Origin of the sequence: Rhizobium sp. R693 (assembly GCF_002211315.1) — a bacterium.
Classification (GTDB): Bacteria; Pseudomonadota; Alphaproteobacteria; order Rhizobiales; family Rhizobiaceae; genus Rhizobium.
On the sequence record NZ_LOKY01000008.1, the window covers coordinates 57,284 to 147,884 of the forward strand.

91 protein-coding genes and 5 pseudogenes (1 of these 96 only partly in view) are annotated in these 90,601 nt (G+C 59.1%); 45 read left to right on the plus strand and 51 right to left on the minus strand.

What is annotated here, in order from left to right; translation table 11 throughout:
- Window positions 1-482: the 5' portion of a sugar phosphate isomerase/epimerase gene (locus ATY79_RS09340; RefSeq protein WP_088703631.1), read on the minus strand. 472 nt of this gene lie to the left of the window's left edge; the window shows 482 of its 954 coding nt (coding positions 1-482); it begins with the start codon at window positions 480-482; its stop codon lies off the left edge, out of view.
- Window positions 483-706: 224 nt separating this feature from the next.
- Here ATY79_RS09340 and ATY79_RS09345 point away from each other — a divergent pair, with 224 nt between their 5' ends.
- Window positions 707-1,786, plus strand: a complete 1,080-nt coding sequence (locus tag ATY79_RS09345; protein ID WP_088703632.1) for a LacI family DNA-binding transcriptional regulator — start codon at window positions 707-709, stop codon at window positions 1,784-1,786.
- A gap of 105 nt (window positions 1,787-1,891) precedes the next feature.
- Here the strand turns inward: ATY79_RS09345 and ATY79_RS09350 are convergent.
- Window positions 1,892-3,005 (minus strand): annotated as a pseudogene (locus tag ATY79_RS09350) (Fic family protein).
- Between the two features lie 346 nt (window positions 3,006-3,351).
- Here ATY79_RS09350 and ATY79_RS09355 point away from each other — a divergent pair.
- Window positions 3,352-3,642: a hypothetical protein gene (locus tag ATY79_RS09355; RefSeq protein ID WP_088703633.1), complete on the plus strand. Its 291-nt coding sequence runs from the start codon at window positions 3,352-3,354 to the stop codon at window positions 3,640-3,642.
- A gap of 92 nt (window positions 3,643-3,734) precedes the next feature.
- Here the strand turns inward: ATY79_RS09355 and ATY79_RS09360 are convergent, their stop codons facing one another.
- Window positions 3,735-4,193: a pyridoxamine 5'-phosphate oxidase family protein gene (locus ATY79_RS09360; protein WP_088703634.1), complete on the minus strand. Its 459-nt coding sequence runs from the start codon at window positions 4,191-4,193 to the stop codon at window positions 3,735-3,737.
- Between the two features lie 438 nt (window positions 4,194-4,631).
- On the opposite strand from ATY79_RS09360, the gene ATY79_RS09365 reads away from it, so the two are divergent.
- A complete protein-coding gene (locus tag ATY79_RS09365) occupies window positions 4,632-5,126 on the plus strand; it encodes a GNAT family N-acetyltransferase (RefSeq protein WP_088703635.1) in 495 nt (164 codons plus the stop codon).
- Window positions 5,127-5,235: 109 nt separating this feature from the next.
- Here the strand turns inward: ATY79_RS09365 and ATY79_RS09370 are convergent, their stop codons facing one another.
- The 3 genes from ATY79_RS09370 to ureG form a co-directional block, all read right to left on the minus strand.
- Entirely contained in the window at window positions 5,236-5,445 is a 210-nt protein-coding gene (locus ATY79_RS09370) for a hypothetical protein (protein WP_088703636.1), read from the minus strand.
- Between the two features lie 387 nt (window positions 5,446-5,832).
- Window positions 5,833-6,270 carry a CBS domain-containing protein gene (locus tag ATY79_RS09375; protein ID WP_088703637.1) on the minus strand — a complete coding sequence of 146 codons (438 nt, stop codon included), beginning with the start codon at window positions 6,268-6,270 and terminating at the stop codon, window positions 5,833-5,835.
- Window positions 6,271-6,732: 462 nt separating this feature from the next.
- Window positions 6,733-7,347 (minus strand): urease accessory protein UreG, encoded by a 615-nt coding sequence (ureG, locus tag ATY79_RS09380; protein WP_088703638.1) that lies wholly within the window; start codon window positions 7,345-7,347, stop codon window positions 6,733-6,735.
- A gap of 132 nt (window positions 7,348-7,479) precedes the next feature.
- Here ureG and ATY79_RS09385 point away from each other — a divergent pair, with 132 nt between their 5' ends.
- The 9 genes from ATY79_RS09385 (at window position 7,480) to ATY79_RS09425 (ending at window position 15,383) form a co-directional block, all read left to right on the plus strand.
- Window positions 7,480-7,899 carry a hypothetical protein gene (locus tag ATY79_RS09385; protein WP_141105714.1) on the plus strand — a complete coding sequence of 140 codons (420 nt, stop codon included), beginning with the start codon at window positions 7,480-7,482 and terminating at the stop codon, window positions 7,897-7,899.
- 25 nt (window positions 7,900-7,924) lie between these two features.
- Window positions 7,925-8,821 (plus strand): urease accessory protein UreD, encoded by an 897-nt coding sequence (locus ATY79_RS09390; protein ID WP_088703640.1) that lies wholly within the window; start codon window positions 7,925-7,927, stop codon window positions 8,819-8,821.
- A 26-nt stretch (window positions 8,822-8,847) separates the two neighbouring features.
- On the plus strand, window positions 8,848-9,150 hold the full coding sequence (ureA, locus tag ATY79_RS09395; protein WP_088703641.1) for an urease subunit gamma: 303 nt from the start codon (window positions 8,848-8,850) through the stop codon (window positions 9,148-9,150).
- A 107-nt stretch (window positions 9,151-9,257) separates the two neighbouring features.
- Window positions 9,258-9,854 (plus strand): HupE/UreJ family protein, encoded by a 597-nt coding sequence (locus tag ATY79_RS09400; RefSeq protein ID WP_088703642.1) that lies wholly within the window; start codon window positions 9,258-9,260, stop codon window positions 9,852-9,854.
- Window positions 9,855-9,866: 12 nt separating this feature from the next.
- Window positions 9,867-10,178, plus strand: coding sequence for an urease subunit beta (locus ATY79_RS09405; RefSeq protein WP_088703724.1), 312 nt, complete (start codon window positions 9,867-9,869; stop codon window positions 10,176-10,178).
- Between the two features lies 1 nt (window position 10,179).
- Window positions 10,180-11,883: an urease subunit alpha gene (ureC, locus tag ATY79_RS09410; protein WP_088703643.1), complete on the plus strand. Its 1,704-nt coding sequence runs from the start codon at window positions 10,180-10,182 to the stop codon at window positions 11,881-11,883.
- A gap of 70 nt (window positions 11,884-11,953) precedes the next feature.
- Window positions 11,954-13,015 carry an urea transporter gene (locus tag ATY79_RS09415; protein ID WP_088703644.1) on the plus strand — a complete coding sequence of 354 codons (1,062 nt, stop codon included), beginning with the start codon at window positions 11,954-11,956 and terminating at the stop codon, window positions 13,013-13,015.
- Window positions 13,016-13,050: 35 nt separating this feature from the next.
- Window positions 13,051-13,824, plus strand: coding sequence for an urease accessory UreF family protein (locus ATY79_RS09420; protein WP_088703725.1), 774 nt, complete (start codon window positions 13,051-13,053; stop codon window positions 13,822-13,824).
- Between the two features lie 116 nt (window positions 13,825-13,940).
- A complete protein-coding gene (locus ATY79_RS09425; protein ID WP_088703645.1) occupies window positions 13,941-15,383 on the plus strand; it encodes a GntP family permease in 1,443 nt (480 codons plus the stop codon).
- A 108-nt stretch (window positions 15,384-15,491) separates the two neighbouring features.
- Here the strand turns inward: ATY79_RS09425 and ATY79_RS09430 are convergent, their stop codons facing one another.
- The 7 genes from ATY79_RS09430 to ATY79_RS09460 all read right to left on the minus strand — a co-directional run bounded on the left by ATY79_RS09430 (window position 15,492) and on the right by ATY79_RS09460 (window position 26,565).
- Window positions 15,492-17,774 (minus strand): cellulose synthase, encoded by a 2,283-nt coding sequence (locus tag ATY79_RS09430; protein ID WP_088703646.1) that lies wholly within the window; start codon window positions 17,772-17,774, stop codon window positions 15,492-15,494.
- Complete coding sequence (locus tag ATY79_RS09435; RefSeq protein WP_088703647.1) at window positions 17,765-18,814, minus strand: glycosyl hydrolase family 8; 1,050 nt, start codon at window positions 18,812-18,814, stop codon at window positions 17,765-17,767. The genes ATY79_RS09430 and ATY79_RS09435 overlap by 10 nt, the downstream gene beginning before the upstream one ends.
- Complete coding sequence (locus ATY79_RS09440; RefSeq protein WP_088703648.1) at window positions 18,811-21,336, minus strand: cellulose biosynthesis cyclic di-GMP-binding regulatory protein BcsB; 2,526 nt, start codon at window positions 21,334-21,336, stop codon at window positions 18,811-18,813. Before ATY79_RS09440 ends, ATY79_RS09435 begins: the two co-directional genes overlap by 4 nt.
- On the minus strand, window positions 21,336-23,525 hold the full coding sequence (bcsA, locus tag ATY79_RS09445) for a UDP-forming cellulose synthase catalytic subunit (protein WP_088703649.1): 2,190 nt from the start codon (window positions 23,523-23,525) through the stop codon (window positions 21,336-21,338). Before bcsA ends, ATY79_RS09440 begins: the two co-directional genes overlap by 1 nt.
- 57 nt (window positions 23,526-23,582) lie before the next feature.
- Entirely contained in the window at window positions 23,583-24,587 is a 1,005-nt protein-coding gene (bcsN, locus tag ATY79_RS09450; protein ID WP_088703650.1) for a cellulose biosynthesis protein BcsN, read from the minus strand.
- 201 nt (window positions 24,588-24,788) lie between these two features.
- Entirely contained in the window at window positions 24,789-25,994 is a 1,206-nt protein-coding gene (locus ATY79_RS09455) for an NADH:flavin oxidoreductase/NADH oxidase family protein (RefSeq protein WP_088703651.1), read from the minus strand.
- 130 nt (window positions 25,995-26,124) lie between these two features.
- Window positions 26,125-26,565, minus strand: a complete 441-nt coding sequence (locus tag ATY79_RS09460; protein ID WP_088703652.1) for a VOC family protein — start codon at window positions 26,563-26,565, stop codon at window positions 26,125-26,127.
- 255 nt (window positions 26,566-26,820) lie between these two features.
- Between ATY79_RS09460 and ATY79_RS09465 the strand changes: the two genes are divergently transcribed.
- Complete coding sequence (locus ATY79_RS09465; protein WP_245312337.1) at window positions 26,821-27,222, plus strand: MarR family transcriptional regulator; 402 nt, start codon at window positions 26,821-26,823, stop codon at window positions 27,220-27,222.
- 21 nt (window positions 27,223-27,243) lie between these two features.
- Here ATY79_RS09465 and ATY79_RS09470 read toward each other — a convergent pair whose 3' ends face one another.
- A complete protein-coding gene (locus ATY79_RS09470; RefSeq protein ID WP_088703654.1) occupies window positions 27,244-28,185 on the minus strand; it encodes an alpha/beta hydrolase in 942 nt (313 codons plus the stop codon).
- 252 nt (window positions 28,186-28,437) lie between these two features.
- On the opposite strand from ATY79_RS09470, the gene ATY79_RS09475 reads away from it, so the two are divergent.
- Window positions 28,438-28,830 (plus strand): cupin domain-containing protein, encoded by a 393-nt coding sequence (locus ATY79_RS09475; RefSeq protein WP_088703655.1) that lies wholly within the window; start codon window positions 28,438-28,440, stop codon window positions 28,828-28,830.
- 24 nt (window positions 28,831-28,854) lie between these two features.
- The gene (locus tag ATY79_RS09480) at window positions 28,855-30,174 is read left to right on the plus strand and encodes an epoxide hydrolase family protein (RefSeq protein WP_088703656.1); all 1,320 of its coding nucleotides are present in this window, start codon (window positions 28,855-28,857) and stop codon (window positions 30,172-30,174) included.
- Between the two features lie 567 nt (window positions 30,175-30,741).
- Here the strand turns inward: ATY79_RS09480 and ATY79_RS09490 are convergent.
- The 6 genes from ATY79_RS09490 to ATY79_RS09515 all read right to left on the minus strand — a co-directional run bounded on the left by ATY79_RS09490 (window position 30,742) and on the right by ATY79_RS09515 (window position 37,822).
- Entirely contained in the window at window positions 30,742-32,334 is a 1,593-nt protein-coding gene (locus tag ATY79_RS09490) for a gamma-glutamyltransferase family protein (protein ID WP_088703658.1), read from the minus strand.
- 383 nt (window positions 32,335-32,717) lie between these two features.
- Entirely contained in the window at window positions 32,718-33,455 is a 738-nt protein-coding gene (locus ATY79_RS09495) for an ABC transporter ATP-binding protein (protein WP_088703726.1), read from the minus strand.
- The gene (locus tag ATY79_RS09500; RefSeq protein WP_088703659.1) at window positions 33,455-34,297 is read right to left on the minus strand and encodes an ABC transporter ATP-binding protein; all 843 of its coding nucleotides are present in this window, start codon (window positions 34,295-34,297) and stop codon (window positions 33,455-33,457) included. Before ATY79_RS09500 ends, ATY79_RS09495 begins: the two co-directional genes overlap by 1 nt.
- Window positions 34,284-35,186 (minus strand): ABC transporter permease, encoded by a 903-nt coding sequence (locus tag ATY79_RS09505; protein ID WP_088703660.1) that lies wholly within the window; start codon window positions 35,184-35,186, stop codon window positions 34,284-34,286. Before ATY79_RS09505 ends, ATY79_RS09500 begins: the two co-directional genes overlap by 14 nt.
- A complete protein-coding gene (locus ATY79_RS09510; RefSeq protein WP_088703661.1) occupies window positions 35,183-36,211 on the minus strand; it encodes an ABC transporter permease in 1,029 nt (342 codons plus the stop codon). Before ATY79_RS09510 ends, ATY79_RS09505 begins: the two co-directional genes overlap by 4 nt.
- 15 nt (window positions 36,212-36,226) lie before the next feature.
- Entirely contained in the window at window positions 36,227-37,822 is a 1,596-nt protein-coding gene (locus ATY79_RS09515; RefSeq protein WP_088703662.1) for an ABC transporter substrate-binding protein, read from the minus strand.
- A gap of 121 nt (window positions 37,823-37,943) precedes the next feature.
- Here ATY79_RS09515 and ATY79_RS09520 point away from each other — a divergent pair, with 121 nt between their 5' ends.
- From ATY79_RS09520 to kdgD, 3 genes are all read left to right on the plus strand, one after another.
- Entirely contained in the window at window positions 37,944-38,654 is a 711-nt protein-coding gene (locus ATY79_RS09520) for a FadR/GntR family transcriptional regulator (protein WP_088703663.1), read from the plus strand.
- 66 nt (window positions 38,655-38,720) lie between these two features.
- Window positions 38,721-39,701 carry a mannonate dehydratase gene (locus ATY79_RS09525; RefSeq protein WP_088703664.1) on the plus strand — a complete coding sequence of 327 codons (981 nt, stop codon included), beginning with the start codon at window positions 38,721-38,723 and terminating at the stop codon, window positions 39,699-39,701.
- Between the two features lie 44 nt (window positions 39,702-39,745).
- Window positions 39,746-40,669: a 5-dehydro-4-deoxyglucarate dehydratase gene (kdgD, locus tag ATY79_RS09530; RefSeq protein WP_088703727.1), complete on the plus strand. Its 924-nt coding sequence runs from the start codon at window positions 39,746-39,748 to the stop codon at window positions 40,667-40,669.
- A gap of 126 nt (window positions 40,670-40,795) precedes the next feature.
- Here the strand turns inward: kdgD and ATY79_RS09535 are convergent, their stop codons facing one another.
- From ATY79_RS09535 to ATY79_RS30805, 8 genes are all read right to left on the minus strand, one after another.
- Window positions 40,796-41,290 carry a hypothetical protein gene (locus ATY79_RS09535; protein ID WP_088703665.1) on the minus strand — a complete coding sequence of 165 codons (495 nt, stop codon included), beginning with the start codon at window positions 41,288-41,290 and terminating at the stop codon, window positions 40,796-40,798.
- Window positions 41,291-41,349: 59 nt separating this feature from the next.
- Window positions 41,350-41,814: a hypothetical protein gene (locus tag ATY79_RS31955; RefSeq protein ID WP_348627564.1), complete on the minus strand. Its 465-nt coding sequence runs from the start codon at window positions 41,812-41,814 to the stop codon at window positions 41,350-41,352.
- A 440-nt stretch (window positions 41,815-42,254) separates the two neighbouring features.
- Window positions 42,255-43,730, minus strand: a complete 1,476-nt coding sequence (locus tag ATY79_RS09545; protein WP_088703666.1) for a sodium:solute symporter family protein — start codon at window positions 43,728-43,730, stop codon at window positions 42,255-42,257.
- A complete protein-coding gene (locus ATY79_RS09550; RefSeq protein WP_088703667.1) occupies window positions 43,720-43,917 on the minus strand; it encodes a DUF3311 domain-containing protein in 198 nt (65 codons plus the stop codon). Before ATY79_RS09550 ends, ATY79_RS09545 begins: the two co-directional genes overlap by 11 nt.
- A 271-nt stretch (window positions 43,918-44,188) precedes the next feature.
- Window positions 44,189-44,833: a response regulator transcription factor gene (locus ATY79_RS09555; protein WP_088703668.1), complete on the minus strand. Its 645-nt coding sequence runs from the start codon at window positions 44,831-44,833 to the stop codon at window positions 44,189-44,191.
- Window positions 44,830-46,215 (minus strand): cache domain-containing protein, encoded by a 1,386-nt coding sequence (locus ATY79_RS09560; protein WP_088703669.1) that lies wholly within the window; start codon window positions 46,213-46,215, stop codon window positions 44,830-44,832. Before ATY79_RS09560 ends, ATY79_RS09555 begins: the two co-directional genes overlap by 4 nt.
- 278 nt (window positions 46,216-46,493) lie before the next feature.
- Entirely contained in the window at window positions 46,494-48,833 is a 2,340-nt protein-coding gene (locus ATY79_RS09565) for a PBP1A family penicillin-binding protein (RefSeq protein ID WP_088703670.1), read from the minus strand.
- A gap of 123 nt (window positions 48,834-48,956) precedes the next feature.
- The gene (locus ATY79_RS30805; RefSeq protein ID WP_189637988.1) at window positions 48,957-49,103 is read right to left on the minus strand and encodes a hypothetical protein; all 147 of its coding nucleotides are present in this window, start codon (window positions 49,101-49,103) and stop codon (window positions 48,957-48,959) included.
- A 112-nt stretch (window positions 49,104-49,215) separates the two neighbouring features.
- On the opposite strand from ATY79_RS30805, the gene ATY79_RS09575 reads away from it, so the two are divergent.
- The 3 genes from ATY79_RS09575 (at window position 49,216) to ATY79_RS09585 (ending at window position 51,251) form a co-directional block, all read left to right on the plus strand.
- Window positions 49,216-49,929: an SDR family oxidoreductase gene (locus tag ATY79_RS09575; protein ID WP_088703672.1), complete on the plus strand. Its 714-nt coding sequence runs from the start codon at window positions 49,216-49,218 to the stop codon at window positions 49,927-49,929.
- Between the two features lie 82 nt (window positions 49,930-50,011).
- Window positions 50,012-50,260, plus strand: a complete 249-nt coding sequence (locus ATY79_RS09580; protein WP_088703673.1) for a 4-oxalocrotonate tautomerase family protein — start codon at window positions 50,012-50,014, stop codon at window positions 50,258-50,260.
- 94 nt (window positions 50,261-50,354) lie between these two features.
- Entirely contained in the window at window positions 50,355-51,251 is an 897-nt protein-coding gene (locus ATY79_RS09585) for an alpha/beta fold hydrolase (protein WP_088703674.1), read from the plus strand.
- A 74-nt stretch (window positions 51,252-51,325) separates the two neighbouring features.
- Here the strand turns inward: ATY79_RS09585 and ATY79_RS31360 are convergent.
- From ATY79_RS31360 to ATY79_RS09615, 6 genes and pseudogenes are all read right to left on the minus strand, one after another.
- Window positions 51,326-51,585, minus strand: a pseudogene (locus ATY79_RS31360) (ATP-binding protein); the annotation flags it as partial.
- Window positions 51,586-51,747: 162 nt separating this feature from the next.
- Window positions 51,748-53,280, minus strand: coding sequence for an apoptosis inducing factor family protein (locus tag ATY79_RS09595; RefSeq protein WP_088703675.1), 1,533 nt, complete (start codon window positions 53,278-53,280; stop codon window positions 51,748-51,750).
- Between the two features lie 193 nt (window positions 53,281-53,473).
- A complete protein-coding gene (locus ATY79_RS09600) occupies window positions 53,474-53,962 on the minus strand; it encodes an adenosine-specific kinase (protein ID WP_088703676.1) in 489 nt (162 codons plus the stop codon).
- A 330-nt stretch (window positions 53,963-54,292) separates the two neighbouring features.
- Complete coding sequence (locus ATY79_RS09605; protein ID WP_245312338.1) at window positions 54,293-55,117, minus strand: DUF4118 domain-containing protein; 825 nt, start codon at window positions 55,115-55,117, stop codon at window positions 54,293-54,295.
- Window positions 55,118-55,382: 265 nt separating this feature from the next.
- Complete coding sequence (locus tag ATY79_RS09610; RefSeq protein WP_088703678.1) at window positions 55,383-55,649, minus strand: hypothetical protein; 267 nt, start codon at window positions 55,647-55,649, stop codon at window positions 55,383-55,385.
- A 604-nt stretch (window positions 55,650-56,253) separates the two neighbouring features.
- Window positions 56,254-57,213 (minus strand): LysR family transcriptional regulator, encoded by a 960-nt coding sequence (locus ATY79_RS09615; protein ID WP_088703679.1) that lies wholly within the window; start codon window positions 57,211-57,213, stop codon window positions 56,254-56,256.
- Between the two features lie 108 nt (window positions 57,214-57,321).
- Here ATY79_RS09615 and ATY79_RS09620 point away from each other — a divergent pair, with 108 nt between their 5' ends.
- Window positions 57,322-57,771 carry a cupin domain-containing protein gene (locus ATY79_RS09620; RefSeq protein WP_088703680.1) on the plus strand — a complete coding sequence of 150 codons (450 nt, stop codon included), beginning with the start codon at window positions 57,322-57,324 and terminating at the stop codon, window positions 57,769-57,771.
- Between the two features lie 594 nt (window positions 57,772-58,365).
- On the opposite strand, the gene ATY79_RS30450 is transcribed toward ATY79_RS09620, so the two are convergent.
- The 8 genes from ATY79_RS30450 to groL form a co-directional block, all read right to left on the minus strand.
- Window positions 58,366-58,566: a hypothetical protein gene (locus ATY79_RS30450; protein WP_141105715.1), complete on the minus strand. Its 201-nt coding sequence runs from the start codon at window positions 58,564-58,566 to the stop codon at window positions 58,366-58,368.
- Window positions 58,567-59,053: 487 nt separating this feature from the next.
- The gene (locus ATY79_RS09630) at window positions 59,054-59,422 is read right to left on the minus strand and encodes an XRE family transcriptional regulator (protein ID WP_088703682.1); all 369 of its coding nucleotides are present in this window, start codon (window positions 59,420-59,422) and stop codon (window positions 59,054-59,056) included.
- Complete coding sequence (locus tag ATY79_RS09635; RefSeq protein ID WP_088703728.1) at window positions 59,422-59,748, minus strand: type II toxin-antitoxin system RelE/ParE family toxin; 327 nt, start codon at window positions 59,746-59,748, stop codon at window positions 59,422-59,424. Before ATY79_RS09635 ends, ATY79_RS09630 begins: the two co-directional genes overlap by 1 nt.
- Window positions 59,749-60,206: 458 nt before the next feature.
- Window positions 60,207-60,596 carry a hypothetical protein gene (locus tag ATY79_RS09645; RefSeq protein WP_088703684.1) on the minus strand — a complete coding sequence of 130 codons (390 nt, stop codon included), beginning with the start codon at window positions 60,594-60,596 and terminating at the stop codon, window positions 60,207-60,209.
- A 267-nt stretch (window positions 60,597-60,863) separates the two neighbouring features.
- Window positions 60,864-61,103: a hypothetical protein gene (locus ATY79_RS09650; RefSeq protein ID WP_088703685.1), complete on the minus strand. Its 240-nt coding sequence runs from the start codon at window positions 61,101-61,103 to the stop codon at window positions 60,864-60,866.
- A gap of 262 nt (window positions 61,104-61,365) precedes the next feature.
- A complete protein-coding gene (locus tag ATY79_RS09655) occupies window positions 61,366-61,671 on the minus strand; it encodes a DUF982 domain-containing protein (protein ID WP_245312339.1) in 306 nt (101 codons plus the stop codon).
- 147 nt (window positions 61,672-61,818) lie between these two features.
- The gene (locus ATY79_RS09660; protein ID WP_088703729.1) at window positions 61,819-62,031 is read right to left on the minus strand and encodes a hypothetical protein; all 213 of its coding nucleotides are present in this window, start codon (window positions 62,029-62,031) and stop codon (window positions 61,819-61,821) included.
- A gap of 381 nt (window positions 62,032-62,412) precedes the next feature.
- Window positions 62,413-64,041, minus strand: coding sequence for a chaperonin GroEL (groL, locus tag ATY79_RS09670; RefSeq protein ID WP_088703688.1), 1,629 nt, complete (start codon window positions 64,039-64,041; stop codon window positions 62,413-62,415).
- 340 nt (window positions 64,042-64,381) lie between these two features.
- Here groL and ATY79_RS09680 point away from each other — a divergent pair, with 340 nt between their 5' ends.
- The 8 genes from ATY79_RS09680 to ATY79_RS09715 all read left to right on the plus strand — a co-directional run bounded on the left by ATY79_RS09680 (window position 64,382) and on the right by ATY79_RS09715 (window position 72,921).
- Window positions 64,382-65,233 (plus strand): AraC family transcriptional regulator, encoded by an 852-nt coding sequence (locus ATY79_RS09680; RefSeq protein ID WP_088703690.1) that lies wholly within the window; start codon window positions 64,382-64,384, stop codon window positions 65,231-65,233.
- A gap of 38 nt (window positions 65,234-65,271) precedes the next feature.
- Window positions 65,272-65,817, plus strand: a complete 546-nt coding sequence (locus ATY79_RS09685; protein WP_088703691.1) for a YbhB/YbcL family Raf kinase inhibitor-like protein — start codon at window positions 65,272-65,274, stop codon at window positions 65,815-65,817.
- Window positions 65,818-66,358: 541 nt separating this feature from the next.
- Window positions 66,359-67,444 carry a sn-glycerol-3-phosphate ABC transporter ATP-binding protein UgpC gene (ugpC, locus tag ATY79_RS09690; protein ID WP_088703692.1) on the plus strand — a complete coding sequence of 362 codons (1,086 nt, stop codon included), beginning with the start codon at window positions 66,359-66,361 and terminating at the stop codon, window positions 67,442-67,444.
- Between the two features lie 13 nt (window positions 67,445-67,457).
- The gene (locus ATY79_RS09695; protein WP_088703693.1) at window positions 67,458-68,792 is read left to right on the plus strand and encodes a glycoside hydrolase family 172 protein; all 1,335 of its coding nucleotides are present in this window, start codon (window positions 67,458-67,460) and stop codon (window positions 68,790-68,792) included.
- Window positions 68,793-68,823: 31 nt separating this feature from the next.
- Window positions 68,824-70,083: a sugar ABC transporter substrate-binding protein gene (locus ATY79_RS09700; protein WP_088703694.1), complete on the plus strand. Its 1,260-nt coding sequence runs from the start codon at window positions 68,824-68,826 to the stop codon at window positions 70,081-70,083.
- Between the two features lie 5 nt (window positions 70,084-70,088).
- Entirely contained in the window at window positions 70,089-71,006 is a 918-nt protein-coding gene (locus tag ATY79_RS09705) for a sugar ABC transporter permease (protein WP_088703695.1), read from the plus strand.
- Window positions 70,999-71,895: a carbohydrate ABC transporter permease gene (locus tag ATY79_RS09710; protein WP_189637989.1), complete on the plus strand. Its 897-nt coding sequence runs from the start codon at window positions 70,999-71,001 to the stop codon at window positions 71,893-71,895. Before ATY79_RS09705 ends, ATY79_RS09710 begins: the two co-directional genes overlap by 8 nt.
- Before the next feature lie 162 nt (window positions 71,896-72,057).
- Window positions 72,058-72,921, plus strand: a complete 864-nt coding sequence (locus ATY79_RS09715; RefSeq protein WP_245312340.1) for a substrate-binding domain-containing protein — start codon at window positions 72,058-72,060, stop codon at window positions 72,919-72,921.
- 116 nt (window positions 72,922-73,037) lie between these two features.
- On the opposite strand, the gene ATY79_RS09720 is transcribed toward ATY79_RS09715, so the two are convergent.
- Complete coding sequence (locus tag ATY79_RS09720; RefSeq protein WP_088703698.1) at window positions 73,038-73,433, minus strand: helix-turn-helix domain-containing protein; 396 nt, start codon at window positions 73,431-73,433, stop codon at window positions 73,038-73,040.
- 147 nt (window positions 73,434-73,580) lie between these two features.
- On the opposite strand from ATY79_RS09720, the gene ATY79_RS09725 reads away from it, so the two are divergent.
- From ATY79_RS09725 to ATY79_RS09735, 3 genes are read left to right on the plus strand one after another with little or no spacing between them, the layout of a single operon-like run.
- Window positions 73,581-73,973, plus strand: a complete 393-nt coding sequence (locus tag ATY79_RS09725) for a DoxX family protein (RefSeq protein ID WP_088703699.1) — start codon at window positions 73,581-73,583, stop codon at window positions 73,971-73,973.
- Between the two features lie 23 nt (window positions 73,974-73,996).
- Window positions 73,997-74,740: an SDR family oxidoreductase gene (locus ATY79_RS09730; protein ID WP_088703700.1), complete on the plus strand. Its 744-nt coding sequence runs from the start codon at window positions 73,997-73,999 to the stop codon at window positions 74,738-74,740.
- A 54-nt stretch (window positions 74,741-74,794) separates the two neighbouring features.
- The gene (locus ATY79_RS09735) at window positions 74,795-75,184 is read left to right on the plus strand and encodes an MAPEG family protein (protein WP_088703701.1); all 390 of its coding nucleotides are present in this window, start codon (window positions 74,795-74,797) and stop codon (window positions 75,182-75,184) included.
- A gap of 62 nt (window positions 75,185-75,246) precedes the next feature.
- Here the strand turns inward: ATY79_RS09735 and ATY79_RS31365 are convergent, their stop codons facing one another.
- Window positions 75,247-75,816 carry an arginase family protein gene (locus tag ATY79_RS31365; protein WP_348627565.1) on the minus strand — a complete coding sequence of 190 codons (570 nt, stop codon included), beginning with the start codon at window positions 75,814-75,816 and terminating at the stop codon, window positions 75,247-75,249.
- On the opposite strand from ATY79_RS31365, the gene ATY79_RS31140 reads away from it, so the two are divergent.
- Window positions 75,736-75,939 (plus strand): hypothetical protein, encoded by a 204-nt coding sequence (locus ATY79_RS31140; protein WP_210421401.1) that lies wholly within the window; start codon window positions 75,736-75,738, stop codon window positions 75,937-75,939. The two genes, ATY79_RS31365 and ATY79_RS31140, sit on opposite strands and share 81 nt — an antisense overlap.
- Before the next feature lie 276 nt (window positions 75,940-76,215).
- Here ATY79_RS31140 and ATY79_RS09745 read toward each other — a convergent pair whose 3' ends face one another.
- Entirely contained in the window at window positions 76,216-76,758 is a 543-nt protein-coding gene (locus ATY79_RS09745) for a hypothetical protein (RefSeq protein ID WP_088703702.1), read from the minus strand.
- Window positions 76,759-76,840: 82 nt separating this feature from the next.
- On the opposite strand from ATY79_RS09745, the gene ATY79_RS09750 reads away from it, so the two are divergent.
- Complete coding sequence (locus ATY79_RS09750; RefSeq protein WP_088703703.1) at window positions 76,841-77,788, plus strand: LysR family transcriptional regulator; 948 nt, start codon at window positions 76,841-76,843, stop codon at window positions 77,786-77,788.
- A gap of 195 nt (window positions 77,789-77,983) precedes the next feature.
- Here the strand turns inward: ATY79_RS09750 and ATY79_RS09755 are convergent, their stop codons facing one another.
- Entirely contained in the window at window positions 77,984-78,550 is a 567-nt protein-coding gene (locus ATY79_RS09755; protein ID WP_210421402.1) for a toxin, read from the minus strand.
- 768 nt (window positions 78,551-79,318) lie between these two features.
- Entirely contained in the window at window positions 79,319-79,960 is a 642-nt protein-coding gene (locus ATY79_RS09765; protein WP_088703704.1) for a dihydrofolate reductase family protein, read from the minus strand.
- Between the two features lie 147 nt (window positions 79,961-80,107).
- On the opposite strand from ATY79_RS09765, the gene ATY79_RS09770 reads away from it, so the two are divergent.
- From ATY79_RS09770 to ATY79_RS09780, 3 genes are all read left to right on the plus strand, one after another.
- A complete protein-coding gene (locus ATY79_RS09770) occupies window positions 80,108-80,464 on the plus strand; it encodes a metalloregulator ArsR/SmtB family transcription factor (protein WP_088703705.1) in 357 nt (118 codons plus the stop codon).
- The gene (locus ATY79_RS09775; RefSeq protein WP_189637990.1) at window positions 80,439-80,927 is read left to right on the plus strand and encodes an SRPBCC family protein; all 489 of its coding nucleotides are present in this window, start codon (window positions 80,439-80,441) and stop codon (window positions 80,925-80,927) included. The genes ATY79_RS09770 and ATY79_RS09775 overlap by 26 nt, the downstream gene beginning before the upstream one ends.
- A 344-nt stretch (window positions 80,928-81,271) precedes the next feature.
- Complete coding sequence (locus tag ATY79_RS09780; RefSeq protein WP_088703732.1) at window positions 81,272-81,499, plus strand: hypothetical protein; 228 nt, start codon at window positions 81,272-81,274, stop codon at window positions 81,497-81,499.
- Window positions 81,500-81,862: 363 nt separating this feature from the next.
- Here the strand turns inward: ATY79_RS09780 and ATY79_RS09785 are convergent, their stop codons facing one another.
- Entirely contained in the window at window positions 81,863-83,437 is a 1,575-nt protein-coding gene (locus ATY79_RS09785; RefSeq protein ID WP_088703706.1) for a winged helix-turn-helix domain-containing protein, read from the minus strand.
- A gap of 118 nt (window positions 83,438-83,555) precedes the next feature.
- Here ATY79_RS09785 and ATY79_RS09790 point away from each other — a divergent pair, with 118 nt between their 5' ends.
- Together ATY79_RS09790 and ATY79_RS09795 are read left to right on the plus strand one after the other, a co-directional pair.
- Window positions 83,556-83,990, plus strand: coding sequence for a cupin domain-containing protein (locus tag ATY79_RS09790; RefSeq protein WP_088703733.1), 435 nt, complete (start codon window positions 83,556-83,558; stop codon window positions 83,988-83,990).
- Between the two features lie 19 nt (window positions 83,991-84,009).
- Window positions 84,010-84,513 carry a RidA family protein gene (locus ATY79_RS09795; protein WP_088703707.1) on the plus strand — a complete coding sequence of 168 codons (504 nt, stop codon included), beginning with the start codon at window positions 84,010-84,012 and terminating at the stop codon, window positions 84,511-84,513.
- Window positions 84,514-85,033: 520 nt separating this feature from the next.
- Here the strand turns inward: ATY79_RS09795 and ATY79_RS09805 are convergent.
- Window positions 85,034-86,383 carry a chloride channel protein gene (locus ATY79_RS09805; RefSeq protein WP_088703709.1) on the minus strand — a complete coding sequence of 450 codons (1,350 nt, stop codon included), beginning with the start codon at window positions 86,381-86,383 and terminating at the stop codon, window positions 85,034-85,036.
- Between the two features lie 230 nt (window positions 86,384-86,613).
- Between ATY79_RS09805 and ATY79_RS31370 the strand changes: the two are divergent.
- From ATY79_RS31370 to ATY79_RS09820, 3 genes and pseudogenes are all read left to right on the plus strand, one after another.
- A pseudogene (locus ATY79_RS31370) lies at window positions 86,614-86,712 on the plus strand (DUF982 domain-containing protein); the annotation flags it as partial.
- A gap of 171 nt (window positions 86,713-86,883) precedes the next feature.
- Entirely contained in the window at window positions 86,884-87,639 is a 756-nt protein-coding gene (locus ATY79_RS09815) for a protein phosphatase 2C domain-containing protein (RefSeq protein WP_189637991.1), read from the plus strand.
- A 354-nt stretch (window positions 87,640-87,993) separates the two neighbouring features.
- A pseudogene (locus ATY79_RS09820) lies at window positions 87,994-88,348 on the plus strand (electron transfer flavoprotein-ubiquinone oxidoreductase); the annotation flags it as partial.
- Window positions 88,349-88,568: 220 nt separating this feature from the next.
- Here ATY79_RS09820 and ATY79_RS09825 read toward each other — a convergent pair.
- On the minus strand, window positions 88,569-88,988 hold the full coding sequence (locus tag ATY79_RS09825; RefSeq protein ID WP_088703712.1) for a cupin domain-containing protein: 420 nt from the start codon (window positions 88,986-88,988) through the stop codon (window positions 88,569-88,571).
- A 58-nt stretch (window positions 88,989-89,046) separates the two neighbouring features.
- On the opposite strand from ATY79_RS09825, the gene ATY79_RS09830 reads away from it, so the two are divergent.
- Together ATY79_RS09830 and rpiB are read left to right on the plus strand one after the other, a co-directional pair.
- Window positions 89,047-89,523 (plus strand): MarR family transcriptional regulator, encoded by a 477-nt coding sequence (locus tag ATY79_RS09830; RefSeq protein ID WP_189637992.1) that lies wholly within the window; start codon window positions 89,047-89,049, stop codon window positions 89,521-89,523.
- Between the two features lie 451 nt (window positions 89,524-89,974).
- On the plus strand, window positions 89,975-90,421 hold the full coding sequence (gene rpiB, locus ATY79_RS09835) for a ribose 5-phosphate isomerase B (RefSeq protein ID WP_088703714.1): 447 nt from the start codon (window positions 89,975-89,977) through the stop codon (window positions 90,419-90,421).
- A 53-nt stretch (window positions 90,422-90,474) separates the two neighbouring features.
- Here the strand turns inward: rpiB and ATY79_RS31960 are convergent.
- Window positions 90,475-90,601: pseudogene (locus ATY79_RS31960) on the minus strand (LysE family translocator); the annotation flags it as partial.

Consider the following 90,601-nt stretch of genomic DNA (forward strand, 5'->3'; position numbering starts at 1 on the left):
AAATCTGCAATCACCTTTGCGCGGTCGAAATCGAAGAACTGTACCGGCTGCGTTCCAAGCGTCTGGCGCAGCGGTGCGCCGATCACCATGATGTCGCTGCCGCAGGCTTTCAGAAAGTCGGCATATTTCTCGGCCTTGGCGATCAGTGCGTCCTGCGCCTCGCGCCTCGTAAAATCGCCAGCTGCTTCGAGCTCGGCGAAAAAGCCGCTGCAAAGCGTAAGGCCGCGCTTTGACAGCTCGCTGGCGAAGGCCTCGATGGAGCCGTAGGTTTTGATGGCGTCCTGCCAGTTGAAGGGAGAAAATGTCAGTTCTACGCCGGTAACACCCGAGGCCTGAACGCTGTCCAGGATCTTGTCCCAGAACGCGCGGGGCTGACTGCGGGCATGCGCCAGGATCGCATCATGGCTATCGAGGCCAAAGAAGCCGGGGTGAAAGAAAGTCACGAGATCGACGCCGAAGCGCAGCCTTCCATCAGTCGTCATGGTCAGTTTCAATCCTCCAGACATGGCTCATCCTTCGATGGAAACAAGGTTTCCTTCGAGAAATCATCATTCAATTTCAATGCATTGCAAAATGGCAAACGATTGCCATGTCTAGATAATAACCAAGCTGCTTTTTTACGCAAGTGGTTTTTGGCAAACGTTTGCTATAGACGGTGGCATGCCCTAGAGTTGCAAAAGAAGGCGTTGTGAAGGAACTGATATAGGTGAGGAAAAACAAGCATGTGCTCGGGGAGGCGCAGTCGGGCCCGCTGATGGCCGATGTGGCCAGGCTTGCAGGTGTTGCGATTTCGACGGTCAGCCGTGCCCTGGCAAATCCTGGTCGGGTCAACGAACGCACACGCGTCAAGATCGACGCGGCAGCCAAGCAGCTGGGCTATACGCCCAATGCCATGGCGCGGGGCCTGAGGGTCGGCAAGTCGGACATCATCATGATTGTCCTGCCGGGTTCGCTTTATTACGGCGCCTCGCAGGTCATCCCGCAGGTCTTGCAGGCCATCAACAAGTCGCTGATCCAAGCTGGCTACAACCTGATGATCGCCAACCTCGATCGCGACGAGGCTTCCGAACGCCATATCCTCGACCTTGCGTTTGGCGGCACGGTCCGCGGCGCGATCATTCTGTCGTCGAAGTTGCCCGAGGTGGATGGGCGGTCACTGGCAAATGCCGGCCTTCCGATCGTCTCCATGCTTTTGGACATGAGCGAGACTGGTCTGCCAAGTGTCGTGACGAACGACCGTGAGGCTATTCGGTGCGTGACCGGCGAACTTGTCCGCCTCGGCCATCGCCGCTTTCTCTATCTTGCCGGTCCTGAGGGAAACTATCACGACGTCGAGCGCTTCGCCGGTGTTGTCGAGGCGTTGCGCGATTGCGGGCTGCCGGAGAACGCGGTTGTTCGATCAGGCGGCAAGCTGGACTATCAGCAGGGCTTCGAGATCGGCCTGCAGGCGGCCGACGACTTTGCCGCACTCGCCAAAAGGCCAACCGCCGTGATTGCGACGAGTGACGACATGGCAATCTCCTTTATGAGCCGGGTGCAGCACATGGGGCTGAAGATCCCCAAGGATCTGTCCATCGTCTCCTTCGACGGTTCGCCCGTGTGCGCCTTCTGCTCACCACCGCTGTCGACGATCGAACAGCCGGTGGAGGAAATGGGCAAGACCGCTGTCCGCCTCCTGCTCGGCGCGATCGATAAAACCGAGCAGCAAGTGATGCGCAATGTCATCCCCAGCAGGCTGATCTTGCGTGAAAGCATGAGCGGCCCGCGTGATGGCCCGGTGGAGTGACAAGGCATTGCAGGCAGGGGCGGACGGTGCGGTCAAGACGCCACCAGCCACGCCTGCACGACAGCGCCGCCATGCGCGTCACTTCGAGAGCCACTTTGTTGACAGCTATCTGTTTCCAGGCAGGTTTAGCGCATAGCGCGTATGCCGCCGCTCGCCAACGCGCCGGAGCGCACCTTTTTCCACGAGATCGTGGAGGTCACGCGTGGCCGTCGCTCGCGAGGTTCGCGTGATCGAAATATAGTTCTCAGCGCTTGACCCACCCTTGAAACCCGCTGGTCCTTCGCGAAACATCTGGGCAATGGCCTTCTGCTGGCGTCCGTTGAGCTGGTCGCGAAAGCAATCATAAAAGCGCGCCTTGCCGATATGAAAGTCCAGGCGCCTCAGGGTCGTCTGTTGTGCCTCGAGAACGGTTTCGGCAAAGTAGACCAACCATCCGGTGATATCGAGCGTGCGTTGATGGCGTTCAAGCTGATCGTAGTAGGCCTTGCGGTCGCGCTGGATTGTGCAGGCCAGCGCAATCAGGCTCGGGCGGCCGATGTTCTGTGCCAGCGATTTTTCCGCAAGAGCCCGACCAATCCTGCCATTGCCATCTTCAAATGGATGGATGCTTTCGAAGTACAAATGACCCAAGGCTGCTCGTGTGAGAGCGGGCAGCGGGATTTCGCCGTTCGGCGCCGTTCTTTCGAACCATTCGATATAGGCTTCCATCTCTGCTGGCACTTGCCGCGATGGCGGCGCCTCATAATGGACGGTTGGATTGTCCATACGGGCCGGAGACGATCTGCATGGCATCGTCATGGGTGCGGTATCCGCCAATCATTTCAAGATGACGGCTTTGCGTCATGAGCATGCCGTGCCAGCGAAACAAAGTCTCATGATCGAGAGGGCTCATCCAAGACTCATACGCATCGACCATCATTTCCGCGATGCCGCGTTCCTGCGGCTTTGCCGGTCGGTTGTCCGCCTCGAGACCAAATTGCCGGCGCAAGGAAGATTGCACGCTCAATCGGTCGAGCATTTCGCCTTCGATCTCCGAGGTTTTTATTGCCTCATCGCTCAAAAGCTCGATACGCAACAGATCGCGCTCCTCGCCACTGACATGGCGGATCGCGCCGATCACTTCACCCGAGGTGAGAAGAAAACGGCCCTCGAGTGTCTTAAGCTGAGCCTCGTCATATATGAATTGCGGCCAGCCTTGCTGCTTCCAGTTCCATGTCATGAGTTATAGACCTCCCTTCTATACCTCAATTTCGGCGGAAATTTTGAGTGATAGAACCATGTCCTATTGCGCACCACGGAAAGATCTAGAACAGCGACCCAGCGGGTTGGAGGCTGACCGGGACGAACGGCGCTTCGTAGACGGCATGCTCCGACAACGGCTTCGTTGACCCGTCCAGTCTCGCCGTTGGCCATTTTAAGGTCGAGCGCGATTGCCGCTGGATTGCGAGCGGAGCCTGCGACAGACCGTTGAAGACTATGGCGAACTCCGGATATCTGCTAAAGAACCAAGACGGATTAAATTGCTGACATAATCCATGCTCGCGGATGGCTCTGAAGGTTGATCGATGATTGAGAAGATCGCAATTTTGGTTGTGACGGCGTTGCTCCTTGCAAGCTGCATGGTCGTGTCAGGCTCTTACTCGTCTGACGGTCTGGCACCGATCCCCGGCAGCATAACCTACAACGGCCAGCCGCGCACGAAGCTCACGAAGTCGCCGATCGGTGCTTCGTTCCCTCATACTTTCACGGATCAGACGGGACGCGAAGTCGAGGAGATCTATGTCATCCAGCCTGACCGATCCCTGCTTATCGCAGAACGTCATTACCGACCTTTCTTAGCCTGGAGCCGTCGCTAGAAGCCCGGCGATAATGGTAAAGGCTCGGCAATCTCGCCATTGGCCAAAAAAGCTCAATAGGCGCCCGGTCCGGTCGCTTCGTCCAGATGGTTCTATTCCGACTGCGTTGCAATCCGCCCTGAGACGTCATTCAAATAGATGCCGTAGAAAAGATGGGTCGGGGCACGCGCTGGAGGAACCTCGTTCGGCTTCAGCGATCCGATCTCCCACCAGTTCAGATGTTTTTCCAGCAAGGAGAAGGCGTGCAGGCGCTCCTCATGCCAGGTATCGTCGTCCGGCAGTTCCTGAAACCTGCCATTGACCACAACGCTTTTCCAACTTCCCTTTGACGGCCACTCCTCGACCTGAAGACAGACGTTCGGGTTCTGGCGCATCCATTCGACTTTCCGTCCTGGCATCGAGAAGCTATAGGCCACTCTTGCCTTGAACGCGAAGTAGGTGGGGACGAGGTACGGTTGCCCTTCGCTGCAGCAGGCCAGATGGCCATAGTGCGCGCCTTCAAGCATTTCGAGACATTCTGCCTTACTCATGTTTCTGAGTATCATTGCCATATTTGTCGCTCCCGATCCAAAAAACGGTCCTCAAAGTGAAAATCCCATCGGGCTTGTCTCCGCTCGAGCGCTACAAGAACACAGTTGCGAGCGGCTGCGATTGTCACGATGAGAACCAGAAATAGCGCGTTGTCGAAGCCGAACCAGCGCAGCCGTTTGAGGCAGCCCCGGCGCACAATCGGCTGCTTCTGGCGGCAAGACGCGCCTCAGCCTTGCCCGACCATGATCGGGCGCCGCTCGGTGGTCCGAAGCGCCGGCTGGATAGACCGCCCGGCCGGATGATCTCTGTTCCCGCCTCCACTTGCGGGCGCAATCTGGGCGGCACAATCGGTTCCGTGACGGCGACCATGCCGCATCAGGCGGGCCGCAATCAGAAATCGCGGCGGGGAGCAAACCAGCTGGCGGTGGCCCCCGACATCGCATAGACTTCACTGACCAATGACAACGGCATCAATAAACTCCACCGTAAAAATCCGTCCCGCGACCTCGGCGGATGCGGCCATACTCGGTCGTTTCGGTACACTCCTGGTCGCCCTTCACCACGAGCTCGACGCGGCCCGCTTTATCGCAACCACGACGAACACGCCGCAAGGCTACGCGCATTTTCTCGAACGCGAGTCGAACCGGGCCGATGCAGTCGTCCTTGTCGCGCAAGAAGACAACACGGTTCTAGGCTATGCCTACGCTGCCCTGGAGGGAGCCGACTACATGTCCCTGCGTGGCCCGGCAGGTGTTATCCACGACCTCTTCGTTGATCCGGCATGTCGGCGCAAGGGTGTTGGCAGAATGCTGCTCGACGCAGTCATTGCAGAAATGGACAGGCGGGGCGCCGAGCGGATCGTGCTTTCTACAGCATACGGAAACGAAGCCGCACGCCGCCTGTTTGCCGCCGTGGGCTTTCGCCCGACGATGGTCGAGATGACCCGAGGCTGATGCAACAGCGATACGCCTGAGAGATCACGGGCCGGGGTTTGTACGGAGGAACGAAGCGCCAGGCACCTCGGTACTGCCGGCGCTCGCGTCGCTGACTTTGATTGGTACACTACCGCCAGGCTGTCTCGTTCTTCTGTTCATAGTCGCTGAAGGCCTTCCTGAGACCGATCAGCACTTCGGCGGCAGTTTCAAACATCGCCTTCAACTGCGGCTCTTCGACCTTCTGGATATCTCCACGCAAATGATCGACCATTTCCTGAAGGCGCACCTGCATCTTTTGCGTATGGTGACGCGGGTCCTGCTGTGTTTCCATGACCATCGGACTTCTCCTCTGGGCTCGTGGCTCTTTTCGCCGTGATCTTGAGACTTCAGGTTAAACCTGCATTTGCGGTCTTGGTTCCCGACTTCTTGTCGTCTGCCCGCAGTCCACCTGTTTCATCAGGCCGACGGAGTGCAGCCAATATGATCTCCATGGAGGCGAGGATCTGGCCGCGTGCCTGCATGGTGCCGGCCAGAGCTGAGGGGATTGTGCCAGATACCGGATATATGCCTCGAAATCCCGATCCGAACGGCAGATGCTGCCGGCCCGGAACGGACGTGCAGGCAGAAGGCATGCTCAGGCAGCCCGCGGCGTCCAGTCCGACCGGGGTCAGTGGAGGCGTGCCGCGGGCTTGCTGCCAGTTTTACTATGGCGTTACACTGACGGTCAGTGGGCTGTCTGTGAGTGTGCGCCGCCGCGTTGCGAAATGCCGCTGAGGGCTCTGCCTGCTTCCATCGCCTCGCCCTTCATGGCGAGATCGCCAAGCGAGATGATGCCGACCAGCCGCTTGCTTCGGTTCAGCACCGGCAAGCGCCGCACTTGCAGATCGCCCATGTTGTGCAGGACGTCTTCGACATCTTCGTCATCGTAGCAGTATTTGACATCGGTGCTCATCACGTCGCGGACCTTTGCGTCCGGGCCTTTGCCCTCTGCCACGCCACGAATGGCGATGTCGCGGTCTGTGATGATGCCGACCAGCCGGTCATTCTCACCCACCGGGAGGACGCCGGCATCGAGACGTCCCATCATTGAGGCGACTTCCCGCAATGTGTGCTCCGGATCGGTGATCTGCACGTCTGTGGTCATGCAATTGCTGACTTTCATGATAACCTCCCTCGTGCTGCCCGCGCCTCCTCGCGCGGGATAAAAAGATTCAACGCGCGCCGGTCGGAAACGTTCCTGCCAAGAGCCCATGGACGGCCACCGGTTTCAGATTTCGCCCGGTCGTGGGTCGCCTTGCCAATGGAGCTCAGATCAGCTTGGCAGAATGTGCGGCACTATCTCTCGCTTGAGATTGGCAATCTTCGTCCATCCCGGGGGGCGTCCGATTAATGGCTGTCGACACCGGGCAGCCCGATTATGCGCAATCGCGAATTACACTGCGGTTTTAGCGCTCCGTTGCCCGAATTTGCCGCCTACGGAACGAGCTGAAAGTGGTGGTCCGAAGAAGCTACCATCGGGCAGGGGACTTTGCGCGATACAGGAAGCTCCGGCAGAGGCCGACAATGCGTGCAGGCCGTGATCGACAGCGCAAGCTTGGGTATTTTCCCACATCGGTGCGAAGGTTTAAGTCAGCCCGCCATTTTCAACGATAAAGTCAATGATGTCCTTGAGGCCCTTGCCGCGCGACAGATCCGTAAATGCGAACGGCCTCGTTCCTCGCATGTTGGCCGTATCGCACTGCATCACCTCCAGATCAACGTTCACATAGGGGGCCAGATCGCACTTGTTGATGATCAGGAAATCAGATTTCGTAATGCCTGGGCCGCCCTTGCGGGGAATTTCCTCGCCCTGACACACCGAGATGACGTAGAGGGTCAAATCGGCAAGGTCGGGCGAAAAGGTGGCCGCGAGATTGTCGCCCCCCGATTCGATGAAGACTATGTCGAGGTCGGGGAATCTCCGGTTCATCTCGGCGATGGCCTGCAGATTGATGGAGGCATCCTCACGGATCGCCGTGTGCGGACATCCCCCGGTCTCGACGCCCATGATGCGATCTTCCGACAGCGCCTGCTGGCGCGCCAATATGAGGGCATCTTCCTTCGTGTAGATGTCGTTTGTGATGACGGCGATGGAATAATCCTGACGCATCGACAGGCAGAGCTGCCCCGCCAGCATCGTCTTGCCGGAACCGACGGGGCCGCCAATTCCAACGCGAAGGGGACCGTTTCTCGAAGACATGCGCTTTGCCTTTCGTCGTTCGTGAACTGAACCCTTGGCTATGACACCGCGAAGGGGCGAAGATCTGGGGCGCGCTTGACGCGAAGCATCGCACTCATTGCGGATCGTCGTGTTGAGGCGATAAGATGCGTCGTGGTGATGCCCGTCGTCCTGGTGGTGGCGGGCGCAAGCGCAATTCTTGCCGGCGATCGCATGGCTGAGCCCGCCCGCCGCGTTAATCTCTTCACGGATGCTCTTGTCGAGCATGAGGACATCCGCCAGCTGCAGCACGACCGGATTGAGGAGGCCTCAGCGGGCGGCGGCGAAATTGGCTTTCCGTCCCTGTTTTCCGGCGGGCACAGCAAGGTGATTACACCCAACACCAGTTTTCCCTCGAACATCAGCGGGCTAGGGGCCTTGATCTGCGTGGAGACGCCTTGCTTCTTTTACTTGATTGTCAGGCGATGTTCTATCGTGGGAAGCGAGAATGACGAAGTTTGGGACAAAAGCACGAGGATCTGGACGGAAAGCCGATCACATCCTCACGGTCGGATGATAGCCTCTTCAAGGTAACCGCTTGCGAAATCGGTGACGAAAGATGAGCCGTCCGCAGTCTCCGCCCGACTTGCCGTCCAGCCGTGCCGCAACAGGGCACGCGCAGTCTGCGCCGCTGCCAAGCAGCTGGTTTGGAGAACTGGAATTGTGGTTCGCGTCGCGCGGCGAAAAGACCGCACTGATGCGGCAGCGCCATGTCGGTCCTCTTGTCGTCCAACGGCCTTTCCATCCCGAGGCAGACGGCACGTGCCACGTCTACCTGTTGCATCCACCGGGCGGCATCGCCGGCGGTGACAGGCTCGAGACGAAAATTCATCTTGGCCCCGGCACAAGCACTCTTCTGACGACCCCGGGCGCGACGAAGTTCTACCGCAGCACGCACGGCCGTGGTGAACAGTCCATGTCGATCAGCATCGGCGAGGGTGCGGTCTGCGAGCATCTGCCCCAAGAGACGATCCTGTTCGACGGGGCCGACGCCTCTATCGACATCAGGGTCTTCCTTGCCTCGGGAGCAACCTATGTGGGCTGGGATTTCCTGAGCCTGGGGCGGCCAGCGGCTGACGAGGCGTTCAAAAGCGGCCGGATCAGTCAGCGCATCGAGGTCGTTTGTGACGCCGGGCCGATCTGGTTCGAGCGCCTGCATCTGACCGGTGGCTCGCCGCTTTCCCAGGCGTCCTATGCGCTGGCCGACCAGCCGATCCTCGGCACCATGATCTATGTCGGGGACGCCGCGGAAGACTGTGCCGAACGGGTGCGTGGCGCGCTCAAGGAGCGTGCCGCAGACGTGTTTTCGGTCAGTCAGCTGAAGAGGGTGGTCGTATGCCGCTACCTCGGCCAGCGGGTGTCGGAGGCCAAGAGCCTGTTTGCCAGCGCGTGGGACGTTTTGCGGACAGCATGCCTGGGCAAGCCGGCGAACGCACCCCGGATCTGGGCAACGTAGGCATCGTCGAGCGAGGACCAGAAGCAATGGAACTTTCACCGCGCGAGAAGGACAAGCTGATCGTCTTCACAGCAGGATTGCTGGCCGAACGCCGCAGGGATCGAGGTATCAAGCTCAACTATCCGGAGGCGATTGCCTATATTTCCGCCGCCATCCTTGAGGGTGCGCGCGAAGGCAGGACGGTCGCCGAGCTGATGTCTTATGGGGCAACACTTCTGGCCCGAGACGACGTCATGGAAGGCATTCCCGAAATGATCCACGACATCCAGATCGAGGCGACTTTCCCGGACGGCACCAAGCTGGTCACCGTGCATGAACCGATCCGCTAGAACACAAAAATGCTCCAGTTTCGGCATGACCGCATGCTCCCTGCCACCTCGTCGCTGTGCGAGATCGCACCGCCGTCATTCGTTGGTTTTTCATGAAAGGTCCTCCCATGTCCGCCACCGCAAGGATCAAAGAAGCCGCATTGGCCGCTGCCCTTTTCACCGCCTCGGCGCTGCCCGCCTACGCCCATGTCGAAATGGGCGCCACCTCGTCCTTCGAAGCGGGATTTACGCACCCACTCTTGGGGCTTGATCATGTGACGGCAATGATCGCCGTCGGCCTGTGGGCGGCGTTGAAGGGCGGCAAGGCGATCTGGGTGTGGCCTGCGACCTTTGTCGGCGTCATGCTGGCCGGTGGCGCTCTCGGCATGCTGCACGTGCCGGTTCCGCTGGTCGAACCCGGTATCCTGGCCTCGGTCGTGGCACTCGGCATCCTGGTGGCGCTTGCGGTCAACCTTCCGGTGCCTGCCGGCGTTGCTGTCATCGGCCTGTTTGCGCTCCTGCACGGCCATGCCCATGGAAGCGAGGTGCCGGAGAATGCGGCCGGGCTCGAATATATGGCCGGTTTCGCGCTTGCCACCCTCCTGCTCCATGGCATCGGCATCGCCGCCGGGTGCGGCGTCGGGCTGAAGCTGCGCAACGTCGCACAGGCGGCAGGAGCCGCCTGTGCGGCAATCGGCGTCGGCCTCGCCTTCGGCGTCATCTGAGGAGACATGACGATGATCCCGGGTGAATTCTTCATTGAGGACGGCACGGTGAGCCTCAACGCGGGCAGAAAGGTCTGCACGATCGACGTGGCGAATTCCGGCGACCGGCCGATCCAGGTGGGTTCCCACTACCATTTCTATGAAACGAATACGGCGCTTCGGTTCGATCGCGAGAAGGCGAGGGGATGCCGGCTTAATATTCCGGCGGGAACCGCGGTCCGTTTCGAGCCCGGGCAGGTGCGCCCGGTCGAGCTGGTTGCGCTTGCAGGCTGGCGCAAGGTTTACGGCTTCAACGCCATGATCATGGGCAGATTGGGAAACTGAGATGGGCACGATCACGCGAGAGAACTATGCCTCCCTGTACGGCCCGACCAAGGGCGACAGGATCAGGCTCGCCGACACGGAACTCGTCATCGAAGTCGAGACCGACCACACCATTTACGGCGAGGAAGTGACCTTCGGCGGCGGCAAGGTCATCCGCGACGGCATGGGCCAAGGCCAGGCGCTCGCAGACGAGGTCGCCGACCTCGTCATCACCAACGTCGTGATCCTCGACCACTGGGGCATCGTCAAGGCCGATGTCGGGATCAAGGCAGGCCGCATTTCGGGCATCGGAAAGGCCGGCAATCCCGATATTCAGCCGGGTGTCACCATCGTCGTCGGCCCGGGTACTGACGTCATCGCGGGCGAAGGCAAGATTTTGACCGCAGGCGCGGTTGACACCCACATTCATTTTATCGCGCCGCAGCAGGCAGACGAAGCGCTCGCAAGCGGTACGACGACGCTGGTGGGTGGTGGCACGGGTCCTTCGGTCGGAACGCTGGCGACCACTGTGACGCCCGGACCTTGGAACATTCACCGGATGCTCGAAGCCATCGAGGACCTTCCGATCAACGTCGGACTTCTCGGCAAGGGAAATGCAAGCTTGCCAGAACCGCTGCGCGAACAGATCCGCGCCGGCGCCATAGGTTTGAAGCTGCACGAGGATTGGGGAACGACCCCTGCGGCCATCGACACCTGCCTGACGGTTGCCGACGAAGAGGACATCCAGGTCGCCATTCACACCGACACGCTGAACGAAAGCGGCTTCGTCAAGGATTCCTTTGCCGCAATGAAAGGGCGTGCGATCCACTCCTTCCACACGGAGGGTGCCGGCGGCGGCCATGCTCCCGACATCATCACGGCGGTTGGGGAGGAAAACATCCTCCCCTCATCCACGAACCCAACGCGGCCCTACACCATCAACACGATCGACGAGCACCTCGACATGTTGATGGTCTGTCACCACTTGAGCCCGCAGATACCCGAAGATGTGGCCTTTGCCGAATCGCGTATCCGCAAGGAGACGATCGCGGCCGAAGACATCCTGCACGATATCGGTGCGCTTTCGATGATGTCGTCGGATTCGCAGGCCATGGGCCGCATCGGCGAGACCACTGTACGTTGCTGGCAGACGGCCCACAAGATGAAGGAACAGCGCGGGCCGCTTCCTGAGGATAGCCCGCGCAATGACAATTTCCGCGCCAAGCGATACGTCGCCAAATACACGATCAACCCGGCGATCACCCATGGCTTTGCCCACGAGCTTGGCTCGGTCGAGGTCGGCAAGCGGGCCGACCTGGTGTTGTGGAAGCCGGCCAGTTTCGGCGTAAAACCGTCGCTGGTGCTTCTGGGCGGCATGATCGCCACAGCGCCAATGGGCGATCCGAACGCTTCGATTTCCACGCCACAGCCAGTGCATTTCCGCCCGATGTACGGCGTCCTTGGACGCGCGCGCTTTTCGACCGGCGTCACCTTCGTATCGAAAGCAGCGCTCGATGCCGGCATCGGCGACAAACTGAAGCTGAACAAGGCCCTGGTTGCGGTGAAGGGCACGCGGTCTATCCGCAAGAAGGACATGATCCACAATGCGCTGACGCCAAACATCGAAGTGGATCCGCAGAATTACCAGGTGCGTGTGGACGGCCAGATCATCACCTGTGAGCCGGCGACCGTCCTGCCGATGGCGCAGCGTTACTACCTGTTCTGAGAAGCTGCGACCGGGAGGCCACGAAATTTTAATCCAGACGGCGGGACTTTGGCAGCGCGGGGAGAATGTGGTGAACCAGAATTACTTCCAGGACCACCGGGCATTCGGATTTGTCGACTGGTCGCTGCGAGGCATCGGCCAGGTCGTGTTTCAAAACAATCCCGTGAGTGGATTGGTCATCCTGGCGGCTCTGTTTTACAATTCATGGATCTACGGGCTGATCTGCGTCCTCGGCGTTGTCGCAAGCACTGCCACCGCGATCGTGCTCAGGGCCGACAGCGGGTTGATCCGCGATGGCCTGTACGGCTTTAACGGCGCGCTTGTCGGCCTTGCACTCCTCGCCTTCACCAGCGAGAACTTCCGCACCGGCGCGGTGCCTTCGCTTTATCTCACCGTCTACATCGTCTTTGCTGCAGCCATGACGGCGATAGTTTTTGCCGCGCTGGCTAACCTCTTGGGCCCGTACAGGGTGGCGGCGCTCACCATGCCGTTCGTGCTTGTCGGTTGGCTCTTCCTTTTCGCGGTGCTGAAGTTCGACAATATCGACGCCGGTCCGCTTGCCAAGCCGGTCTCTCCGGACCAATACGCAGATGGTGTCGCCTATGTGCTTCCGACCTGGTACATGGGTATCGGCAACGCGATCGGGCAGATCTTCTTCCAGGACAACTGGATCAGTGGCTATCTCATCATCATTGCCATTGCCATTCATTCGCGTATCGCCGCGGCCATGGCCTTGATCGGTGCGGCGCTGGCAGCACTCGTGGCAGCCCTATTCGGCGGGCCGGAGGGCGCAATTCGGGACGGCTTGTTCGGGTACAATGCAGCGCTGACTGCCTTGGCGCTCGGCGGCTTTTTTCTTGTCCTGACCTGGCAGAGCTTTGCCTACGCGCTCTTCGGCGTGGTCGTGACGACCTGGCTTTGGGCCTCGGTTGCAATCTTCCTCGAACCGATCGGCATGCCGGTCCTGACCTCGACCTTCGTCATCGTCACCTGGCTGATGCTGATAGGCGCAGATGCGTTCAAGGCGCTGGCGCCGGTCGCGCCGGCCGAAGCGACGACCCCGGAAGACAATCGGCGACGCTACCTGGAAGCGGACCGTAGCTCGTACCGTTCAGACCGAAAAATAGCGTAGCCTTCAATTGGTAAGGAAGAGGGGATTTGGACAGCATGACCATTGACTGCTCTGCAAGCGACGCATCGAAAATTCATCGCCTTGCGACAGATGCTTCGCGGCAAACGGCGCAGCCCGTCCGGCAGGGCGGCGCCGCGGACGCCGACGATACGATCCCGCTTCATCTGCTGCGGCTTGTCAGTGCGAGCCTGCCTGTCGGCGCGTTCTCCTATTCGCGCGGCCTTGAATGGGCGGTTCACGCCGAATGGGTAAAGGATCATGCGTCGGCACGCGACTGGATCCTTGGCTCCCTCGAGAACAACTTTGCGGCGGTGGATGGCGCATTGTTCTGGCGGATGATCCAGGCGCTCCATGCAGAAGACCGTTCGCGCTTTGCCTATGCAAACGCCTGGCTTGCGGCTTGTCGTGAAAGCAGCGAGATGCAGGCCGAAGACCGACGCATGGGCGAAGCCTTGATCTTTCTCCTCAAAGCACTCGACGTTCCGGCGGCGCAGGCCTATGCGGGCTTCGAGCTGACATATCCGGCAAGCTTCGCGATTGCTGCCCATCACTGGCAGGTGGCGCCATTTGTTGCCCTGAAGGGGCTGATGTGGGCGGTTGTGGAGGCGCAGGTCGCGGCCGCCATCCGCGTGGTCCCGCTCGGTCACGTCGCTGGCCAACGCATATTGATCGATGCTGTTGCCGTCGTCGAACGAAGTGCGGCCTCGGCCATCACGCTCGACGATAGCGAGATCGGCAATCTGTCCGTTGCGCAGGCCATGGCGAGCGCATGGCATGAAACACAATATAGTCGCCTGTTTCGATCCTGAAGGCTGGCGCTGCGGGCTGCACTGGCGCAATCGATCGGACCGCAGGCGATTGAGGTGGATTGCCGGTGACTGTGGAAGGCGAAGCCGAATACTCAGTTTGGATGGAAGGCTGAAGCATGGGATTGTTTGGGATATTGCTCGCGCTCGCCCTTTTGATATGGCTGGCCTATCGTGGGTGGAGCGTGTTGATCGTGGCCCCGGTGGCTGCACTGGTGGCGGCCGCAATCTCCGGCGAACCACTCCTTGCCAGCTGGACGCAGACGTTCATGGGAGGCGCTACGCGCTTCGTCGCACAATGGTTTCCCATGTTCCTGCTCGGTGGCCTGTTCGGCAAGCTGATGGACGACAGCGGTTCGATCATATCGATCGCGCGGTTCTTCACCGAGCGGCTCGGAACGAAGCGCACAATGCTCTCGGTCGTACTGGCCTCGGCCCTGGTCACCTATGGCGGCGTCAGCGTCTTCGTCGCCTTCTTCGTGCTGGTGCCCATGGCGGACGAGATGTTCCGGGCGGCCAACATCCCGCGCCGGCTGATGCCGGCCACCATCGGTCTCGGCGCATTTACCTTCACCATGTCGGTGATGCCGGGAACGCCTTCGGTCAACAACGCCATTCCGATGCCGTATTTCGGCACGACGACCTTCGCCGCACCTGGTTTGGGTATCATCGCGTCGATCATAATCTTCGCTTTGGGCATGTGGTGGCTTTCTCGAGCCGAAGCCGCAGCACGCAAGGCCGGCGAGGGTTACGTCGGCGAAAAAACCGCCTTTGCCCTCGACGACAGGACCCGCGAGCAGGCGGCAATGGCCGGCGATTTCGACCCGGCGGAAATCGATCATGGCAAGCGCAGTGCCAGCTTGCCGCCTTTCTTCGTTGCTTTTTTGCCGCTCGTAGTGGTCATCCTCGTGAATTTCCTGATGGCGCTGGTCGTCCTTCCGCGCCTGGACTTTGGTTTCCTCGCCGAGGAGGCATGGGGCCGGACCACGATCGGAGCAGTGGCCGGCATATGGTCCGTCGTCCTTGCGCTTGCTGCAGCTATTCTGACCGTCATTGTCGCCAATTTCCGACGACTGCCGGCCCTGCGCGAAACCCTTGATGCCGGCGCCAATTCGTCTGCCGTGCCGATCCTGATGATCGCCAGTCTCGTGGGCTTCGGGGCCGTCATTGGCGCACTGCCCGCATTTGCAGCGGTTCGCGACGCCGTGCTGGAAGTCCCCGGAGGGCCACTGGTTTCGATCATCGTTGCCATGAATGTGCTTGCAGGGCTCACCGGCACGGCTTCGGGCGGAATGGCGATCGCGCTTAATGCGCTCGGCGACAACTTCATGACCCTTGCGAGCGAGCACGGGATCAATCCGGAGCTGATGCACCGCCTGACAACGATCAGCGCGGGAACTCTGGACGCCCTCCCTCACAACGGCACCGTGCTGCTTCTGCTGCAGATCAGCAAGCTCACGCATCGCGAAAGCTATGGTGACATGGTGATGACTGTCATCGTCAATGTCATCATCGCGCTCGTCGTGGTCACGGTGCTGGGTTCGATGTTCGGCTCATTTTGACGGGCGTACATTTGGCGCGCCTCGTTTCGGTCAAGATAAGAGCGAGCTGGCAGCATGCTCACCGCACCCGATGATTGCGCATGAAGCGCACCGGCGGTTCCCGCATCATCAGTCGACGGTATCGGGATGTGTCGATGCCTTCAGGTCGGCGAGGCCCCGGTTCGCATCCTTGCTGCCGGTCGCAGCCGCAGCTGTGAATATCCGCTCCGCATCGCCGTACATCTTCATATTCAGGTAGGCATATCCTCGAAGAACCAAGAGATCGATCGGCTCCTGGCGGAGCTGCGCCCGCTGATCGAGATATATCAACGCCTCGCGATAACGTTTCGCATCGAAGGCCGCGAGTGCCCGGTCGGCCAGGATCGCGACCTGCAGTTCTGCGGCCCGCTGTTGTGTCTGCGGCGCCTTTGTGGCGGCGACTGCGGCATTGTTGGACAGACCAGCCCTGAGGTAGGCGAGGCTCTGGCCATAGGCCGCATCTTCGCGCGTCTTGCGGTTTGGAGCCGCCAGCGCTGCCTCGAAGGCCTTCGCGGCTTCCATTGGCCGATTGATGTCCATCAGGCACCAGCCGCGCGACAATGCCGTTTCCGGATCAAGCAATTCGGCATTGACCGTGGTGGTGCAGCCGCGCAGCTGCCGCGCGCCGCGGCGAACGGTTACAGTTTGCATCACAGGCTGGCGCAAGGCCTCGACGCGCGCCGGTGGGCTTTCTCTCTCAGGCGGTTCCGTCGGTGCACGCACGACCGTGGGGGGTGCCGCCTCTGGCGCCAACGTCTGCCCCGCAGCCGGCAGGGGAGGCATCGTGGTCGTCCTGCTGGTGGTCTCCCCTAGTTGCGCGATGCGCTCAGACCGGCCTGCCCACAGGCGCTGGATCTCGGCCACGCCCGCCCGATCGCGCAATTGCTGACGCGTGATCGCCAGCCCGTAAGCGGACGGCTCGTCATCCGGCTTCCAGCGTAACGCGGTTTCGAACCAGCGTGCTGCCGTCTGCGGTTGGTTGAGAGTGCGGGCAAACCAGCCGAATTGCTGTGCCGTCGGCACATATTTCCGCGCAATGACCTCCGTGGCAACACGCGAAAGCACCTCTTCGCTGAGGTTGGCAGGTGGCTGCAGGGCCATCAGGTTTGCGGTCGCGGCAAGATAGGTCGCGGTCGCATCCTTGGAGGCGCCGCGCCACTTGTAGATCACATCCTCCGCCTCCTGAGGCTTCTTGCCGGCGATGAGCGCCAGCGCCAGTCCCTGTGAGGCAAGGGCCGTGTCTTCCTTCTCGCGCGCCGCCCGGAACCATTTTTCGGCATCCGCGTAGTTTTCCCGGCGAAGCTGATACCAGCCAAGCAGCAGGCTGTCGGAGGCAAGCCCCTCGGTTTCAGCAAGCCGTTGGACAATTGAAAGGTAAGTGGGCGCAACAGCAAGATTGGGGTCGTCGTTGCCAGCGGCGACGAAGCGGCGGGCAAGGTCATTGCGGATGCTGTCAAATTCGCGACCGCCATTGCCATCGGCACGCTCGAGGCCAAGGAGATCCTGCATGGTTGCGTAGGACAGCAGTGCGGATGCCTTCTGAATGGTCGCCAACCGCTCCTGTGGATTTGTGCAATTCTTCAGGATGTAGACATAGGCATCCTGGGCGCGAGGCGCGCGGTCTGTCTTTGCGAAGGCTTCGGCGACCCGCCACAGCACGTCGATGTCGCTGCATGTCAGAAGGCTCGGCGTGTTGGCGCCGATCTGGATGACTGTTGCGTACTGCTTCAGGTCGGACGCATTGACGAGGCGCGCTCGGGCCTCGGCAACGTCCAGCCGGTCAAGCAGATCGGGCGGCGGCTGCCATTGCGCCTCGGACGCCTGCCGATCAGCAATCGCCTTTCGCAGTTCCGCATAGCGTCCCTCCGAATACAGCTGCCACATTTGCTCAAGCTGCTTGTCGCCGCCCTGCGGGATGGCAAGAGGATCAGCCGGTGGCACCCAGTTCGGGTAGAGTGCCCGAAGACGCGCGATCTCGGCCTGCAGTCGTGCCGTGTCGCCGCGGCTCGCGAAATAGCGCAACGCACTCTCGTCGACCTTTGGCTGGGCGGGACTTGCTGGTTGAACGTTCGGCTGCTGTTGGCCGGCTTGAGCAACCGTGACCTGGTTTTCGGCTTCCTCGCCGTCCTGAGGCAGCGGCGCAACCAAGGTTGCGGCCTGCAACCGATCCGCGATCGCCTGTACATCGACGTGCGGCTTTGGACTGTCTTCCGGCCCCGTGACACGACCCATGAGCATGAATTGAGGCGCGGGCTCGCTTACCCAATGGAAACCGAGCATATCGCGAAGTGCTGGACGATCCTTCAGAGCGGTCACCAGACCGGCGACCGCCACCGCGACAACAATTGCAACGGATGAGGATCTTACAGACACTCTGGATGCTTCTCCCCGACAAATGCCAACCCAAGAAGATGAAGGGTCGATGGATAGTAGAGCGATGGTTCAAACTGCCGCGACGACTCGGGCAGCTTCGTTCCGTCCGCCACACAGGCCACGACATCGTTAATAATTCGATAACCCGGGTCCGGCAGCAGTGCTTTCGGCTTGCCGGACGAAAGGTCAATCGTCGCCGGGGTGCCGTCCTGCGTCGTCATTCCCTTGCGTAATCTTGCCAGCAATTGCCTGTCCGAAATGCCCGCGCGAACGAGATAAAGCGGGATGCGCAGGCTGTTGTATCCGAAATCCGCATCGAACCCTTCCGCCGGTTCCGGCATGCGATTGAGGCTGACCCAGTCGCCTGGCAGCCTGCGTGGTCCGAACTGCATCACCCGCAACAAAGACAGGCCGTCGTCCGACAGCTTTTGCCAGGCGTTGGATGGTGCGAGCAGCGCCATGATCGGGAACGCTTCGTAGACCCAGTAGGACGGATTGATGACCGGGCCGTCCTTGCGGTCAGTGGAATCAAAACCGCTGACACCAGGCAACAGCAATGTTCGTCCGCCTGAGCTGACCACGACGTGCGAAAGAAGCGCCTGCGCCATCTTCGCGGCTGCCTCGATGTAGTCGCTCTTGCTCCAGGCAGATCCGGCCAGCGCCAATGCGTAGGCGATCAGGAGATCGCCATCGGAGGCGTTGTTGGTATCGGTAACATGCGGCTTGACAGCGGGGTCCCATTTCCAGGCTGCCAGGCCATCGTCGCGCAATAACAGCTCGGTGCGCGTGAAGTACCAGATCTGCTCGAAGTCGGCGGGGCTGTTGGCCAGGTAGGCAAGCAACAGACCATATCCCTGGCCCTCGCTGTGGCTGATATTGCCATTGGCGTCATCGACGATGCGGCCGCTCGCATCCAGGAACTTCGCCTTATAGGCGCTCCAAGCCTGCGGGCTGATCCCCGGACCTTGCGCCTGCGCAGACTGGAGGCAGAAAGCAACCGCAAAGCTTGCCGCGCAGATCAGTTTCAGCAGCCTCGTCATTCGCGCCTACCCAATCTGGAAAGCATGCTTGCCGTGGTCACGCCGATCAGAAGCGACAGGACGACGAGAAGGAAGGCGTAGGACAAAATGTTCGTCGACAGCCAGTTTGCAGCAATCAGCCGGTAGTTCGAGAGGGACCAGGGCTGAGAGCTTACAAAATCAAAGCGACCGACGGGGATGCTTTCGATCTTTCCGGTCTTGCTGGAGTAGGTGGTGATATGGCCAGCGATTTGTGGCCAGTTGACCTGGGTGGTGACGGCCTCGGCACCTTCGCGCAGGTCGCTGGCCGAGGGCGCTGTAACGACGGTCCAGGACGACCCCCCTGCCAGGCTTTTGCCCTGAGCGATCAAGAAGCTGTCGGCATTGCCGGGCGTAAAAACGTCTTGCGACCCGGGCACGAACTGCAGGGAGCTCAGAGAAATGTCGAAGTTGCGGCGAAGCCACTCCTGGAAGGATGTGATCTGTCCGCGCCACACACCGCCGCTCACCTTCGAGCGCCAATCGTCAAAGGTCACGGAGGGTTCAGCCTGGTTGGATTGAGCGGCGACCTGAGGCCGCCAGGAGGCCTGGCTCGTCGTCGCAATATTCAGCTGCGACAGCACCGCTGGCGGCATTTGCGAGATCGATCCTATGAAAATCGCATCGCGCTCGCCGATGGCACCGGGTGTTGCAGCCGGCTCGACGTCGATCGGGCGGCCGGCAACGATCGCCATTTGTCCAAGCAGCGTGGCGGTCGCCGACAGCGTGTCGCTATCAATCCGATCGATAAAAAGTGGTACTGGCTGTGTGGCGCGATTATACGGATAACCGGTGCCCGACAGTCCAGCGAGGTTTGGCCGCTGTCCGATCCGGGCAAAATCGGGAATGTGAACTTCGCTGGTATCGAAGAGTGCAAAACGCGGTGCGGCGCCGGCGGTCGTGCCGGGGACGCAGACTTCGTCCTCCTTCGTCATCAAAATGGCCTCGAGCGACAGCGTGTTCAGGCCCGGCTTGAAATGCCGCATGGTCACCCGAATAGGCAGGTGCCGGAAGATGCCACCACCTGTCGACGAAATCGGGACCGTCGAAGCGATGTTGCCGTTGACATAGATGTCGATGTGGCTGCCGGGCAGGACGCTTTGCGTGAAGGCCGCGTCCAGTAGCACGGTGGCCTCGCCATAGGCATTCGCGTAGAAATCGGACGGAACCGCGATATTGAAACTGGTGCGGAAGCGCCGTCCTGAAAACTCCGTCGTCTTCACGCCCAGTTGCGCAAATGTCAGGTTTGTCTCAGACAGAACGAGCGGCGCATCCGGGGCGCTCCAACGCTGGGTTACCAGTGTATCGCGAATGGCTGTCGCGGGACGATCCGTTGGCGAAACGATGGTATCGATCGCGGAGGCGATTGCAGGCCAGGACGGGCCACTGATCAAAAGAACGGGTGCCCCCGATTTCGGGTCTGTCACGAAGGAGGCGAAGGGCGCCGCTTGTGCGGCCGGCGGCAGGGCAATGACGGACTGAAGTTCGGCCGGCGTCCCAACCACGACGGTCATGCGACCGGCACCGGTTGGCGGCAAGGTGTCGGTGATGAATGAAAAACTTTCGTTCGGCATGCCGCTCAAAACCGCAAGGCCCTGGGCAAGCCGCAAAAGAGGCTTCGTGGTGCCTGGCTGCTCAAGGGCCGGTACGACGAAATTGATCTGCGTCCTGCCGGTTTCGTCCACGCCGATCGCGCGGATCGCGTCTGTACTGGAGAACCGCGCCGCCTCTTGCCCGCCAAAGGTCAGGTAGGTTTTTGCCGGGTCGATGTCGGTCCACAGCTCATAGGTCGATTGAATGGTGCAGTCGGTTCGGTGGCGTTGCGTGGCTTCGAATGTCAGAAGATTTGCGCCAGGCTGCAACAGGCCCGGAGGCACGTCGAATGTGACGTTCGATGGCGCATCCGATGAGGCAATCGACTGTTGACCGACGATCCGATTGTTCAAAAGAACCGTCAGCTGTGATGCCTCCGGAGCAACGACCACTGCATTTTGGTAGGAGAAGTTGAATTTCGCCGGCGCGCCAGCTTGCTCCGGCGTGAGATAAATCGACCATGACCTGCGATCATATTCGCCATCCAGACCGAACTTGGCGAAGGGAAGAACATATCTCTGGAATCCGCCGGCCGCCATCTGCCGAAGCGATGGCCTGGCGGGTGGTACTGCCACCGGCAACGGATTTGCCGGTGCCGGCGCCTTCTTGCGCACAGGTTCTGTTTGCGCTGGCGCCAAAGGCACTTCGGCCGGCGCTGACGGCGAGGCCGGTGCCATGGAAAAGGGAGGGGGTGGCGTTGGCGCCTTGTCGGCCGGTGGAGGCGACGCCGCTGTCGGCACGGAGGTTTGCGGGATTGTTGCCGGGGCGGGCGTTGCCGGCAATATCAGTCTCGGCACCATGGGCGCGCTACCCTGCTCACGCTCGCCCGACATGTCGAAAGGCGCTGTTTGCGCATAGGCGACCGCGCAAGCAGCGAGCAGAAACGCCGAGATCGATATGATCGTCTTCATCAGTTGCCTGCCTTCACGACCTGGTGCTGGCGCTCGCGTTCGGGTCGCATGCTGCGGAAAAGATACACGAGCCCGCGGCTTGTCTGATAGAGCGCGAGGCCAAGGAACCAGATCGTGCCGCGAACAAGACCGGGATTGTGACGGCGCGCTTGCTGGAATTGCGTCCACTGATCGGAGTTTGCAAACATCAGGTCGGCAATCAGGCGATGGTCGAGGGCATTCTTCGGCACATATTGGCAGCCGACGGCAAGTATCTCACCGGAAGGCTGGACGTTGCGGACGATCAGCGGCAGCGTTTCGATGCTTGCGCCGCTGTGAGGCTGGAAGCGTATCTCTGCATCGGTGCCGATCACCATCGCATCCAAATGCTTGTTGAACACATGCAGCCTTGCGCCGTGGACCGACACATCCTCGATGGAGGCGGTGTACCACTTGCCATTAACGCCGAATTCGCAGCGGCGGTTTACACGGACACGGCGGGACGCGGCCCGCTCGCCACGTTCGGATACGACACCGAGGGCGCAGCCGGCCATGATCAGGTTGACGACGTTCCAGCCGCCGACGACCAAGGTCACATCGGCCTTATAGGGCTCTGCGTAGATGCGATAAATGGTCACCGCCAGAGCAATGAGCTGGACTGCAAAGATGACGAAGAATGGCCGGCTGATCTCCGAAAGGCGGCTGAGCGTGATCGACTCGTCCTTTGCTGTCACCTTGAATGTTGGCTTGCGTGGATTGAGCATGACCGAAACCACTGCAGGCAGCAGGTGAACTGTCTGAACATATTCGTAAAGTTCCGAAATCCACGGCCAGCGGAACGATCCGTAGAGATAGTTCTGCATCATCAGGTTCACGAGCATATAGGCCAGCGTATAGGCAAGAAATTCGCCACCCGATGCGGTGAAGATTTCAAGATCGAAGAAGAGATAGAAAAGCGGCGCAAACAGGAAGATGGTGCGCGGGAAGGGGAAGAGCCAGAAGAGTGTCGACGACATGTAGCAAAGGCGTTGCGGCAGCGTCAGGCCACGCTTAAGCAAGGGGAAGCGGAAGCGCAATATCTGCATCATTCCCTGCGCCCAGCGGCTGCGCTGGCCGATGAAGCTCGCAAAGGTCGCCGGCTGCAGCCCGGCGATCAGCGGCTTGTCGACGTAGATACTGTTCCATCCGTCACCGTGAAGGGCAAGGGCGGTTTCGCAGTCCTCGGTGATGCTGATGCCGCTGAAGCCGCCCTGGGATTCCAGCGCCCTGCGGCTGAGGACAGCGGCTGAACCGCAAAAGAAGGCTGCGTTCCATTTGTCAAGACCGCGCTGGATGATGCCGTAAAACATCTCGTTTTCGCTCGGCATCCTCTCGAAGGTCTTGAGATTGCGTTCCAGCGGATCCGGGTTGATGAAGAAATGCGGTGTCTGAACAAGGAACAGCTTTGGATCGTCGTCGAAGTAGCCGACGGTTTCGAGCAGGAAGTCGCGCGCAGGCGCATGGTCGGCGTCGAATACGGCAATCAGCTCGCCGCTCGAATATTTCATGCCGTTGTTGAGATTACCGGCTTTGGCGTGCTCGTTGCGGTCGCGCGTGAGGTAGCGCACATCAAGGTCCTCGCAAAGCTTCTTCAATTCGTCGTGGCGTGCGACTGCCGCCTGGGCTTCGAGAAGCTTGTTGGAATTGCGCTTCTGCAAGGTGCCGCCATCGTCAAGCAGCCAGACATGCAGCCTCTCGGCCGGATAATCCATGGCCTTTGCTGCAGCCAGCGTGTTGGCGAGGAGGTGCGCGTCCTCATTGTAGGAGGGAACGAACACGTCGACGTGGGGGAAGCGCTCTTCCCTGCTTGCGCGCGAAGGGCGCGGAGGCAAGGGTGTGGCGACGATGAACAGGCTGAGTGCCAGCATTGCGACACTGTACATTTCCGCGAGATAGAGAAGCAGGCCGGGGATGAAATTCTCCGGTTGATTGATTGGCGGCAGCGTGTTCGTCGTGCGCCAGTAGACGTAGCGAAGGACGATGGACGTGCCGAAGGCAAGCGCTATCAGCCGCCAGGTGCCTTCCGCCTTCAGCCCTTTGATGATCGCCATGATGGCGACGACGACGATGCTCGCAATCAGCTGCGTCTGCAGGTTCACTGGCAGCGTGATCAGAACGATCACGCACAGAGAAACGATGGCCCAGGTTATGGTGCTTCGGGCTTTATGCATCAATATCCCTTTGACAAGTCAGGCTGGGTGCTTGGGAACACGTCAGCCTCTTTTCGTCTATCTCCGGCACGCGGCCGTCATGGCCGAATCCCCTATACACTCTGGCAATGGCACCGTTGGGCCACTCGCGGTCGCGGTTCCCGCTCGTGTCTGTCCGTTTAACGGCACTGCTGACATGTCTGGCTGCGTCAGGCCGTTGGCGCCGTCCGGCAGTGGTACGCGAGGACCTGTCGGCGGCGGCAATTGCACGGGCGCCTCCTCGGCCTTCGGCTGAAGGCTGCGTGGACGAACGACACGAGATTGGATTTCCGGCCGGGCAGGTTCGTAGCCGAAGGCCATCGGCGTGCTTCTGTAACCATTTTCATCCGGATAAATGGGATTTCCAGGTCGTCCAAGCGTTGGATCCGTGCCCAGCGCGGATCCAAACGGATTCCAGATTTCTCCGTCGAGCGTCCCAACGAGCGTGTAGCCGTACATGATTGCAAGCAGCTGTCTTTCGGTTGCCCGTTCATCACAAAGGCGCAACCGCACCTGGATCATACCGAAGTTGCGCGCCTGTGTATGTGCCGATCGGCTCGAGCGGATCTGTTGCCAACCATAAATACAGGTATCGCCCGAACCGCTCTGGCCCGCGGCATAGCTGAAGGGTCCATAGCTGTTTTGCAGATAGGTGGTGGAGCGCGTCATCTGTACGCCGGGAACCGCACCAAACGCCTCGCGGATTATCCCGTTCTCGCTGATCATGCTGTATGGCGCGCTGCCGGTGCCGGGATTGGCGCCCGATGCCCCAAGGAACTGCACCTTGAGAAAATTCTGCCCGGGTACCGAAGACGACGTGTAGAGCGAGATCATTTGCTCGGTGCCGTTGCCGCGCTTGTGTTCGACGACGCTGACGATCGAGGGGCCACCTGGCGGAGGCAGGGCAAGCGCTGTCTCAGCCGGAACGGTTTGCGCGGTGTTCAGGGGCCGGACGTTTCCCGACGACTGGCATCCGATGAGCAGCGCGCCAATCAGTGCCAGGCATGACGGCCTCAGTAGACTGAACGCTTCGGGTCGCCGCAATCGTCTTTCCCCACATCCATGCGCAGATTTCACGCCGGATTTCCGAATCAACGGCCCCCAAGGCCGCTACCTCATGGTAAACGACGATTATGGTTAACCCAAAGTTAATGCGCGGTATCGCGATTGCTCTCGCAAAGAAAGGGTAGGCGCGAGAGGCAAGATAATCAGATAAGTTTAGGTTCAGGGCTTGGCCACGCGGTTTCATCTGCCTGCGAAATGAGCCGACCAGACTTTCGTTCGGGATTGGTCGCGGGCTGCGTAGTCCTGGATTGCCTGCTCGAGGTCGCCGAAAACGGGTGTATCCTTGTCCGCGCCGATCTCCGCCAGCCGCATTGTGTACCACGCAGTAATTCCGCCCTCGGGGGCATTAGAAAACCTTGGGAAGGTCGGCTCGGGTTTCTGATTTTCTTTCCAGAGATTTGGCAGGAAAGGCTCCAGGACGAGCGCACGAGCGAGACCGACAATATCGACTGCACCGCTTGCCACAGCGTCTTCGGCCTGTTCGCGCGTCTTGAAGCCACCGGTCAACATGAGAGGCTTTGTCGTCATCGCGCGTGCGCGTTTTGCGAATTCCAGAAAATAGGGCCCGCGTCCAGACCTGTCGGAGGCGGATTTCGCTCCTGGAAAATAGGTGCCGCCGCTGATATCGATGAGGTCGATCGAAGATTGGTCCAGTGCCGCGACCACCTTGAGTGCGTCTTCCTCGTCGAGGCCTCCTTGGAGTTCGTCCGAAGAATTGAGCTTCACGGCAATCGGGAAAGTCGGTCCGACCGCGGCGCGGATCGCTTCGATGGCTTCCAGCAACAGCCGCATGCGGTTGGCGATTGCGCCACCGTACCCGTCCGTGCGCTTGTTGAACAGTGGCGAAAGAAACTGGCTCAGCAGAAATCCATGTGCTGCGTGAATTTGCACACCGCCAAACCCGGCCTTCTCAGCCAGTTGGGCGGTCGTCGCAAATTGACAGGACAGTTGACGTAGTTCCTGTGATGGCATTTGCGCACAACGCAGTCCCGGCAGGTCGAAAGCACTCGGACCCCTGGGGTTGCTGGTTGGTGCGTAGGCAAGGGCTCCGGCGTGGCCGAGCTGCAGCCAGAGCCTGGTGTCGTTTTGACTGCCGTGGCGAGCAAGTGTTCGAAACCGCTCAAGGTCCGACGCTTCGTTCAGCACGAGGTTGCCGGGGTTCTCGGCGTAACGGGAGGTAAGCTGCACCTCGCCGATGATCGATATCGCCAACCCGCCTTCGGCCCAGCGTTGATATAGCCTCATCTGCGCAGCCGTGGGATGGCCGGTTCCGTCTCCGAGGGAATCCGACATCGCTGATTTTGCAATGCGATTATGCAGCGTCACACCACAAGGCAGCTGAAGCGGCTCGAACAGAGGTCCACGAGTTGGCTTTAGAGATTCCACGACATGTACTCCGGCATTGTTTTTTTATCGATCCAAACGGGGGCAGGGCAACGCCAGCGGTGCGCTGCTGACAGATTGCGCGGCGCAGCTGAGGAGGCGTAAACCCGTCACGCCTCCCAGGGCTTCAGCATCAAATTTCGTCTGGACCCGTACGGTAGACCAGAAACTTGTTGCCCTCCGGATCGCGGAAATAGGCGCAGTAGGGGTCTCCTCCATTTTCGCCTCGCGGACCGGGAGCACCTTCGTCGCGCCCGCCAAGTGCAAGGGCCGCCGCGTGGACCTCATTGACCTGGGCACGCGAGCGGGCTTCGAAGGCTACCATTCCGCCGTTGCCCACAGTCGCTGGTTGTCCGTCAAACGGCTTGATGACGCCGAACTCAAGGGTCTTGTGTCCGTAGTAGACGGCACGACCAGGCTGGACCAGCACGCGCCCGATGCCGAACACGAAAAGCAGTTTGTCGTAGAACGCCGAAGCGGCGTCCAGGTCGTTGGTGCCGACCGTCGAATGGCTGGGCAAGCCGCGGACTTTCTGCGTTTCGATGGGCGATTGACTGATGGCAGTGTTGTTCATTGCAGTTCTTCCTTTCACGCATGGTTTGATGGCCGCCTTTTCGGACGGCCGATGGCTTCAAGGCGCAGGCGGCGCTCTCAAGCAGAGCGTGCCGCACCGTTTTGCCTTGAAGATTTCGGTTGCTACGCCCAGGATTTGACTGGATGTTGCATACACACTATCTAACGTGGACCTTTTTAACGTTGTGAAGGTCAAGCGATGGATCGAATTGATCCCAGGTCCGATTTCGTTGGCGAAGTCTTATCCGGATGCCTGATGACGAGGGCCAGGCGCATCTCTCGGGTGATCACGAAGATCTATGACCAGGAACTGCGTAACCATGGTCTGAACGCGTCCCAGTTCTCGATGCTCATCGTGATTGCAAAACTTCGTGGTGCCAGCCGCGCAGAAATCGGCCGCGCAAATTTCCAGGACCGGACGACCCTGACCCGTGGCCTCGCGCCGCTACTCAAGGAAGGCTGGATCGAAGAGCTTCCGACAAAGGGCGGTCGCAGCCGCCCGGTCGTCATTTCCGCTGCCGGGGAAAAGCTTCTGAGCGAGGCCACTCCTGCTTGGCGGGAGGCGCAGCACAAAGCAAGCCGGCTCGTTGGCAAGAACGGTAGAAAAGCAATCATCGACATCGCCGAAAATCTCCCAAGAGAGGACGAACCAGCATGAGAGCGCTCCTGTGAGTGCGCGCTAATTCGCAGCACGGATTTCGGCGACCGTGTCCTGCGGCGTCTGAAGGTGCGGATAGTGACCGATACCGGGCAGAACAGTCAGGGTTGCGCCGGCTCGGCGCGCAAACTCCTCGCCCATGGCCTTTTTGATGTACAGGTCGTTCTCACCCCACACGACCTTCACAGGTGTCTTGAGTTCGCCAAGGTGGGTCTCGAGGTGGTCCTGGTCACGGGTGAAGTACGAATAGTAGTGGTAAAACGCATCGGCGGAGGTGATGCCGAATTGTTCCCATCCCTGCGTCATGTCCTTCAAGACGTCGGCCGGGAGATCAAACTGTCTTTCGGGCGGAAGGCCGCGACGATAGACGTTCGCCAGAATCTCGGCGCTCGTCTCGTTCATGTACATGCGGGTTTTCGATGCTGCCGGCTCGCCCTTGAGGTTCTGGAGGCTCTCGTACATGTATTGCGGCCTGTTGAACGGGGCGAAGTCTCCGACGACTATCTTTCTGGCTATGTCAGGCTCCTTGATGGCAGCCAGAAGGGCGGGAAGCGATCCGATATCCGTCGCGTAGATTGTCAGCTCTGAGCGATTAATGCGGGCAGCCTTGATGTAGGCAGCCAAGACGTCTGCGTAATCTCTTGGCGAATATGAGAATTTGGTGGGTTCCGGACGAGAAGACAGCCCATAGCCCGGCCAGTCGATTGCGTGGACTTCGTAGTCCTTTGCCAGTTCGGCGGCTATATCCTTCCAGACGAGCAGCGTCTCTGGAAACCCGTGCAGAAAGAGAACGGTGCCCTTCGGGTTTGGGCTATGGGTGACCATGCGGCGAAGCGTGATGTCTGGGGCAACATCTATGTAACCGATCTCGGCGCGGATGTTCTCGTAAGCTGCTCCGGCCCCGACGGCAGCAGGGGCGCTTAGCGCGACTGAGAAAAAGAGCGGTATCGAGCGTTTCAACATCTCAAGCCTCCTGGGCGATGAACGCCAAGCCAATTTCGAACGGGCCTCATATGATGCATATGCAACAGTTGGTCAATTTGGGACGAGGCGTCGCAACGGACGAATTTGTATTGCTTTGTATCTGAACGCGCGGGTGGCGACGCTGCGTTACATTTTAGTCGCCTTGAAAAACATGCGCGATACCGAATGGTCCGATTTGGATGGCCAACACGGTGCAATCGCACCCGCTCTCGTCAACGAAGGAACAATTCAATGAACGCACGATCTGTCGTTCCCGCACTGGTTGCCACCGTTTTCACCTTCCACGCTGCGCAAGCCGAGCCAGGTGAAATTCGCCGGACGGACTTGCTAAAGGAGGACATCAGCGTTTCCGGCAGGCAGGTGGTCCAGGTGCGCGTCGATTTTAATCCAGGCGCATTCGCGGTAAACCACAGACACCCTGGTGAGGAGGTCGCCTACGTTCTTCAGGGAACACTCGAGTATAAGCTTGAGGGAAGGCAAGCCGTTACGCTCAAGGCCGGGGAATCCCTGTTCATCCCGGATGGTGTCGCCCATTCCGCCCGAAACGTCGGGGATGGCAGGGCGTCGGAGCTGGCGACTTACATCGTCACCAGGAATGCGAAGCTCGTTGAACCTGTGAAGTAATTCACCAGAAGGGAAGGAAACGTCATGGCCCTTTGCGCAAAACCCGCTGCTGCCGATCTGTCTCGCCGTGCTCTCTTGCTTGGGGGAACGGCTGCCGCGCTGTCCAACGCGATTTTGCCGTCGTTTGCGAATGCTGCGGAACCCGGAATGGCTAAAACAGGTACGAACGGCGAAATACGCCCGTTCAAGGCACAGGTTCCAGAATCGGCCCTGAACGACTTGCGGCGGCGGCTGGCTGCAACGCGCTGGCCGGACGGGGAGACCGTCGCCGACCGGTCCCAAGGCGTTCAGCCGACCAAACTGCGCGAACTCGTCAAATATTGGCAGACCGACTATGACTGGCGGGGCGCCGAGAACAGGCTGAACGCATTCCCGCAGTTTCTGACGAACGTCGACGGGCTTGATATCCATTTCATTCACGTGCGCTCCAGACATGAGAACGCGTTGCCGCTGATTGTGACCCACGGTTGGCCAGGCTCGGTGTTCGAACTCCTCAACGTGGTCGCTCCCCTAACCGATCCGACAGCTTACGGAGGCAAGGCCGAGGACGCCTTCCATCTCGTGCTGCCGTCCATCCCTGGTTTCGGCTTCTCCGAAAAACCGAGCGCAACTGGCTGGAACCCGCAGCGCATCGCAAACGCATGGGACGTGCTCATGAAGCGCCTCGGCTACAACAGTTATGTGTCCCAGGGTGGTGACTGGGGAGCAATCATCTCCGATGCCCTTGGCAGGCAGGCTCCGAAGGGACTCCTCGGCATCCACGTCAATCGCATCGAACGAGCCACGACGTTCCCACCGGATGCTGCAAAGGCGTTGAAGAGCGGCGCTCCGGCACCCGATGCTCTTTCGCCCGACGAGAAGAAGATTTTTGACGAGGCAAGAGACTTCTTGAACAATGGCTTCGGCTACGCGGCCATCATGAACACCCGTCCTGAGACCGTCGGTTACGGTATTGCGGATTCGCCAGTCGGGCTCGCTGCCTGGCTGTACGACAAGATTGCCGACTGGGTCTTCACCCGTGGCGAGCCAGAAAAGGCTCTGTCGAAAGACGCGATCCTCGACAATATCACGCTCTACTGGCTGACCAACACCGGACCATCGAGCGGGCGCATCTATTGGGAGAACACGGTCTCAGGTGCAAAGCTTTCGGCCATCAAGGTACCCGTCGGCGTGACGATCTTTCCAGGCGAAGTCTACAAGCCGCCGAAGGAGTGGCTATCGAGGGCGTATCCGAAGCTGGTCTACTACCACCGAGCCGATAAGGGAGGCCACTTTGCTGCCTGGGAGGAACCTTTACTCTTTAGCCAGGAGATCAGGGCGGCATTCCGGAACATGCGATCTTGAGCGTCGATTGTAATCTAAATGCGCCTCAATGTTGGACGGCACGGGAATTTCAAAACGGGGCCCGCGACACCGAGGGGTGCATTTCGGCGGCTCCCGGCGAAGAAGCGTCCGCCTCCGCCTCGTTAAATAGAGAAAGCAACGCCTCGAATACGACGGCCGGAACGTTGTGCGAAGAGATGGAGGAAGCCACCCGCACCAGAACTGATTGTCGATCGTTAGCATCTCGCGCCACCATAAGGCAGATCGGGCGACTGATCCGTTGACCCACGCTACATTGCTGGCGGCCTCGTCTTAGATATGGATTGGCCACGGACGTCCGATGACATTGACATCTTGCATGATACCGACGAGGAAATTGGAGCCTCCGCGGATACTCATATCGCGAAATTAGAGGCTGACGGTTTCAAAGTCTCGATCGAAGTCAACATCTACGGTTGCGTTGAAGCAAGTGTCATGCGCGGTGGGGAACGCACCTTCGGGACGCACTCATTGTTGCTCTGAATCGGGCAGAGAACTACCTGCCCAACGCGCCACCCGAACACGTAGGGATATTGGCCAATACCTAACTTAGTATCCCAACGCCATGCCATCCTTGCGGGGATCGGATCCACCGATCAGGACGCCGCGCTCCCAATCAATCACAATGGCCTGCGCGCCGCCGATCGCCAAGCGGGGAGGGCAAATATTGAAACCACGTTGCTCCAGTATGGCGCCGATGCGCGCGTGCATGGCCTCTTCGGCCTCCACCGTCATTGTTCCAGGCAGTGGAAAGAACCGCGGCAGGTCGATGGCGGTCTGCACGTCGAGACCGCAATCGTAAAGCCGAGATAGCAGATGGGCATGGCCCATGGCCTGATAGTGGCCACCCATGACCCCGAACGGCATGACGACGCGGCCGTCCTTGGCGACCATTCCGGGAATGATCGTATGCATGGGCCGCTTGCGGGGCCCGATCTCGTTGGGGTGTCCGGACACAAGCGAAAAGCCTTGGCCGCGGTTGTGGAACAACACGCCCGAGCGAGGCGCCATCAGCCCGCTGCCATAGGAACTGAAGATCGAATTGATGAAGCTGACCGCGTTGCGGTCGCGATCCACGACACACAGATAGACAGTATCCTTGTGCTCGATGGTATCAAACGATGGCAATGGCGCGCTCGCTCGATCGAAAGAGATGAGGCGCGCGAGGCGATCGGCGAGCGTGCTCGACAGCATGTTCTCAACGGCCTCGTCCGAGACGGCCGGATCGGCGACCATGGCGTCGCGCGCGGCATAAGCGAGCCGCGTTGCCTCGAGGAGTAGATGCGAGCTAACGGCATCGAAGGGATCGTTCGACAGCGAGAAACGCGACAGGATGTTCAGGATCAGGAGCGCGACGACACCCTGACCATTTGGCGGGCACTCGTAGAGTGTGCGACCGCGATAGGTCGTGCAGATGGGCGTGACATAGTTGCCCGCGGCGCTGGCGAAATCGTCGAGGGTGTGACGGCCTCCGAGCCCACCCAGGTACTCCACCATGTCCTCGGCAATGGCGCCACGATAGAAGGCGTCCCTTCCGCCGCAAGCGATCGCAGCCAGCGTATCTGCGAGCAGGGGCTGGCGTTGAACATGGCCGGCCGCAGGCGCCGCGCCGCCAACGAGGAAGGTGGCACGGGTGGTTGGATCCGCTGCCAGGAGGTCGCGTTCCAGGGCCATGTCGGCGGCGACACGGGGCGTCAGCGCATAGCCCTCGCGCGACATCGCGATTGCCGGCTGCAGAACCTCAGCCATCGACATTCGCCCGAAGTCGCTCAAGAGACGGCACCACGCATCGACAGCTCCGGGAACCGTGACGGCATGCGGGGATGAGCGCTGAAGCCGCGTCATGCCCTCGGCCCGCAACCCGTCGGGGCTCAGTGCGGCAGGCGTTCGGCCAGAGCCATTATAGGCCCGAACGTCGGTAGAACCTGCTATCGCGATCATCGCAAAACAGTCCCCACCGACACCGGTCGAACCCGCTTCGACGACCGACTGGACAGCAACCGCCGCCACCGCCGCGTCGATCGCGTTGCCACCTGCCTTCAGGACTTCGACGGCCGTCAGCGTCGAGGCGGGATGTGACGTTGCCGCCATCCCGTGACGCGCGATGACCAACGATCGGCCGGGGTCTTCGAAATTGCGCATAGAGCCCCCAGAAAGATTTTGCCAGCTTTTCTGCATCACGAACGCTAAGCTCACGATACGGATTACCGTCACCAACTGATCGCGGGTGACGTCGCAAATATCCCGGCTGAAGTTAGGCTTTTGCCACAGATCGTTGCAACAGCTTTTCGGTTCTGTCGGTGCACGCCGCAAGCTGGCTGATATCGATCCAACCGCTCCCAGATTAAAACGACCATGGGGATTGCAGTGACCGTAAACGGCGCGAGGCCGCGATCCGGCCTCATCCCGCCGCCAATTTTGGCCTTGCCGAGGATCGTTTGCCGAACGCCGGTATCGGTCGCCGATGACGATGCCCCGAGCGGAAACGCTTCTCGACATCGCCTCGCATGCGATAAGGCATTCAACTATATGAAACTGGCTTCGAAAAGCTCGCGGGAATAGGGGTCGTGGGTTCTTCCGGCCTTTAGATCGCCTTTCGACAGTTCGTCGATGAAGCGACCATCCTTCATGATCAGCACGCGGTCGCACATGTGGGCGATCACGGCGAGATCGTGACTGACCAGCACATAGGTCAGTCCCCGTTCGTCGCGCTGGTCTGCCAAGAGGTTCAAAATTTCCGCCTGAATCGACACATCGAGCGCCGAAGTAGGTTCGTCGAGAAGCAGGATCGGTGGGGACAAAATCAGCGCTCTTGCGATGGCGACACGCTGGCGCTGGCCGCCGGAAAGTTCGTGCGGGAAACGGTTTGCAAATGCAGCCGGCAGGCGGACCTCGCGCAGCGAACGCTCCACGGTCTGCCAGACCTCCTGCCTGCCCATCGCGCGTAGGGGCTCGGCAAGTGCGGTGCCGATCCGGTGGCGCGGATGCAACGAACCGTAGGGGTCCTGGAACACCATCTGAGCGCATTTGAGGTCATCGAGGCTCCTTGACTTGCCGACGACCCGACCCGCAAGCACGATTTCTCCCGACCATCCCCTTTCCATGCCCGACAGGCATCGCAGGACGGTGGACTTTCCACAGCCGGATTCGCCGACAATGCCCAGCGTTTCCCCACGCGCGACGCTGAAGCCGATGTCCTTGACGACATGGTTTTGCTGTTTGCCGGACGAGAAGGTGACATTGAGGGCGCGAACGTTAATCATCATGCTGTCTCCAGGTCGATTTTCGAGCGGTCGAGAACCGCAAGCCGCCGGACCGGATGCCTCGGATCCGGCATCGCGGCGATCAGCCCCTTTGTATAGGGATGGCTGGCATCCTCCAGCCGCGTCAGCGTCTCGACGATGCGCCCCGCATACATGACGATGATCCGCTCACAGAAGGCAGAGACCATGCGGATATCGTGGCTGATCAGAATGAGGCCGGAATCGTTTTCCCGGACAAGTTCGTCCAGGAGCGTCAGCACATCCTTGCGCACACTCACATCGAGCGCCGAGGTCGGCTCGTCGGCAATCACCAGCTTCGGCCTGGCAAGAAGCATCATTGCAATCATGACACGCTGGCCCATGCCGCCGGATATCTGATGCGGATACTGCGCCATGACGCGCTTTGCGTCCGTGATGCGAACGCGCTCGAGCATCGCTTCGGCCGCCAGGCGCGCGGCCTGGCCGCGCAGGTTGAGATGCAGGCGGGCCGCCTCGGCGACCTGCTTGCCAACGGTCAGGAGGGGATTGAGCGAATAGCGGGGATCTTGCATGATGAGAGCAATATCCTTGCCGCGGATCTTTCCCATCTGTCTCTCGGACATCGACAGGAGCGGACGACCGTCGAGGTCGAGACGCCTTGCCGAGACAGTCGCGGCTGGTGACAAAAGGCGCATGATCGCGCGGCCGGTCGTCGATTTTCCCGAGCCGGACTCGCCAACGATGCCTAAACGCTCGCGCCCGACGTCGAAACTGACATTCGAAACGGCAGGCACAGCGTTCTTGCCAAAGCTGACATTGAGGTCTGCGATTGACAGGACTGGCTTCATATCAGGACCTGGCATGACGGGGATCCATAATGTCGCGGAGCGCATCGCCTGCGACGTTGAAGGCAAGACTGGTGATAAGTATGGCGACACCCGGCATCACCGCAACCCACCAATAGTCGAGCATGAACTTCCGCCCGCTCGAGATCATCGCGCCCCATTCGGGCGCCGGCGGCTGTGCACCCAATCCGAGGAAGCCAAGCGATGCGGCGGTCAGAATGATGCCGGCCATGTTCAGCGTCAGGCGCACGATCACCGACGGGATGCACATGGGAGCGATGTAGACGAACAGGATGCGCAATGGCGAGGCGCCATAAAGGCGAGCGGCGGCAACATAGTCGGCATTCCTGACGACGAGCGCCTCGGCGCGCGCAAGGCGCGCTATCGGCGGCCACGCCGTCAGGGAAATGGCGATGATTGCTGTCGTCAACCCGGCGCCGAGTGCTGCGGCAAAGGCCAGCGCCAGGATCAGCGAGGGGAAGGAGAGGACAATATCCGTCGCCCGCATCAGCAGCGCATCGGTGCGACCACCGAAGAAGCCTGAAACGACACCGATCAGCAGACCGATCGGACCAACAATCAGGGAAATCGAAAGGACCGTCTGAACGGTGATCCGGGTTCCGTAGATCAGGCGACTGAGGATGTCCCGGCCAAATTCGTCGGTGCCCGCAAGGTGGGCAGCGCCGGGCGGCTGCAGTGCCTGCGACAGGACCTGTATGTTGGGATCATAGGGCGCAAGCAATGGCGCGAGGATCGCTATGACGCAAAGCATCGCCAGAATGGAAAACCCGGCCAGGCCGAGCGGTTCCTGTCCGAGCCTGGAGACGATCCGCATCGTGGAGGCAACAATTCGGGCAGGCAGGCCGGGTGGGCGTGCGGCGAGATCGGTTTGGATTGCATCGCTCATTGCGCAGCCTCCCGGGTTCGCGGATCGAATATCGCATAGGCGATGTCCGCCAGGAAATTGAGGAACATGAAGATGAAGCCGATGATGATGGTGCCGGCAACGACAGCATTCATGTCGCCGATCATCAGTGCGTTCGTCATGTATTGGCCGATACCCGGCCACGAAAAGACGATCTCGGTGACGACGGCACCTTCCAGAAGTCCGCCATAGGAAATCGCCAGGATCGTTATCAACTGTACGGCGATGTTCGGCAGAACATGCCCGGTGACGGTGCGGGCCGGACCGACGCCCTTTGCACGCGCGGCGATCACGTAGTCCTGGCTCAATTGCTCAAGAGTGAAGCTGCGGGTCATGCGGGTGATATAGGCCATGGCGGCATAGGCGAGGATCACCGCAGGCAAGATGATGTGCGCAGCCGCATTCCAGAAGATGTCGGTTTCCTTCTGCAGCAGGCTGTCGACGAGGAGGAGCCCCGTCTGTGGCATCACCAGGCCCTCGTAGAAGACATCAATACGCCCCGGCCCCCCAACCCAGTTCAGTCCGGCATAAAAGATCACGAGGCCGACGATCCCGAACCAGAAAACCGGGATCGAATGACCAACAAGGGCGACGAGGCGGGCGATCTTGTCGATGAAGCTGTCGCGAAACAGTGCGGCCGTCAGGCCAAGCGGAACGCCGACAAGGGTCGAGATCAGGATTGCCAGGGTGGCAAGCTCGAAGGTCGCTGGAAATGCCCGGGCAAGATCCGACGAGACCGGATTGCCCGTCAGCACGGCCGTCCCGAAATCGCAGTGTGCGAGGCCATTCAGGTAGATCAGGAACTGCTGGTAGATCGGCAGATCCAGACCGAGTTTCGCGCGCATGGCGGCATAGGCGGCGGGGTCTGCAAGCTCGCCGACGATCGCTCCGACGGGATCGGCGGGAAGAATACGGCCGATCACGAAGGTGACGCATAAAAGGATGAACAGGCTGACGGCCAGGTGTCCCACCCGGCGCGCCAGCTCCTTGACGGATAGCTCCTTCATGATCGGCGACCCTGCTTAGTCGGTCTCGGCTTTGGTGACACCCTCAAGGCGCGTCGTCTGATTTGGATGACCGATATAACCTTGGACCTTGGTGTTCAGCACAATTGGCTCGAACCGCTCGAACATCGGCAGAACCGCCGGCTTTTGATCCACGAACATCTTCTGCATCTCGACGTAGAGTTCGCCGCGCTTCTTCGGGTCGGGCTCGAGCGAGGCCTTCGCTGTTAAAGCCGTCAGTTCGGGTATGTCCCAGGCCGAGCGCCAGACGAAGTTGCCGGCATTGTTTGCCTCAAGCGAATTGTCAGGATTGGAGGCGAATTGCTCCATCGCCCCGAGAACGTTCGGCATGTAGGCACCCGTCTGAGGAATGAGGAGATCGAAATTTCTGGCACGATGGGCCGCGATGATGTCGGATCCGTTGCCTTGCTGGATATCGACCTTGATGCCGATCTGACCAAGCGAGGCCTGGATTGCGGTGGCAAGATCGATGCGAGGCGTCTGTGCGATGGTCTTCAGACTGACTGTGAAGCCATCCTTGAAACCGGCCTCGGCCAGGAGCGCCTTCGCCTTGGCGACATCGAAGTGCCAGTCGGGGCTTGGAATTGCATATTCGAAGTTTTCGGGAACCGGCACGGTGCGCGCACGTCCATAAGGCCCCATGATGGTGTTTTCGATTCCCTTGTAGTCGATACTGTAGGCGATCGCCTCGCGCACCTTCGGGTTCGACAGATATTTGTTGCCGGCATTCATCGACAACACGTAGAAGCCGCCTGTGGGCACGCGCTGGATGTCGAAGCCTTTCTTGTTGGCGAATGTGGCGAGATCCGACGCGCTGAGCGCGCTCGCTATGTCGACGTCGCCGCGTTCCAGCATCAAGCGCTCGACTTGGCTCTCGGGAACATGGCGGACAATGACGCGGCGCATCTTGGGTGCGCCTGCGACATAGTCCTTGTTGGCGTCGAGAATGACCAGTTCGTTCGGTGTCCAGCGGTTCAATGTGAAGGGTCCGGAACCGGCCGAATGGGTGCGCAGCCACGCGTTGCCATAGTCGTCATTGGCGACATGCTTTTGGACTTCGACGCTGTCGACGACACTCGCAATGACCATGGCCAGGCGATAGAACAGAAGCTCGGAGGTCACCTGGCCGGAAAGATCGATCCGCACCGTCTTGTCATCGACGGCTTTGACCAGTTGATCGACATTGTCCTTGGTATAGCCGACGCGCTTCAGGTTCGCGGCTGCGGCCTGATCGAGCTTCAGCAGACGCGCGAGCGAATAGACGACATCCCTGGATGTCACCGGATTTCCGGACGCGAAGGTTGCCTGGCGCAGTTTGAAGGTGATCCCCTTGTCGTCAACCTGCCAGCTTTCAGCGAGCTGCGGTACGATCTTGCCGTCGGGTGTCGAGGCCACCAGCCTGTCGTAGAGGTTCGACATAATCTCGTTGGCCTTGGCTTCCGTCGCCTGCTGGGGATCGAGCGACAGAACTTGCGCGAGCGAGGTGCCGATGACGAGTTGATCAGCGGGCGTCGCCGCGAAAAGCGCAGGCGCCGCCAAGCTCAGTGCGCAAAATGCAACGCCAACGAAGAGGCTTCTGGAAAAATGCTTCATTGCAACTCCTCCCTGAGTTACTATACAAGACATAATATGTCTGCCGTATGTCGTATTATGACGTTTCGACGGGCTTTGCAAGCGCCATGCGGACGAGGGCGGATAAATGGGGAACCATGAAATGGTGGCGGGCACGCGGAGCAGGCAGCGTTTGGCGCAACAGGTCATCGATGAGCTGCGCATGCAGATCGAAACGGGAAAGCTGCGTGAGGGAGATCAGCTTCCAACCGAGCCACAGCTTGAGGCGGCCTTTGGCGTCAGTCGCACGGTGGTGCGCGAGGCGATCGCCGACCTGCGCGCTGCCGGATTTGTCCGGCCCGTTCAAGGCAAAGGCGTCTTCGTATCCGATCCGAAGGCGCATGGTGGCATGGTGCTGACGCCCGTCGAGGTCAAGAGCATTCCAGAAACGCTGGAATTGCTGGAGTTTCGAATGGCTGTCGAAGGGGAGGCTGCTGCCATTGCAGCCTATCGCAGGACGGCCGAACAGGAAGCGGCAATCAGGTCCGCCAACCGGAAGATGGCCCAGCTCATTGAGAGTGGAGAACCAACCGTTGATGCCGACTATGAGTTTCATGCCGCCATAGCCATCGCTTCGAACAACAGGTTTTACATCGATGCCTTGCGCCATTTTGGTCCGCGCGCGATTCCGCGCGGTCAATTCCCGACCCTGCCCGAAGCCAACGACCGCGCCTATCTCGAAAAGGTTCATGCCGAACATGGAGAGATCCTGGCAGCCATCGCCGAACAGGATCCGGACCGCGCCAGACAAGCTATGCGCGCCCATCTGATGGCAAGCCAGAGACGATACCGGATGCTCGCAGAACAGCAATGAGGCTCGACAAACCTCAAAAGTCATATTATGTCATATGACGTCATCTGAGTGATCGGGAGGTTAGTCGTGTATTTGGGAACCCAGGTCGCCGCGCGCGACGACGATGATTATCGTGTTTTTGCCCAGCTGGGCGTCAAGCATATCTCGGCTGATCCGCCGGGTGCGCCGTCGAGCTGGACATTGGAGGATCTCGAGCGTCATCGCGATCATGTGGAGAGCTTCGGTCTCGTCCTGGATATGATCCAGCTTCCTTTGCCTTCCAAGCCGATCGAAAACGCCTCCTATCCCGACATTTTGTTGGCTGGACCGCAACGTGATCGCCAGATCGATGCCGTCTGCCAGATGATCGAAAATTGCGCAAAGGCGGGAATTCCCGCCACGAAATACAATCTCAACCTCATCGGCATTCCGCGAACCGAGCTTGAAGAGGGCCGTGGCGGGTCACTGAACGAGGCCTTTCGATGGGACAAGGCCGATCGAAAGGCCGCACCCGGTCTTGCCGGCATCCTCTCGGAGGACGAGAACTGGGAGCGCATCGACTATTTCCTTAAGCGCGTGGTTCCTGTCGCCGAGAGCAACAGGGTGCGTCTTGCCTGCCATCCGCACGACCCTTATACCCCGCCGGGTTATCGCGGCGTCACCAGGGTCCTTGGCACTGTCGAGGGGCTGAAGAAATTCGTTGGGATGCGCGAGAGCCCCTATCATGGCCTGAATTTCTGCCAGGGCTCGATCGGCGAGATGCTCGATGATCCACGTGAGGAGATCGACGACATCATCCGCTGGTTCGGCACCCGCGGAAAGATCTTCAACCTGCATTTCCGCAACATTCGTGGCGGCAAGCTTTCCTTCATGGAAACCTTTCCCGACGAGGGCGACATGGACATGGTGCGGTCGCTGAAGGTCTACCAGGAGGTCGGCTACAAATACATGGTCATGCCGGACCACGTGCCACGCATCAGTGGCCGCGACGCGGCGGGCGTCGCTTTCAGCTTCTGCTACGGCTACATCGCCGCGCTCCTGGAGGCGATGGAAGCCGGGCATATGTGAGCAGGTCGCTCGCATCCAATCAACGATCATTCAAGGAATTCAACATGGATCCCAACGCCATCAAGAAAGCCGTGGGCGACGGCCTCCTCTCCTTTCCCGTCACGCATTTCGACAGCGATAACAAATTCGACGAAGCGGCCTACCAAAACCATGTGAACTGGCTTGCCGGTTATGACGCCAGCGCACTCTTTGCCGCTGGCGGAACGGGTGAGTTCTTCTCGCTCAATCCCGCCGAAATCCCAGCCGTCATACGCGCTGCCAAGGCTGCTGCGGGCAAGACGCCGATCATCTCCGGCGCAGGCTACGGTACGTCGCTTGCCATCGATATTGCGCAGGCTGCGGAAAAAGCCGGCGCCGATGGCCTGCTGCTGCTTCCCCCCTATCTGATGTTTGCCGAGCAGGCCGGACTTGTCGCCCATGTGAAGGCGATCTGCCAGGCGGTCGGGATCGGCGTCATCGTCTATAACAGGGATAACGCGATCCTATCGGCCGACAGCATCGCCAGGCTCTGCGACGAGTGCCCCAATCTCATTGGCTTCAAGGACGGCGTCGGAGATGTCGACCGTGTCATCGAAATCACCACGAAGATTGGCGACCGGCTTGTCTATGTCGGCGGCATGCCGACCCACGAAGTGTACGCGCAAGCCTATTTCGCCGCCGGCGTTACCACCTACTCCTCGGCGGTCTTCAACTTCGTACCGTCTCTTTCGCAACGCTTCTACAAGGCGCTGAGGGCAGGGGACCAGCAGACCGTCGACCAGATCCTCAAGGACTTCTTTTTCCCCTTCGTCGCGCTGCGCAACCGGAAGAAGGGCTATGCCGTCTCGATCATCAAGGCGGGGCTCAAGGTGATCGGCCGCGATCCGGGCGCGGTGCGGGCACCGCTGACGGAGCTGACGGGCGACGAGCTTTCCGTCCTGCAGTCGATAGTCGCGGCCAGCGCTCAAGCGAGAATGGCAGCGCAATAGGAGCGCGGCGATTTGCGGGCTGACCGGGGCGATGCCGGGCAAGCGGCGGACACGTGCAAGTCAACGGCTTCTTCTTCGGCATGGTTGGCCTCAAAATCGAGGGCGGTTGCCCGCGTGATCACCCGGTCATTCGATCTGAAGCTCAAGCGTCCGTGCGATCCCGTCATAGAGTTTAGCCGACGCCGCATTGTTCTTTGCGGCATATCTGGCACTGACCTGCCGTGCAGCCTCCGCGGCGATGCGAAACGCGTCAATCCTGACCTGAGGCTCAAGCTCTGCCGGGCTAGCGATGTCGTCCCCGCTGAATCTGCCAGCCCGATATCCGTCGGCGAGATCAATAACGCCGAGCTCGGGGAGGCCGTCCTTCATCTGGCCGAAGAAGGCCGGACCGGCGCGATTGCCGTCGCCGCGGCGCAACATGCCGGTCCCCGAGGCCTTCCCGTTGACACAGGCACCCGTCCAAAAGGCAGGTCCAACGGTCAGGGACGCCGGCGCGACAAACTGGCAACGGCTTGTCGGGTCTTCAGACCAATGGTGATCTTTCAATCCGGCATTCGCCAGACCGGCTGACGCCAAGATCGCCACCAGCCCAATCCACGTGATGTCTGGCAACCCTTTCATTCGACTAGTCTGCACGTCATTTGCAACCTTCTTCATCACTGCGCCAGGCGCCTCGCCAATTATCCGGAGAGCCTGGCAATTCCATAGGGATTGAACTTGAACTCATCCACCCCATGGGTCGACCCGAAGGAGTGACTTGCGTGGCGCTGCTTTAGCACCGCCTGGAGGCCGCGTTTTGCGATGTCGTCGCCAACCCCATCGATTGTCGCAACGGCCTGCCTTTCGTCGCCAACCGATACGGGAATATGCACCTCCGGCAATTCCCACAAGATAAAAACCGACACTGTCCATCGTCCAGCTGATAGGGGACGCTTGGCGAAAGCCAGCCGGCCAATCCGCTGCTGTGTCAGCATGTCGCCGGACTTCAGCGCTTCGCCGCCTTGTCGAACGAGCTCTTTCCATCGATCGAGCCCGTGGGCGATGCCCGCACTTTTACCTTTTATGGCAACGGCTCCCGCATCGATCAACGAACCGACAAGCATCAAGCCAGCCATTGAAACTTTGACCGTCTCTTGCTGGTTCATGCTTGACCCAAGGACATGGAGGACGGGGTGGTGGCCAGCAACCGCTTCTTCGTCTGCCTTGCTCCACGCGTTGAATTCCACCCGATCCCGGCACACGGTAAAGACTGCGGCATCAGATCATCGGGTTTTGCCTGAGAATAGCTCTCGTCAATGCTGAAACCGGTGGCGAAATCGCCGATGGCTTCCCGGCTGCGTTGGACAGTTCTGTCAGATCGCGATCCTTGCCGAGGAAGCACAGAACGTGGCGGGGCCTCACCACTCGTCCATCCGCTTCGACTGCAGCCTGCCGATCGGCCCCTGTGTTTGAGCCGGAAATTGCAGCTGATGAAGCCTCGGCCACGAATGTCAGCTTGCGGCCCTGAGCTTGCGGTTGGCCGCCGAGAATTTCATCTGGCTGGTCGACTGAGGAGCGAGGGATGATGCCCCTCGCTCCCTTCTTTTTATGCGCGCACCAAAGTTCTTGCCGCAACGAGGGCATTGACCGCCACCGCGACAAGGATGTTTGCGACAAGGGCAAGCAGTCCGGTGTAGATGGTAAACGGTTCTCCACCGAGGCTGATCAGGTGCAGCGGTTTCCAGCCTGCATCCCAGACGAGATAGGTGCCGCCGATAAAGCCAACGAACCAGCCGGCGAGCAGTCCGGGCGCGCGGAACCAGTTGGTGTAGAGACCAAAGACCAGCGCAGGAAACGTCTGGAGGATCCAGATACCGCCGAGAAGCTGGAGGTCGAGTGCAAACTGCGTCGGCAGGAAGACGATGACGAGAAGCGCACCGACCTTGACGACAAGCGACGTCACCTTCGCCACCTTGGCCTCACCGGCATCCGTCACAGCCGGGTTGACATAGGCTTTCCAGAAGTTGCGGGTGAAGAGGTTGGACGCGCCAATGCTCATCACTGCCGCCGGCACCAGCGCGCCGATGGCAATCGCCGCGAAGGCAAAGCCTGCAAACCAGCTCGGGAACAGTGTCTGGAAAAGTGCTGGAACGACGTCGTTGGCGCTCTCGAGCTTCAAGCCGGCCGCGTGGCCCATGTAGCCGAGCAGGGCGAGAAGGCCGAGCAGCAATGTGTATGCCGGCAGCAGCACGGCGTTCTTGCGGATCGTGTTGCCGCTGTTGGAGGCAAAGATGCCGGTCAACGTGTGCGGATACATGAAGGCCGCGAGTGCCGAACCGAGCGCCAACGTCGCGTAGGCGACATACTGGTCGGGCTTGAGCAGCAGGCTGCCGGTGCCTTTCGCCTGGAACGCTGCATCCGCGGCCGCAAAGACGTTGGCATAGCCGCCAAGCTTTGAGGGGATGAGGGCGACGGCAGCGATCACCACGATGTAGATCATGATGTCCTTGACGAAGGCGATCAGCGCCGGTGCGCGCAGGCCCGCCGAATAGGTATAGAGTGCCAGTACAATGAAGGCGATCGCCAGCGGCACCTCGCCATGAAGACCAAGCGCCTTCAGCGCAGCGGTCATGCCGACGAGCTGCAACGCGATATAGGGCATCGTTGCGATGACGCCGGTTGCAGCAACCGCAAGCTCCAGCCCCCGCGAGCCATATTGGCCGTGAACCACGTCGCCGGCGGTGACGTAGCCGAAATCCCTCGCCCGCTTCCACAGCACAGGCATGACCATGAAGACAAAGGGATAGACGATGATGGTGTAGGGCAACGCAAAGAAGCCGTAAGCGCCGACGGTGTAGACCAGCGCCGGGACGGCAATGACCGTGTAGGCGGTGTAAAAGTCGCCGCCGACCAGAAACCAGGTGATCCAGGTGCCGAAGCTGCGGCCACCAAGACCCCACTCGTCGATATTGGCAAGCGTCTTGGGTTTACGCCAGCGGGACGCAACGAAACCCATGACCGTGACGAGCGCGAAGAAGAAGATGAAGACGGCGAGCGCGGTGGTGTTGAGTTCAGTCGTCATTGCGCAGGCTCCGGTAAGCGATCCAGGTCAGGAAAGCGGTAATCGGTACCCAGGCGAGCTGATACCAGTAGAAGAAGGGGAAACCGAAGAGAGCCGGTTCGCGGATATTATAAAAAGGTGGCCACAGCAGCCCGATATACGGAATTACAAGCAGCAAGAGCGCTGCCCTGTTCTTTGGTTTTTCCATGACGGATACCCTCTCGGGCGCCGTTTGATCGGCGCCAAGTTGCAGTTGTCGATGGTGAAGATGGTGTGTCAGTTACCGGATGAAGTAAGCCCGAACCGCCTCCTCACAGCGGGTCTTGCGCAAAGGCGGAAGAAAGCCTTGTGCATTTGAAAGTCCTCCCAACGGCTGCGCCTGGCGAGCCGTGCAAAAGTCCTATGGCGAAGTTTTGCATGCAACAAGAGGAGGCAAGCGGCGAAATGCCCGGGACTACCCAGAAGTGGGTAGGCGAAGTTCAGATCGTCTTGGTCTGGATCCCGTGATCTAGCGCATAGCGGATCAAACCGGCCGTTGTCGCGATACCGAGCTTCTTCTTGAGATTCTTGCGATGCGTTTCGGCGGTGGCCTGGCTGATTCCCAGCGCCTCGGCGATCGTCTTGTTGGCCTTTCCGGCAAGCAGCAGGCCGAGGATATCGCGTTCGCGCGGGGTGAGGGGATCGGCGTCATTGCTGGCTTGCCCCTCGATCAGCACGTCAAAGACACCGGACGAGAAATATGTTTTGCCATCCGCAACGGTCTCAATGGCAGAAACGATCTCGTCGGTCGACACGTCCTTGAGAATATAGCCTGCGGCGCCATGCATGACCGAGGAGGATATGTATTCGCGGCTGTCATGCATGGAGAGCATCACGATCCGCGTTTCAGGGATCTGTCTCTTGAAAAGCTCGATCGCGTCGATGCCGCTGAGCTTCGGCATGTTGATGTCCATCAGCACGACATGCGGCCGGACCTCGCAGGCGAGTTCAAGGCCGGTCTGGGCTTGGCCGGCTGTTCCAACGACTTCGATGTGGTGGAATGTCTCAAGGACGGCCTTCAGCCCGTCCAGTACCAGCGGATGGTTGTCGATCAGCAGGACCTTGATTTTGTCGCCTTTCTTCATGCGACCTCGGCCTTCTGGTTGGCCGCACGATTGGCCGATTTTGGCAGCATCGCGGTCAACACCGTGCCCCTCGCATCACTGTTGATCAGCAACAGGCCGCGGAAATGCGCCATCCGTTCCTGCATGTTGCGCAAGCCGAGACCAGATTGCTTGGGGGCGCCGTCCTTGCCGTCGCCGAAGCCCGAACCATTGTCGGAAATCATCATGCGGGCGCGGCCTTTCTGGCTCCAAAGCCTGACAGAAAGCCGTGAGGCCCCCGAATGCCGTTCGACATTGTTGAAGGCTTCCTGTGCGATCCGATAAAGCGCGGTGCTGGCTTGCGGCTTTAGCATCTCGATGAAGCCGGAAGCTTCGATGTTCGTTTGAATACCGGTCCGCTCGACGAAATTGAAACAGAGGGCCTCGAGCGCTGCCACAAGGCCGAGATCGTCGAGCACGCGTGGTCTCAGATCGTGCGATAGCCGCCTGATTTCCTTGATCGCGCCGTTTAGCGCCTCGATGCCGCGATTGATTGTCTGTGCGGCATCATCAACGTCTGTTCTGACCTTACGTCCCGCGAGATCCATGGCATAGCGCACGCCGACGAGATTTTGCGAAATGCCGTCATGCAGCTCGCGGGCAAGTCGGGCGCGCTCTTCCTCCTGTGCGTTGATCACCCGCTGCGTCAGTTCCTTGAGTTTGCCGTCCGCCATGCGCCGCTCGTGGAAGGTCACCAGCATGCAGGTGGTGAAGACGACCAGCACAGCGGGCACGGCGATCAGCGCCACAACCACGAAGGTCCGCTTTATGTTGGCTCGCATGCTTGCATTGGCTGCAGCGGTTTGGGCAAAGACGTCGTCGAGATAGACACCGGTACCCACGACCCAATGCCACTTGTCGAGGCTGACGACAAAGGACAGCTTGTCCGCCATGCGGCCGCTCGACGGTTTTTGCCATTTGTATTGGTGCAGGCCCCCGCCCGATTTGGCCGTGGCGATCAGTTCGGCGATCACCTTGTCGCCATCGGGATCGGTCAGGTTGAGCCAGTTTTGCCCATGCCGGAAGCCCTGACGGGGATGCACGATGTTGTTTCCGTCATAGTCGTAGACGAAGAAATATCCGTCCTCGCCGTAGTCGAGGGAGTTCAGGATCGCTGCCACCTTGTCTTTGGCGACCTGGTCGTTTTGACCGGCATTACCATAGGTCGCCTGGATTGCAGATAGCGCAAGGTGGGTGAGATTGAGGATCTCCGTCTCCTTGGCCTTCAGCATATTTTGTTCGAATGTCGCAATATTGTCTCGCGTAAGGTCAGCCGACTGCCAGGTGATGAATGCCGTGATTGCCAGGATCGCAATCACAAGCGGAACGATCGCCAGCGCGATGATTTGGTGTCTCAAGGTCAATGGGCGCCTCCCAGGCCAGCGGATCAGCTGACGCATGGAACCAGTAGGGCGTGAAGAATGACGCCGGTCAAGTCCGGCTCAACCCGCGCCTGGATGGCGAGGCTGTTGGATCAAAGCGCGCAACGCGAAAAGACCCTGGGCGCTCGTCAGTGAAACCCCGCGCGGTCGGGCCCGGCGCGGGGTACCGCTTCATTTCGGTGATATGGGGGACCCCGTGGGCTCCGTATGACGAGGCTTGCTATCCTGATCTTTCTGCACCGTCATGTTCGAAGCGAAAACTACTTTTCGCAGAGGCGCCGCCCGCCGGAATAGGGCTGATAAGTACAGTCGGACGGGCGGAAGGAACGATAGCTGCGGGAGCAGGCGGTGATGTTGCAGGACTGCGGTGCGTCCTGGCCGTCGACAATTGCTCCCGTCGACCCAGACCCATCAGGCGCAGGCTCGCTCATCGCTTCTTGCATGAAATCCCGCCAAATGCGCGCTGGCAAGGCGCCGCCAGTGACGCCGTTCATCGGCGTGTCGTCGTCATTGCCTACCCATACGCCGGCGACGAGGGGTTCTGTGAAGCCGACGAACCAGGCATCGCGATTGTTCTGGCTGGTGCCAGTCTTGCCGGCCGCGTATGTCCCGGGGTCGGCCGCACGTCCCGTGCCGCGCTCGACCACCAACTGCAGGAGGCCAGTGAGGTCGGACTGATAGGGCGTAAGGTCGATATTTGGCCGAGCTTGTGGACCAACCCGAAACGCTTTTGGCTGCCCTGCGGCCTGAAAGTCGACGATGCCCCAGGGATTGACGGGCGCCTTTCCGAGATGGACAGAGGCATAAGCGCTGGTCAGGTCAAGCAGGCTGACTTCGGATGTTCCGAGCGCCAGAGACGGCGTGTTGGCAAGCGGGGCATCTATGCCGAGCTCTCGTGCGGCTGCAATGACATTGTCCAGTCCGACCTCTTCGGCCAGCGCCACTGTCGCTGCATTGAGCGACCGGGCGAAGGCCTCGGCCAGTGTTACCCATCCGTGATAGCGGCCGCCGGAATTTTCGGGCGACCAGCCGTTTATGTTGATTGGCGCGTCGAGAACCCGATCATACAAGGTGAGCCCAGCCTTCAGGGCTGCATAGTAGACGAACAGCTTGAATGTGGAGCCCGGCTGCCGCATCGCTGTGACGGCGCGGTTGAACTGGCTTGCCTTGTAGTCGCGCCCGCCGACCATGGCAACGACTGCGCCCTCCGGCGTCATCGCAACCAATGCGGCTTGCGAGGCTCCCGCAGCCTTTCCCTCCCGGTCCAGGGCTTTTGTTACAACCCGTTCAGCGATCTGTTGCAGGTGTGGCACGAGGGTCGTGCGCACCGTCGTCGTACCTGGCGAGGGGCCGGCGATTTCGCTCGCCTGCGGCGATATCCAGTCAGCAAACCAACTTCCGGAGCGCGGCGTCGGCGGCGTCGGGTTGAGCCTGGCGAAGCTCGCCTTGACGGCCTGCGCCTCAGACGCGGTGATCTTGCCATTGGCAGCCATCGCGTCGAGGACGACGGTACTGCGTTGCCGGGCCCCTTCGAAGTTGCCGATCGGATTCCATTGGCTCGGCGCCCTCAGCAGTCCCGCCAGCATCGCCGATTCAGCGAGATTGAGGGCGCTGATATCCTTGTTGAAGTAGATTCGCGCTGCGGCAGGCATGCCGGTCGCGCCGGCCCCAAGATAGGCGCTGTTGAGATAACGCGTCAGGATCTCCTTTTTGCCGAGCTTCCACTCCAGCCAAACGGCGACGACGACCTCCTGTATCTTTCGCTTTATTGTCCGATCGCTGTCGAGATATTGCAGCTTGATGAACTGCTGGGTGATCGTGCTGCCGCCCTCGACCACCGAGCCAGCTTCGAAGTTCCTCAGGAACGCCCTTGCGATCCCTCTGACATCGATGCCGAAATGATCCATGAACCGCCGGTCCTCAATGGACAGGACGGCATCGATGAGATGCGGCGGAAACTGGTTGTATCGCGCATACGGTCCTTGATAAGGCCCCTGCCTTACCAACGGGTTGCCGTCGGCGGTTTCCAGCACCACCACAGGCTTTAGCGTTCCATCCCGGATCTCGCTCCAAGGGACGTCCCGCAATGCCCATACCAGGACACTTGCTGCAAGGAGCAGGCCGGCAAACGTCAATCCCAGAGTGACTTTCCACCATCGCGCACGAAGCGATGCTCGCCGGCGATCTTCGAGGGGCTTTGACAGGCGGCGACGAATACTGATTGCTGCTTTTGTCCGAGCAGTTGCGCACCACTTGCCAAGATCGCGGACGGTTGTTTTCGAAGGGATTGATCCTTTGAGCTTTGACCAAAAATGGGAAGCCGCTGTCTTGGCAAAGGTCCGCGCCAAGGTTGAGCTCACTAGCAAATCCTGTCCCAACGCTCGCAGTAGTGCGGGCGCTGCCTGCCTGCTTTGGCCGAAGGTTTTGAAAGGCTGTTGTTGGTGTTCCCCTTGGGTGGACGACCTTGCGCCTGCCATTTTGTCAGAGGCGGACGCCTCTTCTGCCACATGGTTGGCAGGGAACTCGTGACTTGCCGGGCCATCGGTACCCGTGCCTGCGTCACTGGCACTTTGCGTTGAGGATTTGGGAGTGCTTGGCATCGGTTCCCGCTAAAAGGCTCTTCCCGAAAGTAGCGCGTCTCTATAACGCGGCAATATCAGATGATCCATCACGAAAATGGCGCGCTTGCGTCCGCAATGCGAATAGGTCGCCAGGTTCGGCTGTCACACACGATCTATACCTGCCGCATCGTCGATGTTCTGCGCAACGCCGGGCAGGCCGGTTCCCGAGCAGCTGCCTTCCAGCCTGTCCCGGCGGCGGAAGAGGCGAATTGCGATGATTATACCGTTTTGCGGATGAGTGAACGTCAAATCGCAACAATTCTCCCACGCATCGGACGGGTCTAAATCTGATTGCACCAACGCCGAGGGCGGAGGACGGGCCAAGCCAAGTGCCCGCTGCAATCAAAGAAGGATCACATCCATGAGCAATGAGCAGAAGGTCGCCATCATCACTGGTGCATCGCAGGGCATCGGCGCCGCCCTGGTTCAGGCCTACCGCGATCGCAACTACCGCGTCGTCGCCACGTCCCGTTCCATCAAGGACAGCTCTGACGCTGGCGTTCTCAGCGTCGCCGGCGATATCAGCAAGCCGGAGACCGCCGAGCGGGTTGTTCGCCAGAGCCTGGAACGCTTCGGTCGTATCGATACGCTGGTCAACAATGCCGGCGTCTTCACCGCCAAGCCGTTCACAGAGTTCACTCAGGAAGACTACAATCTGAACATGGGCGTCAACGTCGCCGGTTTCTTCCACATTACTCAGCACGCGGCACGCGAGATGCTGAAGCAGGGCTCCGGCCACATCGTCAGCATCACGACCAGCCTCGTGAACCAGCCGATTGCTGGCGTTCCGGCGGCGCTGGCATCTATCACGAAGGGTGGGCTGAATTCCGTGACCCAGGCGCTCGCCATTGAATTTGCCAAGAGCGGCGTTCGCGTCAATGCCGTCTCGCCGGGCGTCATCAAGACCCCGATGCACCCGCTGGAAACGCATGCGGCCCTCGCGACACTGCACCCCGTCGGGCGCATGGGCGAAATTCGCGATATTGTCGACGCTGTTCTCTATCTCGAGCATGCGAACTTTGTCACCGGCGAGATCCTTCACGTCGACGGCGGGCAGAACGCTGGGCGCTGGTGAACGGAAGTTGATGATGGTCGCAAGCACGGCGACCGCATCATTTGGCAACACCCTAAATCCAGGCTCTTGAAAGGAAACTGCAATGCCCATTGTCACCGTACAAGTCACCCGCGAGGGAACCACACCTGAACGCAATTCGGTTACGGCAGAAGAAAAGGCTGCCATCATCCAGGGCGTCAGCCAGGTCCTGCTCGATGTGCTCAACAAGCCACTGGAATCAACCTACGTGGTGATTGAGGAGGTCGAACTTGAAAATTGGGGCTGGGGCGGGCTGCCGACCAGACAGTATCGCCGAATTCTCGCAGACGCAGCCGCAAAGTCCCGAAGTTAAATGCCCAATTGGTCCGCTGCCTGCCTACCACACGCAGGCAACGGACCATTTGCATCTTCGACCGATCAGCAACCCCAGAGCGGAATTGCATCACATGTCACAGGATACAGAGCAGCCGAAACGTGAGATCGGCATGATCTCGATCGATACGGACATCACGCTGCGAAGGATGGTTGCCCATCCTCGGAGTTCGAAGGGGACCGTACTCTTCTTGCACGGATTTCCAGAAAGTCTCTTTGCGGGCAAGGACATCGCACTTGCGCTTGCCGGTGAATATGAAGTCCACGCCTTTGATTGGCCGGGCTTCGGGTTTTCCTCGCGGCCGCCGATTGATCGCTTCTCCTATTCTCCCCGGGACTTTGCATATGTCTTGAAGCGCTATCTGGATGCCGCCGGCATCGACCGGTCTAAGCTCACCATCTACGCGACCGATCTCGGTGCTTTACCGACACTTCTGCTCGCACTGGACGAGCCCAGCATCGCCCGGTCGCTCATTGTCGGCGACTTCGCGCCCTTCAACCGGCCGGCCCATATGTCGGAGAACCTTCGGGCGCTGAAGTCGAAATCCGCCTCTGAACAAGTGAGGGCCGTCATGAACGCCAACCGCGAGGACATCCTGGCCAGTATCTTCTTGCGCGGTCTTCCCGAGGAGGAACGCTACGAAATTTTGCGCGAGTTCAAGGACGATATGGCACTTGCCTGGGTTCGTGGCGCCCTGACCCCGGCGGATGCCCTTTACCACTATTACTCTTTTTTCACGCGTGATCAGGACTATTTCGAAGCCAATCTGGCGAAGTTGAGGACACCGGTGACTGTGGTCTGGGGCGCTGCCGACATTTACATCAAGAAGGAAATGGGGATCGAGCTGGCTGATCGAATCGGGGCCGACCTCAAACTTCTTACGGGCATTGGGCACTTCCCACATCTCCAAGCCCGGAGCCAGACGATCGAAGAAATTCGCGCCTCGTTCCGCTATCTGCAAACCCGTTGAAAGCCGCTGCGGCGACCTTCATCGCCGCACTTAAACAATCCGCAACCACTTGACTGGGATTATCAGCTTCGGGGTCAGCCGACAGTCTGGCGACCTGCGGCTTCCGATGAAGCCCCCCCTTTGTTCCGAGATGATTGCTCCCTGTAGTGGCGTCTGCCGGCGATGATTGTTGTCATTTCATTGAGGCGATGTGCCAAGCTGCGCGGCAGATTTCGGCGCAGGCTGTCATCGCTCAGTTCGATGCGATGGGGGCATTATGAACGAGACGATCCAAGATGGCATCGGCGCAACTTGGATCTCCTATGACGCCGTGCCATGCGGATAGGGGACGTTGGCGCGCGAATACGGCGATTGCCGTGCCTTGCAGGCAATCTCCTGCCGCAAGTATCTGACCTGACGCATCTCGATGTGATTTGCGGCAAGTGCCTGTGCCAATCATCGAGCGTGGGATTGCGCTGCCCGAGCGGACTTGATCGACACGGCGCCGTCCACCAGTCTAGGTGTTGCTGTTCTCCATCGCGAGTTCTGCCTGGAGGCTGTCGGTATCTCGGAAGATCGTGGCAACCGCCAGAACCCGCCCGCCGCGCTTGAAGCGCAGGAGACAGTCTTTGGCGGCAATGTCGCCCTCGACCTCGATTGCGTCCCATCCCTCGGCGTGGCCGACGTAGTTGATAGGAATGTCATAATGCTGGCTCCAGAAGAACGGCACGTCCGTGAACTTCTTCTTGCGTCCGAGCATGTTGAGCGCGGCGGCAGCACCTTGCCGCTGCGCCACCACCCAGTGCTCCACCCTGATGTTCTCGCCGGTGTGGGGGTCGGGCCACCGGGCTATATCGCCGGCTGCGTATATCCCTGGCACGCTGGTCTTGAGGTAGGCATCGACGAGGACGCCCCGATCAGTGGAAAGACCTGCAGCCTCGGCGAGATCGATCCGCGGCCGTACGCCGATGCCTGCAACGATCAAGTCGGCGGCCAGAGTTCTGCCACTGGTTAACAGGACCTCGCTTGCGCCGATGCTCGCCGCAGTATCCCTTAGATGGAAGACGACGCCGTTTTCCTCATGCAGGGCGCGGATGAAGTCGCCCATCTGGGGGCCGAGCACCCGTTCCATCGGCCGTTCATCGGGCGCCACGACATGCACGCCGACACCGCGAGCACGAAGAGCGGCGGCAACCTCGAGGCCGATGAAGCTGGCGCCAAGCACGACGGCATGCCGGGCCGTGCCGCTTTGCGCAATGATCCTGCGGCAGTCGGCAAGCGAGCGTAGCGTGTGGACATGAGGCTGGCCGGCACCGGGTATATTCAGTCGCACCGGCTCGGCGCCGGTCGCAAGCAGCAATTTGTCGAAGGCGACCCGTGCCTCGTCGGCGAGCACGACCTCGCTGGCACGGACATCGATGGCGGCAACCTTGGTTCCAAGACGCAAGTCGATGTCGTTCCTGGCATAAAAGCCTTGGCCGCGCAGTGGGATCCAGTCTTCAGGAGCCTTGCCCGCAAGGTAGTCCTTCGACAGATTGGGGCGGTCGACGGGAAGCGCCTCGTCGTCGCTGATCATAACGATAGCGCCCTGATATTGTTCACGCCGCAGTCTCTCGGCCGCGGCAAAACCGGCGGCGCCACCGCCGACGATGACGATCCTTGCCGGAATGAGCCCGCCATTGCTTTCGTGTCGGACAGGCGACGGCTTCTCGCGCTTTAGGCCAACGAAAATCCTTTCGCCGCGCTGCTCGACGGACCAGCAAGCGAGCGGTGACAGCGCAGGCGCACGCAGGGCCTCTCCGGTGTGCAGGTCGAAGCAGGCATGATGCCAGGGGCAGCGGATGCCGTCGTCGGCGACGAGACCGTCGACCAGTGGCCCGCCATAGTGTGAACAGGCAGCCGCAACGGCAAATATCTCTTTTCCGCGGCGGACCAGAAGCACAGGCTCACCGTCGCGATGGCCGACCAGCTTACCACCATCTGGAAGATCGGCGAGCGCGATGCCGAGCGCCAGATCTGGGCCGCTGCGGTCTGAATGATGACTGGCCATTTTTTGCCTCTCAAGGAGCCGTTGCCTCAATCGCCCATCGCGACGCTCCGTTGCCGGGCAGGCAGCTTCCTTTAATTTTCTGCTATTCCGACACTTTGGCACATGTCTCTGGCCTGGGGCTCGCGCTTCGTGCATGAGGACATCGGGATCAGCGCCATGGGGCCGGCTAGCCTTCAATTCAGCTTCACTCAGCTCACGACAGCTTGTAGCCGATCTGTCGCAGAAGATCTTTCCGCCACGCAATGTCGATGTCGGTTTCGACACCCAGCGGCGAGGCGCCATCCACCACACCGAGCACGCCGCGGCCTAGATCAGTCTGTACGACGATCGCCTGTGTCGGGTTGGCCGTCGCGCAGTAAATGCGGCAGACCTCGGGTACCGAACGCACCGCAGCCAGCACGTTGACGGGAAAAAATCCGTCCCCAAGGAAGATCAAAAACGTGTGGCCAGCACCAATGCTCAAAGCATTGTCGCGCGCCAGGGCGATCATGGATTCGTCAGTGCCCGACCAGCGCACCAACCGCTTGCCAGAGGCCTCGCAAAAAGCAAGGCCGAAGCGAATGCCAGGAACCGCACCGACCAGTGCCTCGTGGACGTCTTCCACGGTTTTGATGAAATGCGACTGGCCAAAAATGAAGTTGGTGGCGTCCGGCTTGACGATAGGCACCACGGCAAGTTCCATGGCTGCGCTCCTTCAAGATAGACAACACGATGGTAGGTAGGCAGATGAAAGACGGTTTCAAGCCGGCAAGGGCTGAGATGCCTGCCGGTATAGCCCCTAGCTTCTTCGTTGCGGTCCCCACCCGTTGGGGCGGCTCTTTTCACGGCGAAGACACCGAATTTCACGACTGCGCACTGGGGCGCTGCCCAACCCGCCGGCGGCACCAAGCGCCCCGAACGTCGTGCCGCTCGTGAACGCGCTCAACCGCAAATCCGTCACGCCCGCCGCCAGTTACGCGCTCGAGAGACGTTCACCGACATTGCGAAGACTTTGCTGCGGTGCGTCGCTTCCTCAAGGCGCAGACCGAGCACCACGGCTAACCGGGAAATGCTGACGGTCAAGCGCCAGCGCCAAAACACTTCCAACGATGTCGACTAACGTATCTGGTGCCGAAGGCCGATCATCGGGGTTGAATGCAAGCCCAATGACAGCACACTGGCTCGAGGTTTTCACCGGCCAAAAGTCAATGCGCGAGGCTTCTGCCGGATAGATTCCGGCACGCGTGACAGTTCCCGTTTGCAATGACGATCGCGCTGCCTCGAAGTCGGCGGCCTGGGGCTCCAGGCCGCCGACCCTATTAATGGAAACCACCTCCCCCTCCGCAACGAGCATCACGACGACGGGGACTTGGAATAGCGCTGCAAGAGCTTGGGCAGTGATTGAGACGATCGTCTCCAGATTGCTAGCCGCCACGACGTCACGGCTGTAGCCTTGCAGCACAATGGCCTGCCTTCTCAAGAGTGCCACATCCGTCGCTCTCTGCCGCGAGGTGAAGGCAACGCCACTGACGACAAGGCCAACGATAAAGAGCAATGCTATCGCGTAGATGTTCGCGGGGTCATCGACGTAGAGTGTGTAGCGAGGCTCGGTCAGGAAAAAGTTGTAGGCGAGAGCGCCTAACAAGGCTGAGCAGAGCGATGGCCCCAAGCCGAAGCCTACGGCAGCGACAATCACTGGCACAACAAAAACGAGAGAAACGTTCGGGATTCTTACTGAACTGTCGACTCCAACAGCTACGACCGTAGCGAGGGCGGTCATCGCAAACGAAGCAAGGTAGCCGACCACGGCCGGAAATTTCGGCAGTTCCGAACTCAAATGCGAATCCGCGTCCGGCATCGGTGCGACGTCCCGTCGCCGATTCGGTTTAACATTGGCCATGGTTCCAACTCCTGCTCATATACGCCCTCCTGAGGTCAACCCGTCGGCAAAAAGCATGCCGGCCAAGCCGCCGGTCACGGCTGCGATAAGCTACCCAAGTATACACCAGCTCCATTCGTGCGTGAGGCGCCGGAAATACCAATTGCGGGACCCATGTCTCTCCTGTGCTGGCGATGCGACCAGAACAGCAGCGCTACAGCTGCATGCCGGCCCGGCCATTCCATCAGTGGACGTTGACCCTCAGCTCGAATGAGATCGGAGCCGGTTCGACGATTTCCCCGTCCGGTGCACGGCGAATTTCGAGGTGGTTTCCATTGCAACCTTCCGACGCGAAATGCAGGGCAGCCGATTCCGTGGTGAATAGTCCGCCTATACGACCATCCCGGTCGAGGACGACCCAACGCCCTTTGCTGTTACGCCCGATAGTAAAGCGGGCCGGGAGGCCAACGATAATCTTGTACGTGATTGCGTCCCTGGATACTGAGGACATCGCTACTTCCTTCTACCAATCTAACAGGCGGTCGTTTCAATCCGACGCCTTGAATCTATTGGCACCAAAGTAGGAAATCCATTCGAAGCAGGACCAAATAACATCAAGAAATCATAGAAATAGTTTCCGTTGAGGGGGGCGAGAACTGGCTGCTTGAATTTACCGATCAATGCTCGGTTTGCTCGTTGGTCGACGAAAGATCAGCTCACCGGCAGCCGATGAGGTGTCGCAGGTTATGCGGATGGGGAACAGACGATGACGGATCACGCCCGTCAGCTCGCGGCAGCGCATGGGCTCTGCGGGGCGGCCACGTTTCAGCCCTTCTGACAGAGTTGCCGGTAGTCCAAAGGCTGATATGGCCAGACGCCTATAGAAAGAACTGGCATCCAAAGGAAACCGCGGCGATGGCCAAAGGCATTGTTAGTACCATGGCGATGCATTGCCAGTCGGCCTTTTGGCCGTCGTTGCGCGCTTCTGAGTTCATTTCAGCTACTCCCCACATAGGCAGAAGCCTACCGGACTTAGTCGCGATGTCGTCTCAAAATACGTTTCTGGCTGTAATATTCCGCAACAGAAAGGTGCCGGTCGACAGTGGAAAGCATCATCAACGCGTTTCGTTCGGTAGCGGTTGCTCACCGACATTAAGCGGCAGCAATATCTCGGCGATCAGGTTCCGAGTCCATCGATGTGCGGGGTTCCCGGTCGAACGTTTGTGCCATACACCGACAATGAGCGCCGGCGGTAGCGGCATGGGCGGTGTATAAATGGAGAGCCCGAAAAGATCCGCCAACCGCTCCGCCAGTTGCCTTGGGACGAGTGCAATATGATCACTCTCGCTGACAGCTCGGCAGACGCCGAAGAAAACGGGAACAGTCATGACCACCTTCCGGGCGCGTCCGATCTTGGCCAGTGCCGCGTCGCCCATGGCCCTCGTTTTTCCTTCGGGCGAGAAGAGGATGTGTCCGAGTTCGCAGAACAGATCGATCGGCAAGGTTTCACCAGGCTTTATTCCAGCCGCTTCAATTGCGGCGTTTCCTCTGCGGGCGATAGTGGTGAAGGACGATCGGAATAGCGCACGTTGGTCTATCCAGTCTGGGAATTCTGCGTCAGGGATGAGAGCCATATCGGCTTCATACCGTTCGAGAGAATCGATGTAGCTGTTTGGGACGAGGTCGACCAATTGCACCCGAATACCCGGTGCACGTTCGTGAATCTCCCGCGCCAACCGAGGCATCAGCATCTCGGCGAAAAAATCGCTGCCTGCCAGCTTGAGAGTTATGCTGGCGCTCCTGGGATCGAAGGAGGTGCTACTCAACATCGCCTCCATTCTGTCGAGCGTCTCTCGCAGAGGCATCGCCAAACCTCTCGCATAATCCGTCGGGCGCAGACCTTGACCATGACGGACGAACAACTGGTCATCGAGCGCATAACGCAGTCTAGAAAGTGCGCCGGAAACTGCAGACTGGGACATTCCCAGTTTTTCGCCGGCCTTCACGGTCGACCCTTCCCGCAACAACGCGTCGAGCACGCGCACAAGATTGAGATCAAAGGTCGCGAAATTCATTTCACCGATAGCTTCTATGTGATCAAACGATTTTTCTAATAATGGCCAAGATGCTAAGAACCGCAAGACGAAAGCGCTTTCGTTTCATTCTGACAACAGGAGGAAACGATGATTGACCTACTTGAATACCCCGATACGATTGAATGGCTCGGGGTTCATTACCGAACTATTCTTGCAACCGCAGCAACCGGCGGAGCGATGTCCATCGTCGACAGCGTCTCACCCGTTGGCAGCGGGCCGCCGCGACATATCCATGAAAGAGAGGAGGAAACCTTCGTCCTTCTTTCGGGCTGCTGCGAATTTTGGTTGGAGGGTGAGACCTTTACCAAGAAGGCGGGTGAGACCGTCTTCGTGCCGCGCGGAATGGAACATACGTTCAGGGTGATCGGCAGCATGGCTTTGCGGCATCTGGTGATCCTGACGCCGGGCGGCTTCGAAGGTTTTTTCGCCGATATGGCCGCAGGTCAGTTCCAAATCCCGCAGGATATGGACCGGATTGCAGAATCTGCCGTCAGGCACCGCCTTCGCTTCACTGGACCGCCGCTTGGCGACGACTAGTCACTGTGGACAGGGGGCTCGATTGCCTCCAAAGGCCCCGACCCGGCGCGACCACTTGGATGTCCAACCCACGCGGGCAAAGACCATCGATGCGGCGTCCGAGCCGGAGAACAATGGGCTATTAGGGCCGCTAGAAAAGCCAAAGGAGGGCGCTCACGCGCACGGGAACTTTTCAAGATCGGCTGGACGAAAATGAACCCCCACCGTGGGAGGGTGGGTACGGTTCTCCTTATCACCGAATGGTATCGAACTCGGTTCGCACATAGCGTTCGATCTCGTTGAGCCTCTGAAGCTCCTCGACATCGGTAAATTCAAGCTCCTCAATGCCGACAAATGCGGAGGCGAGTAAATCAACAAATCACCGTATAAGGGCATAACTGCGAGGGGCCAGATCTACCAGGCTTTCGCATCGAACACGTGCTGAAGGAAGCCGAGCGTCGCGCAAGGGATGCCGGCTGATGGAACCTCGCGATCGAAAAAGCGGAAGGGAAGCCGTTGAGTTTGGGCGTACCGCATGGGGGCGGCGGCTTCCCTTCTTGTCCTGTCCAGCTACCATCAGGACAACCTCCAGATTACGCTGATAAGGGAAGGGCGCTAGTCGGACCAAAGTCCCAACAAGGTGTGTCCTAGCTGGCCACCCCACAGCGTCTCATGCAATAAACCGCGCGGGAAAATAGCCGGAGGACGGCGATTCGTGCGGATGTTGGGGGAATGCTTTTTCGCGGTTTGGCAGTGGGTGGCGGTGCGGCTGATGGCGGCTGGCGTCATGATCTCCTTTGCCGCCTGGATGCTCATGCTTTCGACTTGCCTTTGCCTGATGGCAGTGCAGTCTGTTCATTCAACTGTTCGAGGCCGGCGCCTGCGTTGCCTGGCGGAAGACGCGTAAAAAAGTCCCCGCAGTCGCGGTTGCGGGGAGGATAGCGAGAGTCGCTTTGAGGGGTTTCGCTTCTCAAAGCATTGTACAAATCGTCGTTGATCACATTTGTTCCCTCCTGATTTCAAAAAAAGCCCCGCATGGGCACAAGCGGGGCGAAAAACAGCGGCATTAGGTAGCAAAGACCACCGAAAGCGGCTTATCGAATTGAACTGAATGAGCCATTTCGGGTACTAGCAACCGCCGTACCTCCCGCGGAACGCGCCACAAGAAGACATCGCCGTTTGCATGCGACGTCGTTCTTTAGCGCTTACTGATAGTCAATTGTCGTGTGTAAACGTCGTTGCTGGGAGCGGCGGCGTGCAGAAAACGGAGCGGATCGCTGTCCGCTACCATTCTCACCATATGCTAAGCTGCAATACGGCGGGACCGGCTCTGCCTTCGTGGAACTTCCGAAAAAATCTTTTCGCCTATACCCGCCAAGCGAACAGGAGCATGGTCCTTGAACTTAACGACCAGCTCTAGCTCTCCACCGAGAGCCTCCACGTAATCCCGAAGCGTTGAAAGAAGAAAATCAGAGCGCTTTTCAATCTGCGCAACCGAAACCTGCTTCTTGCCCATCTTCTGTCCGATATGATCCTGCGTCAGGTCGAGCGCTTTCCGCAGCTTTTGAAGCGTGTCATATTCCCCGAGCACTTCCTTGGCCCGGAGGTCGGACGCCTCGATCATCTCGGGAGTCATCGTTTCGGCAAAAACGTCTTTTGCTGATTTAGCCATCACTCTTTCTCCTTCTTCTCCAACTCTTTTAAATGCGCCTTGTAACGCTTATCAGCAGTGTTGATCAGTTTCGACTTATCTCCGGCGACAAGGATAACGGCTTTTCTCTCCGGATCGAATGCAAATGCGGCCCTCCAAACTCCATCGGCCGCATCAAACCGAAGCTCCTTCATGTTTGCGTAGTCCGAATCATTAAGAGCATCAGCCCGTGGTTGTCCAAGCTCAGGTCCACGATCCTCGAGAAGCAAGACCATTGCTCGCAGTTCGATCTTTACCTCTTTGTCGAACTCCTTGAACTCTTTAGCGAAGTCATCATCAAACACCACATTCCACGTGAGGACAGCAATGCAGCCTGGGCGGCCGTCCGGGACCACGTCTCCCGGGAAGCGAGGTCTTCGCGGACGAGCACGGCAGCCTGAATAAGCTGCAGCGCGTCAACCACTCGAAGGCCTATCAAACCGACGATGGCACGAACACCAACCACGTCGAGAGCTTCTTCTCGAGGGTCCACCGAGCCTACGTCGGCATCCACCATCGGTTTTCGTTGAAGTACTTCGACTGCTACGGGGCCGAACTCGCCTGGCGCGAGGATTGCCGCCAAGTGAGCAATCGAGACATACCTTCCAGGTGCTGGGCAAGGCCCGTCTCGCCCAACCTCGCGCTATCTGTGTGGGTACTGGCAGCAACAAACCGCCGGGCCTGATCTGGGAAGGCTAAGCGGCGACCTCCCACAGAACCTTACGGCCGTCGAAGTGGCCGGACTGCCGAACGCGTCCCGCAGTCGTCAGTTGGGTAAGGACCGCCGACAGGCGGTGTGCGATGTCTGAGAGATTGGCTGGCTCGTCGGGATGCCGAGCTTGGCCGCAAACTTCGCCGCGCAGTCGGTCACCGAAATCGGTTCTCCCGCTTGGCGGAGGACCTCCAGGACGGCTTGGCGCTTGTTTACGCCGTTCATCGCCGCTTTCACCTCGGATGACGGCGGCTTGAGCTTTCGGGAACGACCACCGTATTCAGGTCCCGTCAGCCCTGACGCCTGGTAGTCAGGCTCATAGCTCGGGATGACGCGGTCCAGCGCTCTCATCAGTCCCTGAATCTCGGTTTGCTCAGTTGCAATCTGCTGCAACCTTTCAACCAAAGCGGCCCGCTTCCGCTTCAACTCGTACGCTACACTCATTCGAGGCCCCGTTTTTCACCGGAACCAGGGTAGTCGGGATGCCATTTCAGGTCTGGTGCTTTTTGCTACCTAATGCCGAAAAACAGGGACGGGGAATAGCTAACGCGAACGTCGCTGCACGTTGGTACCCAAAAAGAGGCCCCACGGTCAGTGGGGCAAGTTGGCGTGCACCTTCGGGTGGGTCTTCCCGAGGCATATGGTCAACACCAGTCCGCCTCAAAGGTTCCGCGCCCCTAGCACACTTTGGCACATGAGCGGCTCGCCACATCAACACTGGGTTCCATCGATGAGCGGTGTGCCACGCGCAGCGTCTACCAGTTGCTTCAATTGTTGCTCGTCATGGACGCCTTGCTGGTAGAGTTCGATGATGATCGCGGCCGCTCGCTCGGCCTCCTTAGATGAGGCCTCCAGACCGTTCTCCTGGCAGAACTGCTCAAGAGCCGCTCGGCATTTCGATAAGTCCTCCGACGTCAACGGCTCATCATGCCGATGAAATCTCCGGGTCATTTCAGTTTTCCTCCTCTGTTATTTAGGCGGAAAAAGAGATGGTTTGGCGATTTCAAGGTTTCAAGAGGTCAATAAGGCGAGAGGGGAGGACCGGAGCGTGGGTACGTCTTATTTAATAGACCACTAACATTGCCGTCCAGTAAGCTCTGACGATTGAGTTAGCGCCGGAGCAGATCGCTGCCTCGACAACACCGCTAACTCAGCGGCCCGATGCGAGGGGTTAGGCGTCGGGCCGCACCTTGCCGAAAAGGCAGCCTGGCCGTCAATCCTTCGGCGCCTGGCGCTTCTTCTTCGGCTTACGTCGCGGCGGTGGTCGTTGTTGAGGGTTGGCGTCCACGCTGATGCCAGCGGCGTCAGCCGCCATGATGAAGGCGGCTCTGGCTGCCTCGCCATTCGTCTTCGTCTCCAGCGCCCTGATGCAGGCATCACAGGCAGCGAGCCACGTATCCCTCCTCTGATCGTGTGGCCATTGCTTGGATAGGATTTCGCCCATATCTTCGACTGAATGCACGATGCGGCGGATGCCTGGTTGGCCGTCGATATCGATGACCAGCGGTCGAATCTCCATTGGTGACGGCTCGAGCATGGCGGCTGCCTCGGAATTTTTCCGCCGCTAATGGTGTCACCTATCCCAAAGCGCACAAGCGACCATTTCGGCGTAGCCTTCTTCCCCCCCGCGACGTGGTCACGGATCGGCTTGCTCCGCTCCGATCCGCTAAACCTCTGGCTGCAGCGCATTGGCGAGCGCGATCGACAAGTTCTCGCGTGTCGTGAAGCCGGCTTCCATGAGGTCAATCGCTACGGCAGTCACTGCCCGAGCACACTCACACTCGGGATCTATATGCTTTGTCTTGCACCATTCCGCGATGACGGAGGTGAGGACTTCGAGCTCTCCGTTTTCCAGTTTGGGAAATGTGGGGATTTGCATGGTAGTGCTCCCGCATAATGGCAAGAGCGCGTAGGGGTCTCTCAATTGGATCGTGCCGTGCACCTGATCCAACGCCACATCGTACGCCTCATTTGCAAGCCGGTCACCAGAAAAACCTGAGCGTCGCAGCAAGGAAAAAGACTGTAACGAACACCCTTGGCCGGCGTCGATGCATCTCGGCAAGTTGAATGAGACCCTTCCACTGCTCAGGGAGCCGCGCCGGCGACCCACGATCCAAGCGCGAAAAAGATGATGCCGACTTGGTCGTGTTTGAAACCACGACGGACGCCATGCTTCTTTCGGCCATTTCGCTTCAGGGCGGAAGCTTGTGTCACTTTGAGTTGGCGCAAAATCCTTCCCGAAATAGAGCCGGTGTAGGCACTAGAAATCCATTCCAGCGCCTGTGGGAGTGGGCACCGCGACGTCTTTCCTGGGCTTCTCGGCAATCATGGCCTCCGTCGTGACGAGAAGACCAGCAATGGACGCCGCATCCTGCAGAGCGGTGCGAACGACCTTGGCCGGATCGATGACGCCCTGCGCATAGAGGTCACCATATTCACCTGTCTGAGCGTTCCATCCGTAAGAGAACTCGCTCTTTTCGCGCAGTTTGCCGACGACGACGGAACCTTCCGAGCCAGCGTTTTCGGCAATCTGGCGAGCCGGCGCCTCGAGCGAGCGGCGAACGATGTCGATCCCGACGCGCTGGTCATCATTGGCTGTCTGGATATTGTCAAGCGCCGTCACGCAGCGTAGCAGCGCGACGCCGCCGCCCGGCAGAATACCTTCCTCGACTGCCGCGCGGGTCGCGTGAAGCGCGTCGTCAACCCGATCCTTTTTTTCCTTCACCTCCACTTCCGTCGAACCACCGACACGGATGACAGCGACACCGCCAGCCAGCTTTGCAAGGCGTTCCTGCAGCTTCTCGCGATCGTAGTCCGAGGTCGTCTCTTCGATCTGGGCCTTGATCTGGGCGATGCGGCTTGAGATATCCGTTTTCGGGCCGAGACCCTCGACGATCGTCGTAGTTTCTTTCTCGATCAACACCTTCTTAGCCCGGCCGAGCATGTCGAGGGTGACGGATTCGAGCTTGATGCCGAGGTCTTCGGAAATGACCGTGCCGGCGGTCAGGATGGCGATGTCTTCGAGCATGGCCTTGCGGCGATCGCCGAAGCCCGGAGCCTTGACAGCAGCAACCTTCAGGCCACCGCGCAGCTTGTTGACGACGAGAGTTGCAAGCGCTTCGCCTTCGACATCTTCAGCGATGATGAGGAGCGGCTTGCCCGCCTGGACAACGGCTTCGAGAACCGGCAGCATGGACTGCAGGCTCGAAAGCTTCTTCTCATGGATGAGGATATAAGCGTCCTCGAACTCGACCCGCATCTTTTCCGGGTTGGTAACGAAGTAGGGGCTGAGATAACCGCGGTCGAACTGCATGCCTTCGACGACTTCAAGTTCGGTTTCAGCCGTCTTGGCTTCCTCAACCGTGATCACGCCGTCGTTGCCGACCTTTTCCATAGCCTCCGCCAGAAAACGGCCGATTTCAACATCACCATTGGCCGAGATCGTTCCGACCTGAGCGATCTCGGAGTTGTTGGAAATCCTGCGGGCGTTGGCCTTGAGTTCCGCGACGATCGCGCCAACCGCGAGATCGATGCCGCGCTTCAGATCCATTGGGTTCATCCCTGAGGTCACGGCTTTTGCGCCTTCCCTGACGATGGCCTGAGCAAGGACCGTCGCTGTTGTTGTTCCATCGCCGGCGATGTCGCTGGTCTTCGAAGCAACTTCGCGGACCATTTGGGCGCCCATATTTTCGAACCTGTCTTCCAGTTCGATTTCCTTGGCGACGGAAACGCCGTCCTTGGTGATGCGCGGAGCGCCGAAGGACTTGTCGATCACCACATTGCGGCCTTTCGGGCCGAGCGTTACCTTCACCGCCTCAGCGAGAATGTCGACACCGCGCAACATCTTCTCGCGGGCTTCAGTATTGAATTTGACTTCTTTCGCAGCCATGTCCTCACTCCTTCACAGGCAGCTGATTGACGCCCCGCAGAGCTTCAGGCGGCTTGTCTCCGTTCGTTCTGCACTACGATGACGCCATCGCAGCGGTGTCTCAATGACGAGCAAGCCTTCGCCATCGATCTTGATCTCGGCACCGGTCCACTTTTAGAACAGAATATGATTGCCGCGCTTGAATTCAAGCGCTTCGACGCATGCCTGATGCGAGCGTCACTCGATTTTCCTTGCCTTGCTGTGCGATCTGCACTGGCATGGCCCAATCATCGCCCCGGCGATTGAAACGTTCACGTATCCGAATATAGCAGTGCAAGGCCCAATGAGACGAAGAGGTTGCATGAACGACGTTTTACCTATTCCGGCGGGTGCCGTTATTCGACAAGGCGCAAGGGCATGTTTCTACCGTTTGGTGAACACCAGCCCCTTGCTGATCCAGGTTCGATCAGGAACAAAGATAGTTGCGGCACACGACATGCCCTTGCGCCTGACCGCAGGGGAGTTTGGCCTCTTACCGGACAACCAGCCGCTGGCCATGGAGAACATACCGAAGGCACCCCAGATCTATGAAACTCTCGCACTTCCCGTTCCGCGTCATTTATTCGAAGATGCTTATAGCCGCATTGCTTCGATAAAGCGTCCACCGACAGCGGTTCCCGCGAAAGTACAAGACATGCCGAGGGAGGCAGCTGCGCTGTTCGATTTTTGCAGTCAGCCGGAAAACCTAGCCAAGCTTCCGGCACCGATCGCCATCGCTCGCCTGATGGAACTCATTACATGGTTCGCGCTGGCAGGGGCCGTCCTGGGCGAAGCGCGAAGCTCCCGGCTGGAAGATCGAGTGAGGCGCATGATTGAAGAGGCCCCCTCGTTTGACTGGACGCTCGGATATGCCGCCCGTTCATTGCACATGAGCGAAGCAACCTTCCGACGCAGGCTGGCCGCTGAAGACACGGGCTTCAGCGAGATTTTGAGCGACACGCGAATGACAATCGCCCTCGGCCTTCTCCAGACGACGACGGTGCCGATTGCGCATATTGGATTGGAGGTGGGCTACGAGTCCCCGTCTCAATTCGCGGCGCGATTTAAGGAGCGATTTGGCATCAAACCGCGCTACGTGCGCAGCGGTTCTGATGCATTTGAGCAAATCGGGGCAGAAATTGAGCAGAGCGGGGCAGATGCGCTTGCTCGCTGACGATAGTTTTCCGGCATCATCAACCGCAGGAAAACAGAATGCGTTTTATCACAGCAGTACTTCTCGCCGCGTCCGTCTTTGCCGCAACGGCCGCTCAGGCCGAAATGAAGATCACCTCGAAGGATTTGACCGCCGGCAAGTCCATGGCCGACGAGCAGGTCTTCAATAGCTTCGGCTGCTCGGGGAAGAACATCTCGCCGGAACTGGTCTGGTCGGGTGCTCCCGAGGCCACCAAGAGCTTCGCCATCATGGCATACGATCCGGATGCACCGACTGGCTCGGGCTGGTGGCATTGGTCGGTATTCAACATTCCAGCAAAAGTCTCGAAAATTGCCACCGCCGCAAGCGGCGACAAGAAGCTTCCGGAAGGCGCTGTGGAAGGTCATACCGACTTTGGGACCTCAGGATATGGCGGCGCGTGCCCGCCGGCGGGCGACAAGCCGCACCATTACCAGTTCACCGTCTACGCGCTCTCAGTTGACAAGCTTCCGCTGCCGGATACAGCACCAGCCGCCATGGTTGGCTTCTATGTCAGGGCAAATACGCTGGACCAGGCCACCGTCGAGGTCACCTACGGCCGCTGATCCTTAGGCGCCGTGGGGTTCGCCAAGGTCACGCCGTAGCCGCCAATTTTGTCTGGTTAGGCAGATCATCGATGCCTGGCCATTGTATAGCGGGACCATGGCCAGGCATCGCCAATTCCAGGGCACGATCTCGCGAGGGGAATCTGCCGCCGCAATAGCGTCCACCACAACCTGCTCGATTGTACTCCAATTTCCGCGCAACAACTGATGGCCTCGCACACGGCGAGGGTTGGCCGTTTCTCCAGCCGAACAGAGACGAGACGGCGACTTGGAGCCTTGGGAAGCTCGCTTATGCCTTCCCGAGCCAAAGCATGCTGCGCCATGCCTACATTGGTCAGATCTGCCCTGCCGCTTCCCGCAGTCGCCCTGTGGAGCGCTTAAGCCCTTCATGACGCAACTCGTCATGGACCTCCTGGAGATTGCGCCTTTTATCTTCTTGCCTTGATGTCGACGTCGACATTCACCTATTGACTATCATGTCGACGTCGACATAGTGTTATGGCATGGAGCGGGAGGATATCGCTCTCCGGGAGGGCAGGCGATGCTGACGCTGCAGGATATTCGGAAATCGTATGGAGCCATCGAGGTGATCAAAGGGATCAACCTCGATGTGGCTGACGGCGAATTCATTGTGTTTGTCGGACCGTCCGGATGCGGCAAGTCCACCCTTTTACGGATGATCGCCGGATTGGAGCCGATTACGAGCGGAGACCTCGTCTTGGACGGGTACGCAATGACCACAGCGAGCCCGTTCGAGAGGGGCGTCGCCATGGTCTTTCAAAGCTACGCGCTCTACCCGCACATGACTGTCGCGCAGAATCTGAGTTATGGTCTGCGGGTAGCGGGAACCAAGAGAGAAGAGATTGCGCTTCGCGTTCGAGAGGTCGCTAGGTCACTCCAGATCGACCATCTTCTCGGCCGGCTGCCAAAGGACCTCTCCGGCGGTCAACGCCAACGCGTCGCGATCGGTCGCGCAATCGTGCGAAAACCCAGAATTTTCCTTTTTGACGAACCGCTATCCAACCTCGACGCCGCCTTGCGCGCTCAGACGCGGATCGAGATTGCCCGACTCCAGCAGCAATTGAAGTCGACGGCGATCTATGTGACGCACGATCAAACCGAAGCGATGACCCTCGCAGACAGGATCGTCGTTTTGAACAAGGGTCATATCGAGCAGATCGGCACGCCCCTTGAGCTATATCGAACGCCTCAAAACATGTTCGTTGCAGGTTTTATCGGCTCGCCGAAGATGAATTTCCTCAACGTCCGGGCACACGGATCGGAGGCGGGAGTCCACATTCGCGAGATGGGGAAGGCGATCACGCTTCCATTCGTAGGCAGGGGTGAAGCGGACCTCACCCTGGGAATCCGTCCCGAAGATCTCGTGCTTACGCCTGATGGCTCCGGCCCCTTTGCCTTCAGGCTCGACATCGAGGAGCACATGGGCGAGTTCCGCCTCCTTTATCTGACCGCCGACGATGGCAGCCAGGTGATCGCCAAAACCACCACACAGGACAGCTTCGCCGAGGGCGACATCCTCCATTTCACCTTCGACCCCGCAGCCGCGCATCTCTTCGATGCGGACGGGCGGCGTCTCAGCAGACTGAACGACAAAATCGCCGCCTGAAAGGACGCGTCATATGAGCAATCCAGGTCACTCCATGCTTGCCGATCTGACCAGAACGAAGAATGCCCGCACCCGCCGGTTATCCAGCTGGGACCAAGAGGGAAGAAACCAGGACTACTGGCTGATCGGCCCCGGAGAAACGGTAGCCCTCGCCGACATCAGGGGGCCGGGCTGCATCACCCACATCTGGGCTACTCAATTCTGCCGCCGCACCCTTGGTCCGAGCGTCATAGACCCGGTACTCGGGCAATATATCGCCCCGGTCAATGAAATCCACAATGCCCTGGGAGTAACCTGGGAAGAGGCCGATCCACATTACTACAGGAAAGTGCTGATACGCATCACCTGGGATAACGCGGACCGACCAGCCGTTCTTGTGCCGCTCGGCGATTTTTTCGGAGTTGGTCATTCGATGCCGGGGAGCTTTTCTTCTCTTCCGCTTTCGGTGTCGGCCAAGCCGGAGGAAAGCTACATCCATGGGGGATCGGCCTCGTTCAACAGCTATTTCCAGATGCCGTTCAACGAACGCGCGGTGATCGAGATCATCAACGAGAACGATGTTCCTTACGGCCAATATTTCTACATCGACTACGAGCTGTATGACGAACCGCTCGACAAGGACATCGCCTATTTTCATGCCACGTGGCGACGCGAGAACCCCTGCGATGGTTGGGGGCCGCAGATCCAGACCAACTCACCAGAGGCCAACACCGTTAACCTTGACGGAAAGGGAAACTATACCGTACTCGAAACGCAGGGACGCGGACAATACGTCGGATGCCTCTTGTCGGTCGCGCACTTCCAGGGCAGTTGGTGGGGCGAAGGCGACGACATGATCTGGATCGATGACGATCCGGAGTGGCCGCCGTCCATTCACGGCACCGGCACCGAAGACTATTTCAATCACGCCTGGGGCATGCAGGACAAGAAGGACCTTTTCAACGGCGCGCCGATCCACGAGAGCATCGTTGCGGGATACGCGGTGTCATACCGCTTCCACTTGACCGATCCGGTCCGCTTCAGGGAGAGGATCAAGGTCACGATTGAACACGGCCACAACAATCATCTTAGCGATGATTGGGCATCAACGGCCTATTGGTATCAGACGCTTCCGTCGCCCGTCTTGTCGGTGCCCGCCCTCGAACACCGAATTCCGACGTCCCCTGGTCGGCGCAAGCCGACGGTGGTAGCACCCGAGACGCTATCGGAAGAACAGCGGCGTATGGTGGATCGCGCTGCCGAGCGCATGGACGAATATCTCCGCCTTCGCGAGATTGAAATTCAGAAGAAGCTGTCGCGCACTCGAAAACGCGAGGCCGCCAACAAGGAATTCGGAAGACTCAAATAGCAATCATTGACGACGGAGGGAGGAACCTGTCATGCAAATATCGAGACGGAGACTGCTTCAGACTTCGGTCATTTCCGCGGCCATATCGACGCTTCCGCAATGGGCTCTCGCGCAAAGCAAGACCCTTACAACCTACAACTGGGGAACACCGGAGGAGGGGGGCGCGTATGCCAAGGCCTTCGCCCGCTTCAGCACGAAGTATCCCGACGTCAAGGTCATCGACAACCTGATCCCGCTGACGACGTGGTCGGACTACGCGGATGGCCTTGTGACGCAGATTGCCGGAGGAAACGTTCCTGACATCATCAACATCGCCATCGAAGGTGTACGCCTTGCAGTCAGCCGTGGACTGTTGGAGCCGCTCGACGACTACATTGCTGCCAGCCCCAAGGCACAGGAACTGCTCGCGAAGATCCCCAAGCAGCTGAAGGACGCCTTAACAGTCGAGGGCAAACTCTACGAGATTCCGAACGGCTGGCAGTGCATGGTGATCTACTACAACAAGGCCATCTTCGACGCAGCAGGTGTGAAATACCCGAAGGAAGGTTGGACATGGGACGAGTTCCTCGAAACCAGCAAGGCACTCACGTCGGGCGAGGGTGGCAAGCAGGTTTACGGCTACGGCATGCCCTGGTTTAACTTCGCGCACTATCCGTGGTTTCTGACGAATGGGACGTATCCGATCAACGACGACGGAACCGCGTCCAACCTGACGGACCCGAAGCTGGTGGAAGCGACCAAGTTCCTGCACGACCTGGTGCATGTCCATAAGGTATCGCCAGACCCGATCGGCTTGAATGTCTACGACAAGTTTGCCGGTGGCGCGCTTGCCATGACCGCGGCCGGACGCTGGCCCGTGCCAGGTTGGGTGAATTCCGGCTTCACTTCTTTCGATGTCGTCCCGTGGCCGAAGAAGGAGGGCGGGGACACAGTCTTTGGCTGCGCTGGTTGGGGTATCTCGCCCGCATCGAAAAACAAGCAGGAGGCATTCGATGCTATCTTGGAGCTAATCAGTCTCGAGACTGTCACCGAAATCGTCACGATCGGACAGCAGATCCCGATCTACAAGGAAGTCGCGCAAAGCTCCACGTTCCGTGCCATGCCACCGAACGCAGGTCTCTTCTATGACATTATCGACCGCACACGTCAGGTCGCCGCGCCGACTTATTTCAGCGAACTTGATCGTATTCTTTCCAGAACCATGGATAGCATCATCACTCAGGCGGAAACGTCAGAGGATGCGCTGGCCAAAGCCGACAAGGAACTGAAGCGGGCAATCCGCAAAGGGTAATAGTGATGGCGCAGCGGCAATCCTTCACCAACAAATGGTTCTCACCACAAGCGCGTCAAGAAACCGTCGCCGGCTTCCTGCTGATAGCTCCCGTGCTCTGCGGGTTCCTGTTTTTTGTCGCTGCGCCAATGCTGAGCACGTTTTGGCTTAGCTTCCATTACTACGACCTGTTGTCTGCGCCCAAATGGGCCGGGCTCGACAACTTCCTGTGGATGCTAGACGACGATCGTCTTCATGCCGTTTTGCGAAACACCTTGTTCTTCGCGGTGTTCGCGGTGTTGGGGAACACGGTTCTGGCGGTCATCCTCGCAGCCATCCTGAACCAGAAAATGCCGAAGTCTCTACAGGCTGTCTTTCGCGCCGCGTTCTTTTTTCCGGCGCTGGTAGGCCTCGTTTTCGTTGCCGTGATCTGGCAGTTCTTCTATCACAAGGATCTCGGCATCATTAATTACTATCTGTCGACGCTCGGAATCGAAAAGGTCGCCTGGTTGTCAAATGCCAACACGGTCCTCTACTCCGTCATTATCCTCGATATCTGGAAAAACGTCGGCTTCGGGATGCTGATTGCCCTTGCTGGGCTCCAGGGCATCTCAGCTGAATACTACGAAGCCGCGAAAATCGACAACGCCGGAAAGATCAGGCAGTTTTTCGACATCACCTTGCCGCTTCTATCGCCGACGATCCTTTTTCTCCTGGTGATGAATTCGATCGGTGCGTTTCGGGTATTCGATTCAATCGTGGTCCTCACAAAAGGCGGTCCTGGCGACGCCTCGAGATCACTTGTCATGTACATTCAGGAAGTCGGCTTCCGCGATCTGGAGATGGGCTATGCCTCTGCCATTTCACTCTTACTCCTCGCCCTGGTTGGCATCGTTACGATCATCAACTTCGTCGCTTCGAAATACTGGACGTTTTATGAGTAACGCAGCGACGGCGGGTCCTTCGCTCGGACGTGCAATTGCCGACCGCGGGACAACTTATCTCCTGTGGACTGTTCTCGGTCTCGGCTCATTGCTGATGGCCGCACCGTTCATCTGGATGTTTACAGCAACGCTGTCGCCAATGTCGCAGGCCTTTACTCTGCCACCGCGATGGCTTCCCGGCAGCGATATCACTATCGAAAGTTACCTTCGGGCCGTCAGCGACTACCCGCAGCTCGTCCGATACTTTTGGAATTCTGTCTATATTTCGACACTTGTGACGGTTGGCTATGTTGCTGTCACGACGATGGCGGGCTACGCCTTCGCTCGCTTGGAATTCCCTTTCAAGAGACTGCTCTTCGGGATGCTTCTCGTTTCCCTGATGGTCCCGATCCAGACGATGATTGTCCCTCTTTACATCATCATGCGTGGGATCGGACTCCTTGGAACATCTGGCTCGATCATACTGCCTGGCATGATCGGGGCTTTTGCGCCGGGTCTCTCGGGCGTCTTTGGGGTATTTCTCATGCGCCAGTTTTTCCTGACAGTTCCCAAAGATCTGATCGAAGCGGGAAAAGTGGATGGCGCTGGGCCGATCAGGATATTCTGGACAATTGCGGCACCCCTTGCGAAACCGCAAATGGCTGCCCTTGCAATCATCGTTTTCACAATGACCTGGAACGACTATTTTCTCCCCCTTGTCTTCATGCTCACAGGAGACGACCAGGTACTGCCGCTGGCTGTCGTCGGAATCAGCGGCGGACGGGGCGGAGAAGTTCCAGCAGCGGTCATTTTGGCGGCTGTTTCGATATCCATACTTCCCATCCTGATCGCCTTCGTGGCAATGCAGCGCCTGATTGTCGAAAGCTTCATGCGCGCCGGAGTCAAATGAGGACCCATGGTCACTATAAAAGATATCGCATTGCGCGCGGGTGTATCGGACCAGACGGTTAGTCGTGTGGTTCGCAACGACAAGCGCGTCGACGAAAGGACGCGCGCACGCGTCAACGAGGCGATCGACCAGCTGGGCTACGTGCCGAACCGGGCAGCCCTTATGATGCGGCAGAACAAGTCCGGCATTATCGGAGTGATGACCGACGTCATATCGACCACACCAGATTCCACTGAAATCATTCGCGGTATCCAATCGGCGGTAGAAGGCGCCGGCTACTCGATGTTGATGGTCAACACCGGCGGCGATCTGGAGCGAACCAGACAATGCTGGCGAGAACTCAAGGGACACCGTGTCGATGGCGTGATTTACGGCACGATGTTCCAGCGCGAATTGCGCCAGGAAGAGCTGGATCCAGAGGTCAAGACAGTGTTGGTCAACTGCCATGAGCCACCTGGCGTCGAAGTGTCGAAGGTTGTTCCCGGTGAACCCGAGGGTATGAGGGAAGCCGTCGACACGGCAATTGCGCATGGCCACAGAAAGTTCGGATATGTGCGGCTCAACCCGCTTATTCTTGCGGCCGATATCCGGGAAGCCGCGTTGCGTACAAGGCTTGGTGAGCACGGCCTGGTGTTGCGCGAGGAATGGTGCATTTCTGGAGTGACTGGTCCGATCTTCGGCGACACCTTCGTTGCTTTTGACAACGCCATGGCACTACTTGGCAAACAGGACCGTGCCAGCATCCTGTTTTGTGGCAACGACGAGATTGCCCTTCAAGTATTCTGCGCCGCCAGTTGCTTAGGCATCCGGGTTCCGGAGGAGTTGAGTATCGTCGGCTTTGACGATTTCAAAGTGGTCACCGAGGTGATGCGGCCCAGCCTGACGACAGTTGCTTTGCCGTACTACGAGATGGGTCAGGCGGCTGTTGCAACTCTTGTATCGACTATCGGCAATGAGCAAGTTCCTGGCGTCCAGTCGGTAGCGTGCCGGTTCGTCCAGCGGCAGTCGCTCGGAACTGCACCGTAAAGAAGTACCGGCATTCAGTTCTCGGACCAGACCGGACTTTGGCTTTTGACCCGCGTGAACGATCAGGCCGACGAGATCAGAAAGAGCTTGACCAAAATGCCCGATTAAAGAAGCGGTCATCCTCGCGCGTTTATCTTGACGTTCTTCTGCCTCCCTCGGCTCGTTGTTCGTAGGGGTACCGTCTTGCCGTACTCTTGCCACCAGGCTGTCAAGGCCTCCATAGTTGGCCCGAGACCCCTAGCCTTGGCCGTGATCTCGTAGTCGACCCGAGGCGGCACCTCGGCGAACACCGTTCGCGTAACGAGGCCATCTGCCTCCAGTTCCCGCAGTTGCGCCGTCAACATGTGTTGCGTGATGCCAGGTATAGCCTTCCTTAGCTCGCCGAAGCGATAGACGCGCTGGTTGAGAAGCCACATGATCTCCAGCTTCCATTTGCCGGAAAGCAACGAGAAGGCCCGCCGCATCTCCTCGTGCATGTTGATTTCGCCGCCCTTATTAGTACGCTTTTCCATACTAGAATATCCAAATTCATCCTACTTGCGCGGATCGATCTTACACTACATTTTCTGTGTCAGACCAGGGCCACGGGGGCTCCGGAACGCCGAAATAAATCGAAACGCATGAAACCTGCCGGGAGCCTTGGCGGGAAAGGATATTCAATGGCCGAAAACTACATCTATTGGATCAGCACGGCGCTACTTAGTCTGTTGTATCTCGGATCCGCCACGACCTATATCGTAAAGACGGAATGGGTCCGCCAGACCGTCGTGGGCTTCGGATATCCGGCTTATCTTGTTCAGGTTCTCACCGCCGTCAAGATACTCGCCGTAGCTGCCGTGCTTTTGCGCTTCAGCGTTGCGCTGAGCGATCTGGCCTACGCTGGCATGCTGTTTCACCTCGTCCTTTCGACAATGGCCCATATTGGTGTTCGCAACCCCCTCGGCGCACTGCCAGCCCTGCTTGGCCTGATGTTCCTCGTCACCTCGTTCGCGACCCAGAACTTTGCTCGCGACATTCCCTCACCCTATGCGCTGTCGCGGACCGCGCACTGAAAGCAATGAAAAGGAGACCCGCCATGGGAAAACTGAATGGAAAAATAGCGATCGTCGCAGGCGCTGGCCGGGGCATCGGACGGGCAACGGCGAAACTGTTTGCCGCTGAAGGTGCGAAGGTGGTCGTAGTGTCGCTGACGCCAGCGAATGTGGACGCGCTCGTCGCGGACATTCATGCAGCGGGTGGAACGGCCCTCGGCGCTCCATGCGATCTCAGCGACGGGGATCAGGTCAAGGGCGTTGTCTCCAAGGCAGTCGAAACTTACGGCGGCATCGACATCCTGGTAAACGTGGCCTTTGACAACTCGGCGGCAATGTCGTCCATCGCCGACCTATCGGTGGAGCAATTGCAACGCAATTTTGATACCGGGCCGATCGCCTACCTGCGCACGATGCAGGCCTGCTACCCCTATCTGAAAGTGAGCGGCGAAGGCCGCGTTATCAACTTCGCCTCTCTTGCAGGCGTCATAGGGTTGGCTTCGTACGGCCCCTACAATCTCGCGAAGGAAGCGGTGCGTGCGCTGACAAGAACAGCAGCGCGTGAATGGGGGGGCGACGGGATCACTGTCAACAACGTGCTCCCTGTTGCTGACACGTGGGGCGCGGGAGCCGACACCCCACCTCCACAAAATACACTCGGACGCCATGGGTCACCTGACAACGACATCGCTCCGGTCGTCCTATTCCTGGCGAGTCGTGACTCTCGGTTCATCACGGGCTCCAGTTTAACACCTGATGGCGGTCAGATCATCGACGCCGCCCGATAATCATTTGAAGTGCGTCGGCTGGAACGGCGCACTTCGTTCTCGCAGGAGTAATGAATGACTGTTCTCCCTATAACGTCGCTCTTTGCTGCTGGCTTTGCGCTGGCATTGGTTGCCCTATCAATCGCGATATCCCTCCGACGCGTGAAGCTCGGTGTCATGATCGGCCAAAGCGAAGACGAGGTCCTTCGGAACAGGATAAGATTGCACGGCAACTTCGTTGAATACGTACCGCTTGGACTTATCATTCTGGGGTTTGTCGAAGCTCATGGCATCTCGATCGCGGCAGTTTTATCTGCCGGAGCAGCACTTGCTCTGGGTCGCGTTTTACATGCGACAGGCATGCTTCGGCCATCTGATGCTGTCAGAGGCTTAGGTATGGCGCTGACATATCTTTCGCTCATCTCGTCGGCGCTAGTCATCGGCGGCAGCGTGGTGTTTTTCTGAGAGGATGAACCGCAGCAATCTCAGTATTCTCGTTTTATCATGTCTGCTTTGCGCGATTGCGGTCATTGGCCGATTAAAGGCAGGCGCGCGAGAAGCTGCCGCGTCTGAATGACGTCCCAGGAGATGTATTCCGTGATTGCCAAGCCGACGATGTCCGCTCGCATCGCAACGTCATTGAGGAGGCGAAAGACAGTGTCCGGCTCCAAGCGGCCTCGTGGCACACCGGCGAGAAATCTCGTCTCAGGGTTAGGCTTGTTGAAAAGGATAGGCCCGAAGCGGGCAGGAATGATCGCGTCAACATCCAAGTGCACGGCCACATGATCGATGCGCTGCTCTACGAGCCACCCAATAATGGGAGTGCTGGCAGCGGAAAGTTCCTCCGAACCCGTTCTCCGCAAGAACAGATCACGCAGAACCTCGTCTTCTGATGACGACCACTCATCCAGACCGGCATACATGACACAGGCGGGATCGACGGGAACGTCCACCTCCGCCACAAAGTCCGGATCACCGCGCCCGAGAAGCATTCCCAAAACCTGCGCGTTGCCCTGATGGGTTTCCTTGAACGTCTGAACGTCCGGATGCGCGTCGATCCACAGAACGCCGAGCCGCCCATTATATCGCTTGTTCAGCTATGCGATTGGGGCGAGATCAACGAGGCAATCGCCGCCGATGGTCAAAATCCGGTCCGGCATGTGCCTTTCGATGGCGCGACGCGCGGCCTTTGCCTGATCAAGAAGGGCCGCCTTCTCTAGCATTCCATCCTCTGTCCTAAGAGGCCGGTGAGCTTGATCGGGAGCAATTACCTCGACGGTTTCACTAGGGCCGTCAGACGTCGGAAGCAACCAGGACAACAGTTGGGAACTCAGGTGATATTCGTTGAGGACTCCACCCTGCCACTGCGGCATATGCAGCCTTAATGTCCTTTTACCCTTGTCGTCCACGTCACCGTCCTCCTTTTGGCGTTCAAGAAGATACATAGGCTTATTGCGGCCATTCCAATGAATGCACTGGGCCGGTAGCCGACAACGTCAGCGCGTTTGGGGCGGCCAGATGGAGACAGCGCCTCCGTCCGGGGATTGAGCGGTCGCGGGACCGCGCCGAGCGAGCAAATAGAGCGCAACGATATGGGTGATCATCAGCAGCGGTACATAGATGATCACGATCGCGTAGGTAGCGCCTAACTGCCCCGCCAACGCCGGCAGGCCAAACTGAGCGCCATGATAGTAGTCGATGATGAGGTCACCGGCTCCGACGAGATTGAAAGCACTGGTGAACAGCCAAAACAGCGGACGGACGTGAAACGAGACTAGAGCCAGCATGGCCAGCACTCCGGTGGCAAAGTCACCATAAGCGGCCATGACCGCAAAATCGCCCGGCAGATTGGGACCGACGACTCCGGGAAGAATGAACACCAACCCGAAAAAGCGGAAACTGTGAAGCGTTGCGATGGCCCGCAACGCCTCGGCGCGGTCCATCGATCTAAGCCGGGGCAAGACATAGGCACCGACACAAAGCAGCCATGGAACATAACCCAGGATCAGGTGAAGCTGGAAGATAGTTGCCGGCGACATTTTTTGTCTCCTCCCAAGCGGTTTCCAGGCAGATATACGGCCGCTTACATCGCGCAACTATTCGCGATAATATGAATAGGTCATGAAGCAGAACTTCACAGTAAGGCAAGGAGCGCTCGACGGGTTGGAAGCGTTCCTGAGCGTTGCCCAACACCGCAGCTTTCGAAAGGCAGCGGCGGAACTGAACGTGACACCTTCGGCCATCAGTCAGGCTGTGCGCACGCTCGAGTCGCGCATCGGAACGGCACTATTTACAAGAACAACGCGTAGCGTCGGACTGACGGAAGCCGGCGAACGGTTCCTCTCGCGTGCAAAGCCGGCCTTCGAAGAACTCGTCGCCGCCAGCGCGGTCGCGCAGGACCTTGGACAACGACCGACAGGACGGTTGCGCCTCTCGGTGCCGCGTGCCGTTGTCCCGATCGTGCTTGAGCCTCTGATTGCGTCCTTCTCAAAGGCCTATCCCGAGGTCGAGGTGGAGATCGCCGCCAGCGAGAAATTCGTCGATCTCGCGGCCGCAGGCTTTGATGCGGGTATAAGAATGGGTCAGTTCATCGCCGCCGACATGATCGCGGTTCGGCTAACTCCACCGTTCCGGCTTACGATCGTCGGGAGCCCGAGCTACTTTGCCGGCCGAAAACTGCCCGAACTCCCTGACGATCTGCGCCACCATGCGTGTCTGAGAATGCGCCGCTCCAATGGCGCGCTCGCGCTGTGGTCGATCAACGACAATGGCAATGTGATCGAGGCCGCCGTCGCGGGGCCACTCATCGCTCATGACTTCCCGACCATGCTCGGCGCAGCGGTAGAAGGCATGGGGTTAGCCCAGGTGCCCGAGCCCATCGCGGTTGATCAGATCAAAGCGGGAAAGCTCATGGAGGTGCTCAAACCATTCGCGCCCATGGGACCGGGCGTATTTCTTTACTATCCCAACCACCATCAAATGACACCAAAACTGCGCGCCTTCATCGATCACGTGAAGAAGCATCCACATTCTGCGAGCAAAGCCCGAATTCACGACAACGGTGAATAGCTCGAGTTGCGAGGAAAGCCGACGCCAAGGCAGCATGGCGCGACGGCCAGGTGGCCGTTTTGGGCCCCGTTCGCTGCCCGTCCGGTTCTGGCCGTGGAAGTCGGTAAGCTGCCGTTCCGCTGAGGACCTCTCTCACGATGTTCCACGATCTATCGCAGCTTCGCGCAAGAGGAATGGTGCCACCCGTGTGGCGCTTCATACCTGCGGGCTGACGGTACCAAGCCATTGCGCAATTGCCGAGGGGACCGGGCGCCCTGTATTCCTGAGATCGTACATGCACTCTTCCCCTACCTGTACTCGGCAGACCGTGAAAGCCAGCCGCTCCTCACGACTGTTGTCAACGAAAACCGTTGCATCGGCAATCTTTGAAGCTGCGCCAATGGCACGCTGGGTTTTCGGGAATCGGCGTATCAGACGCTCCGTCTCAACGTCATGCCCGTGTTCCGCGACACGCGTCTGAACGCGAAGAATAGAGAGTTCGACATTGGAGAGACCGACAAATAACAACAGAACAAAATAGCCGGCTGCCTGCATGTCGCGAATAAGCTCGAGCTTGGAATGGACGGTGCCATCCGCAAGCTCCTCCCAGTAAGAAAAAACCGTCTCCATGGCGAAGGGAACTTTAGATTGCATCGCGTGGCCGACAAAGGCCTGAACGCCGTCCTGTGCCACTTTCATCCAGCTTTGGTCGGTGTCTCTGAGAGACTGCGCCCATGGAACCAGAGCCCCGTCGCTGCCCGCCTCAGGCAGGATGGACAACATCATTCGGTCGGCGTTTATGAGTGGGATTTGGAGCCTATCCGAAAGGACCTACCGCCACATCGTCGACTTTCCCGAACCGTTGTGGCCTGCAAGGATTATCGCAAGCGGCTTTCCTGTTATCCGCTGAGCGTGAAGAATCTGATCAATCGCTTCGTTCGGACGCCTCAATCAATGACCTCGAAAACGCCGTTTACCAAACGACCACGTTCGGTACGTCCGTCCAAGCGTCGTATGAACACGCCAGCTTCGTTTTCTGCAATTGAGAAGCGGGGGACGCCTTTCTTAGAGCGAAGGGACACGCCTGGCTTCGCCAGTTTGGCCGTTACTCTCGCAAGCGCTTCGGTGCTTTTTTTGACGTTCACCTGCACGAACTCGGAACTAGGCTTTGCACCGGTAACAACAACACTACCGAACTTCACCTTGCTGGGACGCGACCTCCTCGAAGTACGCATTGTGAGTGTCGATGCGGCCCCGGTGGCTGGTTTTTTGGACGTCGTCTTTGCCATACAGAGAAGATAGCGATTCTTTGAACGCGTCGCCAACCTTTAATGCAAGGGAAATCCCCCTCTCCAAGCAGGCCGACGTGTCGGATTGATCCGTGCCCGGCGCCGCTCATGGGTGAGCACAACTGCCTGCGTCGTGAGGCGCTCCCTAGCGGCGGAACCGGGGCCGAAAGCAGACTGTCAGCACCTGGACTGGTAACTCGAGAACCTGACATCACGGACCCCCTGTGGAAAGTCCATGATCGCCCAAGTCACAGGCTACCGGCTAGCGTTGGAAGGTGAGGTGGATGGTGCCACTCGGCGCCGTTTCCGCCTTGACTGTGTAGCCAGCTTCTAAGCCGCGCAGATCGTCCCACAGGCGTATGCCGCGCCCAAGCAGAATCGGAGCGATAGCAACATGAAGACGATCGACAAGGCCTGCCTTGAGGAAGTCGCGAACGACGGTAGCACCACCGCCAACCCGCAAATCTTTGCCGCCCGCCGCACCAAGAGCCCGTTGCAGCGCATCAGCAGGCGTGGTGCTGAGGAAATCGAAAGTCGTCCCACCGGCCATCTCGATGGAGGGCCGTGGCTTGTGGGTGAGGACGAAGACCGGAACCCGGAACGGTGGCTCGTCGCCCCACCAGCCACGCCAGTTCGGATCGTCGGGAAAGTTGTGGAGCCCGAACATGCCAGCGCCCATAATCTCGGCACCCACGTTTTCGAAGGACTCCTTCGCGTAATTGTCATCGACGCCCGTCGTCCCTGCTCCCGTGGTATCCTTGAGCACGCGCTCACGGAACGTTCGCGTTGCGGCATATGCGCCGACGAGACGTGGCCAGTCCACGCCGAACGGGGCTTCGGGCGTCTGGTCCGTCGTTGTCGCGAAACCGTCGAGCGAGATCATGAGATCGACACGAACTACCACTGGAGTCCTCCTTGTGAGTGGTTGCATAACCGCTGCGATACTAGGCGAGCTAGATACTAAGGCATGTACCTTTATATATTGGGTCGGACACTAAGGCAATTACCTTTTTATCCTTGACCAGCTCCCTGACGCGTTTTAATTAGTCACATGCCTTACCATTCGACTCCCCTCGACCTCGCCTTTCACGCTCTCAGCGACCCGACCCGCCGGGCTGTGGTGTCGCGGCTGGTCGAGGGCGAGTTGCCGGTCAGCGTCCTGGCCGAGCCTTTCGACATGGCGCTGCCCTCCTTCGCCCAGCATCTCAAGGTGCTGGAAGATTGCGGGCTGATCGCCAGCGAGAAGCGCGGGCGCAGTCGCTGGTGCCGGCTGGTGGAGGCGCGCTTCGACGAGGCGGCGGACTGGATGGAAGCGGAGCGCCGGCGCTGGGCCGAGCGGTTGGATCGGCTGGAAGTCTACTTGGACAAAACGGAAGAGGATGATGAAGGACATGGCAAATCTGCTTGAAACCTGGTCGCTCGATCGCGAGATCGTGCTGGTGAAGCTGCTGAACCACCCACGCGACAAGGTCTTTGCCGCCTGGATGGACCCCAAGGCGCTGGCCGAATGGTACGGCCCGGCCGGCCTCAGCATCGAGAACCACGAAGCCGATATCCGCGAGGGCGGGGTCTGGCGGTTCGATATGGTGGGCGTGTTCGAGGGCCAGAAGCAGCGCATCCCGAACCTCATGCGCTTTCTGGAGATCGTGCCGAACGAGCGGATCGTGATGGACTATGGCACGCCCGACCCCGACGACCCCGACCGTTTCCGCGCCACGGTGACGTTCGATGAGCAATCCGACGGCAAGACGGTGCTGACCATGCGCCAGCTCCACCCCAGTCGCGAGCGGCGTCAGGTGGTCATCGGCTTCGGCGCGGTCGAATACGGGCTGCAGACGCTGGACGGCCTCGCCGCCTGGCTGGACCGCTGAGCCCTTGGCCGCTCAGTGCCGCCCGCGCCAATTGGCGATGGCCGAGGCTGCGTGCAGATCGAGCTGCGCTTGATCGCGCAAGTCACAGCTTGACGGAACAGGATGGCCACACACGATGTCTGCTTTCGGGCGGCTGCTATCTTGATCTGTACGTACGACAGCATGGGAGGCGCGAAGCGGAAATTGTTTCCGACGGCTTTCGACCCAAAGCGGTCATGCCCGAACCCAACGATACAGGCCACCAACCACCTGCAATTACATATCAGCGTTGCATAATAGGTGGTATGCGTTTGCCTAAAATAAGATCATAAGGCGCGTAGCTGATGCACATGAGGATCTTAATTATGGATTGGTTTCCTGTAGTCTTCGCAACGTTCAAGGTTCTCGTGTTGGGCACTGGCATGTACTTCGCCATCAAGTGGCATGACGATCAAGGGGAGAAGGGGGAGAGAGGCGCGGTGCTACGCGCGGGCGGCAAGATGGCCGCAGTCTTCGTGCTATTGCTCTTCGGCTTGGTGCTCTTCACCTTCGCCCTTGGCAGGATGCTCGGTTTGGACTTGAGCTTCCCATGATGGCATCATTGATGTCCCCAGCCCCCGCAGAGGCCCCCGGAGGGCCGACGACAATTCGGTAGGCCGCACAAGCGAGCTGAAGCTAACGTCTCCTATTGGCGCAACTGCGACCCGGTGTTGTCACTGTGTAACGTCCGCTTTGCAGCAGCAACCGTTGGCCCGATGACCACTATGGGGGCGCGATGCAGCCGAAAACTGACAGCGAGTAGGAAGTCCGCTTTGAGCCGCACGCGGACTGGCCGCTTCTGGCATCGGAAAAGCGACAGCAGACATTCAACGATCCGGATCGAGGTCTCGGATGCCCCCCTTCGGTCATTGCTGCTCGGTAGGAACGTCGCGAGAGGGTGGAAAGCGGTCATTTGCCTAGTCTTCAGGAAAGATGGCGTTACGACCGGAACCGGTCGTTTGATGTTCTGCCTCTCGCAGCAGGCCCTCGAGGCGGGTCGCCCATTCCTTGTTGCCATCTCTGAACGGACCAAGCGCATCGCCGGCAGGCTCCGGGAGATCGCCTACAGCGGCGGAGAAACGGCGAGCCTCCTGACTATGTCCCAAGGCCGTGTGGCAGCACGCCTGGATGCGGAGCAGCGCCGGCCAGTCAGGCCGCGCCTTTAGCGCCACACGCCCCGTGTCAAGCGCGCCCTCGACGTCGCCCGAAAAGAACAGCGCAAGCATCAAGAGACTGAACCAGACCGCATTCTGCGGATCATGGGGGTTGAGTTCGAGGCCGCGAGCCAGCGGCTTTCGCGCGCCGGCCGCATCGCCAACGAAAAGGCGGGCCATACCGAGGACGAGATACCCCAAGGCGAAGCTCGGACCGAGCTCGATGGACCGCTCGGCTGCGAGGATCGCCTGGTCAGCCCTACCTGTGTAGGCCGACACAATCGCCAGCGCATAGTGCGCATACGGATTCCGGGTGTCGAGATATATCGCCCGCAAGGCCGCATCGAGTCCTTCCTTCGCGTCCGCAGAGGGATTTTCTGTCCAGCCATAGGCGATGAGGCCTGCGTTGACCCGTGCCCGCCAGATCTGCGCCTCTGGAAGCATGGGATCGAGCTCTGCGGCCTCTCGGAAGAATCGCCTTGCGAGAAGATGGGTTGGCTGCGTTACCTTGTGAAATTTGAATGTACCTTGCCGCACAAGGTCCCATGCGGTCACGTTGCCGGTGTGCGGAGCAACCTGAAGTCCATGCCGTAACAGCAGCTCGGGCTCGACCGCCGCTGCGATCCGCTCGGCGATGGCGTCCTGCACCGCAAATACCTCGGCCACCTGAAGATCGTAATGTTCGGACCAGACGGTGGCGCCCTTCATTGCGTCGGCGAGGTAAACCGATATCCGCATCCGATCGCCGGTATGCCGGATGGCTCCATCCACCAGAAAATCAACGCCAAGTTCGTGCGCGATAGACTTCGGATCCCTCGGGCCATTCCTCCTTGCGAAACTCGCCCCACGCGACGCGACGCGGAACCATCGGAACCGGGCGAGCGCCATGATCAGGTCGTCGGCGATACCGTCGGCCAGATATTGTCTCTCGGCATCCCCGCCAAGATCTTCGAAAGGCAGTACTGCAATCGCGGGGCTGGATCTCGCCTCCGCATGCCCTTCGCTACCGGGTCCGTCGGGCCGGCTCTCCACCAGACCGGAAAATCTGTATCCGACCCGTGGGACCGTGATGATCCAGTCGCCCCCGTCTGATGCCGGGCCGAGCAGCTTGCGAAGCGCAGCAATCTGAACGGAAAGATTACTCTCCTCGACGGCGAGGCCTGGCCAAACGGCATCCATCATCGTCGACTTGGCGACGATACGCCCATCTGCCGCGAGCAGAACGGCAAGCAGCGAAGCGCCGCGGGTGCCGATCGCGACAGGCCGATTGTCACGGAGAAGGCATCCGTTCTCGGTAATGAACTCGAAGGGGCCGAATACAAGGTGCTGGGTGTTCATGATTTGGGAATGATACGCCCGATTTCGCAGTTTTCGGAATTTTTCGGCCCCGTTTCAGGACTTGCGCCGGCTCCGCGCGCAGATTCAGCTCTATGCAGTAGTTGAGGTGGTGGGAACGATGAAGAACGAAGCAATGCAACCGAAAAATGCTCACGCATTAACCGCGAAAATCGTACGCGGCAGTGACAGCTATGTCGCCGAGCAGGGATCTGTTTATCGCTCGGGAGTCTCGGCGGAGAGCGTCGGATCCAGCATGCTGTGGCTCGGGATGATCTCGCTACCCGCAGGAAGACGAACCAGCGCCCATCGCCATCAGGGACACGAGACGGCCCTATTTATGACCGCGGGCAAAGAGATCGAGATTTGGTCGGGGGCCGAGCTCGAACGGTGCGAAAAGGTCCACCCCGGCGACTACCTGTTCATTCCGGCCGGCGTTCCGCATGTGGCTGTCAATCGCAGCACGGAAAACGCCGAGTTCCTTGGTGCCCGCAACGACCCCGCAGCGAACGAGAGCGTCGTGCTGATGCCGGAACTCGACGACATCGTGCCCTAATCAGGCTGGGAGGTGCACTATGGCAATCATCGAACAACGTCTGGCCGCTATGGGTCTGGAACTGCCCGAACCTCTGAAAGTTCGCGAGGGGCTGCGGATGCCTTTCGCCTGGGTCCGCGTGCGCGGCACCCGCGCCTACATTTCGGGTCACGTCGCGTGCAACCAGGATGGGACATTGGCAAAACCCCTTGGCAAGGTCGGGACCGAGGTTTCGCCTGAGCAGGGTTACGCGTCAGCGCGGCTCGTTGCCCTGGCTCATCTCGCGAGCCTTAAGCGGGCTGTCGGAAACCTCGATCGGGTTACGGCTTGGCTGCGCGTCTTCGCCATGGTGAATGTTGCTCCGGGTTTCAATGAGACCCCGCTGGTCACAAACGGTTATTCCGATTTGATACTGGAGCTGTACGGTCCTGACGCTGGCGCCCACGCCCGCTCGTCCATCGGCATGGCCATCCCTTTGAATGCGCCTGTAAACTGCGAAGCGGAAGTGGAAATTGACGGGGGACCGCTTAGGGTCGGATTATGATCTTTGCGGGGTGCGGCGAGCGTCTCGCGCGGATAATCGACTAGGTCCGTAAGATCGCTGCGCTCTGGTCTTCGCCTCCCCATCCGGCACGACTAACATCAGGCTGGTGCCATCGTTCCCCAACGTCGTACATTGTTGTAAAATTTCGCTCTAGTGGCAGCTTTTGAAAAATGTTGTCTGACCTTGGAGTGACCAAGTTGGGAGCGCCAGACAGTCGCCCAGGTTACCTGCGGCGAAGGTCGGCTCGGAGCCCAACAGCGGACGCCAGCTTCACTGCGACGGATGGCCGACTTGGGGCCGCAAGCCGACATCAATGGTCCGTGCGTGGTCTTACCTAAGTCCGCGGAACTGTCGCCGCCTTTCTCGTTGGGCATTTTAGCCATTGGTAATGGTGCCCCACTGGATGGCGTTCTCTATGACAATACCATCAAGGAGACCGCGATCCAGGCAAATGTTTGCGCGTTCGGGTAACAGGCAAGCGACGGCAATGGGGCCGGGAGCGGTCACAGCGAGTTAGATGTCAGTCGCCCGTCGGCCTCTTTTCTGCCGACCGACGTGCGCGGATCGCGCTCGCGATAAATACGCGAGAAAGCCCATGATAAAGCGGCTCGTGAGTGAGTATCCTGGAGGTGATATACCCGATCATCGAAACCGCCATGATCGGCATCACAGCCTGATGGTCTCCAGTCATCTCCAAGATAATGACGAAGGCGGTCATTGGCGCTTGGACGATACCAGAGAAGTATCCTGCCATGCCCAAGATTGCGGCGAGCGCAATGCTGGAGCCGAATAACGAGCCGACGGTGCTGCCAAATCCGGCCCCAATTGCAAGGGAGGGGGCGAATATGCCGCCGGGTATGCCTGAGAGCATAGACAGAAAGCTCGCAACAAGTTTTTCGGTGAAGAACATCAGCGGCGGGGCGTGCCCTTCAACAGCGCCCCTGGCCTGTTCGTAACCAGTGCCGAAAGTCGCACCATCCGATGCAACACCGACGATGGCAACGGCCAGCCCGCACAGTCCGGCAACGATCACGGCACGCTGCAGCGGTCTAGGATGAACCCATCGCCTTACCCGCTGGCCGAAATGAAGCGCGAAGCCGCTGAAGCTCGCGCCAAGCCCGCCGCCGCCGACCCCGCAGATGACGACCAGAGCCCAGTCCTTGACTTCAGTTGGTGCCACCGAAGCCTCGCCGAAGTAGTTGTAGTTGCCTGCAAGCCCAAGAGCGGCCAAGCCGGATAGAACGACGGCAGTCAAAACGACTCCATTCGCACGGGACTCGTAGGCGCGGCTCATTTCCTCTATTGCAAAGACAATCCCTGCCAGCGGTGTATTGAATGCGGCGGCGATACCGGCTGCCGATCCCGCCAGGATCAATCCTCGTGCTTGGGCTATGCCGCCGCAACGCGCCACCGTTAGCATGATAGACCCACCGACCTGAACAGTGGGTCCCTCACGTCCAATTGACGCGCCACAGAACAGACCCAGGACAGTCAGGACAATCTTACCGACAGCAATGCGCAGAGAAAGCAATCGGCCGCGATCTTCGTCATCATGAAGGTGTCTTGCCGCAATAGCTTGCGGGATGCCGCTTCCCTGGGAGTTGGGAAAGACCCGCGCTGCCAAATAGGCTGAGAGCATGAAGCCAATGGGCGTGATCAGCAGCGACAACAAGAATGCGTTCTGGCTCGACGAAGTGATCGAGAGGAATGTTCTTTGCGCCAGATCGGCCGCCTCGGCGAAGCCGACGCTTACGATCCCGATCGTGATTGCACCTATCCAGAAAACCAGTCTCGGCCGCCATTGCGAGAACGATCCCCATAAGACACGGGATCGGCGGAGAACCTTTGACTTTCGATAGGGGAGGGGCATTGGACGCTTGAAGTAGGGTAAGGTCTAGGCCTTGTACGCGCACTTTCATGGCACGTCACCCCGAGAGGTGGGTATTATTGAGAAGAATGTCGGGGGTCGACTGCAATCATTCGCAACCGAGCAGGTGGTCGAAGGCAAGTTAAGCTGCGTGAAGGCGCCAAGAAGCTATCGGAGTTCGTCGGCTTGCTCGACAACTTCGAGTTCTGCACGACCCGGAACATTTCCGTTTCGCTTGCCTCAATGCTATTCATGGCCATATCCCGGTAAGCGCAGCACGAGACGCATTCATTCACGCTGCGGAGGAAGCCGGAATTCCCGTGATTGCAATTCGTGTAGTCCTCGACGGTGACGCTCGGACGTATCGGAGGGGATGTTGTCCATCTCGTTGCCAAATAGCTGTTGATCTATCGCAGGATATCGCAGGACCTTCGAGCATTGGAGAATGCGACACGGAGCCAGCACGCCTGGCTGAGTATCAAGGATAAATGGGGAGGTCAGCGATGACAGTCCAATCGGGTCCGACAATCCAATATGCTTCAGTCACGCACAAGGGCTTGGTTCGCCAACAGAACGAGGATGCCATCCTCGTCGCAAATGCCATCTTGGTGGGTGATGACGCATCGCGCAGTGGTACGGTTTCCGTCCAAGGACGCCCGGCATTTGTCATCGCGGACGGCATGGGTGGCCACGCCCGCGGTGAGGTCGCGAGTAGCTACGCGCTGGAATGCCTCAAGGCAGATATGGACCGCTTTGACGACGCTGACTGGGATGATCGCATTCGCCGTGCCAACAAGGAGATATTCAAGTTGATGGCGCGCCGTCCGGAGTTGACGGGAATGGGCACCACAGTGGTGGGGGTAGAACTTGGCCCATCGTCGCTCACCGTTTTCAACGTCGGCGATAGCCGAGGCTACCGTGCTGGTCACGGGAAGCTTATCAAAGTCACAGTCGATGACGTGCCAGAACAGTTCGGCCAGGCATGGCGCAGTCATCAGATAACGCAGGCGCTGGGCGGTCGTCTTACACCGAGTCGCATCTTTCCTCACGTCAGCACTCAAGAGCCGCTTGGAGATGGGGAAACGCTGCTCCTCTGCAGCGACGGGCTTTCGGACATGCTTCCGGACGCCGTCATTCATCGCGTTCTTTCAATGGAAATGGACGTGCAAGCCGCTGCCAATGCTTTGTTGCAGGCCGCTTTGGAGGCCGGCGGAGACGACAACATTTCTGTGATTGTCGTGGGCTTGGGGTCTGGATGACAATATGATGAATGCGGGCCGGCTCAGGTTCTGGATGCCATGAAGAATTGGGGAGATGCGCTCCCCAAAAACCATTTTTCGGATTGATGCTAGCCCTGTGTCACGATTGTTCTGACAACATCTTTTCGGTGGCGGTCCGGCGCGCACCGATCGCCGAAAATATCGACTTTCTATTTGCTTATTAATAGATGGCAAATGCCGAAGTGGCGGAGATGACTGTTTACAATGCAGGTCGTCTGCATTTCCGCCCAGCCTCACTGAGACGAGTAGCCATTTGCTCTAATCTTTGCCGAAATCAAACGGCCTTAGCTCATCGCGCCGCGAAGGAAGGTCTCTGAAGCGCGCCGAAAGAAATTGCTGGAGAAGGGGGCGGAAGTCGGCGCTCATATCCTGTTCGGCACCGTCGTTGATCCCGTTGGCATCGACCGGCTGCTGCCGGATTGGCGCAAAGGAGGCTGACCATCCGTTCAAGACGGAGGTGACCGATGATCACTTCCTGGTGCTCGGCCCGGCAGTCTCCATCCGCCTGCCGTACATCCTGATGCCGCCCTTAATGAACAATCACGGTAATTACATCGTCTCGCTCGGCAACGTCTGTCGGTGGCTCGCGACCAAGGCGGAAGAACTCGGCGTCGAGATCTATCCGGACTTTGCCGCAACCGAAGTGCTCTATAATGACCAGCGCGCCGTCATCGAGGCGGCGACCGGCGCCTGGCCGGTTCAGGGCTGGCGACGAATTATTGGCGTTTCGCGACAAACTTTGATCCCTGCCGGAGCTATTGACATCGCGGTGAGGGCCGCGATGTCATGCCGAGCCCACCAATCATCGAGGAACTTTCACTAGGCAGGAAAGCGCCAAAGGCGGCCTTAGTCACGCTCTTGTCTCCTTGCGCAATCACCTGGAAAATTGCGAGGCTTAGGTGAACTGATCAGACCGGGACCAGTCCGTGGCGGAGCATGATCTCATTGGCCTTAGCGATGTCCGGTTTGCCGGGCACGTTGACCACCTCGGCAATTTCCTCGAAATAACGCCGTCCAATTGTACCCGGCGTGATGGTCGCCAAGGCCTTGGCTGTGCCATCATGCAGGTTCTCGTGATGGTGTACCGACCCTCGCGGAATGAACACGGCGTCGCCGGCGCGAATCTCGTGCGTTAGCCCATCGACGATGACCGTGAGCGTGCCTTCGAGGCCGTAGAGGAATTCGTCGGCATCGCGATGATGATGCGGAGCGGGGACGCGTGCCCGAGATGGCACTGTGAATTCGAATACTGTCGCGCCGACTTCACTGATGAGAAAACGCAGTTCGAGTTGTCCGATCCGCACAATATCGTTTTGCACCGCTTCCATAGAAAGTCTCCACGATGTAAAGTAACTTTACATCAACAAGTAAAGTGACTTTACATATATGTCAATCCTATCACCCCCGAATTCAATTCCCGACGCGTTGCCCGGCCCTCCGTTCTTCGGCGCGCTGCTGCGCGTTGTCTGGCAGCATGTGCGAGACCGCATGCTGCAAGCCATTCACGAGGCGGGGTTTGCTGACTTCCAGGAGGCGCATTTTGCCGTGTTCTCGTTTCCGCTGCCGGATGGCATGAGACCGTCCGACCTCGCGCGTCAGAAGCGGATGTCGCGACAAGCTGTGAACTATCTGCTCGGCCAGCTTGAAGACCTGGGCTATGTCGAGCGGCGCGCAGCCGACGGCAGCGATCGCCGATTGGTCTATCTAACGCCACGGGGGCATGAAGTCGTCGCAGCCATTTTCGGATGCCTTCGGCAGTTGCATGAGCAATGGTCCGAAGAGGTTGGAAAGGAGCGCTTCGATGACTTCGTAGATGTGTTGAAGCAGCTGTCGACCAAAGCAAAGATACCGACAACCCGCTGAAAAACTCAACTTTGCGACGGTGGCAAGGGCTGTCTCAGATCGGTTCGAGAACCGCACCTCCGAAGGTGAGCCGAGCTGAACAATTAAATATTAGCCTACGGAAGTCTACGGGGAGTGAAGGCCGCTTAAGGCCGAACCCGGATTTCCAACACATTCAAATTATGCCGAGCTTTCGATCCTGGACTACCAGAAATCTCGGGCCTTGGGGAACTTACGCGGCATAGTATCGGGCTCGGGAAAATGTACCGACTCGCATTTGTCCTCGCTAGAGGTCGCAGCAAAGTCCGCAATGGGGGCAACTGACAACGAGTTGCCTCGGCCCGATCGCGGTCAAGCTCACGGCAGTGGCGGCGATGCTTTCATTCGAAATCGAAAATTGACGAAACAAAGAGCACCTGATCTAACTCGACCAAGCCGCGAAATTGACCTTGGAAACGGAACGACTTTCTCCATGACAGCCAACCGCATCGTTCTCTCCAGCGACCCCTCCGGCATTCAGCTGCGACAGGCGATTGCCGGCCATATCGCGGAACAAGGCTGGGTGGTGGTCGACATCGGACCGACGACGCCGGAGAGCACACACTATCCTAAGCACGGCGAAGCGGCGGCGCGGCTCGTCGCCTCCGGCGATTGCCGGTTTGGCATCGTCCTATGCGGCACCGGCCAAGGCATCATGATGGCGGCGAACAAGGTAAAGGGCATCCGTTGCGGCGTCTGCGGCGATACATTCTCAGCCCGCATGATCCGCCAGCACAACGATGCCAACATGCTTTCGATTGGCATGCGCGCGGTGGGCGAGGGACTGGCTCTCGATATCGTGGATGCGTTCCTGACCGCCCGTTTCGAGGGCGGCCGTCATGCGACGCGGGTGGAGATGATTGAGGCGCTTGAGGGGTAGCGCCGTACTTTACTTCTTCCCTGGGAGAATATGTTTCATTTCAAGGTTAGACGTCATCGTGCTGCTACGACCACGACACCAGCGCCGACCATGACCCCTCCGGCCGTCTGGTTCACGCGGCGTACTATGTTTGGCGTCCTGAGTAGCCTGCGAGCACGGCCGGCGAGAATGACGTGCCCG

Excerpts from the sequence above, each read along its gene's own strand:
- ATY79_RS09355 (WP_088703633.1), top strand. The coding sequence starts at position 3,352 with ATGATTGAGAAGATCGCAATTTTGGTTGTGACGGCGTTGCTCCTTGCA.
- ATY79_RS09360 (WP_088703634.1), bottom strand. The coding sequence starts at position 4,193 with ATGGCAATGATACTCAGAAACATGAGTAAGGCAGAATGTCTCGAAATG.
- ATY79_RS09365 (WP_088703635.1), top strand. The coding sequence starts at position 4,632 with ATGACAACGGCATCAATAAACTCCACCGTAAAAATCCGTCCCGCGACC.
- ATY79_RS09370 (WP_088703636.1), bottom strand. The coding sequence starts at position 5,445 with ATGGTCATGGAAACACAGCAGGACCCGCGTCACCATACGCAAAAGATG.
- ATY79_RS09375 (WP_088703637.1), bottom strand. The coding sequence starts at position 6,270 with ATGAAAGTCAGCAATTGCATGACCACAGACGTGCAGATCACCGATCCG.
- ureG (WP_088703638.1), bottom strand. The coding sequence starts at position 7,347 with ATGTCTTCGAGAAACGGTCCCCTTCGCGTTGGAATTGGCGGCCCCGTC.
- ATY79_RS09390 (WP_088703640.1), top strand. The coding sequence starts at position 7,925 with ATGAGCCGTCCGCAGTCTCCGCCCGACTTGCCGTCCAGCCGTGCCGCA.
- ureA (WP_088703641.1), top strand. The coding sequence starts at position 8,848 with ATGGAACTTTCACCGCGCGAGAAGGACAAGCTGATCGTCTTCACAGCA.
- ATY79_RS09400 (WP_088703642.1), top strand. The coding sequence starts at position 9,258 with ATGTCCGCCACCGCAAGGATCAAAGAAGCCGCATTGGCCGCTGCCCTT.
- ATY79_RS09405 (WP_088703724.1), top strand. The coding sequence starts at position 9,867 with ATGATCCCGGGTGAATTCTTCATTGAGGACGGCACGGTGAGCCTCAAC.
- ureC (WP_088703643.1), top strand. The coding sequence starts at position 10,180 with ATGGGCACGATCACGCGAGAGAACTATGCCTCCCTGTACGGCCCGACC.
- ATY79_RS09420 (WP_088703725.1), top strand. The coding sequence starts at position 13,051 with ATGACCATTGACTGCTCTGCAAGCGACGCATCGAAAATTCATCGCCTT.
- ATY79_RS09425 (WP_088703645.1), top strand. The coding sequence starts at position 13,941 with ATGGGATTGTTTGGGATATTGCTCGCGCTCGCCCTTTTGATATGGCTG.
- ATY79_RS09435 (WP_088703647.1), bottom strand. The coding sequence starts at position 18,814 with ATGACGAGGCTGCTGAAACTGATCTGCGCGGCAAGCTTTGCGGTTGCT.
- ATY79_RS09440 (WP_088703648.1), bottom strand. The coding sequence starts at position 21,336 with ATGAAGACGATCATATCGATCTCGGCGTTTCTGCTCGCTGCTTGCGCG.
- bcsA (WP_088703649.1), bottom strand. The coding sequence starts at position 23,525 with ATGCATAAAGCCCGAAGCACCATAACCTGGGCCATCGTTTCTCTGTGC.
- ATY79_RS09460 (WP_088703652.1), bottom strand. The coding sequence starts at position 26,565 with ATGAACAACACTGCCATCAGTCAATCGCCCATCGAAACGCAGAAAGTC.
- ATY79_RS09465 (WP_245312337.1), top strand. The coding sequence starts at position 26,821 with ATGACGAGGGCCAGGCGCATCTCTCGGGTGATCACGAAGATCTATGAC.
- ATY79_RS09470 (WP_088703654.1), bottom strand. The coding sequence starts at position 28,185 with ATGTTGAAACGCTCGATACCGCTCTTTTTCTCAGTCGCGCTAAGCGCC.
- ATY79_RS09475 (WP_088703655.1), top strand. The coding sequence starts at position 28,438 with ATGAACGCACGATCTGTCGTTCCCGCACTGGTTGCCACCGTTTTCACC.
- ATY79_RS09480 (WP_088703656.1), top strand. The coding sequence starts at position 28,855 with ATGGCCCTTTGCGCAAAACCCGCTGCTGCCGATCTGTCTCGCCGTGCT.
- ATY79_RS09490 (WP_088703658.1), bottom strand. The coding sequence starts at position 32,334 with ATGCGCAATTTCGAAGACCCCGGCCGATCGTTGGTCATCGCGCGTCAC.
- ATY79_RS09495 (WP_088703726.1), bottom strand. The coding sequence starts at position 33,455 with ATGATTAACGTTCGCGCCCTCAATGTCACCTTCTCGTCCGGCAAACAG.
- ATY79_RS09500 (WP_088703659.1), bottom strand. The coding sequence starts at position 34,297 with ATGCCAGGTCCTGATATGAAGCCAGTCCTGTCAATCGCAGACCTCAAT.
- ATY79_RS09505 (WP_088703660.1), bottom strand. The coding sequence starts at position 35,186 with ATGAGCGATGCAATCCAAACCGATCTCGCCGCACGCCCACCCGGCCTG.
- ATY79_RS09510 (WP_088703661.1), bottom strand. The coding sequence starts at position 36,211 with ATGAAGGAGCTATCCGTCAAGGAGCTGGCGCGCCGGGTGGGACACCTG.
- ATY79_RS09515 (WP_088703662.1), bottom strand. The coding sequence starts at position 37,822 with ATGAAGCATTTTTCCAGAAGCCTCTTCGTTGGCGTTGCATTTTGCGCA.
- ATY79_RS09520 (WP_088703663.1), top strand. The coding sequence starts at position 37,944 with ATGGTGGCGGGCACGCGGAGCAGGCAGCGTTTGGCGCAACAGGTCATC.
- kdgD (WP_088703727.1), top strand. The coding sequence starts at position 39,746 with ATGGATCCCAACGCCATCAAGAAAGCCGTGGGCGACGGCCTCCTCTCC.
- ATY79_RS09535 (WP_088703665.1), bottom strand. The coding sequence starts at position 41,290 with ATGAAAGGGTTGCCAGACATCACGTGGATTGGGCTGGTGGCGATCTTG.
- ATY79_RS31955 (WP_348627564.1), bottom strand. The coding sequence starts at position 41,814 with ATGAACCAGCAAGAGACGGTCAAAGTTTCAATGGCTGGCTTGATGCTT.
- ATY79_RS09545 (WP_088703666.1), bottom strand. The coding sequence starts at position 43,730 with ATGACGACTGAACTCAACACCACCGCGCTCGCCGTCTTCATCTTCTTC.
- ATY79_RS09550 (WP_088703667.1), bottom strand. The coding sequence starts at position 43,917 with ATGGAAAAACCAAAGAACAGGGCAGCGCTCTTGCTGCTTGTAATTCCG.
- ATY79_RS09555 (WP_088703668.1), bottom strand. The coding sequence starts at position 44,833 with ATGAAGAAAGGCGACAAAATCAAGGTCCTGCTGATCGACAACCATCCG.
- ATY79_RS09565 (WP_088703670.1), bottom strand. The coding sequence starts at position 48,833 with ATGCCAAGCACTCCCAAATCCTCAACGCAAAGTGCCAGTGACGCAGGC.
- ATY79_RS09575 (WP_088703672.1), top strand. The coding sequence starts at position 49,216 with ATGAGCAATGAGCAGAAGGTCGCCATCATCACTGGTGCATCGCAGGGC.
- ATY79_RS09580 (WP_088703673.1), top strand. The coding sequence starts at position 50,012 with ATGCCCATTGTCACCGTACAAGTCACCCGCGAGGGAACCACACCTGAA.
- ATY79_RS09585 (WP_088703674.1), top strand. The coding sequence starts at position 50,355 with ATGTCACAGGATACAGAGCAGCCGAAACGTGAGATCGGCATGATCTCG.
- ATY79_RS09595 (WP_088703675.1), bottom strand. The coding sequence starts at position 53,280 with ATGGCCAGTCATCATTCAGACCGCAGCGGCCCAGATCTGGCGCTCGGC.
- ATY79_RS09600 (WP_088703676.1), bottom strand. The coding sequence starts at position 53,962 with ATGGAACTTGCCGTGGTGCCTATCGTCAAGCCGGACGCCACCAACTTC.
- ATY79_RS09605 (WP_245312338.1), bottom strand. The coding sequence starts at position 55,117 with ATGCCGGACGCGGATTCGCATTTGAGTTCGGAACTGCCGAAATTTCCG.
- ATY79_RS09610 (WP_088703678.1), bottom strand. The coding sequence starts at position 55,649 with ATGTCCTCAGTATCCAGGGACGCAATCACGTACAAGATTATCGTTGGC.
- ATY79_RS09615 (WP_088703679.1), bottom strand. The coding sequence starts at position 57,213 with ATGAATTTCGCGACCTTTGATCTCAATCTTGTGCGCGTGCTCGACGCG.
- ATY79_RS09620 (WP_088703680.1), top strand. The coding sequence starts at position 57,322 with ATGATTGACCTACTTGAATACCCCGATACGATTGAATGGCTCGGGGTT.
- ATY79_RS30450 (WP_141105715.1), bottom strand. The coding sequence starts at position 58,566 with ATGAGCATCCAGGCGGCAAAGGAGATCATGACGCCAGCCGCCATCAGC.
- ATY79_RS09630 (WP_088703682.1), bottom strand. The coding sequence starts at position 59,422 with ATGGCTAAATCAGCAAAAGACGTTTTTGCCGAAACGATGACTCCCGAG.
- ATY79_RS09645 (WP_088703684.1), bottom strand. The coding sequence starts at position 60,596 with ATGAGTGTAGCGTACGAGTTGAAGCGGAAGCGGGCCGCTTTGGTTGAA.
- ATY79_RS09650 (WP_088703685.1), bottom strand. The coding sequence starts at position 61,103 with ATGACCCGGAGATTTCATCGGCATGATGAGCCGTTGACGTCGGAGGAC.
- ATY79_RS09655 (WP_245312339.1), bottom strand. The coding sequence starts at position 61,671 with ATGGAGATTCGACCGCTGGTCATCGATATCGACGGCCAACCAGGCATC.
- ATY79_RS09660 (WP_088703729.1), bottom strand. The coding sequence starts at position 62,031 with ATGCAAATCCCCACATTTCCCAAACTGGAAAACGGAGAGCTCGAAGTC.
- groL (WP_088703688.1), bottom strand. The coding sequence starts at position 64,041 with ATGGCTGCGAAAGAAGTCAAATTCAATACTGAAGCCCGCGAGAAGATG.
- ATY79_RS09680 (WP_088703690.1), top strand. The coding sequence starts at position 64,382 with ATGAACGACGTTTTACCTATTCCGGCGGGTGCCGTTATTCGACAAGGC.
- ATY79_RS09685 (WP_088703691.1), top strand. The coding sequence starts at position 65,272 with ATGCGTTTTATCACAGCAGTACTTCTCGCCGCGTCCGTCTTTGCCGCA.
- ugpC (WP_088703692.1), top strand. The coding sequence starts at position 66,359 with ATGCTGACGCTGCAGGATATTCGGAAATCGTATGGAGCCATCGAGGTG.
- ATY79_RS09695 (WP_088703693.1), top strand. The coding sequence starts at position 67,458 with ATGAGCAATCCAGGTCACTCCATGCTTGCCGATCTGACCAGAACGAAG.
- ATY79_RS09700 (WP_088703694.1), top strand. The coding sequence starts at position 68,824 with ATGCAAATATCGAGACGGAGACTGCTTCAGACTTCGGTCATTTCCGCG.
- ATY79_RS09705 (WP_088703695.1), top strand. The coding sequence starts at position 70,089 with ATGGCGCAGCGGCAATCCTTCACCAACAAATGGTTCTCACCACAAGCG.
- ATY79_RS09710 (WP_189637989.1), top strand. The coding sequence starts at position 70,999 with ATGAGTAACGCAGCGACGGCGGGTCCTTCGCTCGGACGTGCAATTGCC.
- ATY79_RS09715 (WP_245312340.1), top strand. The coding sequence starts at position 72,058 with ATGATGCGGCAGAACAAGTCCGGCATTATCGGAGTGATGACCGACGTC.
- ATY79_RS09720 (WP_088703698.1), bottom strand. The coding sequence starts at position 73,433 with ATGGAAAAGCGTACTAATAAGGGCGGCGAAATCAACATGCACGAGGAG.
- ATY79_RS09725 (WP_088703699.1), top strand. The coding sequence starts at position 73,581 with ATGGCCGAAAACTACATCTATTGGATCAGCACGGCGCTACTTAGTCTG.
- ATY79_RS09730 (WP_088703700.1), top strand. The coding sequence starts at position 73,997 with ATGGGAAAACTGAATGGAAAAATAGCGATCGTCGCAGGCGCTGGCCGG.
- ATY79_RS09735 (WP_088703701.1), top strand. The coding sequence starts at position 74,795 with ATGACTGTTCTCCCTATAACGTCGCTCTTTGCTGCTGGCTTTGCGCTG.
- ATY79_RS31140 (WP_210421401.1), top strand. The coding sequence starts at position 75,736 with ATGGGTTTCCTTGAACGTCTGAACGTCCGGATGCGCGTCGATCCACAG.
- ATY79_RS09745 (WP_088703702.1), bottom strand. The coding sequence starts at position 76,758 with ATGTCGCCGGCAACTATCTTCCAGCTTCACCTGATCCTGGGTTATGTT.
- ATY79_RS09750 (WP_088703703.1), top strand. The coding sequence starts at position 76,841 with ATGAAGCAGAACTTCACAGTAAGGCAAGGAGCGCTCGACGGGTTGGAA.
- ATY79_RS09755 (WP_210421402.1), bottom strand. The coding sequence starts at position 78,550 with ATGTTGTCCATCCTGCCTGAGGCGGGCAGCGACGGGGCTCTGGTTCCA.
- ATY79_RS09770 (WP_088703705.1), top strand. The coding sequence starts at position 80,108 with ATGCCTTACCATTCGACTCCCCTCGACCTCGCCTTTCACGCTCTCAGC.
- ATY79_RS09775 (WP_189637990.1), top strand. The coding sequence starts at position 80,439 with ATGAAGGACATGGCAAATCTGCTTGAAACCTGGTCGCTCGATCGCGAG.
- ATY79_RS09780 (WP_088703732.1), top strand. The coding sequence starts at position 81,272 with ATGGATTGGTTTCCTGTAGTCTTCGCAACGTTCAAGGTTCTCGTGTTG.
- ATY79_RS09785 (WP_088703706.1), bottom strand. The coding sequence starts at position 83,437 with ATGAACACCCAGCACCTTGTATTCGGCCCCTTCGAGTTCATTACCGAG.
- ATY79_RS09790 (WP_088703733.1), top strand. The coding sequence starts at position 83,556 with ATGAAGAACGAAGCAATGCAACCGAAAAATGCTCACGCATTAACCGCG.
- ATY79_RS09795 (WP_088703707.1), top strand. The coding sequence starts at position 84,010 with ATGGCAATCATCGAACAACGTCTGGCCGCTATGGGTCTGGAACTGCCC.
- ATY79_RS09805 (WP_088703709.1), bottom strand. The coding sequence starts at position 86,383 with ATGCCCCTCCCCTATCGAAAGTCAAAGGTTCTCCGCCGATCCCGTGTC.
- ATY79_RS09815 (WP_189637991.1), top strand. The coding sequence starts at position 86,884 with ATGACAGTCCAATCGGGTCCGACAATCCAATATGCTTCAGTCACGCAC.
- ATY79_RS09825 (WP_088703712.1), bottom strand. The coding sequence starts at position 88,988 with ATGGAAGCGGTGCAAAACGATATTGTGCGGATCGGACAACTCGAACTG.
- ATY79_RS09830 (WP_189637992.1), top strand. The coding sequence starts at position 89,047 with ATGTCAATCCTATCACCCCCGAATTCAATTCCCGACGCGTTGCCCGGC.
- rpiB (WP_088703714.1), top strand. The coding sequence starts at position 89,975 with ATGACAGCCAACCGCATCGTTCTCTCCAGCGACCCCTCCGGCATTCAG.